Origin of the sequence: Paenibacillus sp. FSL H7-0703 (assembly GCF_038003485.1) — a bacterium.
Lineage (GTDB): Bacteria > Bacillota > Bacilli > Paenibacillales > Paenibacillaceae > Paenibacillus > Paenibacillus polymyxa_B.
In genome coordinates this window covers 2,669,043-2,784,385 of the sequence record NZ_JBBOPF010000001.1, presented here as the reverse complement: position 1 = coordinate 2,784,385, position 115,343 = coordinate 2,669,043, and the positions used below count along the sequence as shown (strand labels likewise).

At 46.2% G+C, this 115,343-nt stretch carries 101 protein-coding genes, 1 tRNA gene, 5 pseudogenes and 1 riboswitch (2 of these 108 cut by a window edge); of the genes and pseudogenes, 61 read left to right on the top strand and 46 right to left on the bottom strand.

The window, feature by feature from the left end:
• A protein-coding gene (locus tag MHB46_RS12175) for an AraC family transcriptional regulator (protein ID WP_341162463.1) crosses the window boundary here: on the bottom strand, positions 1 to 98 show its 5' portion. Its footprint begins 784 nt before the window's first position; 98 of the gene's 882 nt are visible here — the first part of the coding sequence; its start codon is at positions 96 to 98; its stop codon lies beyond the left edge, outside the window.
• Positions 99 to 691: 593 nt separating this feature from the next.
• Between MHB46_RS12175 and MHB46_RS12170 the strand changes: the two genes are divergently transcribed.
• Together MHB46_RS12170 and MHB46_RS12165 are read left to right on the top strand one after the other, a co-directional pair.
• Positions 692 to 1,948: a DUF445 domain-containing protein gene (locus tag MHB46_RS12170; protein WP_341162462.1), complete on the top strand. Its 1,257-nt coding sequence runs from the start codon at positions 692 to 694 to the stop codon at positions 1,946 to 1,948.
• Positions 1,949 to 1,981: 33 nt separating this feature from the next.
• Positions 1,982 to 2,362 carry a TIGR02328 family protein gene (locus tag MHB46_RS12165; protein ID WP_341162461.1) on the top strand — a complete coding sequence of 127 codons (381 nt, stop codon included), beginning with the start codon at positions 1,982 to 1,984 and terminating at the stop codon, positions 2,360 to 2,362.
• Positions 2,363 to 2,459: 97 nt separating this feature from the next.
• Here MHB46_RS12165 and MHB46_RS12160 read toward each other — a convergent pair whose 3' ends face one another.
• Positions 2,460 to 3,134 (bottom strand): NAD(P)H-dependent oxidoreductase, encoded by a 675-nt coding sequence (locus MHB46_RS12160; protein WP_341162460.1) that lies wholly within the window; start codon positions 3,132 to 3,134, stop codon positions 2,460 to 2,462.
• Positions 3,135 to 3,323: 189 nt separating this feature from the next.
• Here MHB46_RS12160 and MHB46_RS12155 point away from each other — a divergent pair, with 189 nt between their 5' ends.
• Entirely contained in the window at positions 3,324 to 3,707 is a 384-nt protein-coding gene (locus MHB46_RS12155; protein WP_023986690.1) for a winged helix-turn-helix transcriptional regulator, read from the top strand.
• An 81-nt stretch (positions 3,708 to 3,788) separates the two neighbouring features.
• Here the strand turns inward: MHB46_RS12155 and MHB46_RS12150 are convergent, their stop codons facing one another.
• From MHB46_RS12150 to MHB46_RS12130, 5 genes are all read right to left on the bottom strand, one after another.
• Entirely contained in the window at positions 3,789 to 5,036 is a 1,248-nt protein-coding gene (locus tag MHB46_RS12150) for a stalk domain-containing protein (protein WP_341162459.1), read from the bottom strand.
• 238 nt (positions 5,037 to 5,274) lie between these two features.
• On the bottom strand, positions 5,275 to 6,018 hold the full coding sequence (locus MHB46_RS12145) for a YcnI family copper-binding membrane protein (RefSeq protein WP_341162458.1): 744 nt from the start codon (positions 6,016 to 6,018) through the stop codon (positions 5,275 to 5,277).
• A 31-nt stretch (positions 6,019 to 6,049) separates the two neighbouring features.
• Positions 6,050 to 7,768, bottom strand: coding sequence for a copper resistance CopC/CopD family protein (locus MHB46_RS12140; RefSeq protein ID WP_341162457.1), 1,719 nt, complete (start codon positions 7,766 to 7,768; stop codon positions 6,050 to 6,052).
• A gap of 254 nt (positions 7,769 to 8,022) precedes the next feature.
• Entirely contained in the window at positions 8,023 to 9,873 is a 1,851-nt protein-coding gene (locus MHB46_RS12135; RefSeq protein ID WP_341162456.1) for a bifunctional diguanylate cyclase/phosphohydrolase, read from the bottom strand.
• 282 nt (positions 9,874 to 10,155) lie between these two features.
• Positions 10,156 to 10,749 carry a DUF5317 domain-containing protein gene (locus MHB46_RS12130; protein WP_069290910.1) on the bottom strand — a complete coding sequence of 198 codons (594 nt, stop codon included), beginning with the start codon at positions 10,747 to 10,749 and terminating at the stop codon, positions 10,156 to 10,158.
• A 200-nt stretch (positions 10,750 to 10,949) separates the two neighbouring features.
• Here MHB46_RS12130 and MHB46_RS12125 point away from each other — a divergent pair, with 200 nt between their 5' ends.
• Complete coding sequence (locus MHB46_RS12125; protein WP_341162455.1) at positions 10,950 to 12,179, top strand: multidrug effflux MFS transporter; 1,230 nt, start codon at positions 10,950 to 10,952, stop codon at positions 12,177 to 12,179.
• 70 nt (positions 12,180 to 12,249) lie between these two features.
• On the opposite strand, the gene MHB46_RS12120 is transcribed toward MHB46_RS12125, so the two are convergent.
• Complete coding sequence (locus tag MHB46_RS12120) at positions 12,250 to 12,708, bottom strand: hypothetical protein (RefSeq protein ID WP_069290912.1); 459 nt, start codon at positions 12,706 to 12,708, stop codon at positions 12,250 to 12,252.
• Positions 12,709 to 12,967: 259 nt separating this feature from the next.
• Between MHB46_RS12120 and MHB46_RS12115 the strand changes: the two genes are divergently transcribed.
• The 6 genes from MHB46_RS12115 (at position 12,968) to nfsA (ending at position 18,679) form a co-directional block, all read left to right on the top strand.
• Positions 12,968 to 13,552: a sigma-70 family RNA polymerase sigma factor gene (locus MHB46_RS12115; RefSeq protein WP_341162454.1), complete on the top strand. Its 585-nt coding sequence runs from the start codon at positions 12,968 to 12,970 to the stop codon at positions 13,550 to 13,552.
• The gene (locus tag MHB46_RS12110; protein WP_341162453.1) at positions 13,542 to 14,342 is read left to right on the top strand and encodes a DUF3600 domain-containing protein; all 801 of its coding nucleotides are present in this window, start codon (positions 13,542 to 13,544) and stop codon (positions 14,340 to 14,342) included. Before MHB46_RS12115 ends, MHB46_RS12110 begins: the two co-directional genes overlap by 11 nt.
• Before the next feature lie 130 nt (positions 14,343 to 14,472).
• Positions 14,473 to 14,823: a metal-sensitive transcriptional regulator gene (locus MHB46_RS12105; protein ID WP_013308456.1), complete on the top strand. Its 351-nt coding sequence runs from the start codon at positions 14,473 to 14,475 to the stop codon at positions 14,821 to 14,823.
• A 55-nt stretch (positions 14,824 to 14,878) separates the two neighbouring features.
• Positions 14,879 to 15,079, top strand: a complete 201-nt coding sequence (locus MHB46_RS12100; RefSeq protein WP_254326865.1) for a copper ion binding protein — start codon at positions 14,879 to 14,881, stop codon at positions 15,077 to 15,079.
• 112 nt (positions 15,080 to 15,191) lie between these two features.
• Positions 15,192 to 17,648: a heavy metal translocating P-type ATPase gene (locus tag MHB46_RS12095; protein WP_341162452.1), complete on the top strand. Its 2,457-nt coding sequence runs from the start codon at positions 15,192 to 15,194 to the stop codon at positions 17,646 to 17,648.
• Positions 17,649 to 17,935: 287 nt separating this feature from the next.
• Entirely contained in the window at positions 17,936 to 18,679 is a 744-nt protein-coding gene (gene nfsA / locus MHB46_RS12090; protein ID WP_341162451.1) for an oxygen-insensitive NADPH nitroreductase, read from the top strand.
• A 146-nt stretch (positions 18,680 to 18,825) separates the two neighbouring features.
• Here the strand turns inward: nfsA and MHB46_RS12085 are convergent, their stop codons facing one another.
• Genes MHB46_RS12085 through MHB46_RS12070 form a run of 4 tightly spaced genes read right to left on the bottom strand, consistent with a single transcriptional unit; the run spans position 18,826 to position 21,752 of the window.
• Complete coding sequence (locus tag MHB46_RS12085) at positions 18,826 to 19,698, bottom strand: TatD family hydrolase (RefSeq protein ID WP_341162450.1); 873 nt, start codon at positions 19,696 to 19,698, stop codon at positions 18,826 to 18,828.
• Positions 19,691 to 20,641, bottom strand: a complete 951-nt coding sequence (locus tag MHB46_RS12080) for an ABC transporter ATP-binding protein (RefSeq protein ID WP_341162449.1) — start codon at positions 20,639 to 20,641, stop codon at positions 19,691 to 19,693. The genes MHB46_RS12085 and MHB46_RS12080 overlap by 8 nt, the downstream gene beginning before the upstream one ends.
• A gap of 44 nt (positions 20,642 to 20,685) precedes the next feature.
• Complete coding sequence (locus MHB46_RS12075) at positions 20,686 to 21,462, bottom strand: ABC transporter permease (protein WP_341162448.1); 777 nt, start codon at positions 21,460 to 21,462, stop codon at positions 20,686 to 20,688.
• Positions 21,459 to 21,752: an MTH1187 family thiamine-binding protein gene (locus tag MHB46_RS12070; RefSeq protein ID WP_016818835.1), complete on the bottom strand. Its 294-nt coding sequence runs from the start codon at positions 21,750 to 21,752 to the stop codon at positions 21,459 to 21,461. The genes MHB46_RS12075 and MHB46_RS12070 overlap by 4 nt, the downstream gene beginning before the upstream one ends.
• Positions 21,753 to 22,055: 303 nt before the next feature.
• Between MHB46_RS12070 and MHB46_RS12065 the strand changes: the two genes are divergently transcribed.
• Positions 22,056 to 22,238: a hypothetical protein gene (locus MHB46_RS12065; RefSeq protein WP_165178795.1), complete on the top strand. Its 183-nt coding sequence runs from the start codon at positions 22,056 to 22,058 to the stop codon at positions 22,236 to 22,238.
• 7 nt (positions 22,239 to 22,245) lie between these two features.
• Here the strand turns inward: MHB46_RS12065 and MHB46_RS12060 are convergent, their stop codons facing one another.
• Positions 22,246 to 23,289 carry an ABC transporter substrate-binding protein gene (locus MHB46_RS12060; RefSeq protein ID WP_341162447.1) on the bottom strand — a complete coding sequence of 348 codons (1,044 nt, stop codon included), beginning with the start codon at positions 23,287 to 23,289 and terminating at the stop codon, positions 22,246 to 22,248.
• Between the two features lie 191 nt (positions 23,290 to 23,480).
• Positions 23,481 to 23,590: riboswitch (TPP riboswitch) on the bottom strand.
• A gap of 270 nt (positions 23,591 to 23,860) precedes the next feature.
• Here MHB46_RS12060 and MHB46_RS12055 point away from each other — a divergent pair.
• The 6 genes from MHB46_RS12055 (at position 23,861) to MHB46_RS12030 (ending at position 31,368) form a co-directional block, all read left to right on the top strand.
• Positions 23,861 to 24,295, top strand: coding sequence for a pyridoxamine 5'-phosphate oxidase family protein (locus MHB46_RS12055; protein ID WP_061831133.1), 435 nt, complete (start codon positions 23,861 to 23,863; stop codon positions 24,293 to 24,295).
• Positions 24,296 to 24,515: 220 nt separating this feature from the next.
• Positions 24,516 to 26,618 (top strand): bifunctional 2',3'-cyclic-nucleotide 2'-phosphodiesterase/3'-nucleotidase, encoded by a 2,103-nt coding sequence (locus tag MHB46_RS12050; protein WP_341162446.1) that lies wholly within the window; start codon positions 24,516 to 24,518, stop codon positions 26,616 to 26,618.
• 275 nt (positions 26,619 to 26,893) lie between these two features.
• Complete coding sequence (locus tag MHB46_RS12045; RefSeq protein ID WP_341162445.1) at positions 26,894 to 27,955, top strand: EAL domain-containing protein; 1,062 nt, start codon at positions 26,894 to 26,896, stop codon at positions 27,953 to 27,955.
• Positions 27,956 to 28,358: 403 nt separating this feature from the next.
• Positions 28,359 to 29,372 carry a zinc-dependent alcohol dehydrogenase family protein gene (locus MHB46_RS12040; RefSeq protein ID WP_341162444.1) on the top strand — a complete coding sequence of 338 codons (1,014 nt, stop codon included), beginning with the start codon at positions 28,359 to 28,361 and terminating at the stop codon, positions 29,370 to 29,372.
• Between the two features lie 31 nt (positions 29,373 to 29,403).
• Positions 29,404 to 30,561: an SMP-30/gluconolactonase/LRE family protein gene (locus MHB46_RS12035; protein ID WP_165178799.1), complete on the top strand. Its 1,158-nt coding sequence runs from the start codon at positions 29,404 to 29,406 to the stop codon at positions 30,559 to 30,561.
• A gap of 18 nt (positions 30,562 to 30,579) precedes the next feature.
• Positions 30,580 to 31,368, top strand: a complete 789-nt coding sequence (locus tag MHB46_RS12030; RefSeq protein ID WP_250259675.1) for an SDR family oxidoreductase — start codon at positions 30,580 to 30,582, stop codon at positions 31,366 to 31,368.
• A 298-nt stretch (positions 31,369 to 31,666) separates the two neighbouring features.
• Here the strand turns inward: MHB46_RS12030 and MHB46_RS12025 are convergent, their stop codons facing one another.
• The gene (locus MHB46_RS12025; RefSeq protein WP_341162443.1) at positions 31,667 to 32,758 is read right to left on the bottom strand and encodes a hypothetical protein; all 1,092 of its coding nucleotides are present in this window, start codon (positions 32,756 to 32,758) and stop codon (positions 31,667 to 31,669) included.
• A gap of 268 nt (positions 32,759 to 33,026) precedes the next feature.
• Between MHB46_RS12025 and MHB46_RS12020 the strand changes: the two genes are divergently transcribed.
• Positions 33,027 to 34,724, top strand: coding sequence for a glycoside hydrolase family 13 protein (locus MHB46_RS12020; RefSeq protein WP_341162442.1), 1,698 nt, complete (start codon positions 33,027 to 33,029; stop codon positions 34,722 to 34,724).
• A gap of 71 nt (positions 34,725 to 34,795) precedes the next feature.
• Here MHB46_RS12020 and MHB46_RS12015 read toward each other — a convergent pair whose 3' ends face one another.
• Complete coding sequence (locus tag MHB46_RS12015) at positions 34,796 to 35,119, bottom strand: HAD family hydrolase (protein WP_341162441.1); 324 nt, start codon at positions 35,117 to 35,119, stop codon at positions 34,796 to 34,798.
• A gap of 117 nt (positions 35,120 to 35,236) precedes the next feature.
• Positions 35,237 to 36,034: a delta-lactam-biosynthetic de-N-acetylase gene (gene pdaA, locus MHB46_RS12010; protein WP_341162440.1), complete on the bottom strand. Its 798-nt coding sequence runs from the start codon at positions 36,032 to 36,034 to the stop codon at positions 35,237 to 35,239.
• 262 nt (positions 36,035 to 36,296) lie between these two features.
• On the opposite strand from pdaA, the gene MHB46_RS12005 reads away from it, so the two are divergent.
• Positions 36,297 to 37,319: a methionine ABC transporter ATP-binding protein gene (locus MHB46_RS12005; RefSeq protein ID WP_165178804.1), complete on the top strand. Its 1,023-nt coding sequence runs from the start codon at positions 36,297 to 36,299 to the stop codon at positions 37,317 to 37,319.
• Positions 37,316 to 37,981 (top strand): methionine ABC transporter permease, encoded by a 666-nt coding sequence (locus MHB46_RS12000; RefSeq protein ID WP_061831143.1) that lies wholly within the window; start codon positions 37,316 to 37,318, stop codon positions 37,979 to 37,981. The genes MHB46_RS12005 and MHB46_RS12000 overlap by 4 nt, the downstream gene beginning before the upstream one ends.
• Here the strand turns inward: MHB46_RS12000 and MHB46_RS11995 are convergent.
• Positions 37,978 to 38,352, bottom strand: a complete 375-nt coding sequence (locus MHB46_RS11995; RefSeq protein ID WP_023986717.1) for a MerR family transcriptional regulator — start codon at positions 38,350 to 38,352, stop codon at positions 37,978 to 37,980. The genes MHB46_RS12000 and MHB46_RS11995 overlap by 4 nt on opposite strands.
• Before the next feature lie 99 nt (positions 38,353 to 38,451).
• Positions 38,452 to 39,432, bottom strand: coding sequence for an aldo/keto reductase (locus MHB46_RS11990; RefSeq protein ID WP_341162439.1), 981 nt, complete (start codon positions 39,430 to 39,432; stop codon positions 38,452 to 38,454).
• A 274-nt stretch (positions 39,433 to 39,706) separates the two neighbouring features.
• Between MHB46_RS11990 and MHB46_RS11985 the strand changes: the two genes are divergently transcribed.
• The 3 genes from MHB46_RS11985 to MHB46_RS11975 all read left to right on the top strand — a co-directional run bounded on the left by MHB46_RS11985 (position 39,707) and on the right by MHB46_RS11975 (position 47,794).
• Entirely contained in the window at positions 39,707 to 43,177 is a 3,471-nt protein-coding gene (locus MHB46_RS11985; RefSeq protein ID WP_341162438.1) for an S-layer homology domain-containing protein, read from the top strand.
• Between the two features lie 162 nt (positions 43,178 to 43,339).
• A complete protein-coding gene (locus tag MHB46_RS11980; RefSeq protein ID WP_341162437.1) occupies positions 43,340 to 46,486 on the top strand; it encodes an ATP-binding protein in 3,147 nt (1,048 codons plus the stop codon).
• 156 nt (positions 46,487 to 46,642) lie between these two features.
• Positions 46,643 to 47,794, top strand: a complete 1,152-nt coding sequence (locus MHB46_RS11975; protein ID WP_341162436.1) for a response regulator — start codon at positions 46,643 to 46,645, stop codon at positions 47,792 to 47,794.
• 331 nt (positions 47,795 to 48,125) lie between these two features.
• Here MHB46_RS11975 and MHB46_RS11970 read toward each other — a convergent pair whose 3' ends face one another.
• Positions 48,126 to 49,880 (bottom strand): alpha-glycosidase, encoded by a 1,755-nt coding sequence (locus MHB46_RS11970; RefSeq protein ID WP_341162435.1) that lies wholly within the window; start codon positions 49,878 to 49,880, stop codon positions 48,126 to 48,128.
• A gap of 150 nt (positions 49,881 to 50,030) precedes the next feature.
• Between MHB46_RS11970 and MHB46_RS11965 the strand changes: the two genes are divergently transcribed.
• Genes MHB46_RS11965 through MHB46_RS11945 form a run of 5 tightly spaced genes read left to right on the top strand, consistent with a single transcriptional unit; the run spans position 50,031 to position 54,553 of the window.
• Positions 50,031 to 50,705, top strand: coding sequence for a response regulator transcription factor (locus MHB46_RS11965; protein WP_061831149.1), 675 nt, complete (start codon positions 50,031 to 50,033; stop codon positions 50,703 to 50,705).
• Positions 50,705 to 52,135 carry a sensor histidine kinase gene (locus MHB46_RS11960; RefSeq protein ID WP_341162434.1) on the top strand — a complete coding sequence of 477 codons (1,431 nt, stop codon included), beginning with the start codon at positions 50,705 to 50,707 and terminating at the stop codon, positions 52,133 to 52,135. The genes MHB46_RS11965 and MHB46_RS11960 overlap by 1 nt, the downstream gene beginning before the upstream one ends.
• A 59-nt stretch (positions 52,136 to 52,194) precedes the next feature.
• Complete coding sequence (locus MHB46_RS11955; protein WP_341162433.1) at positions 52,195 to 53,112, top strand: ABC transporter ATP-binding protein; 918 nt, start codon at positions 52,195 to 52,197, stop codon at positions 53,110 to 53,112.
• Positions 53,109 to 53,825 carry an ABC transporter permease gene (locus MHB46_RS11950; protein ID WP_341162432.1) on the top strand — a complete coding sequence of 239 codons (717 nt, stop codon included), beginning with the start codon at positions 53,109 to 53,111 and terminating at the stop codon, positions 53,823 to 53,825. The genes MHB46_RS11955 and MHB46_RS11950 overlap by 4 nt, the downstream gene beginning before the upstream one ends.
• Complete coding sequence (locus MHB46_RS11945) at positions 53,825 to 54,553, top strand: ABC transporter permease (protein ID WP_341162431.1); 729 nt, start codon at positions 53,825 to 53,827, stop codon at positions 54,551 to 54,553. Before MHB46_RS11950 ends, MHB46_RS11945 begins: the two co-directional genes overlap by 1 nt.
• Positions 54,554 to 54,657: 104 nt before the next feature.
• Here MHB46_RS11945 and MHB46_RS11940 read toward each other — a convergent pair whose 3' ends face one another.
• Entirely contained in the window at positions 54,658 to 55,614 is a 957-nt protein-coding gene (locus MHB46_RS11940; RefSeq protein ID WP_023986728.1) for an L-lactate dehydrogenase, read from the bottom strand.
• Positions 55,615 to 56,149: 535 nt separating this feature from the next.
• Between MHB46_RS11940 and MHB46_RS11935 the strand changes: the two genes are divergently transcribed.
• The 3 genes from MHB46_RS11935 (at position 56,150) to MHB46_RS11925 (ending at position 58,169) form a co-directional block, all read left to right on the top strand.
• The gene (locus MHB46_RS11935) at positions 56,150 to 56,971 is read left to right on the top strand and encodes a MerR family transcriptional regulator (RefSeq protein WP_341162430.1); all 822 of its coding nucleotides are present in this window, start codon (positions 56,150 to 56,152) and stop codon (positions 56,969 to 56,971) included.
• A 144-nt stretch (positions 56,972 to 57,115) separates the two neighbouring features.
• Entirely contained in the window at positions 57,116 to 57,937 is an 822-nt protein-coding gene (locus MHB46_RS11930) for a serine/threonine protein kinase (RefSeq protein ID WP_341162429.1), read from the top strand.
• Positions 57,938 to 58,049: 112 nt separating this feature from the next.
• Entirely contained in the window at positions 58,050 to 58,169 is a 120-nt protein-coding gene (locus tag MHB46_RS11925) for a hypothetical protein (RefSeq protein WP_013369112.1), read from the top strand.
• A 179-nt stretch (positions 58,170 to 58,348) separates the two neighbouring features.
• On the opposite strand, the gene MHB46_RS11920 is transcribed toward MHB46_RS11925, so the two are convergent.
• From MHB46_RS11920 to MHB46_RS11905, 4 genes are all read right to left on the bottom strand, one after another.
• Positions 58,349 to 58,534 (bottom strand): hypothetical protein, encoded by a 186-nt coding sequence (locus tag MHB46_RS11920; RefSeq protein ID WP_250259646.1) that lies wholly within the window; start codon positions 58,532 to 58,534, stop codon positions 58,349 to 58,351.
• 92 nt (positions 58,535 to 58,626) lie between these two features.
• Positions 58,627 to 60,174 carry a gluconokinase gene (gene gntK / locus MHB46_RS11915; RefSeq protein ID WP_341162428.1) on the bottom strand — a complete coding sequence of 516 codons (1,548 nt, stop codon included), beginning with the start codon at positions 60,172 to 60,174 and terminating at the stop codon, positions 58,627 to 58,629.
• 41 nt (positions 60,175 to 60,215) lie between these two features.
• A complete protein-coding gene (locus MHB46_RS11910) occupies positions 60,216 to 61,577 on the bottom strand; it encodes a GntP family permease (protein ID WP_341162427.1) in 1,362 nt (453 codons plus the stop codon).
• Positions 61,578 to 61,707: 130 nt separating this feature from the next.
• The gene (locus MHB46_RS11905; RefSeq protein ID WP_341162426.1) at positions 61,708 to 62,403 is read right to left on the bottom strand and encodes a GntR family transcriptional regulator; all 696 of its coding nucleotides are present in this window, start codon (positions 62,401 to 62,403) and stop codon (positions 61,708 to 61,710) included.
• 193 nt (positions 62,404 to 62,596) lie between these two features.
• On the opposite strand from MHB46_RS11905, the gene map reads away from it, so the two are divergent.
• A complete protein-coding gene (gene map, locus MHB46_RS11900; protein WP_023986734.1) occupies positions 62,597 to 63,343 on the top strand; it encodes a type I methionyl aminopeptidase in 747 nt (248 codons plus the stop codon).
• A 322-nt stretch (positions 63,344 to 63,665) separates the two neighbouring features.
• Here the strand turns inward: map and MHB46_RS11895 are convergent, their stop codons facing one another.
• Both MHB46_RS11895 and MHB46_RS11890 read right to left on the bottom strand, forming a co-directional pair.
• Positions 63,666 to 64,163: a CcdC family protein gene (locus tag MHB46_RS11895; protein WP_103046767.1), complete on the bottom strand. Its 498-nt coding sequence runs from the start codon at positions 64,161 to 64,163 to the stop codon at positions 63,666 to 63,668.
• Positions 64,164 to 64,328: 165 nt separating this feature from the next.
• Complete coding sequence (locus MHB46_RS11890; RefSeq protein ID WP_053324504.1) at positions 64,329 to 64,805, bottom strand: disulfide oxidoreductase; 477 nt, start codon at positions 64,803 to 64,805, stop codon at positions 64,329 to 64,331.
• 235 nt (positions 64,806 to 65,040) lie between these two features.
• On the opposite strand from MHB46_RS11890, the gene MHB46_RS11885 reads away from it, so the two are divergent.
• Complete coding sequence (locus MHB46_RS11885; protein WP_069010781.1) at positions 65,041 to 65,667, top strand: nitroreductase family protein; 627 nt, start codon at positions 65,041 to 65,043, stop codon at positions 65,665 to 65,667.
• 105 nt (positions 65,668 to 65,772) lie between these two features.
• On the opposite strand, the gene mprF is transcribed toward MHB46_RS11885, so the two are convergent.
• The gene (gene mprF, locus MHB46_RS11880) at positions 65,773 to 68,415 is read right to left on the bottom strand and encodes a bifunctional lysylphosphatidylglycerol flippase/synthetase MprF (protein ID WP_341162425.1); all 2,643 of its coding nucleotides are present in this window, start codon (positions 68,413 to 68,415) and stop codon (positions 65,773 to 65,775) included.
• A gap of 211 nt (positions 68,416 to 68,626) precedes the next feature.
• Here mprF and MHB46_RS11875 point away from each other — a divergent pair, with 211 nt between their 5' ends.
• From MHB46_RS11875 to MHB46_RS11865, 3 genes are all read left to right on the top strand, one after another.
• Complete coding sequence (locus MHB46_RS11875) at positions 68,627 to 69,388, top strand: AAA family ATPase (RefSeq protein WP_341162424.1); 762 nt, start codon at positions 68,627 to 68,629, stop codon at positions 69,386 to 69,388.
• A gap of 169 nt (positions 69,389 to 69,557) precedes the next feature.
• On the top strand, positions 69,558 to 70,838 hold the full coding sequence (locus MHB46_RS11870; protein WP_341163735.1) for an MFS transporter: 1,281 nt from the start codon (positions 69,558 to 69,560) through the stop codon (positions 70,836 to 70,838).
• A gap of 219 nt (positions 70,839 to 71,057) precedes the next feature.
• Complete coding sequence (locus MHB46_RS11865) at positions 71,058 to 72,110, top strand: lactonase family protein (protein ID WP_341162423.1); 1,053 nt, start codon at positions 71,058 to 71,060, stop codon at positions 72,108 to 72,110.
• Between the two features lie 120 nt (positions 72,111 to 72,230).
• On the opposite strand, the gene MHB46_RS11860 is transcribed toward MHB46_RS11865, so the two are convergent.
• The gene (locus MHB46_RS11860) at positions 72,231 to 73,187 is read right to left on the bottom strand and encodes an ArsR/SmtB family transcription factor (RefSeq protein ID WP_039270301.1); all 957 of its coding nucleotides are present in this window, start codon (positions 73,185 to 73,187) and stop codon (positions 72,231 to 72,233) included.
• Between the two features lie 274 nt (positions 73,188 to 73,461).
• Positions 73,462 to 74,427, bottom strand: coding sequence for a hypothetical protein (locus MHB46_RS11855; protein ID WP_341162422.1), 966 nt, complete (start codon positions 74,425 to 74,427; stop codon positions 73,462 to 73,464).
• A gap of 272 nt (positions 74,428 to 74,699) precedes the next feature.
• Here MHB46_RS11855 and MHB46_RS11850 point away from each other — a divergent pair, with 272 nt between their 5' ends.
• Positions 74,700 to 75,332, top strand: a complete 633-nt coding sequence (locus MHB46_RS11850; RefSeq protein WP_341162421.1) for an NAD(P)-dependent oxidoreductase — start codon at positions 74,700 to 74,702, stop codon at positions 75,330 to 75,332.
• A gap of 33 nt (positions 75,333 to 75,365) precedes the next feature.
• Positions 75,366 to 77,084 (top strand): NAD(P)H-hydrate dehydratase, encoded by a 1,719-nt coding sequence (locus MHB46_RS11845; RefSeq protein WP_209949293.1) that lies wholly within the window; start codon positions 75,366 to 75,368, stop codon positions 77,082 to 77,084.
• Here MHB46_RS11845 and MHB46_RS11840 read toward each other — a convergent pair.
• Complete coding sequence (locus tag MHB46_RS11840) at positions 77,068 to 77,562, bottom strand: hypothetical protein (protein WP_209949295.1); 495 nt, start codon at positions 77,560 to 77,562, stop codon at positions 77,068 to 77,070. The genes MHB46_RS11845 and MHB46_RS11840 overlap by 17 nt on opposite strands.
• A 170-nt stretch (positions 77,563 to 77,732) precedes the next feature.
• Here MHB46_RS11840 and MHB46_RS11835 point away from each other — a divergent pair, with 170 nt between their 5' ends.
• Positions 77,733 to 78,569, top strand: a complete 837-nt coding sequence (locus tag MHB46_RS11835) for an HAD hydrolase-like protein (RefSeq protein WP_023986748.1) — start codon at positions 77,733 to 77,735, stop codon at positions 78,567 to 78,569.
• 171 nt (positions 78,570 to 78,740) lie between these two features.
• On the opposite strand, the gene MHB46_RS11830 is transcribed toward MHB46_RS11835, so the two are convergent.
• The gene (locus MHB46_RS11830; RefSeq protein ID WP_025723691.1) at positions 78,741 to 79,691 is read right to left on the bottom strand and encodes a beta-ketoacyl-ACP synthase III; all 951 of its coding nucleotides are present in this window, start codon (positions 79,689 to 79,691) and stop codon (positions 78,741 to 78,743) included.
• A 245-nt stretch (positions 79,692 to 79,936) separates the two neighbouring features.
• Between MHB46_RS11830 and MHB46_RS11825 the strand changes: the two genes are divergently transcribed.
• Positions 79,937 to 80,617 carry an Lrp/AsnC family transcriptional regulator gene (locus MHB46_RS11825; RefSeq protein ID WP_209949297.1) on the top strand — a complete coding sequence of 227 codons (681 nt, stop codon included), beginning with the start codon at positions 79,937 to 79,939 and terminating at the stop codon, positions 80,615 to 80,617.
• A gap of 115 nt (positions 80,618 to 80,732) precedes the next feature.
• Positions 80,733 to 81,539 carry a patatin-like phospholipase family protein gene (locus MHB46_RS11820; protein WP_341162420.1) on the top strand — a complete coding sequence of 269 codons (807 nt, stop codon included), beginning with the start codon at positions 80,733 to 80,735 and terminating at the stop codon, positions 81,537 to 81,539.
• Positions 81,540 to 81,719: 180 nt separating this feature from the next.
• Here the strand turns inward: MHB46_RS11820 and MHB46_RS11815 are convergent, their stop codons facing one another.
• The 3 genes from MHB46_RS11815 to MHB46_RS11805 form a co-directional block, all read right to left on the bottom strand.
• On the bottom strand, positions 81,720 to 83,471 hold the full coding sequence (locus MHB46_RS11815; protein WP_341162419.1) for a methyl-accepting chemotaxis protein: 1,752 nt from the start codon (positions 83,469 to 83,471) through the stop codon (positions 81,720 to 81,722).
• A 165-nt stretch (positions 83,472 to 83,636) separates the two neighbouring features.
• Complete coding sequence (locus MHB46_RS11810) at positions 83,637 to 84,668, bottom strand: ribonucleotide-diphosphate reductase subunit beta (protein ID WP_029517885.1); 1,032 nt, start codon at positions 84,666 to 84,668, stop codon at positions 83,637 to 83,639.
• A 20-nt stretch (positions 84,669 to 84,688) separates the two neighbouring features.
• Positions 84,689 to 87,022, bottom strand: a complete 2,334-nt coding sequence (locus MHB46_RS11805; protein WP_341162418.1) for a ribonucleoside-diphosphate reductase subunit alpha — start codon at positions 87,020 to 87,022, stop codon at positions 84,689 to 84,691.
• Positions 87,023 to 87,547: 525 nt separating this feature from the next.
• On the opposite strand from MHB46_RS11805, the gene MHB46_RS11800 reads away from it, so the two are divergent.
• From MHB46_RS11800 to MHB46_RS11790, 3 genes and pseudogenes are all read left to right on the top strand, one after another.
• Complete coding sequence (locus tag MHB46_RS11800) at positions 87,548 to 87,895, top strand: MTH1187 family thiamine-binding protein (protein WP_341162417.1); 348 nt, start codon at positions 87,548 to 87,550, stop codon at positions 87,893 to 87,895.
• 73 nt (positions 87,896 to 87,968) lie between these two features.
• A tRNA-Thr gene (locus MHB46_RS11795) sits at positions 87,969 to 88,040 on the top strand.
• 123 nt (positions 88,041 to 88,163) lie between these two features.
• Positions 88,164 to 88,560: pseudogene (locus MHB46_RS11790) on the top strand (transcriptional regulator); the annotation flags it as partial.
• A gap of 1,274 nt (positions 88,561 to 89,834) precedes the next feature.
• Here the strand turns inward: MHB46_RS11790 and MHB46_RS11785 are convergent.
• The 4 genes and pseudogenes from MHB46_RS11785 to MHB46_RS11770 all read right to left on the bottom strand — a co-directional run bounded on the left by MHB46_RS11785 (position 89,835) and on the right by MHB46_RS11770 (position 94,824).
• Positions 89,835 to 90,931, bottom strand: a pseudogene (locus MHB46_RS11785) (GerAB/ArcD/ProY family transporter).
• Positions 90,932 to 90,960: 29 nt separating this feature from the next.
• A complete protein-coding gene (locus tag MHB46_RS11780; RefSeq protein WP_341162416.1) occupies positions 90,961 to 92,187 on the bottom strand; it encodes a Ger(x)C family spore germination protein in 1,227 nt (408 codons plus the stop codon).
• 12 nt (positions 92,188 to 92,199) lie between these two features.
• Complete coding sequence (locus tag MHB46_RS11775) at positions 92,200 to 93,816, bottom strand: spore germination protein (RefSeq protein ID WP_341162415.1); 1,617 nt, start codon at positions 93,814 to 93,816, stop codon at positions 92,200 to 92,202.
• 513 nt (positions 93,817 to 94,329) lie between these two features.
• Entirely contained in the window at positions 94,330 to 94,824 is a 495-nt protein-coding gene (locus MHB46_RS11770) for a MerR family transcriptional regulator (protein WP_061830029.1), read from the bottom strand.
• A 173-nt stretch (positions 94,825 to 94,997) separates the two neighbouring features.
• Here MHB46_RS11770 and MHB46_RS11765 point away from each other — a divergent pair, with 173 nt between their 5' ends.
• Positions 94,998 to 95,849, top strand: coding sequence for an aldo/keto reductase (locus MHB46_RS11765; RefSeq protein ID WP_341162414.1), 852 nt, complete (start codon positions 94,998 to 95,000; stop codon positions 95,847 to 95,849).
• Between the two features lie 764 nt (positions 95,850 to 96,613).
• Here MHB46_RS11765 and MHB46_RS11760 read toward each other — a convergent pair.
• Positions 96,614 to 97,606 (bottom strand): YiiG family protein, encoded by a 993-nt coding sequence (locus MHB46_RS11760; protein ID WP_341162413.1) that lies wholly within the window; start codon positions 97,604 to 97,606, stop codon positions 96,614 to 96,616.
• A gap of 598 nt (positions 97,607 to 98,204) precedes the next feature.
• Between MHB46_RS11760 and MHB46_RS11755 the strand changes: the two are divergent.
• Together MHB46_RS11755 and MHB46_RS11750 are read left to right on the top strand one after the other, a co-directional pair.
• Positions 98,205 to 98,375, top strand: a pseudogene (locus tag MHB46_RS11755) (transcriptional regulator); the annotation flags it as partial.
• On the top strand, positions 98,338 to 98,460 hold the full coding sequence (locus tag MHB46_RS11750) for a hypothetical protein (protein ID WP_341162412.1): 123 nt from the start codon (positions 98,338 to 98,340) through the stop codon (positions 98,458 to 98,460). The pseudogene MHB46_RS11755 and the gene MHB46_RS11750, both read left to right, overlap by 38 nt.
• Positions 98,461 to 98,557: 97 nt before the next feature.
• Here MHB46_RS11750 and MHB46_RS11745 read toward each other — a convergent pair whose 3' ends face one another.
• Entirely contained in the window at positions 98,558 to 99,076 is a 519-nt protein-coding gene (locus MHB46_RS11745; RefSeq protein WP_029516021.1) for a DUF3231 family protein, read from the bottom strand.
• 154 nt (positions 99,077 to 99,230) lie between these two features.
• Here MHB46_RS11745 and MHB46_RS11740 point away from each other — a divergent pair, with 154 nt between their 5' ends.
• The 4 genes and pseudogenes from MHB46_RS11740 (at position 99,231) to MHB46_RS11725 (ending at position 101,757) form a co-directional block, all read left to right on the top strand.
• Positions 99,231 to 99,476 (top strand): WGxxGxxG family protein, encoded by a 246-nt coding sequence (locus tag MHB46_RS11740; protein WP_341162411.1) that lies wholly within the window; start codon positions 99,231 to 99,233, stop codon positions 99,474 to 99,476.
• Positions 99,477 to 99,722: 246 nt separating this feature from the next.
• Positions 99,723 to 99,955, top strand: a pseudogene (locus MHB46_RS11735) (glycosyltransferase); the annotation flags it as partial.
• Between the two features lie 665 nt (positions 99,956 to 100,620).
• Positions 100,621 to 101,503 (top strand): annotated as a pseudogene (locus tag MHB46_RS11730) (glycosyltransferase family 2 protein).
• 146 nt (positions 101,504 to 101,649) lie between these two features.
• Positions 101,650 to 101,757 (top strand): hypothetical protein, encoded by a 108-nt coding sequence (locus MHB46_RS11725; protein WP_023986758.1) that lies wholly within the window; start codon positions 101,650 to 101,652, stop codon positions 101,755 to 101,757.
• 347 nt (positions 101,758 to 102,104) lie between these two features.
• Here the strand turns inward: MHB46_RS11725 and MHB46_RS11720 are convergent, their stop codons facing one another.
• Positions 102,105 to 102,746 carry a hypothetical protein gene (locus MHB46_RS11720; RefSeq protein ID WP_341162410.1) on the bottom strand — a complete coding sequence of 214 codons (642 nt, stop codon included), beginning with the start codon at positions 102,744 to 102,746 and terminating at the stop codon, positions 102,105 to 102,107.
• Positions 102,747 to 103,167: 421 nt separating this feature from the next.
• On the opposite strand from MHB46_RS11720, the gene MHB46_RS11715 reads away from it, so the two are divergent.
• A complete protein-coding gene (locus MHB46_RS11715) occupies positions 103,168 to 104,223 on the top strand; it encodes an acyltransferase family protein (RefSeq protein ID WP_341162409.1) in 1,056 nt (351 codons plus the stop codon).
• Positions 104,224 to 104,480: 257 nt separating this feature from the next.
• Here MHB46_RS11715 and MHB46_RS11710 read toward each other — a convergent pair whose 3' ends face one another.
• On the bottom strand, positions 104,481 to 105,488 hold the full coding sequence (locus MHB46_RS11710) for an SPRY domain-containing protein (protein WP_341162408.1): 1,008 nt from the start codon (positions 105,486 to 105,488) through the stop codon (positions 104,481 to 104,483).
• 294 nt (positions 105,489 to 105,782) lie between these two features.
• Between MHB46_RS11710 and MHB46_RS11705 the strand changes: the two genes are divergently transcribed.
• Positions 105,783 to 106,016 (top strand): hypothetical protein, encoded by a 234-nt coding sequence (locus MHB46_RS11705; RefSeq protein WP_341162407.1) that lies wholly within the window; start codon positions 105,783 to 105,785, stop codon positions 106,014 to 106,016.
• A 195-nt stretch (positions 106,017 to 106,211) separates the two neighbouring features.
• Positions 106,212 to 107,027, top strand: a complete 816-nt coding sequence (locus MHB46_RS11700; RefSeq protein WP_103046830.1) for a DUF2935 domain-containing protein — start codon at positions 106,212 to 106,214, stop codon at positions 107,025 to 107,027.
• Between the two features lie 136 nt (positions 107,028 to 107,163).
• Here MHB46_RS11700 and MHB46_RS11695 read toward each other — a convergent pair whose 3' ends face one another.
• The 3 genes from MHB46_RS11695 to MHB46_RS11685 all read right to left on the bottom strand — a co-directional run bounded on the left by MHB46_RS11695 (position 107,164) and on the right by MHB46_RS11685 (position 109,066).
• Positions 107,164 to 108,063, bottom strand: coding sequence for an alpha/beta hydrolase family protein (locus tag MHB46_RS11695; protein ID WP_341162406.1), 900 nt, complete (start codon positions 108,061 to 108,063; stop codon positions 107,164 to 107,166).
• Between the two features lie 77 nt (positions 108,064 to 108,140).
• Positions 108,141 to 108,506, bottom strand: a complete 366-nt coding sequence (locus MHB46_RS11690) for a cupin domain-containing protein (RefSeq protein ID WP_023986767.1) — start codon at positions 108,504 to 108,506, stop codon at positions 108,141 to 108,143.
• A gap of 17 nt (positions 108,507 to 108,523) precedes the next feature.
• Positions 108,524 to 109,066, bottom strand: a complete 543-nt coding sequence (locus tag MHB46_RS11685; RefSeq protein ID WP_061830017.1) for a GNAT family N-acetyltransferase — start codon at positions 109,064 to 109,066, stop codon at positions 108,524 to 108,526.
• A 175-nt stretch (positions 109,067 to 109,241) separates the two neighbouring features.
• Here MHB46_RS11685 and MHB46_RS11680 point away from each other — a divergent pair, with 175 nt between their 5' ends.
• From MHB46_RS11680 to MHB46_RS11665, 4 genes are read left to right on the top strand one after another with little or no spacing between them, the layout of a single operon-like run.
• Positions 109,242 to 109,814: an aminoglycoside 6-adenylyltransferase gene (locus tag MHB46_RS11680; RefSeq protein ID WP_341162405.1), complete on the top strand. Its 573-nt coding sequence runs from the start codon at positions 109,242 to 109,244 to the stop codon at positions 109,812 to 109,814.
• Entirely contained in the window at positions 109,811 to 110,092 is a 282-nt protein-coding gene (locus MHB46_RS11675; protein WP_341162404.1) for an aminoglycoside 6-adenylyltransferase, read from the top strand. Before MHB46_RS11680 ends, MHB46_RS11675 begins: the two co-directional genes overlap by 4 nt.
• Positions 110,076 to 110,669 (top strand): dienelactone hydrolase family protein, encoded by a 594-nt coding sequence (locus MHB46_RS11670; RefSeq protein ID WP_341162403.1) that lies wholly within the window; start codon positions 110,076 to 110,078, stop codon positions 110,667 to 110,669. Before MHB46_RS11675 ends, MHB46_RS11670 begins: the two co-directional genes overlap by 17 nt.
• Positions 110,666 to 111,250 (top strand): hypothetical protein, encoded by a 585-nt coding sequence (locus MHB46_RS11665; protein WP_341162402.1) that lies wholly within the window; start codon positions 110,666 to 110,668, stop codon positions 111,248 to 111,250. The genes MHB46_RS11670 and MHB46_RS11665 overlap by 4 nt, the downstream gene beginning before the upstream one ends.
• A 24-nt stretch (positions 111,251 to 111,274) precedes the next feature.
• Here the strand turns inward: MHB46_RS11665 and MHB46_RS11660 are convergent, their stop codons facing one another.
• The gene (locus tag MHB46_RS11660) at positions 111,275 to 111,964 is read right to left on the bottom strand and encodes an ArsR/SmtB family transcription factor (RefSeq protein ID WP_209940884.1); all 690 of its coding nucleotides are present in this window, start codon (positions 111,962 to 111,964) and stop codon (positions 111,275 to 111,277) included.
• A 98-nt stretch (positions 111,965 to 112,062) separates the two neighbouring features.
• Between MHB46_RS11660 and MHB46_RS11655 the strand changes: the two genes are divergently transcribed.
• The 3 genes from MHB46_RS11655 to MHB46_RS11645 form a co-directional block, all read left to right on the top strand.
• Entirely contained in the window at positions 112,063 to 112,701 is a 639-nt protein-coding gene (locus MHB46_RS11655) for a flavin reductase family protein (RefSeq protein ID WP_341163734.1), read from the top strand.
• Between the two features lie 152 nt (positions 112,702 to 112,853).
• Positions 112,854 to 114,146, top strand: coding sequence for a homocysteine synthase (locus tag MHB46_RS11650; protein ID WP_341162401.1), 1,293 nt, complete (start codon positions 112,854 to 112,856; stop codon positions 114,144 to 114,146).
• A 181-nt stretch (positions 114,147 to 114,327) separates the two neighbouring features.
• Positions 114,328 to 115,343, top strand: partial view of a CoA-disulfide reductase gene (locus MHB46_RS11645; RefSeq protein WP_341162400.1) — the 5' portion only. The gene runs 649 nt beyond the window's last position; the window shows 1,016 of its 1,665 coding nt (coding positions 1-1,016); its start codon is at positions 114,328 to 114,330; the stop codon falls past the right edge of the window.

The following is a 115,343-nucleotide window of genomic DNA, read 5'->3' as shown; positions in this document are numbered from 1 at the left end:
TATAAAAGGGATTGCTTGGCAAAAGCGGAGGGAGTGCGTACAATTACGACCGGATCGCCATTCCAGAGGCCCACGTTGTTTTTTTGGTCTGTTGTCATATTCAATTCCTTTACAAAAAAGCAATTTTATCTAGCATATCTTGGTTTGAATTACCAATATATAATGGCTGATTAAACATGATTCCCTATTTATAAAAGTTTATTTTATCACATCAAATATGTCTATATAGCAAAATATGTGTTTGAATTTTATGGGAGTAACACTTTTTATGGATATTTAACCTGGTAATCCATATGAAAAAGTCGAATGCTGTTGAAAGAATCTGGGGTTATCATGGATTCAAATCCTTTCTGAGGTCCAATACCAAAAGGGTACTGAAAAAAGGTATCTTATGCCCATTCAACTTTCTTGTTCACTTCTCCTTTCGGTTTAAAAAAATTGGGACTTGGTTCTGATAAAATGGTTCGTAAGGCTTATTATTGAAAATAAGAGTTTGGGCCCAGTGCTGTGATTTTGTTCACAAACATGAATGTAAAAAAGAGAGATATATGCATAAAAAATTACGCAAAAAGTGCCCTTGCGCGTTTCATCAAAAGTGCTTTCAACTTTGGAAATGACACGGGCAATGATATGATGGGTAATACAGGTATAGTGCTTTACTTACTCGACAGTCAGTTTGGAGGATTACAGGATGGGAAAACCAAAAAACACGAAAACCGCAGCGGCTTGGTCGCTTGTTATTCTAGGGGCAGGCTTTGCAGCCACATTGCCCTTCCAGCAATATGGTTGGGCTCGTTTGTTAGCCGGAGCTTTTGAGGCAGGACTTGTAGGGGGACTGGCAGACTGGTTCGCTGTCACTGCTTTGTTCCGTCATCCGCTAGGCATTCCGATACCACATACCGCGCTGCTTCCTAAAAATAGGGACAAGCTCACAAATGCATTGGTAAGTACGGTGGAAAATAACCTGCTAAACAAAGACAGCATTGCGTCTAAAATTGCAGATATCCGTTTGGCCGATTTGGTGCTGGGCGGTGTGGAAAAAGGATTGCGCACGCCGGAGGCGGCGGCATCCATAGATGTTCTTGCCAAGCGGCTCGTCCAGTCGCTCCCGCTCGCGGAATTGGCTCCGGTCATCGTGGCAGAGCTCAAGCGGCAGGTGGCTGACTTTGACGCCGGACCGCTGCTGGAGGCGCTTGCTCGTCAGACCAGCGAGAAGGGCTACGATCGCCGCGCACTGGATTACACGCTGGAGCAAGCCGAGTCCTGGCTTTTGCGACCCGAAACGGGTTATACGCTGGGCACCTTAGGGATGCAGGCTGTTAGCGGTTTGCAGGTGAGCGGGCTGATGCAGTTTGCTTTGAACGCATTCCTCGGCTATCTGAACGAAGAGCGTATGGGTGAAATGATTCGTCATTTCCTGCTGGATCAGGTAGCAGAATTGCAAAGGGAAGAGCACCCGCGCCGTCAGGCTGTGCTGGATGGTCTGAGGACACAGGTGACCCGATTGGCGACGAAAGATACGGTTCAGGAAGGGTTGAACGGCTGGAAGGATAGCCTTGTTGAAGCCTGGGAAGGCGATGCGTCAGTGCTGGGCAAAATGGAAGAACTGCGTATACGCTTATTGGACTACATGGAAGACGGAAGCTATGTGCAGACCTATATTTTACCGCTATTGAATCGGATGCTGACTGATTTAAGAGGGAATACCGAGCTGCTGGACAAGATCAATGTGCGAATTGTGGAAGGTATTACTGGACTGGTGGAAGCCAACCATAGTCGAATTGGTAACTTGGTACGCGAAAATGTAGACAAAATGGATAACAAATCCCTGATTGCACTGATGGAGGACAAACTGGGACAGGATTTGCAGTGGATACGTATTAACGGCGCAGTTACAGGCTTCCTGATCGGCATTGTGCTGACAGGTATCCGTATGCTAATCCAATAGACCAGAAAAAGCTACAGATAGGGTTGTGGAAGCATGAGGCTTTGGCATGAACATTTAATCGACAAGTTACCCCGTCCGCAACTGCTGGGGCAACATCGTGAGTGCTGTGCCCTGCGCGGGAACGGGTGGGGCAAGCCACACGCCACCGTGAATTATGTGTTCGATTATCACCCCATGCTGCTGGTGCGCTATCATAGGCTCATTATGGACGAAATGAAAAGCAGAGGGTACAATGTTGATCCCCTGTGGGAACAGCCGTTGTATCGCGGTAAGCAGTGTGAGCCTTGGGAGGCGGAGCTGGGTGAGGAACTGGCAGGTGCGGGTGCATATGTGGAGCATGACGATGAGTATATGAAGGAGTGCCTGGACAACCTGGCTTCCAAGGGTATTTTAATAGAGATTGATGTGACCTAAAAAAGACGGGCTGCGGTATGTTCATCATTCAGATGAAGTGCCGCAGCCCGTCTTTTTTGATGCTTCAGTGTTTGGGGGAGAGACTCGAGATATTAGATTACAGAATCCAGCGGGTGACCTTTTCCAGTGGTTGTCTGGATTTTTCCCGCTTGGGTTCATGAGCGCGATAACCAAAGGCAGCAATGACTGAAATATCGAGCAGCCCGTTCTTCAGAAGTCCTTCTTCCTCCAAAATGGCATGCACCTGATCGTAGTTAAAGCCCTCAATTGGACAGGAATCAATACCGATCTGAGCCGCTGCTGTCATCATATTGCCTAAGGCAATGTAGGTTTGCTTGGAAGCCCAGTCAAATAACGTACGTTCGTTTTCCAGCAGACGTTGACTTTCACCCTGGAAAATCTTATAGCGGCCTGGCAGTGAGGCAAAGTCCTCCTCAGACATACCTTTAACCTCTTTATACATATACTCCACGTAAGGAGAATCATAACGAACATCCTTGCGCGCCAAAATCAGGACGACGTGGCTAGCCGCAGGAATCTGCTTTTGACCGCCGCTGGAAACTGCAGCCAGCTTTTCTCTCAATGCCTGATTTTGTACAACTACAAACTGCCATGGTTCAAAACCGACGGAGCTTGGAGAAAGTCGTCCGGTTTCGAGAATGAACTGAAAATCCTCTTCCGGTATGATGCGATTGGGATCGAATTCTTTCGTGGCGTGCCTGAACAGAAAGGCGTCCAGAATTTCCTGCTTTTTAGCTGATGTATTAGACATAAAATGTACTCCTTTGGGTATGGGTTTAGTTGGTACTCTATGGGTTTTCTGCTACTATAATGAGAGCTGATATCGAATATATAGTTATCATATAGAAAGTTTTTGCAGGGAACAAGTACGCACATATTTGTTCCTTGTCATACGTCTGGGGCTATTGGTTTACACATTCTACAGAAAGAAGGGGTATACATGGCACAGGAGATGGAACATGCAGTTAGCGTTAATTTTGGATGTCCGGTAGCGAAAACCGTCGGGGTTATAGGTGGCAAATGGAAGGGAGTCATCTTGTATCATTTGACTACAGGACCGCGGCGCTATAACGAAATTCGACGGACCTTGCCTAATATTACACAGCGGATGCTAACCTTGCAGTTGCGCGAATTGGAGAGAGATGGCATTGTGCACCGTGAAATTTATAATGAGAACCCACCGCGTGTGGAATACTCGCTTACCCCGTTAGGAGATACGTTAAGGCCGTTGCTGGATTTTATGAGAGACTGGGGGATCTTCTATGGAGAACAGGGTTGCGAGCCTGTGACGACAACTTCCAAATCAGGCAAGCACTTTTGTTAAAGGGGATGAAGAAAGCCCGCCAAATGATTTCATAGAAGACGCCTAAGAAATCATTAGCGGGCGGAATAAGGTCAGGTACACTTATTTAAACTCGATGGCTTCGTTCATCTGTGCCCAGGCTGTTTCTCCAATGATACCCAAGCGCCAGATAGCGATTCCTTTGAGGTCATAACGTTTGGCTAAACCGATCTTGGCGTTAACGGTGCTGTCTTTTTCGCTACCCATCGAAATCCCCAAAATGAGCTTGTCCCGCGAGGTTTCCTTCAAGGCCAGTTGTATGGCTTCATCCACTTTATCCAAAGGCTCAGGCGTAGCCTTTTGTCCGTAATCATAGGCCATGATGATCAGATCGTCCGCCAGATTGCCCAGCGTTTTGTAGTCATAGCCAGAGTAAGAGCTGTTCAGCGGATGCAGAACGACGGTGAGCTTGAGTCCAGCCTGATGCGCTTTGGCCGATAGCTTTTTAATAAAGGCGTTGTAGTCTGAACGCGCTTTAGCTTTATCGCCGCTCCAGCCCAATCCTTCCAGGTCTAGCGTAATGCCTTTAAATTGTTTGTCGGTGGCGGTGCTGACGATTTGGGAAATGGTCTGTTCTTGAAGCTGCGCATTTTCCAAAATCTTGGTCAGCTCGTGATTGCCATCTCCAGAATAGACCATCAGGTAAGGGGAAGTCCCCTGGCTGTCTGCCTCCTGCACAATGGACTCCGGTGTTACGGTTCCAGCGGCTTGAGGCCATTTGTATTCCTTGCCGTTTGTCGTAAATTGTCCGTTCGTATCAATTCGACTCCAGCCGAAGGCAACTGCGTTAAAATCCGGTATTTTGGATTTTTGGTCAAAGGAAGACAGCGCATAAAAGCCTACTGTATACATCGCTTCACGTGGCGATGTAATGGAGACCGTCCGTGTTCCCTGATTCCAGTTCACCGTGGCTCCAAACTGCTGCCCGAAAAAGCCCAGCGGAATCATGGTGCTGCCGCGCACGGTTTGCGGAGCGGCTGTTAGTTGAACCGTTTGTCCGTCCACTGTGGCATTGCGGCTACCCATCTTTAGAACCACCTGCTTCGTAGCAGAGCCTTGCGCTTTGGTAGCGATGATGCTTTGGCTAGCTTGATCCCATTTCACTGTAATGCCGAGAGCCTCAGAAATAGCGCGAAAGGGAACCATGGTCGTGCCGTTCATCATGGCAGGTTGTACGGGGAATGGTAACGGATATCCGTCCAGCATAATGCTGACCTTACCGGTCTCTGCTTGTGCCAAAGGGCTGTAGAAGCCCGCTGCGGTACTCAGAAAAATAGCACTAGATAACAGAGCCTTATTTACGATTTTCATCCTATGATCTCCTATGCTCAATAGATTGCAATGCTATCATGTTAGAATCGTGAGGGTTCTATCATTTTACCAAAAAAATGATAGAAAGGTGAATGTGAAATAATAGGATGAGATGAATCTAAGTATGTATTTAAGCTGAATATTAATCGTTTTCTTTCATACTAAAAAAAGCTGACCCCTTTAACTAGGTGTCAGCTTTTTCTTTTTAAAACGATCTTAACCTTATACGTAACCCAGATTACTTGCGGCGCTTGAGTGCAATGCCGATAGCTGCGGCACCAAGAACGACTGCAATGATCGATAGGACCAGTGCTGTCGTTTGTGCAGCAGAGCTGGCTGAAGCAGAAGCGGCAGGTGTAGCTTCTACAGCATTGTTCGAAGCAGGTGCGGGGCTGCTGCTATCTTTAGCCGCATCTGTGCTCGTATGGCCTGCTGCCGTGCCCGCCGAATCGTGTCCGCTGTCTGCGGCAGGAGTTGCGGACGTGGCATCCGCCGTGATTTCAGTAATGGAATGTGGATTTTTACTTCCTTCGTCACCTGTCCATTCCACGATACTTCCGTCACTGTAATATTGGAAGGCGTCCCAGGGTGCTGTGGTATTTTGGTCTGCATTTTGCGCTACAAAGCTGAAACGCTGATACTGACCCGCTTGAATGCCGTCTTTTTCAGTCGTCCAGGTCACGGTGGTTACTTTGCCAGTGCTGTCTTTTTCGGTGGCTACTTTCCAATCCGGTACAGGCTCGTATTGTTTGAAAACGACCTCTTTCGGAATTTTCAAGGCGACTTTGGTGGTTGGAATGTTTTTTTCCACGGGTACTTTCAATGTGTACGTTTCCCACGCATTAGGTTGTGAAACAGAAGGCTTGACTGTCACGTGTGCACTGGCCATACCTGCAAAAAGTAAGGCACCAGCTGCAATTATACTCACAGAGGCCGCAAACCTGGAAAATCTGGATTTTGCTGTTTGAATCGTTGTATTCATATTCAATTCGCTCCTTTTAAACATAAAATAATTATTTTTTACCGCCTACATGCAGGGTGAATTCAGCATCAACCGCATCGAGTGATGCCGTCAGAGCATGTACTTTTACCGCCCATGTTCCTTCGGAGGTCATCAATTCCTGACTGCGGGATGGTTGTTGCTGCTTCACGGGTAGAACAAACTCCTGTTGATCTTGGTCAGGGTCTGCTGGAGTGAGCGTTAATGTGACCTGCTGGATTCCCGAAACGGCAGCACCTTTGCTATCCTGAACGGATACCTTGAATTCATTGCTGCCCACAGCATTGGGGCTGACTGCCAGCGTAACGTTGTATCCGCCCGTAGTGCGAGTCTCCTCAAACGGTACAGCAGGTGCCTGGCCGGGTGACAGGTGAGTGAGCACCGCAGTCAACAGCATCACGAGCAGGCCGACGGACACCTCGGCACGCAATCCCCGGGCGGCTTGCTTGCTGGGCGCCGCTTGCCTTGCGCTGCGGAACTGGCTGGCCGCAAAGGCCAGCATGACTAGCAGCAGCGCTGCCTTGCCGAGCAGAACGAGTCCATAGGACGTGTTCAGCAGCATGGAGGGAGCCGGAATGTACAGCACGGCTCCATATATACCGGTGGCAAGTAGCGCTGCCACCATAGCAATGCCCCAGCCGGCAAAGCGGCGCAGGGCGGCTTGCCGCAGAGTTGCTCGCTCGGATACGGGCAACTCCGCTCCGGCAACAGGCAGGCACACGACCATGACGGCAAGTGAGCCGATCCAAAAAGCTGCTGCCGCGAGATGGACAAAGTCCGCCGCAATGGCCGGAGCTGGATGGGTAGCCGCTGCCGGATGACCGACAAAGGCTTTGGAAAGCATGAGGCATAGCGTTAGGAGGGCTGAGCTGTAGCCCCAAAGACGGCGCTGGCGATCCGAAATGCTGTAATCCAGCGCGTAAATTAGCGTTACGCTTAGGAGCAGCACGAGAATCATCTGGATAAACCAAATTTGCCCGGCTCCAGTAAACTGGAGAGCTTCTCCCAGAATCGGGAGTGAGAAGCCCTCTCTGATAGAAACCCCGGCATCCCATGAAGCCTGAAGTGGCAGGCTGATCAGAATGGCGGCAGACGTTATGCCGTAGCCGCTCCATAGCAGCTTAGTCCAGCGGGGCAATGTGTCAAAGGGCCGCTGATTTTGCTGATGCTGTTCACTTCGATTCTTGTCTTGGCTTATGCTCGGTAAGATGAACAGCCGGAAACAAATCGCTCCAAAAAGCAGCGATAGTCCTATGTAAAGAAACCAACGGACAGCAATTAAGTCGATTCGTGATGTCCCTGAGCTTTCAGATGCCATAGCTTGATGAGTAGGCGCATTGAAACCGCTACCTACTTGAAATGGAATGACTCCATTAACCGGATGTCCGTCTGCGGATAAAGCTCTCCAATTGACGGAGTAAATTCCATTTTTCATCCCTGGAATCAATTGGATTTCCATGGTGGCTTTATGATTCGGGTTGAGCTGTGCTTTTCCTGTGTCGACCCGCTTGCCTGTTTCGTCGGTCACTTTGATCGACATGAAAGCAGATTGCAAATCTTCATTGAAGGTGATGGTCACCTGAGAAGGCGACTTGTCCAAAACCTGATTTTCGGTCGGACTGGATTCAATGACAAATGCATGAGCCCACGAAGAGTGAGGAAACAGGATTAGAAGGGGGAGACACAGCAATAAAAGACAAGCCACACGGGCTGGTCTGGACAGGTACAACATGCCTGTGAAGTCACCTTCTCTCGATTACTTGAAGCGAGGATATCCCCATTTGTAACATTTTATACGGACAAACCCATTCCTATCTTAATCATAGTGCATATAGCGTGAATAGATGGAGCGAATTATGACATTTATATGAAATTTGAAATAATAAGCACTATACAAAATGCCAATCATATGAAAACCCCTAGCGTGGTTGAATTCAGGACGATTTCAACCACGCTAGGGGCAAAGAGGAAGAGCCAATGAAGGAATTAGAGCCCTGTTTCCATGAAATCCGTGAAAGCAGGTTGCTTATGTTGAATATAATGGATAAAAGTAGCCGTTAGTTTGGGATCGAATTGGCTACCCGAGCAAGCACGTAGTTCTTCAATGGCCTCCTCGAACGTTTTGGTGGGTTGATAGGGGCGCTCAGTTGTCATCGCATCAAAAGAGTCGATGATCGTCAGCATCCGACATAGACGTGGAATTTGCTCGCCCTTAAAGCCAAACGGATAGCCTCCTCCGTCATAACGTTCATGATGCAGCTCCACAAAAGGAACCAAATCTATGAATCGTTCGTTGGCTTCGACAATTCGTTTGCCCCACATGACATGCGCTTGCACCATCTGCCATTCCTCACCGGACAGCTTCTCTTTTTTATTGAGGATATTCCAGGGAATCTCCAGTTTACCAATGTCATGAATGAGGGCACCTAGTATGAAACGCCGCTTATCCTCTGGTCCGAGCTGAAGCACATCGCTCATGTCTGCTGCATATCTGAATACCCGTTTGGAATGCTTGAAAGTGTTAATATCCTTGTACAAGAACAAATTAAGCTGCTGTTCAAGATCCCGAATATCCTGCCCCAGATCGACCTCGCGCTCCACCTCATTTAAACTTCCATGCGTATGAACGATGTTTTTTCCCTGTTTCTTGGCGTAGTACAGGGCTTTATCCGCCAGATCGACCAGCTGTGATTTGTCGTAGATGTCAATGCGACTTTGTGCAATGCCTGCGGAGAAGGACAGACAGCCGTGTGGAAAAATTTCAACACCCTCATAACGAGAATCATTTAATCCTTTTCGAATAGCATTGACTGTTTCATATGCTTGTTCAGCGGTATGACCGGGCATCAGCAGAGTGAATTCTTCTCCACCATAGCGGGATACGGTGATGTGGGTGCCGGAGGTTTCTTTTTTAAGAAACTCACCGAGAAATCCCAGTAGCTGATCGCCTTTGAGATGACCGAAATGATCATTGTATTTTTTGAAATCATCTATATCAATCAGAGCCAGACTGAGAGGAGTATTCTCCGATCTGGATATATTTAATTCAGCTTCAAGTGTATTTTCAAAGTAGCTGTGATTGTATAGCCCTGTTCTGCGATCCATGTTCGCCTTTTCTTCGATTTCCCGATACAGCGTGAACATTTGCTTGAATGCGTGAGACAGGAGCATACTTAGCCCAAGGAACAGCAAAAGTCCTAAAATGCCATTGTCATAAATCAGTGTAGTCAATACCAAAGACAGAATGAGTGTACATAAGTATACGAGCAGGGATTCAGCCAAAAAAGCCTGTTTAAGCTCATTGAAGGACCCTTTGTATGCGATATAAAAGTAGATGCCCAGTGTGATGGTGTTCACCGCGAAGTAGCAAATCAACGCCAGCAGGTAGGAAGCGAAATGATCTTGGTTTAAAGCCCCCTGCGTTCCGCCGCTTAGTTCAAATACTGTTGAAGACAGGAAAATGGAAAGGGCGTAAATGGAAAAATTGGCGGTATGCTTCCACCAGGACAGCTCTGTGTGCCGGAACATGGCAATGATTACATTTAACAACAAAATCAGAATAGCAATTTCGGTGCCATGCACAAAAATACAAGCCAGATACACGGAGGAATCCATGGACTGTTTGTTACTGGCAGGTGGTAGCTGGAATGTAAAATGCTCCAGAATTAGAACGGCTCCCAATAGGGAATAGATCGTGACCCACTCTGTTGTCGTATAGTGCAAAAAGGACCATTGGTTCGTATACAAGAGGACGATCATGCCTACCATACATATGCAAAACACGTATATTCCCGTCGCGGTAACCCGTTCTTGCAGCTTTTTTATTATACTCATCATTTCTTCTCCTGCCTTGTCGTATCTTGATGTCAAAGCTACCAGGGGTGAATGGGATAATTTACAATTTTGTAATCGAAAATTTCACATGAAAAAACAGGCCGGAATCCAGCCTGTTTTGTTGAGCCTGTGCTTCCTTTTTTTCTTATCGGTGACTAGCCTCCGATTTTGTAACCGGAAGTCAAAGCAATTATGACAGAAGCCACGATAATAGCATTGATAATCACACGGGAGTATTTCAAGTTTTTCATAGGGTTCCCTCCCTTCCTTGGAATAAGGTGCGCACTAGGCGTGGTGGGGATTGGTTTCTTGCTGCTTATCCTTAGTTCTCTTCACGACCATAATGCTTTGGATAAACAGGAACATCCCGAAGTTCATGACAACATCTCCAATACTAATTACCTGCGTGCGGGGATAGGGCTTGGAGAGAGGAATAATGTCACCAAGCAATGATAGACGCGTGCTCGCATCCATCATGTAATGTTTCGAGATGATACTTCCGGATTTAAGCATATCTGTATAATAGGGACCCAGCACCTCCGAAGCGCTCAACGAGACCGGCATCCTGCCGCCATTCACCGCCATAACGATAAAATTCATCAATACGCCGATTATAATAAGCTTGAATCCCTTATGATGTCTGTTCAACCAGAGAAATATCAATCCAACCACGTAGACTCCCATAAATAGATACCCGTTAATGGCTGCCAGCCAAGCCCACTTTTCCTGGGCATAAAAAATAATGAATTGTACCAGCAGCAGCACAGGGAACATCCAGCCGGCTATAAGGCGAATTTGACTGAAACGGATCAGACCTTGCCGCCAGCCTCCTCTGAACAGACCTACAATGAGACCCAGTAGCACTCCATCATAGACCATTATCATTCTCCAGATTCCACAAATTTTTGTTTTGGTTACCGTATAATTCGACCTGAAATTGGTAAATTCCTGCCTGATATATAGCAGTTTTGAAAAAAAATTGCGGATTAGCGTGTAATTATTCGAAGCCAGACGAAATGAGTGATATCATGATGTATTGAAGTAATTATTTATATTTTGTGAAAAGGATGATTATTATTATGAACCGGTTATCCAATACTGTTATGGTTGCCGCAGATATGACCAAATCGCGAATATTATGGATCGCCTTTGTCCTGGGTGCATTGAGTGCTTTCGGGCCGTTGTCCATAGATATGTATTTGCCGTCGCTGCCTACATTAGCCGACAATTTGCATACGACCACTTCGCTGGCGCAGCTTAGTTTGACCGCCTGTCTGTTAGGACTGGCCGTTGGCCAGATCGTTGCTGGTCCGCTTAGCGACGTAAGGGGTCGCAGAGGACCGTTGGTGATCTCGCTCATTCTGTACGCTGCTGCTTCGCTGTTATGCGTGTTTGCGCCGAATATCGGTATGCTCATTGCGCTTCGCTTTATTCAAGGGCTTACGGGATCGGCCGGGATCGTGATTTCCAGAGCTGTAGCCCGTGATCTTTACTCGGGCAAAGAGTTGACACGCTTTTTCTCACTGCTCATGCTGGTGAACGGCGTGGCCCCTATTGCTGCACCAGTACTGGGCGGTGTCATATTGAACTTTGTTTCCTGGCGTGGTGTATTCATGGTGCTTTGTGTAGTCGGCGTGGCTATGCTGATTGCCGTCGTATTGGGTTTGCCAGAAACGTTGCCAACTAACCGCCGCGCGTCCGGTGGCTTGAAGCAGACGCTGGGAACACTCGGTCATCTGTTTGCCGATCGACGCTTTATGGGCTATGCCCTCTCACAGGCGCTGATTACAGGAGCGATGTTCGCGTATATCGCTGGCTCACCATTCGTGCTTCAGGATATTTTCGGGGTTTCCCCTCAGACGTATAGCATCATTTTTGCAGTGAATGGTTTGGGGATTGTGCTGTTTTCGCAGTTGACGGGTAGACTCGTGGGTCGCTTCAGCGAACGACAGTTACTCTTGTCGGGTCTGGTAATTGCGGCTGTAGCCGGAATCAGCTTGCTTACTGTAGCCTTTACCGGAGGTCAATTGTTTGCTGTTTTAGTTCCTCTGTTTTTTGTCGTTTCCTGCGTAGGGATTGTAAGTACAACGACGACTTCATTGGCAATGCAGAGTCAGCAGCGCTCCGCAGGCAGTGCGTCCGCCATGCTTGGTTTGTTGCCTCTATTGCTGGGTTCCATCGCTTCACCGCTAGTAGGCTTGGGGAGTGGAACAACCCCCGTACCGATGGCGGTCGTTATAGCTATAGCCGAGGTTAGTGCGCTATTAAGCTTTGTCGTACTTGCCAAGGGAGCACGCGCGAAGGCTTGAAATAAGGCGAACTTGAACTGAAAAACTCCCATGGACTGATACGTGAACCATTTCAGTCCATGGGAGTTTTTTACCGTTTTGCAATCGAGATATCTTCGGCTTCCTTTGCGGGAAGAGGTGTCTGTTTTAAGTACATACGAGATGGTTTGTGAACCAGAATGGAAATAAGCATGCAGATATGAACGGGAAAGAAAGGGTCTATTCCGTTGATGTTTAAACCAAAAATGGATACGAAGAGCAGTAAAGTAAGGGTAAGTTTATACTTTTTTGTCGCAATAAACAGCAGGATCATTATTGTAGGAAGTAATCGAAAGAGCAATTTTCCAAATACAAATCCGACCATATGAGCGGTAGAACCTTCAAGTGGATGTGTGATTGATAGCGTGCGGGAGGCCATATGGATTAACCGAGACTCCCCACCTGTCGGTTGGGCTGAAATAAATACACATCCTGCGATAATGATTACAAGGATTTTAAACCACAACAGGCCTTGGATAAGCCGTAACAAGGGTGTAATCTTTATTTTCATTGACTTTTTAATAAGCTCCTTCGATGTATGATTTGTTATTATTGCTCGTTTGGATATATACAAACCAAGTGGGAATTGTACTTTAATATTATATCAATATATTACCAAAAGAGTAGTCCTGCTAAAGAATGATTATGCGGAGACTATTTTCCTGATGTTGAGATAGAATCGAACGATATTTCGGTTTCCTGCCAATATATAGTGTGAGATGAGAGAAAGGGGGAGATCAGGATTGGACAACGCAAGGAGGCGGGCAAATTTGACAAAGAATGATTTGGTGATTGCTCTTGTTGCGGAGACGCTGGCTGGCAGTCGTAAAGCTTACAGGGAACTGTATGATCAAACAATTCATACAGTCTATAGAACGGTGCATTTTCTGTTGGAAGAGAAAGTCGATGCTGATGATGTGGTGCAGGAAATTTATATTCATGTATATAAATCACTTGAGCAATTTGACGAAAGACGTCCTTTTCAGCCTTGGCTAATGGGAGTCGTTATGCGTCAGATCCGGACTTACCGGAGAAAACAATGGATGAGGCTACGAATCACAAGCAGAGCAAAGAGGCTCGAACTTCATACATCTCATGATTTTTCTGAAGAAATTGTGAACAAGGTATCAAATCATGCGTTGTTATATGCTGTTCAGCAGCTTTCATTCAAGCTTAAACAGGTGATTGTGTTGCACTATTTGCAGGAATATTCCCAAGAGGAAATTTCCAACATTTTAGAGATACCATTAGGCACGGTGAAATCACGAATTCACGCGGCTTTGCAAAAGCTTCGATTGAAAGAGCAGCAGGAACATTTTCTAATCGGAAAGGTGGAGAAGATCCATGAAGCTTGAGCAAGAACTACGTAGGGTGATGCAGCAGGATGATGACCACATATTGGCTCCGGCTGAATTAAAAGAAAACATTATGGGTCAAATTGAACGGCTTGAAAAAGGAGGACCTAAACCTATGAAAAGGTATATTGTGATAACTCTTCTCGTAGTGTTATTACTGATTCCAACAGGTGCTTTTGCTACTTACACTTATTTGGCGGATACAATGTATGGTTCACAGGAAAAGCTAATTGAAATGGGAGGATCGCCAGAGGAATATAATAGAGTAGAATCCAAGTTGCAGCAGGCGCAGGGGCATTTAACGAAAGAGGAGTTCACTGTTTTTATGGGGTTATTGAGAGAACTCGGCGCCTATAATCTGAAAATGACGGATGAAAACGGCGCACTCCACAAGGAGCGCTTAAGCGCAGAGGAACAGCGTGAATACGATCATATATCTGCCAAGCTGGAGCCGTATTATGACAAGTTGAATCAGGGAAAAGTGCTAACCCAAACGGACGATGGTAAAAAAGATGGCGGTGATTCTGCCATTACGGGCACATTAGATGTAAAGGCCCACGCAGGCATCGATTTACAGGTCGAGCTGGACTATGCGAAAAAGGTTCTGACTGAGGATGAATTTGTAAAGTTTCGTGTACTGTTCACGGAGTTTTACAAGTATATCCCACGTATAACTGGCGAGAATGGGGTACTCTATCCAGATCGTTTGTCTGAAAGAGAAAGAGAAGATTACGAGGAACATTTGAAGTTGCTTCAACCTTATTTTGATCAGTTTAATTCGCTTGAGTAGAGACAGTGGCAAAAATTGAGACGAAAAAGTGACATCTTTCTGGAAGGTTGACATACCCCATGGGGGTATATTATGATAAGGATATAACAAATGCATAAATGCATATATACACCACACAGGAGGCTGATGTATGGCTGAGGAGCAACCTGTTTCCCACACTGAAGTCCATGAGAATCACTGTGGAACAGACGGGGAAAAGACAGTTAGAAAAAGTCATCATTCGGCAGAGTTCAAGAACAGCCTCGTATCCCGGTTGAACCGTATTGAAGGTCAGGTTCGCGGAATTAAGGGCTTGATTGAGAAGGATACCTACTGTGACGATGTACTGAACCAGATTGCGGCTGTCCAGTCCGCGCTGAATGGTGTTGGTAAGCTGCTGCTTGAAGGGCATATGAAAAGCTGTGTCATTGAGCGCATGCAGGCAGGAGAGCAGGAAGTGATTGACGAGCTGCTGGTTACGGTCAAAAAGCTAATCCGTTAAGAGTAGTATTCATACACATTATGGGTATTTAAGTACCCCTGAGGAGGAAAAGAAAATGGCACAAGTTACATTGAACGTAGAAGGCATGAGCTGCAATCATTGCGTGAAAGCAGTAGAAGGGGCTTTGGAGAAAGTTGGCGCTATCGGCAAGGTCAGCCTCGAAACGAAACAAGTGAATGTAGAATATGACGAGTCCAAGCTGAACGTTGAAGCTCTGAAAACAGCCATTGAAGACCAAGGCTATGATGTTGTTTAAGCTGAAGATGTTTTATGGGTGAAAGACTTGTTTCGAAGGAGAAGCTTCCATATTAGAAGCTTTTTCTTTTTGGATATGATATACCCCACTGGGGTATAAGAGGAGGGTTACCATGGAAAACCGTGCGACCGACGGTGACAAGCAGACAACGCTTCACATTACGGGGATGTCCTGCGCTGCCTGTGCAAGCCGTATTGAGAAAGGTTTAAATCGAATAGATGGTGTGGCACAGGCTAATGTGAATTTGGCTTTGGAGCAGGCGTCGATATCCTATGATCCCAAGCAGGTGGAGATCCCTGAGTTTCGCGATAAAATTGCTTCTCTTGGGTTTGGAACTGTAAGTGAAGAAGCCAATCTGAATGTGACGGGCATGACTTGTGCGGCCTGTGCAACCCGGATTGAAAAGGGATTGAATCGGATGCCTGGTGTAACAGGTGCCACGGTAAACTTGGCGATGGAAACAGCTCATGTGGAATATGCCGCGGGGAGTATTGCGGTTGGTGATCTGGTGAGCAAGATTGAACAGCTAGGCTACGGAGCGATCCCGCAGAGCGCTGAGGACAATATCGCGGATGTGCGCAGTAAGGATATCCATCGTAAAAAATGGAAGTGGATTGTGTCCGCAGTGCTGTCGTTTCCGTTGTTGTGGGCGATGGTGGCTCATTTTTCCTTTACGTCATGGATTTATGTGCCGGAACTGTTCTTGAATCCATGGTTCCAACTAGTGCTAACAACGCCGATTCAGTTCGTCATTGGTTGGCAGTTTTATATGGGCGCGTACAAAGCGCTTCGCAACGGGAGTTCGAATATGGATGTGTTAGTTGCACTGGGTACGTCTGCGGCTTATTTTTACAGCTTGTACCTTACGCTGCGTCCGTCTGATGTCATGGAGGGGATGGCGGGAATGCCTGTCATGACCATGCCAGAGCTGTATTACGAGACAAGTGCAGTACTAATTACGCTTATTTTAGTGGGTAAATGGTTCGAGGCGGTAGCCAAAGGGCGTTCGTCCGAGGCCATCAAGAGCCTGATGAGTCTACAGGCGACGACGGCACGTGTAGTACGTGATGGACAAGAGCTTGATATACCGATCGAACAGGTACGTGTGAAGGATATCTTTATTGTACGACCCGGCGAGAAAATTCCTGTCGATGGTGTGGTCGTGGACGGACGTTCCGCAGTGGACGAATCCATGTTAAGTGGTGAGAGTCTTCCGGTTGAAAAAGAAGCAGGTTCCGCAGTTACAGGGGCGACGCTTAATAAAAACGGGGTACTACGTATTCAGGCCGAGCGTGTGGGGGGTGATACGGCGTTGTCCCGTATTATTAAGGTCGTGGAAGATGCACAAAACTCTAAGGCCCCGATTCAGCGGATTGCGGATCAGATTTCCGGTATTTTTGTCCCCATTGTTGTTGCTATTGCTGTGTTAGCCTTTATCGTCTGGTTTTTCCTTGTGACGCCGACTGATTTTGCAGGCTCACTGGAGAAAATGATTGCAGTTCTCGTCATAGCTTGTCCTTGTGCGCTCGGCTTGGCTACTCCAACGTCCATTATGGCAGGATCGGGACGTGCCGCTGAATACGGTATTTTGTTCAAGGGCGGCGAGCATTTGGAAATGACCCGTTCAGTCAACGCAGTGGTATTGGATAAGACAGGAACAGTTACGAACGGCAAGCCAGAGCTGACAGATGTTATGGTTGGTGCAAGCGGCTTGGCTGAAAACGATTTGCTGCGGTTGCTCGGTGCAGCAGAAAAAAGCTCGGAGCATCCGCTGGCGGAAGCCATTGTAAAGGGGATTGCAGATCGAGGAATTGAGCTGGTAGGACCGACAGATTTTGAAAATATTCCGGGTTATGGTGTGAAGGCGCATGTGGAAGGTAAGCAGGTATTGGCGGGTACACGCCGATTGATGAGCAGGGAAGGCATCGCAATAGATGACTCAGCCGAGCAGTATATGAATGAGCTGGAAAACGCAGGGAAAACCGCGATGCTGGTCGCTGTGGATGGTTCCTATGCCGGACTGGTGGCTGTAGCGGACACGATTAAAGAAACGTCACGGGAGGCCGTTGCCCGTCTGCGGGCGATGAACATTGAAGTCATCATGATTACGGGTGACAATGAACGGACTGCGCGGGCTGTTGCCGCCGAGGCCGGAATTGAACGAGTGCTGGCGGAGGTGCTACCTGAAGGAAAGGCTGAGGAAGTGAAACGGCTTCAGGAACAAGGCATGATCGTAGCTATGGTTGGGGATGGTATTAACGATGCGCCTGCGCTGGCTACTGCTAATATTGGGATGGCGATGGGCACGGGAACGGATGTGGCCATGGAGGCGGCGGATATTACCCTCATGCGCGGCAACCTGAACAGCATTCCTGACGCGATCGAAATGAGCCGCCGGACGATGACAAACATACGACAAAATCTGTTTTGGGCGCTCGGTTATAACGTGATCGGTATTCCGATTGCCGCTTTGGGCTTTCTTGCTCCATGGTTGGCGGGAGCGGCCATGGCATTTAGCTCTGTTTCGGTCGTGCTGAATGCACTGCGTCTGCAACGGGTGAAGCTGTAAATGGATGTATTAGCAGGATAGCGTGCTGTCGGACTGCTGTTTCGAGATAAAGTTATTATCAGAGTATAGAGCAAGTACGCACAATTGGTTTTCTGCGTGCTTGCTTTTTGTTGCGTTTGTTTTTTTAAACCATACTGTTAACCTTCGTCACGTCAGGTTGCTTATCATTCACGAAAGTTCCATAATATTTGTAGGAGTGCCATGCAAGCATGCAAGAACTTCTTCGTATACTCACAGCTTGAAGTAGATAAAGAGCTTATATTATGGATTAGGAGAGTGAAGCAGTCATGAATGATACGATTTCCTTGTTGATGAATCACCGGTCTGTGCGAAAGTTCAAGTCAGACGCCGTTACCGACGAGCAGCTCGCAGCTATTGTGGCAGCTGGCCAAATGGCATCCTCGTCCAGCAATGTGCAGGCATATACCGTTATTGCCGTTACCGAGCCTTCTTTAAAAACAAAACTGGCCGAGTTGGCAGGAGGGCAGGCTTACGTTGAGCAATGCCCTGCGTTTCTGGTATGGTGCGCAGACCTGTATCGTTTGAAGCAGGTCACGCTCCACCATCAGCCGGGTGAGCCTTCCTATGAAGGGTCCGTCGAAAATTATACGGTTGCGACCATTGATGCCGCGTTAGCTGCACAAAATGCAGCGGTAGCCGCTGAATCACTGGGCCTGGGCATCGTCTACATTGGCGGCATTCGTACTAAAATAGCAGAGGTATCTGAGTTGCTAGGGTTGCCAGAGCTGGTGTATCCAGTGTTCGGTATGTGTATTGGTGTACCAGATCAGGAAACGGGCTTGCGCCCACGTCTTCCGCTGTCCGGTGTTTTGCATATGAACGGCTACGACAAAAATCAGACGATGAAAGCTGTAGAGGTATACGACCACACATCAGCCGAATATTTGAAGGAGCGTACGGGCGGTCAACGCTCTACGCCATGGTCTGAGCAAATGGCCGCGAGACTGACCGAGCCAGCACGTTTACAGTTGAAGCCATTTTTGGAACAGAAGGGTTTCTTGAAGCAATAAAAGCTGAGTAGCGACAAAAAACTCTGCAAAATACAAGAACCTCCTTATTTACGCATGATGAAGTCCCGCGTAAATAAGGAGGTTCTTTGCTTTAGTTGCATGTTGTGGTTGTAAACCTTCCAGTTAGTAAATAGCTCATATTCTTTTCAATCAGATAGTGAGTAAAAGCGTCTCGTATTTTCATGAAATAATTGACGCACGGCAGATTCATCTTGATGGGTCAGCTTGCTATACGCGCGAATGACGTCGGCAGTCATCCGTGGATGTGTCTGTTGTCCGGTAAAAGGCCCCTCGAACGGCCAGGGACCATCTGTCTCTGCCATGATCTGATCAGACGGATACTGTCTTGCCAAACTGCGGATCTCTTCTTCGTACAGGAGATCCGGTGTGAAGGAGACATAATAGCCGTTCCGGGCCATACGTTCGGTTGTGGCGGCAGAGCCTTTAAACCAGTGAAAATGCGCCTGCGTGACGCTGTGACGTTCCAGAAGGTCACAGGCGATGTCTGCGTCCTCATAAACGGCGTGTAGGACAATGGGCTTGTTATGCTTGCTTGCAAACTGGATAAAACGCTCCAGCAGCTCTATGTAGGGAGCGAGGTCAAAAGGTGAACCGCTCTGTGAGGCTTCCAGCCGATTGTAATAGGGCAAGCCGACTTCACCCACGGCGACCATCTGCTGTATATGTTCGTCCATCCAGTCGAATAAGAGGTCAAGCTCAGCTTGCGGTAGAAGAGCCTGTTCGGGATGAAAGCCAAAGGCTGGTCGTACCAGCCCGGGGTAACGATTGGCTAACTGTAGATTGGCTCGGCTGGAGCCCAGATGCATCGACACGGCTATCACGGCTTGGACGCTGCTATCGGCAAGTGAAGCGAGCAATAACTCCTGTTGTTCAGGCGGGTAGCTGTCTACATGAATGTGCGCGTCGATTAATGGAGCGGGCTCAATTGCGGTCAAATCCAAGCCTGGCTTTGTTTGGCTGTTCCATTTCAATGCACATCGAACTTTTACGTCACTCATGTCGATTCAATCCATCTTCCGGGATATTCTTGTGGACGCTCTGAGCATTTTCCATGTTGGCGTCCAGTTTGTACTTTTCCTCGCGCATCCAGCTGATCATGGTCCGCTTCCATTCAATAAAGAGCGGATCGAGGGTGATTTCTTCCCTACGCGGGCGGGGAAAAGGGACATCTACGACATGCACCACCGAAGCAGGTCGCGCCGACAGCACATAGATGCGGTCGGAGAGCAGCAGCGCTTCTTCAATGCTGTGGGTAATAAACAGCACAGAACGGCGGTTTTTTTCCCACATGCGTAATAACCATTGCTGCATGTCTGCACGTGTCAGCGCATCGAGTGCGCTGAACGGCTCATCTAGCAGCATTAATTCCTGCGGGCTGAGTAGTGCTCGTAGAAAGGCTGCGCGCTGTTGCATTCCACCAGACAGCGTATGTGGATACACCTTAGCGAATTTACCAAGTCCAACCTGTTCGAGCCATTGCAAGGCTTCTTTGCGACGCTCGCGTTCACTTGCGTACTGAGGGGGTACTGCTGTATTTTTACGTGGAGCATTTTCCTGCCCCAGCATTACGTTGTCCAGCGTGGTACGCCACGGGAAAAGGGCGGGCTGCTGCGGCATATAGCTGATATGCCCACGTTCACCAGTCATGTCCCGTCCGTGCATACGGATACGTCCCTGCTGTGGTTTGAGTAGCCCGCCGATGATGTGAAACAGCGTGCTTTTGCCGCTGCCTGACGGACCGATGAGGGAAACGAATTCTCCTGGATTGACTGTGAGGGATACATCCTGCAGCACGGGCAGTAAGCTTCGCTTTTCGCGGAAGGCAAGGCTGATCCCGTCCAATTCCAAAGCAGGAGGAGCAGTTGAAGGACTCTGTTGTTCCCCGGCTCGTTGTTCATTAGCCACGTTGTGTGATGATAAGTCAATTGGATGCAGACTCATACGCGCCACGTCCTTTCTTTGCTGTATTTAATTCAAGGAGGAAGCTACTCTCGATCGGGTTTCCAGCGAACCAACCATTTCTCCAGTAGTAAAATAACCACAAACATGAGTAAGCTGAGTGCGACAATAATGCCGATGGCAGCAAAAATGAGGTCCGTGCGATAGGCCGATTTTTGCAGCAGCATATAATACCCAATTCCTTCACTAGCTCCGATCCATTCGGCAATGATCGCGCCCATCACACTGTAGGTAGCAGCAATTTTAACGCCAGAAAAGACTTGCGGCAGGGAATGTGGCAGCTCCAGCTTCATAAAAATAGACATGCGGCTTGCACCCGACATCCGCATATAGTTCATCATCGTACGGTCTGTTCGAGTCAGCCCGTCCATGGCCGCTACAGCCACGGGAAAAAAGCATACTAAGGTAATGACCATGAGCTTGGGCAGCACGCCAAAACCAAACCACACCATGAGCAGCGGACCCAGAGCGATGATCGGAATGTTTTGGCTAAGGATCAAGAGCGGGTATAGAGCAGATTTGAGAAAAGGAATGGTATGAAGAACGATGGCGATCAACAGTCCCGTTGCTGTCCCTATTGCGAATCCCGCAAGTGTCAGACGAATCGTAGCCCATGTATGGGCTCCAAGCAACGCCGATTGCCCCATGCCCTCTTGTACGATTAGAGATGGAGCTGGCAGTAGCCAGGATTCAATATGTAAATAGGAAACCGCCCCCTGCCAGGCCGTTAAAAAGAAGAGGACCGCCACAAGGGGCGGCCATACGCTTTTCCACCAGGATGCGTTCTTGCCTTTCGGATTCATGGGCGATATTTCTCGGTCAGCTTGTTCATGCTGATGCCTTGTGGGTTATGTGCGATTTTGATCTGTGAAATGACGCTGGGACTGCCCGCTTCCGTCAAAGCCTCGTGCATTTCTTTAACCACTTTCAGCAACTCGTCGAGCTCGCCCTCCATGGTCGTATCCAATGGATTCACCTGATGTTTGACGCCGGAGCGCTGAATGACCTCAATCGCCTTATCTACATACGGGTAAGAGTCCTCGTTATTAGGAGTTTTAGGGATTACTTGAATACTGAGCAGTGTGTTAGCCATGAAAATTCACCTGTCCTTTATTGTTTAAGTTATAGGAAAATAAATTGGTTTAAGGCGGGGGAGACCGCTTCGCGTTTCATTTGATCTTACGATCGCTGTTGCCTTGGGATTCTTTGAATTAAATTTTAAAGGTAAGAATCCAACGGCAAAGGCGAACGCTTCGCTTCTCCAGATTCAAATGAACCGCTACGCTGCCAACCGCCTTAAAAGCACCTTAGTTTTTAAGCTAGGTTGTGTAGCATTTTTACACACAAGCGCATCTGTTTTTGCGTTTTAGATACTATGAGACTAAAGAAGAACCAAGTGGAACGAGAACGAAGTGGGCGGAATGGTGCTGTACAAGCGTTAACATTCGCCTTTGTACCCAGATTTCAACTTCTGGATATTCATAAAAGAAATCTGGGTACAACAGCGATGGGAGGCACCATCCGACTGCGTAGTGGCGCTTCGTTCACTTCTCTAGTTCAGTCTTATTTAGTGGTTTAACAAATGATCAACGCTTGGGCAAGAAGTCGTTTGTGAAGGCTTTATCCACTTCCAAAGGCTTGCTGAGCAGCTTGCGTTCGTACATCCAGTCCGAATAGTTTTGCCATACCTCCGCTTTTTGCACACCCCATTGCGCGGCATCGTCCTGATAACGCGGGCTTAGCCATTTTTGGCTGGCAAGTACCAGTTTTTTATCCAGCTCCGGTACAGCTTTGCTTAAGATGTCCGCGGCTTCTTCTGGATGGGCGATAGTGTATTCATAGCCTTGTGCGGTAGCGTCCATGAACGCTTTGACCAGTTCTGGATCATTTTTTATTGTCTGTTCGTTGCTCACAATTACAGGTGTATAGTAATCGAGGCTTTTGGAATAATCTTTTACATACAGCATATCCAATGGCTCACCTCGAAGCTGGGCCTCAATTCCGGTCCATGCGTAGAAAATCCAGGCAAAGTCGATATCTCGCTTCACGGCTGTAAAATAGTCTGCATTGCCCATGTTGACGATCTTCACTTTGCTCACATCGCCTTTGTCTGAATCCATGATGGATTTCATGACCGCTTCTTCTACAGGAGAGCCCCAACCGCCGTATTTTTTACCTTCAAAATCTTTGGGGCTCTTAATTCCGCGATCTACTGGGGCTGCGAAGCCTGAGGTATTATGCTGAATCACCGCAGCGATGGAAACAAGCGGCACGCCTTGCATACGAGCCTGTGTGACGCCTTCTTGGTAGCTGATACCAAAAGGTGCAGCATTAGAGGCAACCATTTGATCGGCTCCGCCTGAACCAGGTTGAATAATTTGGACATTCAAACCCGCTTTTTCGTAAAATCCTTTGTCCTTGGCAACATAGAGTCCCGTATGATTCGTATTGGGTGTCCAGTCGAGCACGACTTTAACATCTTTGAGCTCCTTTGCCGGAGTAGACGTTTGAGTGTTGGTAGCGGGAGCCGCTTCTTGGGATGTGGAGGGACTTCCACCGCAAGCGGTCAGGGTCAGGGCCATGAGCCACAGACTGATCAGTCCCAGGCTTAACATTTTCATGCGCTTCATCGTTGTGTTCTCTCCTTTAATTACCCGTTATCCGTCCAATCAGACAGCTTAGGTTTCCCATTTTCATAAAAATAACATCTGCCGGACGCGATCTTTCCAACAACTTAATCTTCAACAAAAAAGCGCCCCGAGGTTCCGGGACGCTTGCGCTTGTATATACCAAAGTAAGGGATGGTCCTATGTAAAAAAGGCACATCTTGCTTAAGCATTCCTACGCTGGCATTACCCAGATCAGGTTGTAAGGGTCAGTGTCTTGGGACACACTCTCAGCCGGCCGATTCCAGCACCCCTGGCATTGTATGGTTTAATGGGTTCATTTATTCGGGTTTACTACGACGATTATATGCCTTGAATGCGGGTCTGTCCAGCATGGAGGAAGAGAAGACGGTTCATTTGCCGAACGACAGGGTACACTTTTACTGTGAGCTTTGATCTGAAAATGAGTATGCATCAATCCGATCTGATCGGGTCATGTTATTTTCAGAACAGCTGCGCAGGTAGGTTCAGATGGGCTGGTGCCCAATGGCATGGCCGTAGAGAATTCTAATTCGTGAAAAGGAGTTGTTGTACTGTGGGTAAAACGGAAACATTGGATCGTAGCCAACTAGAACAAGCCATTGTGAAGGCTTTGGATAACAACAAATTTTGCTCGTTAGGTACGGTAGAGGGTGGCAAACCGAAAGTACGCTATATGGCCCTTTTTAACGATGGAATGAACATTCATCTGGCGACAGATCGTAAAACGCATAAAGTGGATGAGCTAAAGGATAATCCGAATGCTTATCTGCTGCTGGGTTATGAAGTTGGCGGTACAAAGGAAGTCGTAGAAGTGGAGGCTACTGTCCAGATTACAGCTGATGAGGGGCTCCGCAAACAAGTGTGGAACGATTCCTTGAAGGAATGGTTTTCCGGACCGGATGATCCCGATTATGTCATTCTGGACGTGAATCCGACTCGCATTGAGTATGTGGGTCAGCAAACGGAGCGCCAAGTGTGGAATAAATAATGAGAATATAAATGGATAAACCAGTGAATCTCCGAGTTTTTTAGGAGGTTTGCTGGTTTTTTATTTTTGAGAAAATTAATTATTTTTTCATAAATAATTTAAGTAAATGACTACTCTTTTGCGTGGCGTTGGATTAAAATAGAAATGGTGGGTTCAAGGCTTACATATATGTGCAAAAGTATGTATATGAGTCATACACCTTAATGAGGAGGGGTATATTTTGTTATTTCGTAAAAATTGGTTTAAAGGGTTTACAGCAGCCGTTGTAGCTTGTAGCATGCTGGTGTTTTCAGCCGCTCCAACCTGGGCAGCTAGCAATTCTCGCGATAGCGCTACAGTGAATTTGCGGATCATGGAAACAACGGATATTCATGCATCCCTGATGAACTACGATTACTATTCGGACAAAGAAACCAACGAATATGGCCTGATTAGCACAGCCAGTTTGATCCAACAGGCGCGTAGTGAAACGAGAAACAGCATGCTGTTCGATAACGGTGATTTGCTGCAGGGCAATCCATTAGGCGATTATATGGCCAGAAATAAAACCTTCGAGAAAGAGGGCGGTGTCCATCCGGTCTACAAGATGATGAACTTGATGGGCTATGATGCGGCGACAGTGGGCAACCACGAATTCAACTACGGCCTCGACTTTCTGGAGAAATCGCTCAAGGGAGCCGATTTTCCTTACGTAAATGCGAATGTTTATGTTGATAAGGGAGGGCAAGCTACTAAAAATTATTTTACCCCTTATCGAATTCTTGATAAAACGGTAACGGATGAGAAAGGTGAAGAGCATGCGCTCAGAGTGGGTGTCATCGGCTTGGTCACACCTCAAATTATGCAGTGGGATGAAGCCAATTTAAAGGATAAGGTCGTTACGAAGGATATCGTGGAAACGGCGAAAAAGTTTATTCCTCAAATGAAAACAGAAGGTGCTGACATTATTGTCGTGCTTGCGCATACGGGTTATGAGGATGTGCCACAAACGCCAATGATGGAGAATGCCGTTAAATATTTGAGCCAGGTGGACGGAATTAACGCTATTCTGTTTGGGCATGCTCATAAATCTTTCCCTGGACCTGATTTTAAAGAAATGAGCGGCGTAGATCTGGATAAGGGAACCATTAATGGCGTGCCAGCTGTAGAAGCTTCTTCATGGGGCAAGGAGCTGGGAATTATTGACCTGAGCCTGGAAAAGAAAAAAGATGAGTGGCACGTAACGAATTCTCAGTCTGAAGTGCGTCCGGTTGTGAGTACCACAAACCAGGCTGTGCAGTTTACTCCTGACTACAAACTGACAGATTCGATCAAGGAAGAGCATAAAGGAACGCTGGATTATATTCGTCAACCTGTCGGAACAACGACTGCGCCAATTACCAGCTATTTTGCATTAGTGCAGGACGACCCTTCTATTCAAATTGTGACGAATGCACAGAAATGGTATGTGCAAAACCATCTTAAAGGAACTGAATACGAAAAACTTCCAGTATTGTCGGCAGGCGCTCCATTCAAGGCCGGTGGTCGAAACGGAGCCGAGTATTACACCAATATTCCTGAAGGTACGGTAGCGATTAAAAACGTGTCCGACCTGTATGTGTACCCGAACACGGTTCATGCTGTAGAAGTGACCGGTGCTGAAATTCAGGAATGGCTGGAGTGGTCTGCGGGTCAGTTCAACCGTATTGATCCAAAGCAAACTGAAGAGCAATCGCTGATCAACAAAGATTTCCCAACCTACAATTTTGATGTTATTGACGGTGTGAACTACCAGATTGATGTAACTCAGCCTGCACGATATGATGCCAAGGGAACGATTATTGATTCTTCAGCGCATCGCATCAAGGATCTGCAATACAATGGAAAGGCTATTGATCCTGCGCAGAAATTTATTGTAGCCACCAATAACTATCGTGCTTCCTCATCCAAACTGGCCAACCCAGATGGCAAACGAATTGTGATGGCAGCACCGGATGAAAGTCGTCAAGTCGTTATTGACTATATCCGTACGAACGGAACGATTAATCCATCGGCGGATGGCAACTGGTCTATTGCTCCTTTTGGTCAGGCAAAGGTTACTTTCGAGTCCTCTCCTGATGCCAAAGACGTGCTGGCAGGAAATCAACAAATTTCATTCTTGAGCAGCGCGGCAGACGGCTTTGCCAAATACAGCTTAAAAGCTGGCGCTAAGCCTAGTGCAGCAACGACTCCTGTAAAGGAAGCTGTGGCTCCCGCGAAAGCAACAGCAAAGCCTGCTGTTAAAACGACCAAACCCGCGACTGTTAAACCAGCTAAAACAACGAAGCCAAAGGCGTCCAAATAACTTCGAACTCTAGTTTTCAATCAATATCAGAATGAAGCAGCAAGTCTCTTTAACCAAGAGATTTGCTGTTTTTTTTAATGCCAAAAACAACAGCCCCCGAATTTATCATGAGTGCAAAAAGTTTTCTGTTTTTGTCGAATATATACTTAAGTCCTAAGTAGTCGTTAAGAATAAGCTAGTTTTTTGTAAAAACACGTAGTTATATAGTACTTTTGTTCTAGTTATTTGTGATATAATGGTGAAAAAACCGGAAAATTGTTCCGAGGAGGACCATTATGACATGCAGCAATTGCAGCATCATATTACCTATTAAGGATCAAGGATTTCTCAGAATTAGGCATTCCAGGGTGTCGCTTACTCCAGCATTAGATGGTTTGGGTATGCTATCGGAACAAATGAAGCAGGAACATGAGCGTGAGGGTGGCATAGAGTTTCGCTATGACAGCCGTTCAGAGCTGGAACAGCTGGTTAACGGACTGGCTCGTCTGCCGCAGGAATACTTGAACCATATGCAAATTGTGGTGACCGGCTTGCATCATGTCGAAGGATATGAGGACTGGCTTTTATTTAGTCAATTGCAAGCCAGACTGCAACATCCGGATATCGTGAATATCATTAAGGATCAAAGTTTTTCCAGCCATATGCAACCTATTGTTGACCATAAGTTGGATATTATCGGGTTTGAGTTTTTACTGCGTCCGTCACATGCGGAGAGACCATTTCAGCCTTTCCGACTGTTTGAAATCGCCCGTGAAGCTGGTTTGCATGCTCATCTGGATCGCTCGGCTCGTATTTCCGCTATTGAAAAAAGTGCAACATGCCTTCCGGCGGGAATTAAACGTTTTATTAACTTTCTCCCTTCGACCATTTATAATCCGGCTTATTGCTTGAATCACACCTTTGAGACGATTGATCGGTTATCCATGAATACGAAGGATTTTGTATTTGAGGTCGTAGAAACGGAAGAGATAGACGACCTTAATTTTTTGCATCATATCTTTGATCAATATCGCAATCGAGGAGTTTCGGTAGCCCTGGACGATGTGGGGGCAGGTTATTCTACGACAGAGCTTATGAATTGCCTTCAGCCGGATTATGTTAAAATTGACCGCAGTATAATTGACGGCTGTCATAGTAACATTGATCAGAAGCGGCAAATTATAGGGATTGTAGAATCGGCTTTTCGTTTTGGAGGCCAAGTGTTGGCTGAAGGCGTAGAGCAGATGGAGGATTTTGAATTTTGTTGTGAAGCAGGTGTATCACTGGCTCAGGGTTATTTGTTTGGCAAGCCGGAGCTTGGTCCGCCCTCCAATTTTATGCTTAGTAGCGTAATATAAGTCAGGAACAAATTTAAGTAGACGTAGTTTATAAAAGTTGGAGCTTAAATAAGGCTGTGGCATAAGCAAATTCCATATTCTATTGGACAGAGCTTATATCACCATTAATGTAAAAAAAAACGCGAGTTGCAGAGGTTATCTCACCTTTGCAACTCGCGTTTTTTGGTCATGCTTGCCCACCTGAGCAAGTTCTGGACAACCGAAGCCACCCAGTCTCGAATTTTACTTGGTAAGGAACGTTAAAAGCCTGGAACAGTTTATTGACCGTTTTTATTTTTAAAAGTAAAGATTGACGTCTTGAAGACAATTGGATACAGTGTATTACATAGGAAACAGTGTTTCTTGTGTAATACACTGTATCCATACAGGTAAAAAGTTTAACATTACAGGGAGGACAACCAAAATGAAAGCAGTGCAACTGAAAAATGGTTTTGGCTTTGAAGAGTTAACCTTGACGGAACTTGACATACCGGTGCCAGGACGGCTGGAAGTTCTGATCCGCATAAGGGCAGCGTCTCTGAATTACCGGGATTTGGTAATTATTAACGGAGTAATGCCGATCGGCATTCAATTTCCCTTCATTCCTTTATCGGATGGAGCGGGTGAAATTGTAGCTGTAGGCGAAGGGGTGACAAAATTTCAGATTGGACAAAGGGTAGCGGCAAATTTACAACAGAAATTCATTGGCGGGAGCACGAGAGCGGAGGTCTTAAAGGACAGTCTGGGAGGCCCGCTCAGTGGAGTGGCGTCTGAATATATCGTTCTGCATGAAGAAGGGGTCGTGGCCATTCCGGATCACCTTTCTTGGGAGGAGGCTTCCACCTTGCCGATTGCGGCATTAACCGCATGGAGCATGCTGATGGAATCCGGTGGGCTGCGAGCGGGGGATACGGTGCTCTTGCAAGGAACAGGCGGTGTTTCCATCTTTGGGCTTCAATTCTCTCTGATGGCGGGAGCAAGGGTAATTATCACATCGAGCAGCAATGACAAGCTGGAACGGGCAAAGGATCTCGGCGCATGGCAGACAATCAACTATTCGGAAGTTCCCGAGTGGGATAAGGTGGTTCTGGAGTTGACAGACGGCGGAGTCGACCATGTCCTGGATGTAGGGGGAGCGGCAACAATGGCGCAATCCATCAATGCACTTCGTACCGGAGGGACTGTGAACATGGTCGGCTTCTTATCGGGCTTGACTATTCCTGAGTTCGATGTCACCAGCATTTTGCAGAAGGCTGCGACGATTCGCGGCAGCCAAGTCGGTAACCGGGAACATTTCGAAAATATGAATCGTGCCATTTCCCGCCATCGTTTACATCCTGTCATTGACCGGGTATTCCCGCTCAGCCGAATCGGCGAAGCCTTCGCACTTTTGGCTGAAGGAAAACAGTATTTCGGTAAAATCGTCGTTCAAATATAAATATTATTCACATCACATAGGAGGCAATCTAATGCCCAGTAAACCTGATTTATCTGTCAAAGATTCTCAAGGAAGAAAGAATAAGAAACCGCGTAAATGGGTACGCAGAACCGGATTATCGCTGCTGGCGGTAATCCTTCTGGGAGTGGTTATTTTTATGCTCATCCCTTCCCCTGTCCAGCCTGCAAAATGGTTTGCACCTTCGGCCCCCTCATTTGAACAAGCGGGTCCATGGCAACAAAACAACAAACTCAGCTCCGCAGAGCTTGTTACAGATGCCCCTAAGTTTCCGGAATTTATCACCTTTGACAAGGTAGGAAATTTATATACGGGAGACTCCGACGGGAAAATTTATAAGGTTGCCTTTGATACTAAGGGCAATCCGCAAAAGGCCCAGCTATATGCAGATACCCAAGGAACGCCCAATGGACTTATGTTTGATGCAAGTGGAAATTTGATCGTTACGGATGTTAAGAAGGGGTTGCTGTCGGTAGATCCTTCCGGAAACGTGACGGTGTTGGCCAATCAAGTCGACGGCACACCGATCTATTTGGCCAACGAGCTGGATATTGCCAAAGATGGTACCATTTATTTTTCTGACACCTCCAATTATGGCAGTGTAGTCTTCAAAGAAATCGCCGAGAACAAGCCACATGGACGTTTGCTGAAATATGATCCGGTGACCAAGCAGACGACAGTTCTGTTGGAAGGCCTTTATTTTGCGAACGGGGTTGCCTTGTCTGCGGACGAAGATTTTGTGCTTGTGGCAGAGTCGTATCACTACCAATTGACCCGATACTGGCTCAAAGGGCCGAAGAAGGGGACTTCGGATATTTTTGTGGATAATCTTGCCGGTTTTCCGGATAACATTACGCGTGATGATCAAGGCCATTTCTGGGTCGGTCTCTTCACAACACGTATTCCCTTTGTAGATCAGATGCATGGAAGCCCGTGGCTGGCTGGAATGATGGCCAAATTGCCTCAATCGCTGCTCAGCGGTGCAAGCGCACCTGTGAAGCATGGGCTTGCTGTGGAGCTTAATCCGCAGGGTAAACTCAACGGAAGCTGGCATGATCCTGAAGGCTCGCTTTATGGGGTAACCACGGCTGTAAACCATGACGGATATTTATATATAGGTACAGCTCCTGGAGGCAGCCAGGGTGTTCATCGCGTGCTTTTAACCAAATAAGCTTGGGGAGGGTATAACATGATATTGGATGAGTTGAGATTATCCTGGAAAGCGAAGGAAAGCCTGGCCGGGAAAGTAGCTTTGGTAACAGGCGCAAGCAGCGGCATTGGGGCATCGATTGCAAAAAAACTGGCAAAGCGAGGCGCGTATGTAGCTGTATTGGCACGCCGTCAGGAACGATTGGATGAATTGGTTCGCGACTTGCACCAAGAGGAATTGTACGAGGTCATGGCAATACCTGCCGATATCCAAAAAGCTGAAGACGTACAGCAGGCGGTCCGCGCCATTCTTGAACGCTGGGGACGGCTTGACATTATCGTTGCCAATGCTGGCTTCGGGTATCGAAGCCCACTGGCAGAAGTGGAACTGGAAAGGTGGGAGGAGCTTTACAAGACGAATGTGCACGGTCTTGTTCTGACACTGAAGTACGGACTTCAGCCAATGAGGGAACAGGCCAAGGGGGATGTTGTCATTGTCTCCTCTATTGCAGCGAAGGAAGTGGTTGCCGGAGGAGGACTATACAGCGCTACCAAGTACGGTGTTAGCGCTATAGCCTCTGCATTGCGTTTGGAGACCAGTACGCAAGGAATTCGTGTAACTGCGATTCACCCCGGGGCGGTGGCGACGGAATTTTCGCAGGTGGCCGGATATCCCGAGCAGGAAATTCGGGCGTTTGCTTCGAGCGTTTTGCCGCTGCATCCCGATGATGTTGCAGAAGCTGCCCTTTATGCACTAGAGCAGCCGGAGCATGTCAATATTCCAGAGTTGACCATTATGCCTTCGAGGCAGGTCCAGCGGTTCAAATAGAGCAATATTTATTCTGACACAAACCGGGTATGGTCATCGCCGATGCCGGGTATGGCGGCGATGAGGACTACATGCCTTCGCTTGACCATAACCTGCTCAAATGGATGAGCATGAACCAAAAAGCGCGAGCTACAGGGGGAATAACCCTTGCACTCGCGCTTTTTTATACTAATGACGAAGCGTGACTGTCCAATAAAGTTTAAAACCAGCTTTGGGACAGCTCCATTTACTATAGAGCAGACCATATCCAATGAAAATTTTGGCTCCACGTTCGCTTATCCAGTCATCGTGAGCATAGCTATAGTGTAATGACGTACAGACCTAGCGGCGTAGTTGCACTGCCGGCGACCATGAAGCTGAGATCATAGCTGGATCTGCCGGGAGGGACGCTGATATCAGCCAATCGGCATACCTTGGTATTATCTCGTAGCAGAGGGATACCATATACACGATCATCCACACGTACAGATCCGGCGAACGCGCCCCCACGTGGATTGGCGTAGATTCGTACGATACGTACCTCGTCACTGTCATTAACGATGGGAATGGTCGCGTTGTATATGGTTCCGAATTGTCCGCGATTATCTAGCGCAGGCCCCAGCTCGCTGCGTGCCCCGGTAAATAGCAGATCGGCAGGAGTCTCGCCGTTCAGCTTTTTGGTGGCACACGCCCGATAGTTTGCGCTCTGCCCCACCACGTACTCTGGCATCCGCGCATTCGTTTCGGAAAAGGACCACACCCCTCGTGGATGCGCCTGGGGTGGAGGTACGGGAGGAAGCGCATCCATATGAATCTGGCGCAGATCGGTCTGCGTATCCTTGCTGATCACGGTGCGAATCACATAATCCAGCGTACCGTGGCCTTCAGCAAATTCTACTGTGAGGTCATAGATGAATCCGGCCAGCGATCCTTCGGGCAGCTCAAATTCCTCCAGCAGAGCGGTGCTTTTGCCGAATTTATGACGGTCTGCTGGCTTCAGACGTTCCATCGTACCCGCCAAACAGCTTTTGGCAATAGACTGCCCGACATCTATAATCCAGTTGCCGTCTTCAGGCACAATCTTAAGGGCACGTTCAATATGTCGTACTTCTAGTTTAGCGGCGCTTCTGTTCTCTACGGTGATGCCCAGTTTAACAGCGCTGCCGATTTTGTTATAATGCCAGCCGAAAATGCGATGTTTGACTGTTCGCGTTGTCGTGCGAACCACGTCATGCCACAGGGTGGCTTGCTCGGTAGGTACCGTCACATGGGTAAGCGTCTCCGGATTATCGCTAAGCATCAGGCGGCGTGTTCCCCCCTCAGTGGCTGACTCCACGTCCACATGGATATTGGGCGGGATCACAGCAGTTTCCACAATCAGATCCTTTGGCTCCTTGGGTCGATGGTTCATGTCAATTCCTCCTTTTATTCAAAAATGGCACCGCTTTGGGTACATGTATATGGGCAGTTCATAAATATAGGTAACGCCAGATACACTTTTACAACCTGTTTTGCAAAATATTTTTTTAAAATAAACCTCCGTAGGTTATAGCGGCTCTGCTGATGGAAGCAAGCTTACAAGACTCTTGTTCCCCTACACCAACGATTCGCAGACAGGTATTGCGTGTATGTTAAGAGCATAAGCTATTGGATGTACAGAGAAGCTACAGGAGGGGAACATGCCTAGAAAAATATGGTGGAAGGAAGCCGTTGTATATCAGATTTACCCGATCAGTTTTCAGGATTCTGACGGAGACGGTAAAGGGGACTTGCGAGGCATTTTGTCCAGGCTGGATTATTTGTGTGAGCTGGGTATTGATGTAATCTGGATTTGTCCGGTATATAAATCGCCTAATCACGATAACGGATATGATATTAGCGATTATTATGCCATTATGGATGAGTTTGGAACGATGGAGGATTTTGACGAACTGCTTCACCAGGCGCATGAACGAGGCATCAAAATCATGATGGATTTGGTATTAAACCATACATCGGATGAGCATCCATGGTTTACGGAGTCACGCTCGTCCAAGGATAATCCGAAGCGGGACTACTACATATGGCGAACAGGCAAAAATGGCGGATATCCGAACAACTGGGAATCGTATTTTTCCGGTTCAGTGTGGAAATATGACAAGCTTACAGACGAATATTACATGCATCTGTATTCCGAGCATCAGCCAGATCTGAACTGGGAAAATGAAGAGATGGTGGGCGAGCTCTACCGCATGGTGGAATGGTGGCTGAAAAAGGGAGTTGATGGCTTCCGTTTTGACGCCATTGCCCATATTGTCAAAGCCGAAGGGCTGCCGGATGCCGATAATCCTGACAAACGAACCTTGGTACGTGCCTATCAGCTCTTTTCCAATCTAGAACAGGTACATGTACTTCTACGGATGCTGAATGAAAAATTACTGGAGCGTTATCCCTTAATGACAGTTGGCGAAACGTCTGGTTTAGGACCGGAACAGGCACTTGATTATGTGGGGGACCAGCGGCATGAGCTGAATATGGTTTTCCAGTTTGAACACATGTTTATTGATGCCCAAGGGCTGGGGACGGAAAAATGGAAATCCAAGCCGTGGACACTGGTGGAGCTGAAAAAAATAATGAGCAGCTGGCAGACAGTGCTTCATGAGGAAGGATGGAATGCCAATTATCTGAACAATCATGATCAGCCGCGGGCCCTCTCGCGATTTGCGAATGATGGACAATATCGTGTGGAGTCGGCCAAAATGCTGGCAACCTTCACTCATATGCTAGAGGGTACGCCTTATATTTATCAGGGTGAGGAAATTGGGATGACGAATATTGCATTCCCGTCCATTGATGATTATCGTGATGTGGAAACGTTGAATTATTATGAGCAACAACGGAAGATCGGTGAGTCCGAGGAACAGATTATGGCAGAGATCTGGCGAAAAAGTCGGGATAATGCGCGCACTCCCATGCAATGGAATGCTGGACCCTCAGCCGGATTTACCGATGGAGAGCCGTGGATGAAGATTAACGATAACTACACACACATTAATGCAGAGGCAGAAAGAAATAATCCAGACTCAATTTTCCACTATTATCGCAAGTTAATTGCTCTGCGCAAACAACATGAGGTCATAGTCTATGGCGAATACAAGCTACTGTTGCCGCTGGATACGGAACTGTATGTATTCACTCGTATGCTAGGAGAAGAGCGGTTGCTCGTCATTTTGAATTTCTTTGACCGTGATCCGGTGTACCACTGGCCCGAGGAGGACTTTCCTGTCGCTAAGGCGGAGCTGCTGCTGTCCAACTACAAGCCGGTTCAAGGGGAACAACTGCATGCCTTGAAGCTGCGCCCTTATGAAGCCAGGGTGTATAAGCTAACCATGAAATAGGTGTTGCTATCTTTAGAATGATAAAAGGAAGGGAAGGTTCATAGAGAGACCTTCCCTTTCTTGGCGTTTGGCTAAATGGTAACCATTTCAGCCAACTCACGTATTTTGGCGATAATCCGGTCTTCTTGATTTTCCCCCTCATTAGGGATCGATTCAGTCGCGAAGGCAGCCAGTTCAGGATGGTGATGAATCATGACGGCATGGTGTGCCTCCCTGAACATCGGAATATCATTCGCATCATTGCCGAAGGCGATAAATTGACGGGGCTGCACACCAAGCTTCTGAAGCGCGTTCCATTTATGGATATTTTGCGGGCTGATGTCCAGCACTTGTTCATTACGGTGTTGATGGATGACCACGCCGAGTGGCGAAAGCTTGGCAGCCAGCCCATCCATATCGTTATATCCATTACCTTCCTTGGTCGTAAACTAAAAAGCCCGATTCACACTGGCTGCCATGGGCAGTTGTGGATCGGGCTGATAACGTATCGACTCATTAAATTCGATTACTATTTAGTGATAATGTTTCACCTTAAGGTCGTCTAGACTTTTAAACTCATACCCTTGCTTGCGAGCCTCGTCTATGATAGAACCAAGTGCCTCGGCATTGTCCTTGGATACGGAATGGAGCAGAATGACCGCACCAGGGTGAAGCTGACGAATGACTTGACGATAGGCATAGTCCGTTCCTTGCTGAATATTTGTGTCCCAGTCCTTGTAAGCCACAGACCAGAACACGCTCGTATATCCAGCTTCTCGACAGGAAGCCAATGCTTTTTCACTAAAAATGCCGCGAGGCGGCCGGACGTATTTCATTTCTTTTTGCCCGGTTAGCTCTGCCGATGCATTTCGTACCCGATCTAGCTCAGACCGGATCTCTGTCGAAGAAATGGTGCTCATATCAGGATGGCTCCATGAATGGTTTCCGATAATATGACCCTCACTGGCCATGCGTCGCATCAAATCAGGCTGGTCTTTTACAAAATGCCCCGTCACAAAAAAGGCGGCGGGAACCTTTTTGGCCTTCAATACATCCAGCACTTTGGGAGTATACCCATTCTCATAGCCGTTGTCGAAAGTCAGAAATAATTCTTTTTTAGTGGTATCCCCCAGAAAGATGCCACCTTGCCTTTCGATTAGTTGCATAAAGCCTTCTTGTGCGATGGAAGGCAGCTCCCCTCCTTTACTTTTTTTGAACCCAAAATGATAAGGCTGTCCGTCAACAGTCTGAGTAGCCCATGCGGGTTCTGCCGTAACTGTCAACATCCCTATAACTGCAACGCATAGCCACAAGGTAAATATTCGCTTCATCTATCTTCCTCCGCTTCCGTCCCGTTCGGGCAAGGTGTGTATGCTTCGGCATATTTCATACCATTTGCAATATCATGCTGATTTATGCAAGGACTGAACTAACCAAGACTCAAAACACATATTGACATGAATATTAAATCGAAGTAGTATACTTTATAAAACTTACTAGAATACTCGGATTTAATTTGATCATTCATGCCAAAGAAAAGCAATCAGCTTAGAACATCTTACATACTTGTGAGAACGGAAGGAGTTAGGACTCATGATTGAACTTAGGAATGTATCCAAAACCTATGTGAGAAAAGGTCTAAGTATTGAAGCGTTAAAAAATATAAATATCAAAGTGGATAAAGGAGATATTTTCGGATTTATCGGATTCAGTGGCGCTGGGAAAAGTACGCTGATCCGTTTGGTCAATCGTCTGGAGAAAGTAACCAGCGGAGAGGTTCTTGTTGAGGGGGAACAGTTAAATACCTACTCGACCTCTGGGCTGCGGAAGGTAAGAAAGAAGATCGGAATGATTTTTCAGCATTTTAATCTGCTGGAATCGAAAACAGTGTTCGACAACATTGCAATTCCGTTGGTGCTGCTTAAGCGCAACAAACGGGAAATAGAGGGGCGTGTAAAGGAGCTTTTGGCGTTCATAGGATTGTCGGACAAGGCGAATAGCTACCCCAGCGAGCTTTCCGGCGGACAAAAGCAGCGTGTGGGGATTGCACGGGCGCTTGCGAGCAACCCGTCCATTTTGCTCTGTGATGAGGCAACCTCGGCACTTGATCCGCAGACCACACAGTCAATTCTCGACTTGCTTCGTAAAATCAATAAGGAATACAAGATCACCATTTTGATCATCACCCATGAAATGTCGGTGATTCAGCGGATTTGCAACAAGGTAGCCGTAATGGAAAAGGGGGAAATCATCGAGCAGGGCAATGTCCTGGAGGTATTCGGGCAGCCGCAGCACCCGACGACACAGAGCTTTGTACGCACGGTCATTCACGATACGGTACCCGAGAGTGTGCTGCAAACGTTCGAACAGCAAGAATCGCAGCGAATATACAAGCTGGAATTTATAGGGCAGGTTGCTTCTGATCCGGTGGTTCATGAATTGATTCGGCAGCATGATATCCACGTGAACATTTTGTTTGCCAACATGACGGAGATTCAAGAAACGACGATTGGCTATATGACGATTCAACTGCGCGGTGGACAGCATGCCGTTCAGCAGGCTGTTGATTTTCTCAAGAGCAAAGGAGTTCATATTCAGGAGGTAGAGAGTCTATGATGATTACAGGAACTACGATCACCTGGGATCAACTGTGGGAAGCTTTGTATGAATCCGTGCTCATGGTCAGCATATCATTATTCATTGGCGCCCTGATCGGTATCCCTATCGGTATTTTACTCGTCATCACCCGTCCAGGCGGAATTCTGGAGAACAAATGGCTGCACAATATTTTGAATCCAATCATTAACATTGTTCGTTCCTTACCGTTTATTATCTTGCTGATTGCGATCATTCCGTTAACCCGTCTGATTGTGAATACATCCATTGGGACCAGTGCGGCAATTGTCCCCTTGATTATATACATTGCGCCATATATCGGAAGGCTGGTCGAAAACTCGCTGTTGGAGGTAAATCCGGGGATACTGGAGGCAGCAGATGCGATGGGGGCGACCCCGTTTCAGGTCATTCGATACTTTTTGCTTCCTGAGGCATTCAGTTCTCTGATTTTGTCATTAACGACAGCAGCCATTGGTCTGATTGGTGCTACTGCTATGGCTGGTGCGGTCGGCGGAGGCGGAATTGGCGATCTGGCGATCGCATATGGCTATCAACGTTTTGATACGCTGGTTATGCTGATTACCGTCATCATTCTAGTCTTGTTTGTACAAGGTGTTCAGTCCTTGGGGAACCTATTGTCCCGTAAAGCACGCAGGGGTTAAATTAGATGTTTTTCTTTTTTACCTATTGTCTGTTCATAGCTTGTAATTTTATAATCCATGCGTTCCAATACGTTGTTCATATCTGCCATTTTGGCAATGAGCTGCTTACGCTGCTCCATTAGGAGTTCTTTTCTAGCATTTATCGTTTCATCACCCTGCTGGAACAACCTAACGTACTCAATCAAAATTTCAATGGGAAGCCCTACGCCTCGCATGCATTTGATATATTCAACCCATCTGCAGTCTTCTTCCGTGTAATCCCTGATTCCACTTTTATTACGGTTCACACGCGGAATAAGTCCGATGCGTTCATAATAGCGGAGTGTATCCTGAGATAGTTCGAATTTTTTGCTTACTTCTGCGATCAACATGCAGACTTCACCTCCTGATTTCTGATCAAGAAACGCCCTATGTAAATGGATAGGGCGTTCTTGTTGTTTCTTATTTCGAAACTTTCATTTCATCCATATTTACTGAGCGCCAACTACCGGATGAGGAACATATGGCTCTTCCAGCAATGCAATTTCTTCAGGTGTTAACGTAATCGAAAGAGCAGCTACTGCATCTTCGAGATGAGACGTTTTCGTAGCACCGATAATGGGAGCTGTTACCGGTTCTTTCTGTAGCAACCAGGCAAGTGCGATTTGAACGCGGGGAACTCCACGTTTTTCTGCGATGGCCGCAACCTGCTCCACGATCAATCGATCGGTATCTGCAGTCGCATCGTATTTAGATTTCGCAACTTGATCGGTTTCGGAACGATGTGTTGTTTCCTGCGCATCACGCGTCAATCTTCCACCTGCAAGCGGGCTGTATGGAATCACACCGATTTTTTCTTCCTTACAAAGCGGCAGCATCTCTCTCTCCTCTTCACGATATAAGAGATTTAAATGATTCTGCATGGATACAAATCGGGTCCATCCATTCTTTTCAGCGACATGTAACGCCTTCAGAAACTGCCATGCGTACATGGCAGAAGCACCAATATATCTTGCCTTCCCGGCCTTCACAACATCATGTAATGCTTCCATCGTCTCTTCAATAGGGGTATTGTAATCCCAGCGATGGATTTGGTACAGATCCACATAATCTGTCCCCAGTCGCTCAAGGCTCTTATCTATTTCACTCATGATAGCCTTTCGGGAAAGTCCCGCACCATTCGGGCCTTGATGCATACGGAAATGAACCTTTGTCGCGAGGACAATTTCATCTCGATTCGCATAATCCTTTAAAGCTCGTCCAACAATTTCTTCGCTAGTTCCATCTGAATATACATTTGCGGTATCAAAAAAATTAATACCTAGCTCCAGGGCATTTTTTATAATGGGACGACTGCGCTCTTCATCTAGTATCCATGGGTGAATCCACCGTTCTGCAACCCCAAAGCCCATACACCCAAGACAAAGCCGGGATACATCCAAGCCGGTATTTCCAAGTTTCACATAGTCCATTTGATTATACCTCGCTTTCCTAGATATTGTTTTCTTCAAATGTAGTCTACTCCAGCTACTTACACCGGATATTATTACATTTGGAGTTCACTCCAAGTCAAGCAATTTTGCTCCGGAATGATTCGTATAGGTCTAATTGTTCAGAATCGGTTCAGTGGGGTTTCGTATACTTCTCTTAGCATAGTTCCTTGGTTGCATAAATCGTAGAACTAAACATGACTAAAGCCTTTGATATAACAGGATATATGCCAATAAATAGTGTCTAGGAGTTGAAATGTTGAAACTTGTAAATCGAAATAAATGGATTGCATCTGCGATGGTATTGGGTATTGCTTCAGGTTCAATCGTATCTCTGCCTTGGGTGGGCGGCGTCCAGACTGCTTATGCAGCGACAGCAGATACGCAAAGCGAAACTGGATTTGTATCACAAGCTCGCACCTTGGGTTTGATGACAGGCGGTAAGCAGGGCGATTTTATGGCACAAAAAAATTTGACCCGTGCAGAAGCGGCTAAAATTTTGTGCAGTCTGTTCCAGTTGGAAGTTAACAACCAGTCGCAAACTTCTTTTATGGATGTATCGTCCGATGCATGGGGCGCTCCCTATATTGAGGCTGTACGTGCAGCCGGGTATATGACAGGCAACGGGGAACTGTTCCGTCCGGGGGATGCCATTACCAAGGAAGAACTGATCGTATCGCTAGTACGTGCAATGGACTTACAGGATGCCGGCACAGCGAATGCACAGCAAAATGCAGTTCAAGTTGCCCGCTCTTATGGTCTGTTATCAGAGGATGCTTCTACAACGGATTTGAAAAATCCATTGAACCGGGAGAGTGGTGCGGAAGTATTCGTCAGCCTGCTGGATCATCCGGTAGGAGAAGTGAAATCAGAGGGCAATACTGTTCGCATCGGAAATATCCCGTACCAGTTGGAAGGATCTTTGCAAGGTTTGTTTGGTGAAAATAACAAAGCTGTATTAAAAGGGGCAAAATTCGACCTTAACCGTAATTTGCGTACACTCACAGGTGTGAATAAGCTGGAAATTAACGCAGACGGCGGCGTTTTTGACGGTAAAGGTGTATCTTTTGAAGGACGCCTGATCGTCAATGGCTCGGTAACCTTGAAGAACATGTCCTCCACAGGCGTATTGGAAATCAAAGGCTCAGGGACTCAGCCTGTATCGGCCCTTTTGGAAAATACGGCATGGTCTAGTGTGGAGCTGGGCTCCAAGGATGCCAAGCTGACAGCAACCGGGACGACGAAGATCGACAACCTGACGCTGAAAAATGATGCATCGATCGTGACCGAGGGAAATGCCGCGATTAGCCGCGTTTCGTTGCAACAGGGACTGGGCAAGCTGTTGGTTAGCGGCAGTATTGGTTTGCTGGATGCATCACAATATGTGGGCGTTCCTTTTATTACGCTGGCTAAGGGAGCTACAATCAACCGGCTTAACCTACCGGAACAAAAACAGCCGCAGGATGTTATCATTAACTATGATGCGATGAAAGTAGCTGTTAGTCTCGTGAATGGCACGACGAACTCGTCCTCTACTGGATCGGTTGTCACGGAAACAGAGAGCAAAGATAAGAAAAAACACAACAGTGACATTGTCAACGTAGACCGCAGTCAGCTGGAGGCAGAAGTCCATGCAGCCAAAGATCTGCTGGATCGTGCAGGTGAGGGTGGACCGGATCAGGCACTCTACCCGGCTACGGCCAAGGAAAGCCTGTCGGCAGCAATCCACCAGGCTACGCTGGTACTGAACAATACTACAGCTACACAGGCAGAGGTAGATCAAGCGCTCAGCACATTGAAACAGGAAGTTTCTGTGTACACAGATTCAGCCACAGAACCGATGATTGGAACACAGGAATTAGTTAGGCTGATTCAGGTAGCTTCGACTACCCTTGAGCAAAATCGAATGGTTAGCGACGAATTCCCAACTCTTTGGGATGATTCATTAAGTCAAGCAATTCAATTTGGCAATAATGTGTTAGAAGGGAATGCACCCCAAAATATAGTGGAGCGGGAAGTAGTAAGCCTGCGTCGAGTAATTAAAGTATACGAAGCATCGGTAAGACTCAGAGATGCCTATCTGCATTTTCTCGATGTAACGGATCATGTGGAGAATTTGAAAACAGACAAAGCGCGTTACAAGTCCTTAGTGAGAGAAGGATTAAATGTATATGTGAACCCATTAACTACAACGGAGCAGTTGGACGAATGGACACAAAAAATAGAAGGTGCCACAGAATCATTCTTGGCACTGCAAGCAGCGGACTTCTCAGTGCTTAAAAATACTTTACAAGAAGCACAGGTTATCTACGATCAGAGTGGCTCTCAAAATGCCGAACTGGGCAACCTCATTCAGGAATATACAGAGAAGATGCATACGGCTATGACGCAGCAGGACGTATTGACCTTGAACATGGAGCTGAGTCAAAGACTTGCGGAATTCACTGCGCCAGTACCTGCTACAACTCGGGAAAAACTGCAACAGCTGGTTCAAGACATTCATCTAAAACTGCTGTCCAACCCTATTGCTCGTAATTACTTAAATACGGAAATGCTTCCTTTAGAGCAACTAACAGAACAAGCCAACTTTGCACTCATGATGCCGTTTACTCCTGAGGAGCAATTGGTGATCTCTTATAATCAATTAAGTCAGGCTAAAGGGACCTATATTGAAAAATATAACGAGAAAAGGCTACAATTGAGAGCCGAAATCATTGAAATGCAGGCATCGATCAATGGAATTTTGGTGCAAAATTCAGGCTCATTAAGCGCTGAAGCCCAGCAAGCCTTGTCTTCTGCTTCAGAGCATGCCTCCATCTTCTTAGGTTTGCCTAGCTTTGAATTGCAAGACGTGGTTCCTGTATACGAGGAGTTGCAACGGGTACAGAGCCAGTATGCTGCACCAATAGCAGTGGATACCATGTTGTTAAATTTCAACATAAGTATAGCTAATAATGAAGTTCAGACGTTCGGCCGTCATTATACCCAACAAGATAACGAAGAACTTCAAGGGCAAATTAATCAGGCAAACCTTGTGCTTAATACTCCGGATATTACACAGCTTCAGGTAGACCAGGCTAACACAGATTTGATTACAGCACTTTCGAACTACCAATCCAAATGGATCGTAACTGATCTTGATATCAATGAGCTCAAGAACATTGCGAACAATCTGCTTACAGTAAATGGTACAGATCCTACGACGGTCTACTTTCACAGAGTAGTGGATGCATACAATCGTCTGGACCAGTATTACCCTATGCCGGAAATCAAGAAAAATTATATGAATCTGGAAGATGCGATTCAGGAGTATAAAGATTTTGTAGCCAGCCAGCAACAAAGCAGCGGAACAGGAAGTGGCGACAGCAGTGGAGGAACAACACCACCAAGCGACAACAGCGGAACAGGAAGCGGCGACAGCAGTGGAGGAGCAACGCCACCAAGCGATAGCAGCGGAACAGGAAGTGGCGACAGCAGCGGTGGAGCAACGCCGCCAATCGACAACAGCGGAACAGGAAGCGGCGACAGCAGCGGTGGAGCAACGCCGCCAAGCGATAGCAGCGGAACAGGAAGCGGCGACAGCAGCGGTGGAGCAACACCACCAAGCGACAACAGCGGAACAGGAAGCGGCGACAGCAGCGGTGGAGCAACGCCGCCAAGCGATAGCAGCGGAGGCGATTCAGGCTCGATTCCTGGCGGTGGTAATGATGAAGGCATGATTCCTTAATAAGGGAAATGCAGGAAGTACAAGGGTGTATAAAAGGGGACGATTCCACACAGATTTTTGTCTGCGGCGGGCGTCCCTTTTTGCATGGGCAGCGCTTCTAATACAGCTGGTTAGAATAACCGATACTAAAAGATAGACGATATTGAAAAGAGCGGGGGATTTATGAAAAAACAGGGGGTTTTATTTTTTATTATACTTCTGCTTGCGGTTGCGTTGCCGGTGTATCCGTTAGTGTCAGGTGTTTTATCCGGAAACAGTCATTGGAAAGCACACAACGGTGTTATTGATTTGCGTAATTGGGACCCTGAAAAGGAAGGCCCTGTACAGCTGGGAGGGGAGTGGGAATTTTACCCCAATCAGCTTGTGCAACCTTCATCCTTTCATGAAATGCAACAAGATAAGGATTGGGAAAATCATCAGAGTTCTTCTGAGTTGAGGCTGGAAACGAGTTCTTCTGCCAAGATTGTGGATGTGCCTGGTAGATGGAATCAGTGGATGCCTAAGGGACAGGCGACCGGATATGGAACCTATCATATCCGTGTGCTGTTGCCTGAAAAAGCGGAAAATCTGTACGGCATCTATATGCAAAACATTCGCAGCGCCAGTCAAGTATGGATTGACGGAGAAAACGTGGGAGCAAGTGGTATTCCCTCTGTTTCTGCCGACAAGGGCAAGCAGGGCAATGTTCCCTATGTTGGGTTTGCAGCGGTAGATGGACATTCAGCTGATATTACCGTGCATGTGGCTAATTATAGCTATTCCTCTGGTGGGATTATTTATCCACTGTTATTTGGGGATTACGAGAGTATTACGCATAGCCGGGAAGTTGCAATGGCAGAGGACACCGTACTGATAGCAGGATTTTTTATTCCTACCGTATTTTTTATTATGCTATACCTTTTACGTAAAAAGGAGAAGGCATTGCTTTACTTAGGATGTTTTTGTATCTCGGCTTTATTTTATATTCTGACACATGGAGAAAAGCTGCTGGTTTGGGGAATACCGGACTTACCTTATGAATGGATACTGAAAATACAGTCGTTCTCGTCAACGCTGTTCTACTATTTTCTGATCCGCTATGTTCATCTTTCGACGCAGATTGTTATGAATCGGATCGTGCTGCGCCTCTATAATATTACAACCGCACTGATGCTGGGTATGGGACTATTTTTGCCTACATTGGTACTCTCATCCTTTGAAGCGTTTATTCTTCTTTTTGGTGTAGTCAGTGTGGGATATGTATTACTGATCTTGATTCGTGGGCTTCTTCAACGGACGGATGACGCTGCGCTGCTAGTCATTAGTATTATGAGCATTCTTATGATTGTAGTGACTAGTTTTGTGTATATTCTGGGCTGGGGAGATGTGCGTGGGGTGACAGCCTATGAAATGCTCATATTCGTATTGGCTCAAACGCTCCTGCTGGCCAAACGTTTTGTGCATTCGTTTATGGAGGTTGAGAACCTGTCACGACGGTTGCTAACACTGGATGGGTTAAAAGATGAATTTCTGGCAAATACGTCACATGAACTGCGCACTCCTCTGCATGGAGTAATTAATATCGCTCAATCCATGCTAGACCGCTACGGGACACAATTCAATGAGCCGCAAAAGCACAACTTGGCCTTGATTGCGAATATAGGACGCAGACTTTCGTATTTAATTAACGATATTCTGGATTTTTCTAATTTGAAAAATGGCAGATTAGCCTTAAATCGTCGGCCTGTCAATGTACAGGCAGCTGTGAATTCCGTGCTGGAGGTATTGGGTCATACGGTGGGTAAGAAAGAGATTCAATTCGTCAAAGAATGGCCCAATTCGTTGCCCAAGGTAGATGCGGATGAGGATCGGCTGATTCAGATTCTGTACAATTTGTTGGGCAATGCAGTGAAATTTACGGAGGAAGGCGAAATCGTAATCTCTGCCAAAGCGGGGAACCGTGAAATGGAAATCAGTGTGAAGGATACCGGGTCCGGTATTGCCCAGGAGCATCTTTCACATATATTTGAACCTTTTAACCGAGGGGCGAATGCTGAGGATGATGGATACAGTGGAACAGGGCTTGGATTAGGCATAGTCCGTCGTCTGGTGGAGCTGCATGGGGGTCATATCCGGGTAGAATCTAGATTGGGCAAGGGTTCGACCTTTTATTTTACACTGCCCTTAGCGCAGACCGGAACGTTGGCACATGAAGCTCAAAAAGATGTTTCGTCTGCGGTTATATTGCAGCCTGGTGTGACGTCGGGTCAGAATGTGATTCCGCATGAAGAGGATGCACTGGAGCAAGTTCAGACTGTTCCTTACAAAGTGCTTGCTGTAGATGATGATGAGGTTAATCTTCGGGTGCTGGAGGAGCTATTATATACCACAGGTTGTAGCGTGGTGGCGGTGGATCATGCCGAGGAGGCACTTCACATACTGAATGGCCGTTCCCGATTTGACCTAGTCATTACGGATTGGATGATGCCGGAAATGTCCGGTATTGAGCTGTGCCGACGGATACGGGAACGGTATTCCCTGTCCGAGCTACCGGTGTTGCTGCTGACGGCACGCGACCTGCCCGGGGATATCCGCGCAGGTTTTATGGCGGGAGCTAATGATTTTCTACGTAAGCCTGTTGATGCTGAGGAATTAAAGGCGCGTGTGCGCACGCTGTTGAACATGCGTCATTCGGCGGAGGAAGCGGTGCGTTCGGAAATGGCCTTTTTACAGGCACAAATCAAGCCGCACTTTCTGTACAATGCCTTGAATGTCATTGTTTCGACTGTAGCCGTAGACCCGGACAAAGCAGCGGAGCTACTCATGGAGCTGAGTCAGTATTTGCGGGGCAGTTTTGATTTTCAGAACAGGGAAAATACGGTGCCATTATCCAAGGAGTTGGAATTGGTAGAATCGTATGTGGCACTGGAAAAAGCACGATTTGAAGAACGTTTGCAGGTGACTGTAGAGGTAGGAAGGAACATCCGGTCGCTCATCCCGCCATTAAGTATTCAGCCCATCGTGGAAAATGCGATACGGCATGGTGTGATGCAACGGGCAACAGGTGGAACCGTGCGAGTGGTTGTGCAGGAGGATGGAACCGATTTTGTGGTCAGCGTGACCGATGACGGCGTAGGGATTCCGTCCGAGCGACTGGAACAGCTGCTGTCGGAGGATCATGTATCTTCCAGCGTGGGACTGCGTAATATCCATCGCCGTCTTATCCATATGTATGGAGAAGGATTGCGAATTGAAAGTAGTCCTATGCAAGGGACGACGGTAAGCTTCCGTGTGCCGGAAACGATCTCGCCCCGGCATACCGATGAATAAAAAAAGTACAGTACATTTGTCGGAAAAGCTAAAGTCACGTCCGCAATGATACGATATATAAAATATAAGAAATTAAAAATCGTATGGATAAAGCAGATAGCATGTAAATAGAACATCATGATAAATGGTTGCAGCAGGAAGGGAGTACGGACACAAATGAAGGCGATTTTGATTGATGATGAGAGGTCGGCATTAACCTACTTGGAACGGTTGCTGGAGGCGGACGGACGGTTAACGGTAATGGGCAAATATACGTCTGCACAAGCGGGGCTGGATCATCTGGCGGCAGAACGTGCGGATATTGTTTTTATAGATATCGGAATGCCAGAGATGAATGGTCTGGAGGCCGCCGAGTGGATTCAACAGCTGGATTCCCATATTCATATCGTCTTTGTGACCGCGTACTCGGAATATGCTATTGAAGCGTTCGAGCTGCAAGCACTGGATTACTTGTTAAAGCCCGTTCATGCCCGGCGGCTATCCAAAACGTTAGATCGGATTGCAGCCACGCTGGCTGATCCCCGTTCTTCTAGTTTGGGAGCTTCAGCAGAGCAATCCCCCAAGGTACGTTGTTTTCAAAAACTTGAAATTTTGGAGGATGGACAGGAAGCCGTAGGTGCGAAACCATTCAAATGGCGCACATTAAAGTCACAGGAGCTATTTTCCTTCTTATTACACCATGAAGGGGAATGGGTGAGCAAAGAACAACTGCTGGATGCGCTGTGGCCTGAATATCATTTGGACAAGGCTGTTGTTCACCTGCACACGTCCATTTACCAAATCCGCAAGGCGTTGAAAGAACGGATGCAAGATACGAAGCTGGAATATAATCTGGATCGCTACCGCTTGAACCGCAATGGCTGGATTACAGATGTGGAGCTATTCGAGCGGGGAATATCCGAATGGGCTGCATCCGGTAGCGGCGGTAAGCCGCGTATTGAGAGCCTGTTGGCACTATACCGTGGCAACTATCTGGAGGAGCACGATTACCCGTGGGCATATGCAAAAAGGGAGAAGCTGCGCAATATGTATCTGGCATGTGCTTCTGAGCTGGCGAGAGAAGAGCTTCGCTCAGATCGTACCCGGCAGTCTGTTCAGCGCTTACTCAGCCTACAGCAACGGGAGCCGTACTCAGACGATATCTGCAGTCTGCTGCTGACAGCCTATGCCCAACTGGGCGATTATACCGCTGCGCAAAAGCATTATGAAAGCTTCGTCAGAATATTGGAAGATGAGTTGGGTATTGAGCCGCAGCAGGTGACGCACCAGTTGTACGTGCAATTGAAAACACAGACGCTACCTGCGTAAACTGCTGTACTACCTGTCTTCTTTAGTGGCATATTCATATAGCATATCTCTTCACGGTTGAGTCGTAATTGAGAGGTTTTAGGGTGGACGTCAGACAATCTTCTTCAGCTCAGACAGGACAAGGCGGTAACCCCATTTCGATTAATGCTTCGGATGTTGGGGTAGTAAGAACAGATGTTAAAAACAAATAATCGACAATAGAAGCTCATATTCAACGTAAAAAGACCACCGGGAACAAGTTAACTATCTTGTTCCTGGTGGTTTCGCTTTTTTGCCGTTATTCGGCAGGTACTTTCATCAGCATCCGCTTATAGAGGCTTATGCCTTTCTTCTACTGAGCAGGCGCTGCCTTCAGTACAGCGTATCCGTAGGGTGGAAGCTTGGCAAGCAGCCCCTTCTCTCTAACGGACCACTGGCTTTCGCCAAAGGCTAATTTCCATTCTTGCTCAGGAATATCCAGTTCAAAAACGTGATCCTCATCGGAACGGTTGAGCAGCACGAGCAGCACCTCTTCCTCGCTGCGGCGCTCGTAGGCAAGTGAAGTGCCCTCTGGCTGTGCCTCCAAAAAGGTGATGCTTCCCTGATCACGGAGGACCGGGTGCCCCTTACGAAGCGCAATCAGCTCGCGGTAAAAGTCGAACAGCTCGCGGTCCTGTTTGTCGGTGTCCCACTCCATACACTTGCGGCAGCCTGGATCGGCATCTCCATCCAGGCCGATCTCATCGCCGTAATAGATGCAGGGTGCGCCCATGTACGTAAACTGGAACAGGGCGGCCAGTCGCATCAGCCGCTTGTCATCCCCACACAGTGTCAGCAGGCGTGGTGTGTCGTGGCTATCCAGCAGATTGAAGGCAACCTCGGATGCTTGCTGTGGATAGCGGGCCAACTGTCGTCCGATGGCGAAGGCAAAGCTTTGAGCATCGGTCACTTTTTTGACGAAAAAATCATTTACCGCGTAGGTGAACGGATAATTCATCGTTGCATCGAATTGATCCCCCTGAAGCCATTCAGACGATTCATTCCACATTTCACCCAAAATGTACGCATCTGGATTGGCCTGCTTGACCGTAGTGCGGAATTCCCGCCAAAAGGCGTGATCCACTTCGTCTGCCACATCCAACCGCCAACCATCGATACCGATTTCTTCGATCCAATGCTTTGCTACATCCAGCAGGTACTTTTTCACCTCAGGATGTTCGGTGTTCAGCTTGGGCATCATCGGTTCCAGCCCGAATGTATCGTACGTCGGTGTGCCATCCACCACTTCCAAGGGAAAGCTATGTACATGGAACCAGTCCTTGTAAGGTGAGGCTTCGCCTTTTTCCTGCACATCAACGAACGGTTTAAACGTACGCCCTGAATGGTTGAACACCGCATCAAGTAGTACCCGGATTCCTTGGTCGTGGCAGGCATCGACCAGTTTTTTTAATGTCTTTTTGTCCCCGAAATGCGGGTCCACCTCCATATAATCCTCTGTATCATATTTATGATTGGTCGTTGCCTTGAACACAGGAGTCATATATATGGCGTTAATCCCTAGCTCGTTCAGGTGATCCAGGTGATCCAGAATCCCCTGTAGATCACCACCGAAAAAATTGTCTCTTTGTGGCGTTCCGCCCCATGTCTCTGCTCCTTCTGGGCTGATGGAGGGGTCACCGTTCGCAAAACGTTCTGGGAAAATCTGATAAAATACAGCATCCTTCACCCATGCAGGTGGCTTCAGAATATCAATCGGATTCAAAAACGGATATTGGAACAGACTGTCTGCGTTTTGAGGTTCCTGGGTGGTGAAGTCGTCCTCGTTCATCCAAATACGTTCCTCACCGTCTTCTAGCAAAAATCCATATTTCAGCCGACGGTGAGTAGGTTTTACGCTGCATTCATAGTAATCAAACCTGCCATCGGTAGCGAATTTGGACATCGGGACAAGCTGTCGGGTGCGCTCCCAATCGTATTTATCTCCGGTGAGAGCATGAACGGTATTCAGGTCATTTTTCTTCGCACGTAGCCGTAGAAATATCGTTTCATCATTATAACCAAAAGCCCAATTTCGTTTCGGGTGATGGTATATCGCTTCCAGCAGCATCGGGTAGTCCTCCTTTTTTCACGAGCATTCAATTTGAAAATGTGAAGCGTATGTCGTATAAGGTAGTTATTAACCTTTTTAAGTGGGTCATGTACCATAAATGCTATAATGCCCATTACATAAAAGAAAAACGATAAGTAGGTGTCTATTATGAAAACAAATGTGCTATACATCGAAGATGACCAGGATATTGGTGCTTGGACGCATCAGTATTTGGAAGAGCGGAATTACGCTGTAACCTGGCTTCGCAGCGGGGATGGGGCTGTGGAAGCAGCTCGTACGTGCCAACTCGTGATTTTGGATGTGATGTTACCCGGTCTGGATGGATTCACCATGGGGAAGCGGCTCAAGAAAGAGTACCCGGAGCTTCCCATTCTCATGTTGTCTGCCCGTACATCCATTGACGATAAGCTGCAAGGACTGGATTTCGCCGACGATTATGTAACCAAGCCCTTTCACCCGGACGAGCTCATAGCACGTATAGAGATTTTGCTGCGCCGATCGGGAACCGTGCCCGAAGAATCCTTACAACTGGGGCATCTCTCTGTCTTCTCTCCTGATAACCGTATTGTGAACCGTGATACTGGGGAGGAAATTACACTGACAGGCAAGCAATATCACATTTTTGCTTATTTACTGCGGCATTTGGGCCAGATTATGACGAAAGAGCAAATGTATGAAGCGGTGTGGGGGGACCCATATATTGACGGAGACAAAACTTTAATGGTCCACATCCGACACCTGCGTGAAAAGCTGGAGATCGATCCTGCGGCACCCCGCATCATTGAGACGATCCGTGGTGTAGGATATCGGGTGAAAGCATAATGAGCAGGACGCGCAAGGATTGGAGGAGGCTACACCCCAGCTCTAGGCCGGGTCAGGGAGGTCGGTTTCGCAGTTCACTGTTGTTCCGTTATCTAGTCATTATTGTGGTTGCTATGATGCTGTTACCCATTGTGTTGCCTGCTACAGCCTTGATATATAGCGTGTTATTGAATTGGGGGGCGGAGTTCAAGCCTAAAAACGCTTACTATCCCTCTGCTTCTCATACCGAAAATAGCTGGCATCGCGAAGCTGTAGCTTTGAAGGGAGCCACACCAGAGCAAATCTCAGCCCATCTGCGCAAAATACAACAAGATATGTTCCCTAACTCACAAATATTTTGGGTGGATACCGCAGGTAAAACAAGGTTGGAGTTACCGACACAACCTAACATGCCAAAACAATGGAACGCTGCGCAGGCTATAGCTTTTATGAAGCAAGCAAGCTATGAGGGGCCGTTTACGGTAGTGGCCTTTATTGGCGGGGGCAAGAATGATGTGAATCAGGGCTATATGGTGTTAAAAGTGCCCCGTTCGTTCTTTGAACAGCCACCTACAGATAGTAGCATGTTGATGTACTATCTCTTTTTTATCGTATTGATTCTGGGCGCTTTTATATTCGTATCTCTTCTGTTTTTTGGAGGCATTCGGCGTAGACTGTTGCAGCTTCAGGCCGCCATGTCGCAGCGAGGAGAGGATGGCTTGCCTATTCTTGTTACCACTGGACGCCCGGATGAAATCGGCAAGCTGGAAGAAGCATTTAATCAGATGGTTGAGCAGTTGGCAGAAAGTCGGGGACGTGAGCGTCAGGAGGAAGAGCTGCGGAAGAGACTGGTCGCGGATCTGTCACACGATATTCGGACGCCGCTTACGGTCGTGCGTAGCCATCTGTATACACTAGATGGTGAAAATCTGAGTAGCAGAGGGAAACAGTCGATTACACTGATGGAAAACAAGCTAAAAGACCTTGGGAGTCTGATCGATAATCTGCTCACCTATAATCTGCTAGCTAGTGGAAAATACACTATGAATAACACACCGCGTGATATCCTGCGGCTAGTGCGAGAGTGTGTAGCCAGCTGGTATCCGGTGTGGGAAAAGGAGGGCTTTGAAGTGGATATCGACCTGCCCGAGTATAGTATGGTGTGGAATGTCGATGAGCAAGGCTTCCGCCGTCTGCTGGACAATCTTTTTCAAAATGTAGTTCGCCATGCTGCCTCAGGCCGATATATCGGTGTTCAAGTACAGAAAGATAATGGGACAGAGGCATTGGTTATCGTAGATAAAGGGCCCGGTATGGAGCAACAGTCCAGTGAAAAAGGCGCAGGGATTGGTTTGGCGATTACAGAACTGCTGGCTCGCGAAATGAATTTGGAGAGGGAGATTATCAGTTCATCAGCCGGGACCCGAATCCGTTTTTTAAACAAAACTTAAACTCAGAGTTCCCTTGGCTTTAAACTTGGCACGTTACGATAGGTGTCGAGGTGAGGAACTTGAACGAATACATTATTGAAACGAACAGTCTCAGCAAAATATACAAAGGCCGCGCGGCGGTTAATCAGCTGGACCTGAAAATAGCTCAAGGAGATATTTACGGATTTCTGGGTCCAAATGGAGCGGGGAAAACGACAACGATCCGTATGCTGCTTGGACTTATTCGCCCAACTCGAGGAACGATCCGTATATTCGGCAAAGATATTCGCAGACATAAGCTCGATATTTTGCGTAAAGTCGGCTCGTTGGTGGAGTATCCTTCGTATTATGGTCATTTGAACGCAATTGAAAATCTGGAGGCCATTCGCCGTATTTTGAATGTACCCAAGCAAAACATTGCGGAAGTGTTAGAGGTCGTCCGACTGACCAAGCATGCCAAACGTCCAGTCAAAGGCTACTCGCTGGGCATGAAGCAGAGACTGGGTATTGCAGCAGCCCTGCTTGGGAATCCCGAAGTGCTCATTTTGGATGAGCCTACGAATGGTTTGGACCCAGAGGGTATTCAGGAAATGCGCACATTGATTCAGGCGATGCCTAAGGAACGGGGGATCACCGTGCTGGTATCCAGCCATCTGTTGAGCGAGGTAGAGCATATGGCGAATACCGTGGGTATTATCCGTGAAGGAGAGCTGGTCTTTCAAAACACGATTCATAATCTCCGTCAGGAATCCGCAGGCGGGATTCGGATCGTAGTGTCGGAACCGGAAGCAGCCCAATTGATTGCGCGTGAGCAGGGCTACCATTCAGTGAAGGACGGAACGGCGCTGGATTTCGAGAACATGAATGATGCGGCTGTTGCGCTGCTGGTCAGAAGATTGGTCGAAAATACGCATGCCGTATACCGTGTGGAGGAACGCCGCAAATCGCTGGAGGATATGTTCATGCAGGTAGTGGGCAAAGGAGGGGCTTCCTTATGATGCTGCGAGCGCTCACGGCGGATCTGCTCAAAGCACGCAGAAAGGGAATCTGGTTCTTGGTGTTCCTCGGTCCCCTAGGGCTGGTAGCGATGCAGGGACTGAACTTTGGGCTCCGCTATGACTATCTGATTCCGCGATACAAGGGGCATTTATGGGAAGGCTTGATGGATAACATCGCTATTTTTGTCCCCCTTGCGCTGGTATTAGGAGCTACGATGGTCGCTTCCATGCTGGCGAATGTGGAACATTCGTCTAACTCTTGGAAGCAGCTGCTGGCTTTGCCTATTTCCAAATTTAGTGTTTATATGGCCAAGCTGACGCTAGCGATCGGGATGCTGTGCGTGTCCTGTCTACTCCTGACGGTAGGGACGTGGGTGTTGGGAATGATTCTTGGCTTCGGGGGAGAGCCTGCACCCGTAGGGGAACTGCTACGACTCGGGTTTTGGCCCTTGGGCGGCACGCTGCCTATGCTCGTATTATTGTTGTGGTTAACGGTCACGTTCCATAATCAGGCGCTGCCTGTAACACTGGGCATTACGTTAGGCATCGGCAGCTTGTTTGCTTCACAGCTGTCCGAATGGTTTCCGTTGGCATGGCCGCAATTCGCATGGGTTGCACCTCAGGCGTGGATGTTTGCGTCCGTCGGGTGCGGAACGGGCATGCTTCTCAGTCTGCTGACAGCGGCCCATTTTAGCCGAAAGGATGTGGCGTAATGTTCGGAGGATATGTGCGGCTACTTTCTGTTGAACGTATGAAAATGGCCAAATCGCCCGTCTGGCTCCTTGCGCTCGTCAGCCCGGCGATTGCCGTCTTGATTGGCTTGCTTGCGAATCCGGGAGGGAACTGGCTGTTGCTGTTGACTGCCATGCTTACATTACATGCCATGCTGTTCATGCCGATGCTGACCGCCGTATTTGGATCTCTAGTCTGCCGATTCGAGCATGGGGGCGGCGGTTGGAAGCAACTCATGTCATTGCCATTGTCCCGCACCAGTCTGTATGCGGCCAAGTTGACAATTATTATGGTCTTGGTCGGATTGACTCAGCTACTGTTCGGAGGAGCGCTGCTGGGTGTTGGAGCTGTGCAGGACATGAACGGACCAATCCCTTGGGCCGTGATCGCTCAAAGTTTGCTCGCAGGCTGGGTAGCCTGCCTGCCGCTGGCTGCGTTGCAGTTGATGGTGTCCTTCTTGTGGTCCAGCTTTGCCGCACCGCTTGCTTTGAATTTCGTCTTCACCGTGCCCAATATGCTGATCGCCAACTCTCAGACCTATGCTCCGTATTATCCGTGGGTACAACCTTTATTGGCGATGATGCCGAGTGGGGGAGACGACTTCGGGGCGTTCATGGTGCCGACGGATACACTCTTGACGGTGATACTGGGTAGCTTTGTCCTGTTTGCATTGGCTGGCCTGTCGATATTTCGTTATAAAGAGATATAAGACGAAATATAGGAACTAAAAAAGCTCCTTACCCTAAATGAGGGTAAGGAGCTTTTTTACTGTACTCAGGTTCGTGTTCTGAATAAGGTACTGGCTCTATGGGGTTACACTAAGCCTGAAATGGCACGGATATTATTGCTGATAAGGTGGCAAGAGGCGTCGAACTTCGCTTGTTCTTCCGGACTTAGCTCCAGCTCGATGACCTCTTGGATTCCTCTGCTGCCGATAATCGCCGGAACGCCCGTGCAGACATCGGTGTGCCCGTACTCGCCGTCCAATACAGCAGAGACCGCTATAATTTTACCATCATCATTTAAAATGGAACGAGTAATGTACGCCAGCGCATTGGCAATACCAAAATAAGTGGCCCCTTTGCGGGTGAAGATCTCCCAGCCTGCATCCCGAGTTTTACGGGCAATGTCGTCCAGATCGACGTGGCTGAATCGTTCCTTATGCTGACGCAAAATGTGCAAGAGCGGCTTGCCGCCAATCGTGACGTGTGACCAGGCAACGAATTGGGATTCGCCATGCTCGCCAAGCGCATATCCTTGTACGCTACGCGGATCTATGGAAAATACTTCAGAAAGCAACGTCTTGAGTCGGGATGAGTCAATGGAGGTGCCCGTGCCGATCACCTTGTTGCGCGGCAGACCGGATATACTTTGTACCATATACGTTACAATGTCGACAGGATTAGCGGCAATGACGAATATACCGTCGAAGCCACCCTCCATAATCGCGGTTACAATCTCTCTGGTAATAAGCACTGCGTCGTCCAGCACAGATAGGCGGTCTTGACCCGGTTTAGGGTTGGCTCCAGCCGTTATAATCACAACGTCCATATCCGTGCAGTCTGCATACGTGCCGGCACGCACCTTGGTACGTGTGGACGTAAAATCCATACAATGGGACAGATCCAGTGCATGGGCCAAAGCCCGATCATACGTGCGGTCAATCATCATGATCTCATCACAAATGGACTGATTAACCATTGAGTAGGCACAGCTCGAACCGACCATTCCCGCGCCGACAATAGCTACTTTCCTTGCCTTCCCCTTCATCTATGTTGCCTCCTCGTTCCAGCGAACGTTAATATGCTACAAATTATGCCTGAAATACATTTTACGTTACATAACATAACATATTGCTGATCTTTTGAAAATATCCATTTTTTTGCCTCCATTCCGGGAAATTAAAATAAACTGTGAATAGAGGTGTTCTTTAGGATTAATTATAGAGTGAACGTGAATTATCAATACTTTTACTGGAAGATAGAAGAGCATGTTTCAATTTATATTTAAGGTGAATTCTGTGCAAATTATAACATGAACTATGTTGATGGAAGGAATAGTGACGTGAAAATAATGAAAGTATGACATTTATGTGACGTGCTTTAAAGAGTTTCAAGGACATACTTGAACGGAAGTATGCTCTGCAATGTCGTTTCTTGTATATTTACAAATATTCCGTTATGACAAAGGTTCTTAGCAGTCTGCAATATTAGAACATTTTTGCCAAAGGGTTTCCAATGAATTTCGCGAATTCTACATATACAAGCTTATTTCTTTCCATACCATCCGGGGAGGTAATGATTAAATGGAAGAAAGCAAATCGACGACGGAAGCAGCAAAACAGTTGGGAATCGGGGCGAGTACCCTTCGTAAATATGCAGCGGCGCTGGAGGAGCAGGGGTATGTGTTTCAGCGTTCCGCGAATCAATCGAGGATGTTCAGTGCTGAGGATGTTGAGTGCTTGGAGGTGATGCGGAGGGCGTTGCGTGAGCAGCATATGACGATGGAGCAGGCGGTTCAGGTGGTGCTTGAGAGAGTGACCGCTCCCTTTCAAATGGAGGATGAAGAATTCCGCTTGCCACCCATCTCGGATGCTGAGTCACTAACCGCAACCTGGGAAGAAATAATGGCGGCGGCTGAGGGTAGGGAAGAGACTGTCATGCAGGCGCAAGCAGCTGCTACGGTAGAACTGACAGAGTTGCAGGATGAAATGAATGCTCAGGAACTGTCAGAGGAACCCATGCAGCTACAGGCGCAGGAAGAGTTACAGACTTTGGAACCAACCATTGAGTATAGATTGGAGCAAGCACCTGTATCCGTACAAACGCGGGAGTCCGTAGAGCCGCAAGAACTGGCGCAGATGCAGGACATGGTGCAAACCGCTTTGTTGGAAATGAGGAGCCGTTTGGAGGAGCTGGAAGCAGAGCACAGTCGTTTGGTGGAAAAGAATATCAGTCTGTCTAACCAACTGGAGGATCAAAAACGCTGGATGAAAGAAAAGGTTGACGAGGAACGAGACCGGCAGTTAATTACTAATTTGCGTACCTACCAGGGCAGGCAACGCAAATCGCGCGGTTCGTTGTTGTCCTGGCTTGGTCTGACACCGCGCAGACGCAGAGAGGCATAACCAGCATCTTTTTTGATAAAGACCATCAGACCTTCCCGGTTCTGATGGTCTTTTATCGTGGATGGTATAATAACGGAATATAAGAATACGAGAACAAGCCGCATAAGAAACGTTGCTGCGGCATGTAGAGGAAAGGATATAAATATGTTTGCTTGGTTGCGGAACGCATATGAATCATGGCTGGACTATCCGAAACAGCCTGGCGATTTACTGAGCGGACGTTATGATGTTCGTTCGCTTTTAGGCATGGGGAGCTATGGTCTAACCTACCTCTGTCTGGATCGGCACAGCGGACAAGAGGTAGCAGTGAAAATGCCCAGACCGAGCAAACGGGCGAAGGCAGTTCAGCTATTGCAGCGCGAGGCTCATATTATGCGGCAGATGGAACACCCTTATATTCCGAAGCTGCTCGAAATTGTCGAACATTCGAACGGAATAGTTGTGGTTATGGAATACATCTCCGGCATGACGTTGGAGGAGCTTATATTTGAACAGGAGCGTTCCTTTACAGAACAGGAATGCATTGTCTACATTTTGAAGTTAATGGAGCGAGTTCTGCATGTGCATGAACGGGGCTATATCCATCGGGATATCCGCATTCCCAATGTGATTCACCGTGAGGGGAAGCCTTACCTGATCGATTTTGGTCTTGCTCTGGCGGTAGGAGAGCGACAGGAGGATATATTTACCGAATCCATGCTGGAAAAGCGCGCACCCGAGCGACAAGATGTCGCCGTCTACAGCGATTTGTACGATGTCGGACATTTAATGCTTTTTATGCTGTATAGCAGTTACGAGCCTCAGCCGGATCAACCGCCGGCAAGCTGGCAGGAAGAATTGAAGCTGAGTTCACCTGTGCGTCATATGCTGGAGCGTCTTTTTCAGATTCGGCCACGTTATGAGAATAGCCGACAGTTTATGCAAGAGCTGGGGGAAGCATTGCTGCTGCTTGAGGTTAACCCATAACGTCCCTAAAAATAAACAGGCATTCGCCGCAAAAATGGGGGAATGCCCCCCTTACGCATTTGACCAGGTCTACATACAATGATCCTGTAAATGAGCGAAGGGAGTGTTGTAAATGAGTCATATGTGTGGAGTAGGCGGTATGGGTTGCGGCGTAGGAGCATGGACCTCTGTAGGAGCGATTCTGGTTCTGTTTATTTTGCTGGTGATCATCTCTAAAACCCTGTTTCTGTAATTTCGGTCTTGGCCGATTTCCTGTAAAATGCACAGATGTTGCCCTGCATAACGAAGGGCGCACAACAATAAAGCGAAGGCCCTTGAGATAAGAAGGGTCTTCGCTTTATAGGGTTTGAAAGAGCCTGTGGCATGCTTCTTGTGTTACGCTCTATTCCGTCGCTACTTCTTGTTGTTTGGCTAAGAACTGGAGTAATGACGGCGTTTATCCTTGTAATAGTGGTGTCCATTGTGACTATTCTTGTAACCGTCTGAAGAAGAATGGCGTTTACGTTCACGTTCATAATAACGGTCTGAGCTGCTGTATCGCCGCTTATGAGAATGAGAGGTGGAATGTAGCAGGCGGTGCAGTAATTGTTTGAGCATCGTCTAATCCTCCTTCTTACCCTGCCCAACTGACATAGACAGGTTTTTATAAAACGGTAATACGCAGCAGCGTTAGAACAGGTTTCACTAATTTAGGATTGTAGGGACTTGGCCTGAAATTCCGCAATATCCTTGAACTCTTCTTCGAATTTACGTGAAATGCGGATATAAATCGGTAGTAAATCGCGATAAATATCCACGTGTTCTGCTACAGGTTTGTGCTGGTGAGTGGTGCCGATCATACCGGACACAGCATCCAGCGAATCAATCCGTCCCAGTGCGTACAAGCCCAGAATAGCTGCGCCCAGACATGAGCTTTCTAGACTTTCGGGGATAATGACCTCCTGATCGAAAATATCCGCCATGAGCTGTCTCCATAGCTCCGAGCGTGCAAATCCACCAGTGGCGTGAATGACTGACGGTCTGTCGATGACTTCTTCCATGGCGAGCATGACGGTATACAAATTGAACAGCACACCCTCCAGAGCGGCGCGAATCATATGCTCTTTTTTGTGACGCAGGGACAGACCGAAGAAGGAGCCGCGAGCATTCGGGTCCCACAGGGGCGCACGTTCACCGGATAAGTATGGAAGAAAGAGCAGACCATCGGAGCCAGGACGTACCTGTTCCGCAATTTGGGTCAGCACATGATATGGATCAAGTCCCAGTCGCTTGGCCGTTTCCACCTCGGAGGCTGCAAATTCATCCCGGATCCAGCGGAAGACTATACCTCCGTTGTTTACCGGGCCGCCGATGACCCACAGCTTTTCCGTCAAGGCGTAACAGAAAAAGCGCCCTTTGGCATCCGTGAGCGGCTTATCAACTACGGTACGGATGGCTCCGCTGGTGCCGATGGTAACAGCGACAACTCCAGGTTTGATTGCATTCACACCGAGGTTGGACAAGACACCATCGCTGGCCCCGATCACAAAAGGAGTCGTCTTCAGTAGGCCCATGTCATGCGCATAGGTCTCATCCAGCCCTTTGAGCACATGCGTTGTCGGCACCAGCTCGGATAGCTGCTCCTTCGTCACACCTGCAAGGTGCAGCGCTTCCTCGTCCCAGTCTAGCTGCTGCAAATTCATAAGTCCGGTTGCAGAGGCGATCGAGTGATCCACGACATATTGGTGGAATAACCGGGCAAAGATGTACTCCTTAATGGAAATGAATTTATACGTCTGGGTCGCAACATCCGGTAAATCCCGCGTAATCCACATTAGTTTCGTTAGCGGTGACATGGGATGGATGGGCGTTCCGGTGCGTAAATAAATATCATGTCCGTTGTATTCATGTTTGAGCACTTCGGCCCATTTGGCGCTACGGTTATCTGCCCAAGTGATGGAGGCGGTCAGCGGTTTGCCGTTCTTATCCACCGCCAGTACACTGTGCATGGCCGAACTGAAGGAGACGAACAGCACATGCTCGGCTGACACTCCGCTTTGTTTCATGACCTCTTGCACCGTCGTCACGACAGCTTTGAAAATATCTTCGGGGTCCTGTTCTGCCGCATCCGGCTCAGGCGTATGCAGCGGATAGCCCACATGGTGCTGGGCGGCAATATTGCCGTTTTCTTCGAAAAGCACCGCTTTGGTACTGGTCGTACCGATATCGACGCCGATCATATATCGGGTGTCTGTCATATTCAATCTCCCCTTCACTTACCGTTATTAGCTCATTATCGTTAAATTAACACACTCAGCAGCATAATCAAACCGAAAGCGACCAGGGAGAGGATGGTTTCCATAACAGTCCATGATTTTAGAGTCTGCGGAACCGTCATATTGAAAAACTCTTTAATCATCCAAAAACCGGCGTCATTCACATGAGACAAGATCAGCGACCCTGCTCCTGTAGCAAGGACGACCAGTTCGACATTCGCGCCGGGTGTAAGTGCCAGTACAGGTGCGACAATACCGGAGCCTGTCGTCATCGCGACTGTCGCTGATCCAGTGGCTATACGAATGAGCGCAGCGACCAGAAAAGCAAATACAATCACATTCATATGGGCTCCTGTAGCGACCGCTGCAATGGCCTGACCTACACCGCTGTCGATCAATACCGTTTTAAATGCACCGCCGCTCCCGATAATTAAGATAATAGAGGCTGTTGGTGCCAGACATTCACTGGTAAAACGGGACAAATCCTCTTTCTTTAGATCACGTGCATAGCCTAGCGAGAAAAAAGAAAACACGGCCGCAATCAGCAATGCCATAACCTCATCACCAATGAATTTGAAAAATACAGTGAGCGGATGTGTATTGGCCGGGTCTACGATTTCAGCGACTGATCCGCTAAGCATTAGAATAACAGGTAATAAAATGGTGAACAGAGTAATCCAAAAAGGAGGCAGCGACCGTCCCGTCGTATTTCTGAACTGCTCGTCCAGCCTCTCGGAAGGTCTGACCATGATTCTTTTGCCAATCCAAGCACCGAAGACCGGGCCTGCAATAATGGCGGATGGAATGCCCACGATGAGTGCATATCCTATCGTGCGTCCAATATTGGCGTTAAAGGCTTCAATCGCGATCATCGGAGCCGGGTGGGGTGGCAAAAGGCCGTGTACCGTCGATAGTCCTGCCAGCATCGGAATACCGATTTTCAGCAGAGACATATTCATTTTACGGGCAACCGTGAACAGAATGGGAATTAATAAAATAATACCAACCTCAAAAAATACTGGAATACCCACGATAAAGCCTACAATCATCATTGCCCAATGAACGCGTTTTTCACCAAAACGATCCATCAGTGTGGTCGCGATGCGTTCGGCACCGCCGGATTCTGCCATCATTTTACCGAGCATGGTGCCTAAACCGATCACGATGGCGATGGAGCCGAGCGTACTGCCGAGCCCCTTGGTGATGGAGGCAGTAACTTCATGTCCCGGCATCCCGTTAACCAGTCCGAGAAATACCGACGAAAGCAGCAGTGAAACGAAGGGATTCCATTTGAATTTGGCAATCAGCAAAATCAAAAGAATGACGGTAACTAGCGCCCATATGAGCAGGGACGCGTTATGACTCAAGCCGAGTAATGTGTTCATGAAGTAATGCCTCCTTATTCATATAATGTAGCTAAATGTATACTTGTCGACAACTTCAATTAAAAAAGAGCCGCGCCAGCAAGAAACGCATAAAGCGCGGTACATTGGCTTTTTGTCACGCATGTTATGGCTAGGGCGATGTCTTTATGTAGGGAGACAGGACGCTGTCGTTAACCGCGTTGCGGGTATCTCGGTAATGATCCTCAATAAATCCCGATAACTCCTGAGCATTCCCTTGACTTAAAGCGTTTGCAAAGGCTCGATGTTTGTGAATCGTGACTTGTGATTCTTCGATGTTAGACGCAAATCGTTGTTCTGTCGCAGCTAACATGACCGTCAGGATTAGCTGTCTCATACCGTTCCAGGTATGAAGAATACGGGTATGGCCTGCTTCCAGAACCAGAGCCTCATGAAAATTAAAATCCTGAAGAGAAAATTCAACGACATCCCTGTACTTGAGAGCGACTTCCATTTTGTCAATCATCTGATTCAAAACAGTCACCAATGTAGCATTATCACTATGTACATACCTTTGTACAACAAAATGCTCAATCAGCATTCGCACATCGAATAGCTCCTCCATATCACTGGGTGTCATGCCAACGACAACCGCCCCCATGCGCTCCAAACGGATCAGTCCTTCGCTCGAGAGTGCCTTCAAGGCTTCACGCACCGGAGAACGACTGGTACCAAAATCGGAAGCCATCTGATTCTCAGATAGAACAGTGCCTGGCGTCTGAATACCCCGTATAATCTGAAGCCGAAGTTCACAAGCAATCCTTTCCCCAAGCGATGCGCCCTGTAACCAGGTTGTTGGATATTTCATAGGATACTCCTATCTTGGAAATAATTTTGCATACTGGTATACAAGTTATGGAGTATTATATACCCCGTTTGAGATCCTTGTAAACGGTGTCAGTTGACATCGGTTCCATTTCGCTGCTTTTAGCGTTACAATAGAAGCAGAAAAAAGAAGCAGTGAAAAGTGGAACGAACACGGAAAAGAAGGAGACCGTTTAATGATTATCATTAAAACCAAAGAACAAATTGAAAATATGAAAAAAGCTGGAGACATTTTGGCTGCTTGCCACCGGGAAATTGCCAAAATGATCAAGCCAGGCATTACGACACTGGAAATTGACGCCTTTGCGGAATCCTTTATGAAGAAGCATGGCGCAACACCGGAGCAAAAAGGCTATAACGGCTATCAGTTTGCAACTTGTGGCTCACCTAACGATGTGATTTGCCACGGCTTTCCGAATAAGACACCGTTGAAGGACGGGGACATCGTGACGATCGACATGGTTGTGAACCTGAATGGCTGGCTGGCAGATTCCGCTTGGTCGTATGCGGTGGGTAATGTGTCTGAGCAGGCGCAAAAGCTGCTGGATGTTACCAAGGAATCGCTGTATAAAGGGATTGAGCAAGCCGTTATCGGTAACCGGATCGGAGATATTTCCCATGCGATACAAACCTACGCGGAAGCGGAAGGCTTCTCGGTCGTACGCGAATTCATTGGGCATGGCATCGGGGAAGAAATGCATGAGCAACCGCAAGTTCCTCATTATGGACCTCCGCATCGTGGACCACGCTTAAAAGAGGGTATGGTCATTACAATTGAGCCAATGCTCAACACAGGCACATACCGCAGTAAAATTGATGCGGATGGTTGGACCGCACGCACGTTGGACGGCGGCTTGTCTGCTCAATACGAGCATACGCTGGCCATTACAGCAGATGGTCCGATCATTTTGACCCAGCAATAAAAGCAGGCACCCATCGGGAGCATACAGACTAACGGGTTGAATGAGCTAGACATGTTACAGAAAAAGGGGCTGTCCAGAGGACGGTCTCTTTTGCTATAAGCATCCGCTGCATGTCCGTTCCAGTCCCAGGCATGTTCAGGCAGATCGAATGCTGTACACTGCGAAGACAGAGGGACGCAATCGAATAGCTCCTTTTTCTGGAATGCATAATGTAGACCTGATAGACCTAAAAGACCAAAAAGACACGGCTCCTGTTGGGAGAACGTGTCTTTTTGGTCTATACAGCAACAACATGCGAGCATGCATGTTAAAAACCCGTTTGTCAGATGCGAACTTCCGTCTCGTTCGGAACGAACTGACGATATTGGAAATACATACGAAGCCGCCAGTGTAACAAGGTCCCGAAGGCTAGAATGAAAAATAGCCCTGCTGTCTGCGGAATGGTAATGTAATGCTGAATAAATTCATGCAGCAGCAATCGGACGATCAGCAGGCTGATCAGGATAAAAAAGAAGGTACGTGAGCGTTGCACGAAAACCAGCCCTTCTTGCAATTCAAATTTGGTGCTGCGGATCAACGGGTAAGAAAAAATAAACCAGCCGACCAGAAAAGCGCCCAGTGCCCAAAGCCAGGGAACCCGTACTTCTGGCACTACAAACATCATAAAACCGGTGCTCATGCCGAGCGGAGGAATGATGATTTTTTTGGCATTAATCGGGCGATGACCTGTCTTCATACGGATGAAAATAGCCGAAATAGCGATTACGATCATACCGAAGGTTGCGCCATATTGTAGCAATGGGGTGCTAATATGAAACATGGACTGGCCCCCTCTATAAGGAATATAAGCGTTATTGGACAGACTGCAAACCTTTTACATTATACCACATATGCAATGGATATATTTAGTTACAGTCTTTCCTCTGGCAAGCGGATTATACGCCTCTTGGTAGTAACGGGTCCTATAATTAGGTCTCTTTCATACTTATGCGAGTTCCTTTGCTTGTACCTCTCCTTGAGCTGATTTTTTCTCCTGACGCATGATATAACCCATGGCTGCAATAATAAGGATAAAGGCAATCAGTGCGAGAAAAGGAATGGTAATAAAATCGAACCAGTTCAGGTAATCCTGTTCACAGGATACTCTGCCGCAGGAAGTTGAAGTTTGCGCAGCTGCTTTGGCGGCTGCATGGATGCGCTGAATGATAAAATGATAGGCTGAAATCGCGCCTCCAATGATAGCCAACGGCATGACATAACGGCGTATCCCCGAATCCCCTCGAAAATAGGCGATCCCGAGCAGAAGGGTCAGGGGATACATCAGAATGCGCTGAAACCAGCACAGCTTACAAGGCTCATACCCCAAAATCTCGCTGAGATACAGACTGCCCAAAGTTGCCACACAAGCTACAACCCAGGCGGCAAACAAAGCAATATCCGTTTTTTTAAAAGATCCAATCATAGTAACGCTCCTTTTTTAATTCAAATGAGAACAAAATGAACTCACCCGTGTCTTGTCCCATCGGCAGGCATCTGCCGATATGTATGTCTTAATCCGTATTGTACTGTATTTTGAGTGCAGGGTCATACTTAAACATATTGACATCATTCACTATCATTTTTATAATTGCAGTAGTTTGGGAAGTTAATGAGGATTCAAGTTAGATATATATTAAGAAATTAGGAGTGTGCCTAGAATGTCGAGCAGTCCAAAAAATGAAACTCTATCTACTATTAGTGAAAGACACGCGGTAAAGAGCTATGTTAAGGATTTTAAATTGCCAGAGGAAGATTTGGAGGCTATTTTGACTGCAGCGATAGAAGCTCCTTCCGCTTGGAACCTTCAACACTGGAAATTCCTTGTCATCGAAAGCGAAGCGGACAAACAAAAATTGCTACCTATCGCCTACAATCAGGGTCAAGTAGCGGAAAGTTCCGTTACGATTGCCGTATTGGGTGATTTGGAAGCGAACCGCAACACCGTCATTTATGATCAAGCGGTAGAAGCAGGTGCACTGCCAGCGGAAATCCGTGACGCATTGGTAGGTCAAATCAACGGCGCATACCAAAACCCGCAAGTAGCTCGCGATGCAGCCATCCTGAACTCTGCTCTTGCAGCACAAAATATTATGCTGGCTGCTAAATCTTTGGGCTACGACACTTGCGCAATGGGCGGTTTCATTCCAGCACAATTGATCGAACAATTCAATATTCCAGCACGTTACCTGCCAACCCTGCTTATTAGCGTAGGTAAGGCACAAGTGCCAGCGCGTCCATCAGGACGTTTTCCATTGTCTGAAGTTGTTGTAAAAGGCAGCTTCTAAGAAGATTTGTGAATATAAAAGGGTGTTCCTGCAACCGTTCGTGGTTGGGAACACCCTTTTTTACGTTGTGTTAGGCTATTAAAGTTCCTGTTGTCAGCCCTTTGTTTAGTCCGATCGTTTGGACACGAGATAAACCAGCTCCAGCGTCAGGATCGGTAGAAAGACAGAAGCTGGATAGGCCAGATAGCGCGGCTCCCATTGGGGCTTGAACTTATCCTTAAAGCGCCGAAGCCCCTGAAAACCGTAAAAATGTCCCCCATATTGGAAAACAAGTCGAGCCAGCTTTTCCTCGCGTAATGCCTTTTCGCTTTGTCCTACCTGGGACAGCGGTGCCATTCCCAGATTAAATGTCGTATATCCACTCTCCTTGGCCCACTCAATGACCCGTGTGAATAAATAATCCATCGTGCCATTTGGCGTGTCAGGCAAGTGGCGCATCAGGTCAATGGAGACCGTCTGTCCATGATCATAGGCAGGGGCCATCGTAGCGAAAGCGATGACCTTCCCTTCAGAGTCCTTTAGCAACGCAATCGGAGCCAACTGAAGATAAGATTCTTTGAACCAGCCGAGTGAATATCCCTTCTCCTTGCGCCCGTCTAGCCAAATATTCGAAACATGCCGCATCTCTTCAATCAGTGACGCCTCGAGAGGCGGTTGGATGATTTCGAACGAGTAGCCCTCGCGGTCAAAGCGGTTTTTGGCGCTGCGTAGCGCCTGATTGCTTTTGCCCGTCAGTGTGAAGGACTCCAGCGGCACCAGTGCTTCCTCGCCCAGTTTGAAAAAGCGATAGCCGTTCTCGTGATAGATGGACAAATACTCCGGCGAGGCCTGATAAAATACTGCCGTTAACGCATACCGATCTGCGAACCGTTGAAATTCCTGAATGGCTTCACTCACACGTTCTTTTGGACCGAGTGGGTCACCTAATACAATCAGTTTGTCCCGGCTGCGCGCATAGGGAATGACCACCTGTTCATTCTTGGTCCAATACAGATATTTATCACCCAAAAAAAGCATATGAGATACGAGATTACCACCCTGCCGTTCCAAAAATTCTTTTAGCTTATCCAGCTCCTGCTCGTCGGGTAGATTGGCGATGCTACGCTGAGGTCGAAGAAAGAAATATACCGTTAGGAATACCCATGCCAAAATCAGACTAAACACGGCGGTAACTCCGTAATCGCTGCGGTTCATAAAAAAGTCCAGATGGACCTTGGCATGCAAATGGCGCATAAAAGGAGTGTTGGAGCCAGCCCCAATGATAAAGTAAGCCCCGGTTACGAGTAGAGATAATCCACCCCATATTAAAATGTTGTGCCGATTCAGTGGTGCACTGACCCGATAAAACCGCGAACGCGAGATCCATAGCATTAACGCCACAAACAGCAGGAATAAGGCTTCTTCAAAATCTAGACCTTTAGTGAAGGTGAAAATAGCTCCTGTCAGCAGCAGTACTAATGTCAGCCGCAATGCTCTGCGAATACGCAGAGAGATTCCGTGGGACAGGACGACAAGCATAATCCCGATGATGACCGAGATTTCATGCGACAAGCGCATGACGGGCAGGCTGAGCAAATGCTCAGCAAAACGTAGTCGATATAACAGACCGGGCGTAGCTGCCGACAAAAGAAGCACCACGCCGGAGATGAGTACCAGCTTACCGAGCGCCCATACCCCTAGATCGGCCAAAAACCGGAATTGACCAGGCCAGCCCCATACCTTCTGCCAGGCATTAAGGGAGTAATCCCAACCCGTCTCAGCTAGCTGATTCAGGCGCTCGTTACGCGGAATCATTTCCAGCGCGGCTAATACCAAGCCGATGAGCCACGGGATGATGTAATAAAAGACGCGAAAGACCAGCAGCACAGCCAGTGCCCGATCTGAGTTGGCTCCCGCCATTTGCAGCCCGAGCAGGGCAATGATGTCGAATGCCCCGACCCCTCCGGGTGCAAGACTGATCAATCCGGCAATCGCGGCTATCACATAAATGCCGAACACAGCATGGATCGGAAGTTCATGGAGCAAGTGCGAGCCGATCCATGCAAAGGTAAGGCCAGCCAGCAGCCATTCCAGCAGAGAAGCACTAATGGAAGCGGAGATAGTGGACCAGGAAAGCTGTCCTTCTCCCTTGTTGAACCATGTGGAGTACCGTTTGGAGCGCTGCATGATCAGAAATAGCGGCAGGTACAATGCCATTCCCCACAGCGCCCAATGAAGCCAAGGATGAGCATCCAGCACAGGCTGTACCGGATACAGATGGACAATGGCCCCCCAAGCCAGCAAAGATAGTCCGGTAATGACGACCGGCGAAAGAAACACGACGGCAGAGGTGATGACACCTAACGGCACACCGCTTTTTTTATACAGTACGGTGCGAAGTCCCGCTCCTGTAAAGCCTGCAAAACCAAAGACATTATTGAAGGTATTGGAGATCCACGCGTAGCGAAATGTCGTCCCAGGCTTGACCTGAAGCTTGAAATGATGCCTGATTACGTAATCGTAGGCGCTCATAGCCGCCACGGCAGCCAGTGAGAACAAGCCAATTTCGATGAGAAACGTGGCATCCATTCGCCGCAGCTCATGAAACATACGCGCCAGATTAAAGTCATTTAGTTCTCGTCCGGCCTCCCATATAATAAAAGCCAGTACAGCCAACGGTAGCAGAATACGTGTCAATCGCTGCCTGTAGATGGTCATCAAGAACTGTACGATTTTAAAGGATTGGGTCGGTTTGTGATTTGACTTCATAGATTCACCTGCTTGAAAAGAATGAGATATACACGAAATAAAGTAATTAGAAATCATGCCCAATGAACATTACTATACATTATACCTACAATAATCGCTTGAATAACAACAGAAGGGTTACGAAATGGGATTTCCGATTGATTGCTGTAAATAATTCCAATATAATGATGGAAAACCTAGTGAATTGCTTGGCAATGGAGCTGAACTGGACATGAGTATATGGGACCGAAATCTTTTCATACGTCGCCTGGAGTTGATATGGCCTCCAGATGCTGACGAGAGCCAATATCCGTTTAACTTAAAAGCCCTGCACCAGTGGAACGAACTGAAATTCCATCCTTCCGTCACCTATATTATTGGAGAAAATGGCGTAGGTAAATCGACGCTTATGGAGGCAATCGCGGTCGCGTGGGGATTTAATCCAGAGGGCGGTACTAAAAATTTCAATTTTTCTACCCAAGCCACGCATTCCTCGCTACATGAGCATATCCGGCTGGTGAGAGGGATAGAAAAACCGAGGGATGGTTTCTTTTTCCGAGCGGAGAGCTACTATAATGTGGCGACTCATATCGACGAGCTGGATCGCGAAGGTGGAGGCCCACCGATTCGAAACTCCTACGGGGGCAAATCGCTGCATGAGCAGTCGCATGGCGAGTCTTTTTTTGCTGCCTTTGTGCATCGGTTTGGAGGACAAGGATTGTATATTTTGGATGAACCGGAGGCTGCGTTATCACCTTTGCGCCAGATGGCCATGCTTGCACGGATTCACGAGCTGGTGCAGCAGGGCTCACAGTTTATCATTTCTACTCATTCCCCTATTTTGATGGCTTATCCAGATTCCATCTTGTATCATCTGACACATGAAGGGATTGACACCCGAACGCTAGAGGAAACCGATCATTTTATCATTACGAAACAATTTCTGAATAACAGGGAAAAGATGATACAGGAGCTATTCGAAGATCCACAATAAAGTTCGTAGGGACCGCCAGACCGTTCCAGAAATTCATCCTGGTCGTTCGTTATGAGAGGGACAACACTGTCTATTCAGGTTGTTCCTTTTTGCTGTTCTGCCAAAGGAAAGATTCAGGGTTATCGGAAGTATTTTATGATTGTTATTTGTCTCACACTCTATTAATATAATGGAGAGTTTTGCTGAATGGTTGCAAAATAAGATTTTCGTATACGAAATAAAGAACCTGAGGAGGACAAAACGCTACATGTCAGATTCACAACAGTTGAAAATGGGACCGCTGGTCATTTTGATGATTAATATGTTTATTGCCATGCTGGGAATTGGCCTCATTATTCCGATCCTTCCCAAATTTATGAGCTCTTTGGGAGGCAGTGGTGAAACGGGTGGTTATTTGGTTGCCGTGTTTGGCTTAACCCAATTCCTGTTTTCGCCGCTAGCGGGAGAATGGTCCGATAAATACGGACGTAAAAAAATGATTATTATCGGTTTGGTAATCATGACGGCGTCTTCTGTATTGTTTGCGATTGGGGAATCGTTGACCATGCTGTATATCTCACGTTTGCTGGGAGGTGCAGGGGCAGCCTTTATGATTCCTCCGATGATGGCCTATATTGCTGACATTACAACGGTCCACAATCGCGGTAGAGGAATGGGGTTGTTGGGTGCCGCCATGTCTCTTGGCTTTGTGATCGGTCCTGGTGTGGGCGGCTTGCTGGCAGATATCTCGATTCGTACGCCCTTATATGTTTCGGCGGCTGTATCGGGCGTAGCTGCACTGATTTCCTTGATTATGCTGCCCGAAACCTTGTCGCTGGAGAAGCAGTTGAAGTTTCGGAATGTCAAGGTCAAACGGGACAATGTGATTAAACAGTTTGCCCTTTCTTTTCGCAAGCCTTACTTTATGTTGCTGATTATGATATTTACGTTAACCTTTGGACTGACGCATTTTGAAACGATGTTTCCTTTCTTCGTGACGGGCAAGTTTCATTACAATGAGCGTGATATTGCTATCATTATTACGGTAGGAGCACTGGTCGGAACCGTGATTCAAGCTGTGGTCATTAGCCCGATGTTGAATCGTTTTGGCGAAAAAGGCGTCATTATCGGTTCCTTTCTGTTTTCAGCGATTTCCCTTGTGCTTATGCTGCTCTCCGGCAACTTTTATTATGTACTCGGGGTATCGCTCATCTTCTTTACCGCTACGTCGTTGCTGCGGCCGGCCATTAATACTGCTTTATCCAAAATGGCGGGGGATGAGCAGGGAGTTGCAGCCGGCATGAACAATGCTTATATGAGTATTGGTAATATTCTAGGACCTGCGCTTGCGGGTACATTGTTTGAGGTGCATATCAATTTGCCATACATTTTTGGGGCAGCCATTCTCATTCTTAGTTTGGGTCTGGCTGTAAAATGGAAAAGCAGAGATACGCAGACCACAGCGGTTTAATATTGTATTTTTCGTAAACTTAGTCTCTTTTGGAGTGAACTGTGACGTTCTTGTGAACCACAGATTGCGCCGAAGGAGGCTTTTTTTTGCATACATTGCGAAATGTTAATGAAACAACAGAATCTTGGGTAATAATGCATGATGAGTTTACAACAAGACCAATAGTAGAGCTAAAAGCCAGATCATATGTGAAAAACAGCTAGAAGGAGATGAGAGCCGATGGAAGAGCGGAATGAGCAGTTATTTTATACAGGAACTTATGCGTCTCGTCAGGAAAGAGGAATATATGTATGTGCTTTGCATGTGAACAATGGTGATCTGCGCATGGTTGGAGGTGTGGAAGGAATTGAGAGGCCTTCTTTTCTCGCGCTACACCCGGATGGGACGAAGCTGTATGCTGCCAGTGAAACAGAAGGAGGCGAGCTGTATGCGTATCAGGTAAATGCCCAGACGGGGGAATTACATCCTTTGGATCGAAAAGGGACGGAGGGAGCGCATACTTGCTATGTTTCCGTAACATCCGATGGACGATATGTGCTGGCTTCCAACTATTCAGGCGGCAATGCCGTTGTGTTCCCTGCGAAGGAAGCTGGAGGATTAGGAGACATGTCGGGGCAAGTTCAGCATACCGGCTCAGGTATTCGCCAGGACCGCCAGGATGCGGCACATCCGCATTCGATTATTCCAGATCCTTCAGGACAGTATGCCCTGATATGTGATCTGGGACTGGATCAGATTGTGGTATACCGTTTGACAGAGGATGGAAAACTGGTGACCCATCGTGAGACAGATTTGCCACCTGGTTCTGGACCGCGTCATCTGGTTTTTCATCCTTCGCGTCCATATGCTTTTGTCGCCAATGAGTTGAACAATACAGTTGCTGTGTTTAGTTATAACGAACGTAATGGTGAGCTTACATTGATGCAAAGCCTGTCCACACTGCCAGAAGGCATTATAGATGTAGAAAATACAGCAGCCGATATTCGGATTACGCCCTGTGGACGCTTTTTGTATGTGTCAAACCGCGGCCATGACAGCATCGTGCTATACCATGTCGACCTGGACAGCGGCAAGCTGAAGACGGTGGAATGGGTGGAAACCTTCGGCAGCACACCTCGTAACTTCAACATCTTGTCCGGTTATCTGGTAGTGGCGAATCAGGATGGAAACAACATCTTATCCTTTGCCATCCATAGTGAGGATGGACGGCTGTCCCGAACGGGATATGTGCTCGAGGTTCCTTCACCTGTGTGTATTGAACCTGTACACTAATCGGATAACACGTGGCAAAAGAGTACGATATAAGTGGATGAAAAAATAAAACACGGCGCTTTTTTTCCCATGAAAGGCATGGGCAAAACGCCGTGTTCAGGTTTTGAAGTGGACTAAAAGCTATTTGCTGCTATCCCCAGCTTCTACCGTTACTGTTTTGGTATGATTTTCTGCATGTTTGTAGTACAAACGGAACAGGATGTCCTGATTGTAGTTACCAAATCCGGTACCGAACAGAGTAACTCCTCCAACATGCTGGGCATCATCCAATATGGCAATGCGGAATTTCCATTGCTTCTGATCAATCAGCACTTGGCTTAAAGTCACGTCGGATATCTGCTTGCCATCCATAAAGGTACCCTCGGAGGTAACGCGAAGTCTTTTAAGGAGACCATATTGATTGATAAAATCAGGCCACCATGCAGGTGTGTATTTACCACGGTTATCCCCGAAATCCCCTGGGCTGGTCCATGTACCCAAATTCACATCATTTAGGAAAAAAGTGATATCTGAAGGCCAATTATCATTGGTAAAAGGGGCCTCGGATGATAGTTCCATCGAAATTTCCAGTTCCTCAGCTTTTTGGCTGGACAGTAGGAAATTCGGCACCTTATAATCCATATATCCTTGGCTAAACCACAGAATTTTGGAATTGAAGCGCTCAGGGTCCAAGAACGAACGAGGTTCATCGAATTCACCAATGATCTTTTCGACGGTAGCCAGTCCGCAGGTCGCCTGTATTTCAAAATCTGTAAAGTGTCCGACAGAAATCTCCGTCTGATGGAATTGTCGTACATCCTGCTGGTAGCGTGGCATGGCGATTTCAATTTTGTCTGTAGCCAGTGAGCACACTTTCTGTACCCCGCCTCGTCCAGGCAGCATTTTGGTCGAAATAATGGACGCTCTCTCCAGTTTCTTGACATGCATCGTCATAATCGCACTGCTGAGCCCCAACGCTTCCGCCAGCTCACGTATATTCATAGGCTTCTCCGCAAGCAGAACAATCATGTTTAGCCGAACCTCACTGGCCAGCGCTTCATAAACGGGAAGTGATTTTTCAGAAATGTCCAGTTGCATAGTTCCTCCAATTCTAACGTACATCATAAATTGATGGTAGTTTAACATATATGGATTTTTTTCAATATTCATACATAAAAAACGATATGATTTACATTTATATAAACAATATACCCTTTCCTTGATCACTGGCACAAGCCTAACCCCTCAAAAAGCCAAAAATTGTTCAAAAAACAGGACACCCCATTGAACTCTATCTTTGTTAGTTGGGATGTCCTATGATGGTATGTGATTTGCAGGGTGGATACGGGATAGAGTCCTGTGCCATTGGTGTTTAGGACCGAATATGTTCTTCTGCCAAAGAAGAGTCAGCCGTTTTATCTTTATCTGCTGCGTGTAAATCGTGATGTTGAGAAGCATCTGCCTTGATCAATCCGGGATGACCAACATAAGGGCGATCACTGCGCGAGCGGCCTCGGGTAAGTCGGAAGCCAATCAAGAACAGCACAAGCTGAACAGCCAGTATGTAGGGAGACGCTTCCGGTCCGATCCATTGAAACAGGGCGACAGCGGCGATTACCAAGCACAACAGGCTTGTTGGAAAATGGGATGCCGTCACGTCCAGATCATTTTGCCTGCGAAGGGTCATCAGTCGATATACATACAGTAGGGCGATCAGGCCTGAAACGAATCTCATCCATGCATACCCTTTGAGCCATGAGGCAGATTGTGCAATATCGGGCAGACTAACATCGACATGGCTGGAGGCTATCAGTTCCATAACCAGCCTTGTAACCAACCAGACGATTCCTGCCAGCGCCAACGGACCAGCTGCTGGGCGTAATAGCTTCCACAATGCTGTTCCCCAGCCCGGAGCATGAGATTCCAGCAGAACAAGACGCCGTTCCTCAATGAGTTTGTTCATTTCACGCTCCAGTGATTTGAGAAGCAATTCTCTGCGGAACGTATCACATTCCCGAAGGGATGCTTGAACCTGCTCTTGAAGGTGAGGGGTCAAATAGGGAGTAGCTTTGGCTTCCTGAAGAGCGTGGATGAGTCCGTTCTGGTACTGCCTTTCGCTGTTATTGAACCCGTTCTGGGTAGCGGTTTGGAGACAACCAGCTAATCGTCCATAGATACGCAGCGATTCCTGTAATTCTTCCAGCCGCTGCTGACGCGAATTTCGAAGCTGGGCTGCACTGTGAACATACAGCCATACCAGCAAAGACAACGCCAGCAGGAAGGCAATCAGACCGGGTGAGATATATGCGGCTAACGCCGCGAAGTCCGTCGGGGACACCCGCAATCCCTCCTTCCATTGTTCTTTCTACACTATTGCACAGACCATACAGGCATTTCAAGGGCTTGTATCCCTTTGACCAGGATATATGAAGTATTTTTTGGTAAAATAGACAAGATTACAAGCAGGAGGAGATTCGGCATGGATAAAAATGTAGAAATTGCAACAGAACATCATGAGACATCGAATCGATATCTTGCACGGGTTTAAGCTGGACATAAAACGGATAAATAACAGTAAGTAAATTATAGACAGGAAGAGGGCACAATTATATGAAAGTTATTATTTTCGGAGCAACAGGAACCATTGGTCAAGCGTTAGTAAAGGAAGCAATCAAGCGTAAGTATGAAGTGACGGCGGCGGTGCGCGATCCGCAACGTATGACGGAGCAAAGTGAATATTTGACGGTAGTTCAAGCAGATATTCTAAATCCGAATTCCGTTACGGATGTTGCTAAAGGGCACGATGCTATCATTAGCGCGTACGGTCCCAAGTTTGGAGAAGAGGAAGAACTGCTCGAAGCGACTCGTTCTTTGCTGGAAGGAACCCGGCGTTCCGGCGTGCAGCGCATACTTGTTGTGGGCGGAGCGGGAAGCTTGAAAACAGAAAACGGTGAACGACTCATGGATACCGCCGAGTTTCCAGAGGAAGTGAAGCCACTGGCGGCTGCCCATGCAGATGCACTAGAGCTGTACCGCGTTGCGGATGTAGACTGGACCTATTGTAGTCCTGCCGGAATAATTGAATCGGGAAAACGTACAGGACAGTTCCGTATTGGTTTGGATCATTTGGTGGTTGACGAATTAGGCCATAGCCGTATCTCAGTCGAAGATTATGCGGTAGCCCTGATTGATGAGTTAGTAGAAGGGGAATTTGTCAATTCCCGTTTTACGGTTGGATATTAATAAGCAGGGATAGCCATACGGGAGGCGAAAAGCATGTATATGGTGACCGCCGAAGAAATGCGAGAATTGGATCGCTATACAATTGACAAGCTGGGTATTCCGGCCCTTACCTTGATGGAAAATGCCGGGCGCGCGGTAGCTGACGAGGTGTTGAAGCTATGTGCCGAAAGAAGTGGGAAAAGCCATGGCGACGGCTTCTCAGTAGGCACTGCTGATCTAACACGTGAAAATGATCGTGCTGAAGTGTTGGGGTCGCAGTGGATAGAAGAGATTACACAGACAGGTCCGGGGGATATACCGGGACATGGCGGTGTTATACGGACAGAGACGTGGAATCAAGGACGACATGACTTACGGGAACGAGAACACTGGTATATCCTCATAGGCAAAGGCAACAACGGTGGTGACGGACTGGTGGCAGCCCGTCATCTGACCGATGCAGGGCTGCGCGTCACCGTTGTGTACGTCGAGCCGCCAGACACGCTACGCGGTGAAGCGGCTGCGCAACGCGATATCATCGCGGCTCTGGGTATCCCGGTGATCCTCTATGGCCGGGATACCCTCGACCTGCGCGGTGCCTCCGGCATCGTCGATGCCCTGCTAGGTACGGGCACGCAAGGCCCGCCGCGCGAACCCTACGCCTCGCTGATCCGCGAGGCCAATGCCAGCGGCGTGCCGCTCGTGTCGGTAGACGTGCCTAGCGGCCTCGACGCCGACACAGGTGCGCTGCACGAGCCATGCATTCGTGCGCGCGTCACCGTATGCCTCGCCTACTTGAAGCGTGGGCTCGTCCAATATCCGGGCGCCGGGACCACAGGCGATGTGGTGGTACGCTACATCGGTATTCCACCCGGCCTTGCCCGTGAGTGCGGCGTGCAGCTGCGGCTCTTGACCCGTGACACGCTGCGCGCTGCACTGGACGTGGATGTAAGCCGCAGCCGCGTGCCGGACGGGCACAAGGGCACCTACGGCCATGTTCTCGTCGCGGCCGGAAGCCTGCGCATGAGCGGGGCGGGCTTGCTGGCCGCACGTGCCGCCCTGCGCATCGGCAGCGGCCTTGTCACGTGGGCAGTGCCCGAGGCGTTGTTGCCGCGCGTCATTGGAGCCGCGCCGGAACTGATGCTCGCTGCCGCAGCAGCAGGCGGAGACGGCGAATGGAATGCCGACTCCGCAGACGAGTTGCTACAGCTCGCGCAGGCACGTGATGTGCTGGCCGTCGGCCCCGGCCTCGGTCGCTTTGCAGGGGACACTGGCTGGCTGCGCCGCCTGTGGGAGGAATACGGCGGTCCGCTTGTGCTTGATGCGGACGCCTTGAACATCCTCGCCTCGGCGGGGCCTGAGCTGGAGGCTTGGAAGCCGAGAAGTGCGGCGGTCGTACTAACGCCGCACCCCGGTGAAATGGCTCGTCTGCTGGGCATACCGACAGCAGAGGTGCAGCGTGACCGCATCACCCATGCCCGGGAGTACTCCCGAACACGTGGGGTCACGCTGGTGCTCAAAGGAGCGCGCACTGTCATCGCTTGTCCTGACGGAACAGCCTACGTCAATACCACAGGCCATGCTGGGATGGCGACAGGCGGTGCGGGCGATGTGCTGACAGGCATCATCGCAGGTTTGCTGGCCCAGGGCTTGAATGCTTCGCAGGCAGCAGCCTTTGGCGTGTATTTGCATGGTGCGGCTGGAGAAACAGCCGCACGTCATCGCCAGCATCCTGCCTCTGTGATAGCTGGTGACATTATTGAAGCCCTATAGGCCATAGCAGCAGTGGCAGGAGGAAGGCCAGCATGATCTGTAATCCATATTCACGGTTCAGCCAGTACCTTCCTCCATAATACAGCAGTGTAATCCCTGCACCTGCTATGCCGTTGCTCCATGCAATGCCCGTTCCGGCAGGCGACATCAAAGAACCTAGCAGGAGAAAGACGCTGAATCCTGCAGCGAGGTATAGGGTGAGCTGCTCGGGCTTGCGAAGCCAGGGTAAAAGATCGCGTAGCGCATCAGCGGCAAGAGCGGCAGGAAGGGCAAAACCATAGGCCCACAGCTGCGCGGTCAGTTCACCACTATTGCCTGCTATAGTCAGAGGAATCCCTGTTATTTCCTCTGTCAGATAGCAGTAGATCCATAAGAGACCAAAAACTAATCCTCCACAGGCCAGTTTATTCAGCGCATAACAACCAAGCTCCATCCGCCAAGGCATTTTGGAATTAAATTCATTCCAAGGCTGTCTCATGTTGCGACTCCTCCTCTTATCACACTCGGTATTCACAACCAATCAAGGAATTTATTTTCAATTACAATCCGCTTACCGTTTACGACATTTCAGTTTACGTTAGCTGTGTATCATGTTCCTAAGCAAAATAAAGATTGCGGATAGCCGCGGTACGGAAAGGCGGGGATTGCATGATACAGGCGGTTATTTTTAATCTCGAAAGTACATTGTTAGACCCCGGAGGACGAGGCTTAACCCAGGGAATGCGTGACATTTTCAGATGGAAAGGTATACAGGTAACTGAAGAACAGGTATCTCATGGGCGAGGAATGCCGATCCGGGATCATATTGCGAATGTGCTGGGACTTTCAGAGGTTCGGAAAAAATGGCTGGAGTGCTTTGGTGCGCATCCTGGCAGAGCGGATATTGAGCATATTTATCTTGAGCTTGTCCCTGTTCTCCGCTCCTTGATCCAAGGGGCTGAGCCTGCTATCGGTATAGACAGGGCGCTGCAGGAGTTGCAGGATCGTCGCATTCAGTCAGGCGCCACTGCATCCTGTCCGATGGAAATGCTCAGTCACAAGTTTACGCCTGCACAGTCTCCCTATACGTTGGATTGTATGGTAGCCCCTTGTGAAGTTTCGCAGGGGAGGCCTTATCCGTGGATGATCTATGAAATTGCACATCGCTTGCAGGTATTCCCACTTAGCGATATTGTGAAAGTAGGAGATACAGTAGCCGATATGCAAGAGGGACGGAACGCCGGTGTATGGACGATTGGTGTGTTGAACCATAACGAAAGCGTGACGACCGCAGCTCAAACGACCAGCCATGAAGCGGATGACAGAGTGGCTGAGGAACGGCGCAGACAGAGTGTATATGGTTTGAAAAGGGCAGGAGCCCACATCGTGATGAACTCGGTCGCTGACTTGCCGCGTATTTTGCGTGAAATCGAAATGCTCCAGCATACGGGAGGCTATCCTTCTTATACGAAACAGGTGAAAACAGCCGCGCTACCTCCATCATAAGAACAGGTATGAGTCTGGAGTGCTTGAATACACACTTCTAGGTTATATGTATGCACCTACTCGGATAAAGGTGAACTCTGCTTGGCTTTCAAAACATAAAAATGGAGCACTCGCTACGTTTGCGAATGCTCCATTTTAGTTTACTCCTTTTTGTCTGTTGAACTGAAGAATTTATGCGATCTGAATAACTTGAACACCCCAGGCTAATCCTGCGCCGAAGCCAGCCAGGACGACAATATCACCAGCTTGAATTCGCTGCTGTTCCATAGCTTCCGCGAGCGCAATGGGAATAGAAGCAGCTGACGTATTTCCGTATTTTTCGATATTTATAAAGAACTTATCCAGTGGAATTTTCAACTTAACTGCCGCATGTTCAATGATTCGGATATTGGCCTGATGCGGAATGATCAAAGCAATATCATCTATGCTTAATCTTAATTCCTCCATAACTTTAGTCAGCATAGATTCCAGAATGCGCACCCCAAACTTGAAAACCTCTCGTCCATGCATTGTAATAGGCCCTGTGACGGGGGAGATCAGCATGTCTGCTCCACGTTCTTCCGAGCCAAGCAAGGAAAAAGACGAGAAAGCACCGGGATGAGATTGAAGGACAACAGCACCTGCTCCATCTCCAAATAAAACGGCGGTATTACGGTCCTGCCAATCTACGATTTTGGAGAACTTGTCTGCTCCAATCACCAGGACGTTGTGGTATGCACCCGCCTTCATCATGTCACTGCTGATCGAGAGGGCATATACAAAACCGGAGCAGGCTGCCGATAAGTCGAATGCAGGTGCGCGGCTTCCTAGCTTTTGCTTGACCAACATGGCCGTGGAAGGGAAAGCATAGTCAGGGGTGGACGTTGCCACTACAATAAGATCCACATCTTCCGATGATAATTGAGCACGGTGTAAAGCATGAGTTGCAGCCAGGACGGCAAGATCAGAGGTTTCTGCGGATGCTTCTGCGATATATCGCTGACGGATACCTGTTCGCTGAGTGATCCATTCATCGGATGTATCCAGAGATGCGGCTAATTCCAAATTGGTGAATAGTGATGCCGGTACATAGAATCCTGCACCCGTAATAGTAATGCCGTTGGGCTTGAGAGCTGATTGCATGAACGTTTCCCTCCAATAAAATAATCACACAAAAGACCGTAAAGACCAAAAAAACCAAAAAACGATATGGATAAAAATATAACACAAGCCAATTAAAAAGGAAATATGTAAAAGAGCAGCCCGCTGTGTGAGAATCAATAATCATTATGAGGCTTGCTTATATGGGTATTCAGTGCTAATATTTAGACACAAAAAACCCAAAAACGAATTCATAGAGAATTACACAGGGAGGTTACAACGCTATCGTGTCACTTACTAAACGCCGACTGCAATTTTTGCATACATTAGTGGAACTGTACCAAAAAACAAAACTACCTATTCATTATGAGGCCTTGGCTAAATCATTAGGGGTTAGTAAGTGGACGGCCTATGACATGCTGAAAGAAATTGAAAAGCTCGGGTTTATTACGCGCAGCTATGAGGTGAATACCAAGGTAACCGGACGTTCACAGGTTGTATTTGTACCTACAGATAAAGCTTCGGATTTGTTCAACCAGTCCCGGAATGAATTAGTGGATCTGGTGGATTGGAAAAATACCGTCGAGAATATCTCGGGACTGCTCAAGGATTTGAACAATACAGGTCCCAATGAGGCGGTCCGAAAAATTTGGGCTGAAATTCCTGAAGCCAGTGTCAGAATCAATTTTTGCGCCTATATTATAGGGCTGCTTTTGATGTACTTGAAGAAGCTGGGAGGTAAAAGAGGTCCCTGGATTCAGCGGATTGTCCTTACAGCGCCAAGCAAGGAAATGGGCATGACCATGTTTGTTGGCACTGTGTTGGGTATGGCCTTACAAACGATGAACGATGAACTAGGCCTTGAAATTACGGAGCTGGTTTCCCGTTTTCTGCAATCCATTTCGGATCTTTCTGACGAGGAAAAAGGGTTGCTTTCCGATTTTCTAAGCGAGGCTTTTCATTTTTGAATATAACAGGAATGAGTCATTTGTGAGGAGAGGAAGCTGGCCTCCTTACGTTTAGTTTTTGGGTCTTTTGTGTGTTTGGACGCATGCAGTAAATACATGTAAAGGGGTTGCGTATATGCCGAAGGTAGGATTGGTTTTGGGTGGGGGAGCAGTCAGAGGACTTGCTCATTTGGGGGTACTGAGAGCGTTCGAAAGACACGGGATTCAGGTCGATTGTATCGTCGGTACGAGTATGGGCGGCATTGTTGGCGGACTTTATGCGGCGGGTGTTCCTACGGATGCTCTATTGGATTGTATTAAAAAGACACCTAAATACCGCCTGTTGGATATCGGCATACGCCATCGTGGTTTAATTGGCGGTAACAGCATGAATACGGTGGTGAATGAGCTACTGCAGCAGTATGGACAGCATACGCAGAAGATTGAGGATCTTCTTATCCGTTTTAAAGCTGTTTCTGTCGATTTACTGGAAGGCAAGCAATTCATTTTTGAACAAGGTGATTTGGTGACAGCACTGCGGGCTACGATGGCGTTTCCTGGCTTATTCGCTCCTGTGATGCATGAAGGCAAGATGCTGGTCGACGGAGGGGTATTAAACAATTTGCCTGTAGAAGAGATGAGTCGGGAAGCAGATTGTTTAGTAATTGCTGTTGATGTGGCACGGGGACATGAAAAGAAGCCGCCGCGAAATATGGTGGAAGTTGTATACCGCTCTTACAGCTTGATGACCGCCGAACGAAAGCATAATAGTCTCCGGCTAGCAGACGTTGTTATTCGCCCTGAAGTCGGACATATTGCGGCGTTTGATTTTACAAAATGGCCTGAATGCGTCGAGGCTGGCGAGGAAGCGGCTGAATGGATCATGGATGAACTGAAGCCGCAAATAGCCAATCATGGGCAATCAGCACAGATGCATGTTTAGTATGTAAAGAAAAGAAGTGCCTCTTAGTCGACACGCACGCATAGATCATCTGCCACTGATCCGCTCTAGACACATCTTGTATTCATCTGTTGAAAACGCAAATGACCCGTAAAAGAAACGCTTTTTCAAAGGTTCATCTTACGAGTCACAATTCATCATGCATGGGTAATCCCTTTTTTACTATTCAGCGTTTTTCACCCGGAACTGGTCAGCATGTCGCTGCAGATTGTTTGATAGTGTGGTCAGATTGCGGGCTACTTCGGATAGTTCTTTTACCGCTAGGGCCTGCTTCTGAGCGCTTGCTGATACATCTTCTGTCATTCCGGCAGTCTGCTGTGCCGCGCTGGCTGTGTGATTTAAATGTTGATCTACGCTGTGACGTACCTCTTGCATCTCTGCCGTCAATTGAGCCAGATGTGCAGCTAACTCCTGAACTTCCTGTGAAACCTGGGTGACTTTGTCAACAGACTGTAGACATACAGAAATTTGGGTTTCTTGTTGATTGACGGTCTTTATGTTTTCATCAAATTGATCACCCATTTGCTCAATTTGCTCAACAAAGCTTTTTAAGATTTCGTCGATTTCACGAATCGATATGGCGGATTGTTGGGCAAGTTGTCCCATTTCATGAGCGACCACAGAAAAACCCTTGCCAGCTTCGCCTGCACGTGAGGCTTCAATAGATGCATTAAAGGACAAAATCTGCGTCTGCTTTACGATGCCCTGTACCTGCTGACCGATGTTAGCCGCCTCGCGGGATTTTTCGGTTAACGCGTGTGACATGCGCTGCATCTGCTTGATACGCAAGGCGCTTTCTCGTCCTTTCTCTAATAACAGTTCATGCTCACTAGCTACCTGATTACGAACCTCATTGAGATGATGGGCCGTATCCGTAAATTGTTGCACATGGCTTCCGACTTCATCCAGCGTTTGTCCTAATCGGTCAGATTGTTGAACCGATTCCACTGCTTGATCCGCTTGGTTAATAGAGACATCGGCAATTTGCTGGAGTGTGCGGGACAGTTCCTCAGTTTGGTGGAGTGTCCCCTCCGTTGTCACGACGATATTCTCTGATGCATGCTGGAGTGTGCTAGAACTGCTTTGAATATCCACAATCATATTGGACATGGCTTCCACCATTTTGTTTGTCAATTTGCTGATTTCGCCTAACTGATCATATGTTACTTGCGACGATGTAACCGTAAGGTTGCCGTCGGCTACTTGCTCCAGTGTATTTTTAATAAATCTCACCTGACGCAGTATCCGCCGGGTTACCATCATCATAGCGGCAATTGAGATGATCAGAATGATGGAGATAACAGGAATAACTAATCGGTAGGCCTCGGGCAAGGTATGTTCGTATACTTCAGTCACAGAGGACAGGGATCTATCGATTCCCAAATAACCAATGATGGTTCCATCTGTATCCTTAATGGGAGTAAAGGAGGAAAACATCGTCCCCCACTCAGGGTCCGTTGTAATATCTGTAGTCACTGTTTCCCCTTGTTTCAATTTCTCTTCCGTTTCTTTAAGGGTAAAACTTACAGGAGTTCCGAATGGACTGTAGTCTTTGTCGTCCCATGCGGCTCCATCCACCGTAATTTTCCACTCATTGCCCACACGGTTGTACAGATAGATGTACAGGATTCCAGTTTGCAGCCTGAGCGTATTTAACTCGTTCCGAAGCTGCTTATACTCGCTACTTTGCTCAGATGAATCAGTATTTAAGCTCTTGACTGCAGATTTGTCCAATGACTGAGCCGTGTTCTTTGCCAGCGTTTCATTGTTTAGCTGCATGGTTGATAGAGAAGCATTTTGGATAGATTGATTGGTCGTCCACAGAACAATGACGCCAATCACTATTAAAGGAATGAGCAAGATGAAGTAGAGTTTGGATTGTAATCCCATTCTTTTTTTAACGCTGCTTTTCATAATATGCTCCTTACTATATTTTTTTCACCTTCATATATATCGTGTACAAATAGGAAAATATGAATAGTTATTTAGATGTTTCATGATTTTTTTGCGTATTTGCGTAAATTCTCATGAAAAAAGCCTTAGCCCGGTAAGTACCGAGTTAAGGCTGTATCTTATGACTTACAAATCGTCAAATCCGTTGTCATCTCCGACCTTGCCATAATTGCGTGATTTTGCTTCAAAAAAGTCCGTTTTTGTCGCATTCAGCGCTTCGTCTGAGAATGGTTTAATCCAAGGCATACAGTTAACATCTACGCCTTCGTACGCTTTGTCCATACCAAGCAGTCTCAGGCGCATATTTGCCATGTATTTGATGTAATCGCTCAGCTCGTTCAAGTCGATGCCGCGAACCTCTTTGAGCGTATAATGCGCCCAATTCGTTTCCAACTCCACAGCTCGGTCAATCATACGATAGACATAGTCCGTATTTTCCTTGGTATTCAACTCAGGGAAATCGGACAATAGCTGCTTGAACACTTCGGCGAAGAAGTAGCAATGCTGATTTTCATCACGCTGAATATACGAGATCATTTGGCTGGTTGCCATCATTTTCTGATCACGGGCCAAATTGTAGAAGAAAGCAAATGTGCTGTAAAAGAAAATGCCTTCCAAAATCAAATCGGCTACCATCGCTTGGAAAAAGGTTTGTGGGTTCTGCTCATCGCGGAACTCCTGATAAATATCCGAGATGAATGTGTTACGCTCCAGCAGGACAGGATCGTTTTTCCAGTATTCAAAAATTTCCTTCTGTTCCTGATCTGACACCAAAGAAGACAGAACGTAGGAGTAGGACTGGTTATGCACCACTTCCTGCTGCCCGATAATCGCTGAAATAGCTTCCAGTGACGAGTCGGTAAAATAGCGTTTTACATCCCCGACAAACATCGTTTGCATCGAATCCAACACAGCCAGCAGGCCGATGTTAATTTTGAAGGTGCGCTGTTCTTCGGCATCCAGCACAGGGAACTGGGACGCGTCCTTGGACATCGGAATTTCATCTGGAATCCAGTGGTTCAGCAGTAGCACTTTATACAATTTGTACATATGCGGCATCCGAATATCGTTCCAATTCAAAATACCGGAGCTTTCGCCTTCAATAATACGGGTAGAGCGATTTGGCGCTTCCGTGTTAAAAATTTTCTGTAACTGCATGAGAGCTTCTCTCCTTTAGTTTAGGATGCGCAGCTATCACATTCTTCAATCGTCAGTGCGCGGCTGCGTACATAATAGGTCGATTTCATACCTGATTTCCAGGCATGGATGTGCAGCTCTAAAAATTCAGTTGCTTTAATATCAGGCCGTACATACAGGTTAAAGCTTTGGCCCTGGTCAATATGACGCTGACGTGCAGAAGCCATGTTGATCGAAGCGTGTTGATCCAGCAAGAAAGCCGTCTTGTAGTACCAGATGGTTTTTTCGTTCAAATCCGGTGCAGGGTTAGCAATCTTGTAAGTTGTTTTCTCTTCATAGGAAAGCAGCTCGTACAATGGATCAATGCTGGCGGTAGAGCCTGCAATAATAGACGTGGACCCGTTAGGCGCGATGGCGAACAGCCATGCGTTGCGGACACCATTTTGTTTGACTTCTTCTGCAAGCTCGCTCCACTCGGACGTAGTGACAAATTTGCCTTCACGTGTACCATCCGTATAGCCACGGGAAGTGAAATAGTGCCCAGTAGACCAGTCAGAACCCTCGAATTTGGCATAACGGCCTTTTTCTTTCGCTAGCTCCATGCTGGATTTGACTGCCAGGTAGTTAATTTTTTCATACAAATGATCATTATAGGTTACCGCTTCATCGGATTCCCAACGGATACCTTCCAGTGCGAGTAGATGATGCAGTCCAAATGTACCCAGACCGACAGCGCGATATTGGCTGTTCGTATATTGTGCTTGCAGTACTTCAATGTTGTTGATATCAATAACATTATCCAGCATACGTACCTGAATCGGTACGAGGCGATCCAGCACACCTGCCGGAACCGCACGAGCCAGATGGATGGAGTTCAGGTTGCACACCACAAAGTCGCCAGGAATTTTGGAAATAACGATGCGTGTTTGTCCGTCCTTGGTGACCAATTCTTCTTTTTCTACTACAGTTGCAGATTGGTTTTGCATAATTTCCGTACACAGGTTGGAGGAATACACCATACCATGGGCACGGTTCGGGTTCGCCCGGTTTACCGTATCACGGTAGAACATGTAAGGTGTACCTGTTTCCAGTTGTGACTTCATCAGGCGCTTCATAATGTCGATGGCAGGCACTGTAATACGAGAGAGAATGGGATGCTGCGACGCCTCTTCGTATTTCTCGCGGAAGGTACCTGAACCGAAGGTTTCATCATAAAAATCCTCCAGGCCCAGTGGACGGCCCTTGTCATCTTTCCAGCCCATCACCTTCTTCACTTCATGCGGACAGAACAGATTCCATTCGCCCCGTGCTTCGACCCGCTCCATGAACAGATCGGGCAGACATACGCCGTGGAACACGTCATGGGCACGCATCCGTTCGTCACCGTTGTTCAGCTTCAGGTCAAGGAACGCGAGAATGTCCTTATGGAATACGTCCAGATATACGGCAATTGCACCTTTGCGAGTACCCAATTGGTCTACGCTAACAGCTGTATTGTTCAACTGGCGAATCCACGGAATGACGCCGGAACTTGTATTTTTATGTCCACGGATATCAGAGCCACGCGCCCGTACTTTACCGAGGTACACGCCGATACCGCCACCCATTTTGCTAAGACGGGCTACATCCGTATTGGAGTCGAAAATACCTTCCAACGAGTCGTCTACGGTGTCGATAAAGCAGCTGGAGAGCTGTCCGGCCACCTTTTTTCCGGCATTGGACATGGTTGGTGTAGCTGCTGTCATGTACATGTTGCTCATCGCCCAGTACGCTTCTTTGACCAGCTCCATCCGCTTGTCGGCAGGCTCTTGGTGCATCAGGTACATCGCGATGATCATGTAGCGTTCCTGCGGCAGTTCCATTACGCGTCCGTCAAAATCATTGGCCAAATAGCGCTCAGACAGCGTTAACAACCCGATATAATCGAACAGCAGATCATTTTTCGGCAATATGGAATCGCCCAACTCATCAATCTGCTCCTTGGTATAGTAGTCGAGCAGTTCTTGACGGTAAATTCCTTTTTGGACCAAATCCGTGATCAGTGGATAAAAAGCACCGTAAGGCTCGTCCGCATAGGATTTATAACGGCGGTGAGTGGCCGCTTTTTTATACAAGGAAGTGAGCAAAGCACGTGCAGCGGCAAATTTCCAGTCCGGTTCTTCCTTGCTAACCAGTTCAAGGGCAGCCATCGCAAACGCGTTGCTGATGTCATCCCCCGTGACTTCGTCCCGGCGCAGCTTGCTAGTTACACCGCGAATGAGACGATCTTTATCCAGCTTGTCTAGCCCGCTGAGTACACGGTCGGCATATACGGAAATGCGTATTTCATCAAAAGCCAACTGGCGATTGTTTGGTTTGGTTACGAGTTGTGGCATAGGATTAATTCCTCGCTTTCCTGATTTGGAATCATACTTGGGAATAGGCATGAAAATGATCATGATGAGAAGATAATGGCGAAAAAAGCGATGGTCAGACAGCATTTGGGGGCTGTATGTAATCCAATAACATAGAAATAGCGATGCACCTGCCAATGAAGGGGGAAAAGATGGTTCCCGTACGATTTATCGGCTACATCACTATATTTAGACGTGTTATGAATATTTAACCCAACATATTGTGTGTATAAACTTAAAATTTCAAATAAGTGCAAGGAGTATTATAGCAACATTCGAAGCCATACGTAAAGGAAAAGGAGTGGAAAATCAAAATATGCAGAGAAGTCGCGGGCTGTATTTGAATTGAGGCAGTTTGAACGGTACAATGAATGATAGAGTGTTTCCTACAGAAACAAGCAGCATACATATGAACTTTTTTTATGAAATAGGGTTACTCGCTCTATCGGACTGAGATTTTAGATTTTTAAAGAAGCGACGATTTTAAATTAAAGGAGGAACTTGGCGATGGCTATTGCAGAAGTGACAGTGATCCCGATTGGAACGGGGAGTACAAGCCTGAGCGACTACGTTGCCCAGATGCAAAAAATGTTGAAGACGCAAAAAGGAATTACCTATGAGCTTACCTCTATGAGTACGATTATTGAAGGTTCGTTGGACGATGTGTTCACCGCCATTGCTGCGCTGCACGAAGCGCCATTCCTGTCTGGAGCCAAGCGTGTTTCCACTTCGGTCAAAATTGATGATCGCCGTGACAAGCCTTCCTCCAGTCACCAAAAGCTCCGTTCCGTCGCAGAGAAACTATCTGGCACCGCGACAGGAAATGTTACCGAACTAAATCCAAATCCTAGTTGATAAAGTTGATGTAAGTGATTGATTTTTATGTAACTAAGAGTATAATAGTTTTTGTTGTCAGTTACACTGACCTGCTGGTGTAGCTCAGGGGTAGAGCAACGCACTCGTAATGCGTAGGCCGGGGGTTCAATTCCCTTCACCAGCATAGCTATCAACTCAAGCACAGCGCGGCTTCCAAGCTTTTTGGAGGGCGCGCTTTTTTGTGATTCTGGACAATCTTCTTTGTTTTTAGAAAATATGGAATTTCTATGCGAAGGGTGGCTATGGCATGAAGCATACACCTACGGGTACGAGCAGAATTGGACAGATACTTAAAACAAGAGGGCATGAGTCTAACGCAATTCGGGCATATAGCAGGTATGAATAGGGGAATAGTAAGTGCTATTGTGACAGGGAATAAGTCTATGTCTGTTAACCAGATAGATCGCATTACTGAGGCTATGGGTTTACCAGAAGGCTATTTTTATGATCTATTTATAGAGAACTATATCATCGACACCGCACCGAATATGAGACGAATCGAGCCATTTTTGTTTCGCTGTGCGGAGTTGGACAAGTTGGATGCGATCCGTCGAGTGGTGGGAGCTATCATGGACAATCTACTCTATTCGCCCAAACTATTTGACATTGCAGAGGAATTATTCGCACAGGCACGAAATGCGGCTAATGGTAAAAGCGCATATACTAAATAATGAGACATATTTTATAAATTGTATGGGGTTGTTTGTGCGTTTCAAAGCCCATGCGGTTCCTGAAACCAAAACAGAGTTTTACAATCTCATTGAAAAGGTGTGGTTAAATAATGTTGAAAAAAGTGGTAATGTTGATCGTTGCGAGTAGTTTTTTGTTTACCTTAACTGTACCTATTTTTCTGGACAGCCATAATGAGGGATTTCAAATCTTTGCAACACATGGAGGAGCTTAAAGGTAAGCAAAGCCAATCCCCGCTAACCTTGACTGGTCGGCGAGTGAAGAATTAATGTGTAATTAAAAGCAATGCTGCATTACAAATAATGTATACAAAATAAGCTCTCTGTTATGATTAATTGAATTGGCAGGTTAAGACAAAGTGACCATAAAGATCAGATAAATAGTTGTAAAATGACAAGACATGCTGATTTGTGTGCCAACCTTTGGCAGCATGTCGTGGTAAGTGTGAGACGTGTACTGGAAGCCCTAGTCGCTGTGAACGACCAGTCCGGTCACGTCTTTTTGCTTGGAAAGGCTTTGGCGAATGTCTATACAATCAATTCGTTGTCGTTATGTTCGCTGAGTTGGTGGGCTACAATTTCATTGTTGAATTATCTTTAATCGCAGATAGATATACCCAGCAACCCCCTACACGATATTGCGTGATATCTGTGACCCATTTTTGATTAGGTTTGTGCGCCTTGAAATCCTGTTTTAGCAGGTTTTTCGCCACACGACCTTCCGTAGAAGAAGTATAGTTGCAACGAGACTTCCGGCGATTTTGTGAGCCGATTCCCAAGACCTGCATGAGCAGGAGTACCTTTTTATGGTTCATCTAAGACGTCATGGTCATGCTGCAAAAATAGTTGAATCTCAATGGTTACATATTTGTGTGCTTCATCTTCTGTTTAGTATGTCGTTTTCCCGTTTCAGCTTTACACATACCTATCCTTGTCTATTCTAAAGGGCGTACTTCAATGATATGGAGGTCTTTTACTTTTATGTTAGAACAGAAACAGCTACATTATCGGCTGCCATCTCCTTGTGTCTATTGAGCTATTGTTTCCCTTTAGCTCAATAGTAGATGGTTAATTACCTGTTTATTAACTAAAAGAAAAAAAGGTGATTTATCCAAGCTTGTATCAGTACACTGATATACTTGACTTCTGGTATAGACATGCACATTTCTACTTCTACTGACCACTTCAACCGGTGCGTAAAATCAACATGCTCATGGCTACAGTAGCTGCTAACTATAAGCCCTTCTCTTCTTCTTCCGAATTAGCATGGTCAGGAAAAGGAGGACAGGTAGAGCAATCTGAAAGATAGGCCAGATTTGAATCAAAGCAACATTAAGACCGAACCACAAAAATTCGGTTAACCTTGGGGAGAGAAACGTAAGGCCGTATATGATAATGCTCAGCAACAGTAACGCAGGCTTATATCTAAAAGGGGTTATCGTTTGAAGTCCAATAACGGCACCAAACATAAAACCAGCTGTTTTGACTCCGATTCCAATAAATAGAATCATCGAAAACAGAACATCAGCTCTCTCGAATGTTTTTGGTAGCTGAATAAGTTGTGTAACCTCAAATAAGGGATAGGTGCTTGATGCTGCCCATTTCGGACCTAGAACGAGGATTGTTAGCTCATTCATTACAATAAGGAACACAGCAGTGATCCAGTAAACAATGACGATCGACCGCTGTAATTTACGTTTATCCGTGACAAGCTTGAACAGCACAAGAAAAAGAATCGTCTGACCGAAGGGAAAAGACATGATCTCGGGAATGGCAGCCTTCACTACGGGAGTTAAACCGTTCTCCAATACAGGAAACAAAAACTCAAAGTGAATGAGTCCCGTAAAAGGAGTAAGCAAGAGTAAAGTGCTGTAACCAAAAAAAGCAGAAGAAAAAATATATGACATAGAAGGAACCAGACTCTCGGCCCAAACCATACCACATCGGCACAGGCAATTAATGCTATAAATGTAATAACTTCGGTAGGGGTTCTGTTCAGCAATGTCAATGCGCCGAGCTCACCCATGTCTCTGACATTCCTGGAAGCTTCATAAGCAAAGTAACTGATGAACAGAAGACCACCCAGACTACCAACCCATTTTCCCCAATAATGGCATAGGAGTTCATACAAATCCCGGTGTGGGTCAAGCTTATGCATGTATAAATACATGATTAGCAGGACGAAGCCTGCAAGTGCACCGATCAGCATGGCTAGCCATGCATCCTGCTTGGCTTTAGCTCCCAATAGGAATAATGTTGTACTGCCAACCTGAAACAAGGAGAAGGCGATAGCTAACCCGGATACCCTGGTGACGGTTTCCCTCATACTTTTTGAGTCCTTTCATACAAATTGGTTTAGGTTTGACTTCCGATACCCTTTTGTAGGAGTCCAGGACGCTTAATCCGTGCATCCACTCGAATGTCCAGTTCTATCCTCTTGAATTCCTGTTCCCAGTCTTTTTTCACTGTGTTCCACTCTTTTGGGAACCTCCGGTGAATCCGGTCAGCGAAACCAGTTGCATCTACCCCAAGTTCCTGAAGTTTAGCCCAGCCCTCATTTATCGTACTGGTCACTTCTTTTGCAATCTCTTCTTCCAAATCATGTATGGTCTTCATCTTGGAAATATCCTTAGTGCATGTTGTTTCACTTAAAGTCCCGTTAATTTTCACTCCAACCTGCATAGTGTAATGAGAACTCGTTTTTTGTGGTGTGATCTTCACATTACTTGAGTTTACTAGCAGGGAAGAGTACATTTCCCTACTGGGTTGTTCGTCGCATGGGAACGAAACTTCAGTATTGCTAACCTTTTGAGACAGATAAGATACTCCCAGACTCTCTTTCTTGTTGAGAAATCCTTTAAGCTTTCCGTTTTGGAATATCGCCAATTTAGTCAATGCCAGTTTGAGCGGGGCCGAGGTTTTTTTGAAGACATCTAGACTCTCTGCTTCCTGCTCGTTCTGGTAGTCTCTTTCTCCGATCAACTCGGCGACAGGTACCCCGATGGATTTGGAATCCGAGTTCATGCTTAATACAAAATCATATACCCTGACTTTTGGAAACATCGATAACATATTACTCTCTTTGTCAACTAATTCAGCCATAGCGGCGCCTTGAAGTTTTTCAGGCGGCAACAATTTCTTTATTAGATCGGATGCTAATCCGTCCGTTACAATCATATTGACCATCTCCCTCGCTTCCGTACTACGAAGATAAAAATCGATTAAACGGTCCATTCCCTTCTCAGCCGCTCTTTTGCCGATAAATACAACACGATTATGTGCTACGTAAATTCGTCTTGATGTTTTTAAATTGCTGTACGATAACGCCTGGCTATAGGTTTTGGACTTTACAGAGAATACATGGAATGCTGGTTGAGAAGACCCTCCGGTTCCTCCTCCGGTACCACTTGCAAGGGCGGAGGGAACAATAAGCTGATAGGACACCATCCACTGTCCATCGTCCATCATATCTACTCCTGTAGCTGCAGTTACCCACAGCTCATTCAGTTCGACTCGGTTCCAGCAACCCGGCAAAATGAATAATATGACCAAGACCCAAATAAACCTGCCTAATTGAGACAAATCGATTCCTCCTTACGCCATGGGATCTCGGCCGTGTTCTCCCGCCTGTTCTGCAAATGATTCCTGTTCCGTTGCCTGCTTTACTGGATTGGAATCCCCAATCATTACAGGGCGCTTCTTCATCTTCCACCTAGGTACACGCACAAACAGGTCTTTCATATTGCTCTTATAGAAAGGTGCGAGCGGCATCATATAAGGAACGCCAAACGAATTCACAGATACTAATCGAACGAGGATGGGAACCAAGACTGACAAAACGCCGTATAACCCCAATAAACCTGCCATTAGCATAAGTCCAAATCTGAGCAAACGAACAGACCCAGCCATACTGAATGCAGGTAACACAAAGTTGCAGATGGCTGTGAATGATACCACAATGACCATAGCTGCGGAAACCAATCCTGCCTGAACGGCAGCTTGTCCAAGAACCAAAGCCCCAACGATAGAGATTGCAGGCCCTACGGCACGAGGCATTCGTACTCCTGCTTCACGGATGACTTCGAAGGTGAGCTCCATTATCATTGCCTCAAGTAGGGCTGGCAATGGTGTATTTTCTCTCTGTGCAGCTAAAGTGATGAGCATTGTTGTAGGTAGCATTTCCTGGTGAAACGTAGTTGTTGCAATAAAGAACGCGGGTAAAAGCAATGCCAAGAAAAAGGATGCCATCCGAACGATCCGAAGAAAAGATGCTAGATCATAACGTTGGTAGTAGTCCTCACTGGAAGAGATGAACCGAAAAAAGGTTACGGGAGCAATCAGGGCAAATGGGGTCCCATCAACCAATATCGCTACTTGCCCTTCAAGCAAGCTGCCTGCTACAGTATCCGGCCGCTCGGTGTTAACCATGGTTGGAAAGGGTGTCCATACCCCATCTTGAATAAATTCCTCGATATATCCACTTTCGAGAATACTATCAGTGTTAATGGAATCTAACCGTCTGGAGATTTCCTTAACCACCTCCGGATCTGCAATGCCTCGAATATATGCCACCGATACCTTTGTCTGCGTGTATGATCCGATAATTCGAGAATCAAAGTGGAGTTCAGTTGATTTGATCCTTCTCCGGAGGAGTGCGATATTGGTGGAAATATCCTCGGTAAACCCTTCTTTAGGACCGCGAATTACTGTCTGCGATGTTGGCTCCTCAACAGCTCTTTTAGCCCCGCCGCTGATAGAAGCTGCAAAGGCCTTGGATCTGCCTTCGACGAGGAGAACTGCCTGTCCATAAAGAACGGCATCGATAAGTGATTGCTCATTTTCAAGGCAAGTGATACCCCCAATAGGGATAAGACTCATCAACCAACTTTCAGCATTACGATTAGAGACATCTCCATTTCGAATACCTGCAGTGAGTTCCTCCAACAGTGTCGTTAAAATTTGTTGATCAATCAAACCTTGAAGAAAACCTACAGCGAGAACCGGATTGCCCTGTTCATCGTTCAAACAACGAAGGTTGAAATCCGTGCTATGTCCTATTTTCTGCTTCAGTAGGGTCATGTTGTCCTTAAGCGTGATACTCAGCTCTTCGGATAGCTCAGTCGATTTTTCGTCATTAACTGGCTCAAGGCTCGTGCCACTATTAGATCGTGAAGGCTGCTTAAATAGCCATTTTTTTAGCTTGTCAACCATAGCAATACAGTTCCCTTCTAGTTAGCGGTCAATTGTAATATGCTGCTATTCCACGATTTATATGTACTGTTCTTGTAAAAGATGGTTGCAACCCAATCCATTGCAACTATGATTACAATTGTGGAGGCCCCTGTTGCCTAACGACGTATTATAGTCTACAGGCTTATTCATACTGAAATATATTTTAAAATCCGCAGTATTAGAGCAACAGAAGTAATTTAAGATATACGTTTAGAAAAAAGCAAAACATTGCTTTGTCTATCACGGGAGATTTCTTATGGATAAAATCAGAAAAACGTATGTTTTTAGGAACGCTACATTGGTTTTTCGAATTGCATACCGTCCAAGTTCCATAAAATAAGTTTTAGACTGACTCTAGAAATTGAAACAACGACAGCAAAGGACGGAGAAATCAAAGTCCTAGACTGTCGCTGTTTTCATTGAACTCACGCTTCTGTGCTTAGTGCAATCTAGACTGATGTAAATCTTGTTCATCCTAAGCCAACCAGGAGTTTAAAAAAGAGTATTTTCTTCGAGCAGTTGTGTTTCACGTAGATCTCTAGCCTTCCGAACAGAGGGCGAGTAAAAAACGTCACTATGCATATGCTGAATTTTATCCCAGTTGCCAGGATTGGTCGTGTCTGGAGAACGATGCTCCAGAATGGCCTGATATAGGGCCGTTTTTTGTTCCAAATGGGCAACGTGCTGTTTGGCTTCTTCGAGCTTAACGAGCGCCGCTTTCTTATGCTCCATCATGAGTGTGTAGCGTTGCGGAATGGTCGAATCCCCTTCGAGACAGAAATCGACGTACATTTTAATGACTCCAATCGGCATCCCGGATTGCTTGAGACATTTGACGCCATGTAACCAGTTGATCGATTCTTCGTCGAACATCCGAATGTTGTTTTGATTGCGTTGTACGCTTGGTACTAGGCCTTTATCCGTGTAAAAGCGTACAGCGTGCTCGGTGAGTCCCGTTATCTGGGCGGCTTCTTTGACTGTATACATGTGGAATCCTCCTTGGAAAAGTAAATTTTTTTGAAGACGGCTTGACTTCGTGTAACACGAAGGCGATAGGTTTATTGTAATGCAAGTCGACCGTAAGCGGAATCCCACTGAGGTGCCCGATTTCCCAGTTCCGCGGCCGTTTGCTTTACATTTGAACAATGGGAGGAATTACAATGCAAACCGTGACATTAAACAATGGTGTGAAAATGCCGATTATCGGCTTTGGTGTCTACCAAGTTCCAGATGTTGAAGAATGCGAGAACGCCGTATATGAAGCGTTGATGGCTGGTTACCGCCTGATCGACACCGCCGCCGGTTATCTGAATGAGGAAGCGGTCGGTCGTGCGATCAAGCGCAGCGGCGTACCGCGTGAGCAGCTGTTCATCACGACCAAGCTATGGGTTCAGGATGCCGGCTACGAGAGAGCCAAGCTCGCGTTTGCCAAATCCTTGAAGAAGCTGCAACTCGACTATCTCGATCTGTACCTTATTCACCAGCCGTTCGGCGATTACTACGGTGCTTGGCGTGCGATGGAAGACCTGTACCGGGAAGGCAAGATTAAGGCGATCGGTGTCAGCAACTTCCTACCCGACCGCCTTATGGACCTCATCGTTCATAACGAAATCGTGCCCACCGTCAACCAGATCGAAACGCACCCGTTCTACCAGCAGACAGAGAGCGCAGCTTTTATGAAAGAGCAGAGAGTTCAACACCAGTCGTGGGCCCCGTTCGCTGAGGGACTTAACAACATGTTCAGAAACGAAGTGCTGGTCTCGATCGCAGAAAAACACAAAAAGTCCGTCGCTCAGGTCGTATTGCGCTGGCTTGTTCAGCGTGAAGTCGTTGTAATTCCAAAATCGGTGAGAAAAGAGCGGATCGTTGAAAACTTTGACATTTTTGATTTTGAGTTGAGCGCGGGCGATATCGAACAAATTTCGACCCTCGATACGCGGGAAAGTCTTTTCTTATCGTACCGCGACCCGGAAGTCGCCAAGATGATGGGCAACTGGAGATTCGATCTGTAAACCTTGAATCGAACCGTAAACTGATCACGCGTTTATCCTCATCTATAAAGAAAGGACAGGGCGGTCACTCCTGTCCTTTCTTTACTTGGATTGACCCTTGGATTCGCTTTTCTGCTTTATAATGATGTCATCTTTGGCTTAATCATAATAAAACCTCCTATTAGAGCAATTAATTCTAGTCTGCTTATAATAGAGATTTAGACTGATTTATTCAACGAGCGTCTCTGTTAGCGCAATTCTCAGCTTGTGTTCGTGACTATTATTTTCCGGTTTTGTCAGTTGGAAGCTGGGACACACAAATATCTACGCGAAGTGCCGATTCGTAGGCCGGGGGTTCAATTCCCTTCACCAGTATCCTATGAAACTAAAGCACAGCGCGGCTTCCAAGCTTTTGGAGGTCGCCCTTTTTCGTTGGAGCGAGCATTTTTCTAACACTCTTCTAACCTTTAGTCTAGTAAAGTAGGTTCTTCAGTACTAGTGTTCTCTCCTGTAATTGAATCGCCAATGTTTTTTAACACTTTTAAATCTTATTGAAAAGGTGTGGATAAAAATGTTGGAAAAATCGGTACTGCTGCTTATTGTGGCTAGCTTTTTGTTTATGGTTAATGTGCCGGATCAAGCTTTTAACCACCATCATAGCATTCCCCCCTCAAGTTACCATTGGAGGAATTTAAAGCAAAAGCCCTGCTAACCTTATGGTTGGCAGAGCTTTTTCGTTACCGGAACTCCGTATTTGTTTTCGCAGCCCCTATCGTTAGATACGCTTAATTTATTTCATTATATCGTTCGACTGCCTTGCTTAGCTTATAATTGAAATTCTCAGGTGTGCCATCCGTAGTGTTCAGGAACTGGCCGTTCAGGTCAGAATCAGATACAGGTTCCTTATTATTGATACGTTCAATGACTTTCGAAGCAGCCGCTTTTGCCTCAGTGGCTGAATCAACATAGTTCCTGATACTGAAGCTGTTAATCCCTTCTTTTTGAACTCGATTCTTGTCTTTTGAGATGGTCATGAGCGCACTCAGATCTGCGGTCATAATGTCGTATTTGGCTTTAAACTTCGTCATATCAAGCTGCAGCACATTGTCGGCGGTGATACCCTGCTCATCCATTTCAATGGCCGTAGCCTCGGCATCTATCATGAACTTCAAGGCATTATATCTGATCTGCTGGTCTGAATCCTTGAGTTTTTGCAGTTCAGCCAGACGCTGCTCGTTACCCAACTTTTGCATAGCCGTGAAGTATTGTTTGGAGACAGTCTCGTAAGCGAGATTGGCACTTACCAGCTTGGTATGCAGCTGTTTTCCTTTTGCGAAATCATCATCCACGTAACCTTTTGTATCATAGTAAACTTTCATCTCGTCCAGGACGGACAACAGATCATTGATGACCGGTGTCAGTTTGATCACTACGGGGTCTGCGTTCGCAAAAGCAGGTTGGCTTGCGGTATAGCCGTTCGCTTTATCAATAACTTCCCGCTCACTTTCAGCAACGCCGAGCATGATGAAGCTGAAGTTCTTCTCGATTACAGGCTGTGTATCAACTCCGAACTTCTCGAAATAATGAACCAGAACCTCATTGATTCTGCCTGTCATCAAGTTATTCAGCCTCACATACGCATTGTATTTTTCGATTTCTTTGCTCTCGCCGGACGTAACACCTGCAGACGCTTGATCCACGGTGGATGTAATGGCAGAACAAGCGGACAACATTGCACCTAACATGATAATGGCAATAAAGAATGATAGCTTTCTCAAAATAGTGATTCCTCCGACTGAGTAATTTAACGTGCTTTTCTTTTGTAATATGTCTGAATAGGAGAGAGAACAACTGACCTCTTCTGGTCGATTAAATTCCCTCTTCGCCGCATATCAATGTTGATTGTGAACAATCTATTCAATTTTAAAATTATTTGGTGAATAGGTCTTGAGACTTGAGTAGCATAATTTTATAAATTTCTTTGTTGTTGACGATTGTTCTGCCAACTTCCTAAAAGCTTGTATTCCTCTGGTCTCAGTGGTGATTTCCCCATTGGAAATATTCCTGAATATGATGTCCCTTATTTCTTTACTAACCATAATCGTACTCCTCTCCTTCACATAAAAGATGATACCTTTGTTTACCTAGACGAACTCATTCTCAGTACATTTTTACTATATATTGGAATTATCCTGCCCGTTAGCTTAACGTCGCCGTTCAGACTAGTCTGCAACTTTTCAGCAGGCTGCTGTAATATGCCAGTATGAAGGATCTGGGGATAAAGACAGGGAGGCGCACAGAGGACATAAAAATTAGGCTGCTTGCTTTAGAACAAGATAACTATATTTATGGGACGGATAATTCTACACTACGGGACTAGGTTATCATACACTAAATAATGAGACTTATTTTATAAACTGCTTGGGCTTGTTTTTACATTTTCGGGATTATACGGTTCCTGAAACCAAAGCAGCGTTTTTAAATTTTATCGAAAAGGTGTGGATGACCAATGTTGAAAAAAATGGTACTGCTGATCATTGCGGCTAGCTTTTTGTTTATTGTTACTGTGCCGGATCAAGCCTATAACCACCACAATAGTATTCAGCCTTACGTTACCATCGAAGGTGCTTAAACGTAAGCAAAGCAAATCCCCGCAAACCTTAACTGGTCGGCGGGGATTTTTGTTGAACAATCTAAGGAACGGTGTGTTGAAGAATCGTACAGGAAATTTAGGCTTTAACTGGTTCAGGTCTTTTTAATTGAAGAGGAGGAGGTATTAGCCAACCCTTTTCTTTGTTCATTTTTAGAATACGGACTCCCAAAGCAGTCTTAGTTAGATGATATTTCGCAAATAAAGCCCCGATGTCTTCTCTAATAGATTGACCCATAGCTTGGCTGCAAGATGTCAATCCCACAGAGGTATCTAATGCGATTTTAGCTGCAATTTCGGGATCAGTAAACCTTGCACCAACCGGGATATCTTCAAGTTTCACAGGGGGTCTTTCAGGCAAAATAGGAGCTGGGGCAATTCCATTATCAGTAAGCATTGCGTCGCATTCTTGGATTTCCAGTTTAGCTTGATCAATAAGATCATCCAGTATTTTTTTGAGCTCTTTGTCTCCTGCGTGGTTTAAACATGCTTGGTAAAATGAAACGCTGCCTTTCGCTAACGCTGAAAACTGCCACACACTATAAACTTCTCCGTAATGCATGGGCTCGTCTTTTGGATTCCCGCTTAGGATACCCATTATAAAAACCACTCCTTTTTTAATTTTAATGATGTACAAATTTATGATTCCCAGTAGTGAAGATTTAATGTGTGTATAAGAAATAAGTTCTACTGGGCATGCTAAATACATTAAAAAATTGATTGCAAACACAAATTTAAGGAGTGGTTTAGGTATGTTGAAAAAAATGAAGATAATGGTTGTTGTTGCATTAATGATTTCAAGCTTTGGAGCGGCAGTAGCATTTGCTGAAAACAGTCAAAACAATATGGGCACAAACGACAATGGTAGAACACAAATGCTAACTACTAATAATAATAATGATGACGATAATAATAATTGGGGGTGGCTTGGTTTGTTGGGGTTAGTTGGATTGGCAGGTTTAAAACGTCGCGAGCCTGAAAACCACAATAAAAGATAATCGTAAATACAACTCAAAAACAACTTAATAATCCCCGCTAACCATACTTGGCCGGAGGGGATTGTTTTTATTCGAACTATGTCTTTAGACGGAAAATAAAGATTAAGACACCACTTTTGAGCAAGTTTCTCTTTCGCGTTCAAAATATCGGCAACCTTTTGGTTTGACACTACCTATATAAAATCGGATATTTCACCCATAATAAGACAGCCTGTTTTATTCCAAAAGTAAGAGGAGCAGATGAATGTGAAAAACAAATGGTTACTGGCGTTGCCGTTAACCTTGGGCTCGTTTTTAGCATGACTCCGTTAGTAGTCGCGCAAGCGAGGGTAGGCGAGGAGAAGGATTATGCTTGCCAAAGTTCCAAAATGGTGCAACTGAAAGGCGATAGGTATGGATCGATCATACGATATGGACGAGAAGCTATATTGTGCGCCATATCCAATCGTCAAGATCAAAAGGACGTATTGGACCGGTTAGCGGACATCTTGACAGAAGGCATTGTCAAACAGTTTCCTTGAAAAATTTTAAGTGAGCGCTATAGACGCTGCCAAGCAGATTAGCTTTCTATAATCACCCCAAAGGGTGGTATAGAAAGCTTTTTTATCGGTTTAATGAATCGTTAATACAACTATGAATGCAGTTCGGCATGTCGAACCGAAATGCGTTCTCCCGCAAACTCAATTTTATTGACTCTATTTCAACGTACTCGTAATGCGTAGGCCGAGGGTTCAATTCCCTTCACCAGCATTCTATGAAACTCAAGCACAGCGCGGCTACCAAGCTTTTGGAGACCGTGCTTTTTGTTGGAGTGGGTATTATTAAACGATTAATCGAATTAGAGTAAGAGTTTGAAGATTTCACTTTAAGTAAACTTAAAAACCAGGGTAGTTCATGAACAAGAAAATTTATAATAATCCTATTTTATTTCAATAATTTTAAAAAAGAGGAAATTATATTATCGGTTCAACAAGTTCTTTTTAGTAGAACCTTTTTTACCAAGAAGCCGCCTCGCAATGTATTCCAATACATATACTTAGAACATGATTATATGAAGAACTAGTTATCGAGAAAAATAGGGAAGTTCGCTTTTATGTAAAATAATATTTTCTTAATTTAAAACGTAGAATGGAGGGAACTTCTTGTGCCACGAGCTTCAGTTATACTGCCAGTTTATAATACTGTGGCTTTTATTTGGGAAGCAATCCACAGTATTTTAGTTCAAACCTACTCCGATTTTGAATTAATTATTATTGATGATGGCTCAACAGATGGATCTGCTTTTCTATTTCACAGATAACAGATCCTAGAGTGGTTAAAATCTTTCATAGTACCAATCAAGGTTTGGTCGCTACTTTAAACGAGGGATTCAATAGAGCAACTGGTGAATATATCGTTCGTATGGATAGCGATGATATTTCTACGCCAGATCGATTGGATGTGCAAATGTCATTTATGGATCAAAACCCCTTAATTGATGTATGCGGTGCTGCTTTTACTACATCTAGTGGAGGGGCACTTAAGGTGAATCCGGCTAGTCATGAAGAAATTAAAACATGGTTGTTATTTCATTGCTGTATCTGCCATCCTGCTACAATAATACGCAATAGCATGATACATCGGCTAAACATTCAATATGATAGTAGTTATCCTCATGCCGAAGACTACGAACTGGTTGGAACCGATTAGCCTCTCAGGTACAAATAGCGAACCTCCCCATAAACTTATTGTTTTATCGTCAACATAAAGGACAAGTGTCCATTCAGCACAGAGCAATACAAGACGACACCGCTCGGAGAATTCGGCAAAGACAGTTTAGCCAGTTGGGCTTGGAATTATCAGATGAAGAGAATCAGATTATGCTGGATATTCTTGAGTTTAAAATTAATCCCTATGATTATAATTGCTACATTAAAGCAGTAGGATTTGCGAATTGGGTGTTGGATCAAAACTGTAAGTATCAGATTTACAATCAGGAACTATTAAGCATGGCTTTTTCACGGTGTATATCTCATCTTCCATATTAACAAAGATATCAGCAAGCGATCGGAAAGTATCCTAATATCCCGCTGGCATAAGTAAATGGGGTGTTTATATGTTTACCTGAATGCCCGGTCATAGAACGTATTTACACATATATTAAGATGACGACAAATAAAGGAGGGCTAAAGCTATGAGCGGATGTGCAGGTGCAGCTGTTTGCGGTGTATGGACTTCTACAGCGGCCATTTTGGTGCTCTATATTCTCTTGGTTATCATCCTTAAATCGTGTTGGGTTTAATTTTGTGAAAAGAATTGTATGATTATGACCTATCCATCAAGTTCAACGACTTTTTTTCATAATCTGCCCGAATTTAGATTAGATAAAAAGCTCTGCTAAGCTTAGGGCTATCCGTTTATTTAAGCCGAGTTTACGGGCCGCATTTCAAATGTTCTATCCCCCCTGCTATAGAGGGCCGACCCTATTCCAACGCACTCGTAATGCGTAGGCTGGGGAGGGGAATGCAAACAATTTGCCCTTTAGTGAATATAAAAAAAGGACTCTTCGGGCATTTATCCAGATAGAGTCCTTCTTGTTGTTTATTTCGTTGAATACTCGTTAAAGATAAGGGCTTACTTGATTAAAATTTATTGATTTTCCTTCGTGAGAAAAGAGGCTGCTAACAGTGTAGTATTCGTATAGCCACCTGAAACATTTTCATATGAAAAATTAGCGATAGGAACTCCAATAACTGTAGCAACGTCTCCTTCAAAAATTTCTCCACTTGCTCCCGGATAAACTGCCATTACTGTATTATCATTTTCATCACTAATATAAACGATAGCCGTTGTCCCTATAGGAATGTTATCTTCTTCTATATCTATTACATCCCCGCTTATTTTTACAAAGTTGTTTAAGTATAAGTTCAAATTTTTATTTAAGTGTTTTGTTGTTACGGATTTGTCTACTAGATTAATGACTTTGCTTTTATCTGTGGAAGGAAATAAGTCACTGTTTTTAGCAATGAAGTCATAAGAGGTTTGTTCCATAGAAGCTTGATCTTCTGTTAACACGGGTGTTCCATCTTTCAAGAATTCAGCAAATAAATATTCTTTATCTGTGACCTCATTTGTAGAAGCTTGTTGGGCAGTACTTTCATTGCTTGCTGTTTGTTCAGTAGCAAAGGATGTACTTGAAGACCCAGACCTTGTCGTTGTTTCCTTAAAATTGCTTCCACAAGCTGTTAAAGCTACAGAAAGTAGAGCAATAGATAGAACTTTTTTTAACATGACGAATTCTCCTGTGTATCCTCATCGGTTGAGGTAGTTGCTCATTTTATCTTGTTACCTTTATTATCGAATATTAATGTTGAATATATAATACTTTTAAGTTTTAACAACAAGGATATAAACAGTGGCTCAATCTTTTCTAAAGGTATTTTTTTTAGTATACGATATCGGATGCACTGTATTGTTAGAAATTGTATAAATGACTCATTCTATCAAATTAGGCAACGTCGCAAAGACGGGGGCTAATCCCCTTCGATAGTATCTAAAAAACTCAAGCAAAGCGCGGTCTATACGCTTTTGGAGACCGTTTTTTTTGTATAAAAATGGAGAGTGTTATGGTATTTAAAAAAATAAATATTTTATATTTTTGGTTTGTGCTAATATATCTCTATTCAATTACAACTAGAAAAGAGGATATTGTGTGCACCATGACAAGGAATTAAAGCTTGCAGAAACAAATATTGCAAAAGGTATTGCTGTAATACTACTTTTGATCCATCACCTCTTCGCTTTTCCTGATAGATTAAAGTATGACTATGTTTCATTATTTAGTTTATTTCATGAAAGAGGGGAATTTTATTTAGGACATTTTGGTCAAATAGCAATATCTATTTTTTTGTTTCTAAGTGGTTATGGATTATATAAGAGCAATGTTCAAAATCCACATCATTTAATGCAGAAAAGCTTTACAAGATTAAGCAAAATAATGATAAATTACTGGGTTGTTTTTTTGCTTTTTATCCCAGCTGGTCTATACTTCTTTGGAAATTCTGATAGATTTCAACATAATTCAATAATGGATTTTTTGCGGAATTTTATAGCCCTATCCAGTTCATATAATGGTGAGTGGTGGTTTTTATATGATTATATTCTGCTGCTATTAATTTTTCCGGTCACCTTTCAAGCCTTTCAACGTAACGCATGGGTAACTCTACTCATTTCCGGTCTTGTTTTTTATAATTCATATTCACAAGGAAATTATTACAGTATTATGTATTGGCAGTTGCCGTTTATGATAGGGTTGTTCTTTGCTAAATATAATTTGTATTCATGGATGAGTAAGATTTATAATTCCATCATATTTAATAACATACTGTTTGATATTATAATAATTGTAGTGTTATTTCGCTTTCGTACCACGAGTCAACTATTTGAGAAGACAACAATTGATATGATTATTGCCCCTTTATTTATCCTCGTTAGTATTCATTTAATGAATAAATTAAAACTAACCAGACCTTTTGCTTACTTAGGTAAAAATTCAATGAATATTTGGTTAACCCACACTTTTTTTTGTTATTATTATTTTCAGAGTATTGTTTTCTTCCCCAAGGTATCTATCTTGATCTTGTTGTGGCTAACGTTGTTAACGGTACTTACTTCAATTGTAGTTAACAGCATCATTAGTCTCATTAATACCAAAGTGTATACAAAAAATATTGATCTCAATCCAAACAAAGTAGGGGGCCAAGTGTAAAGTCTTACTATCTGTTTGGAAAAGACTACTGAATTGTACTTCACGGTCACTCATTCGAGAGTATTTTATTAAACTTAAGCACAGCTTCCAGGCTTTTTGGAAGCCGTGCTTTTTTTATTGAAACAAACGATTTGCAAACCTTTAGTCTAGAAATAATGTATCGTCCAGTACAGCAATTTGGGCGTGATCTCGAGATTACAGTAAATGTAAAGAAGGACTTCATCAGCATGTTAGCCGACATGAAGCCCTTCATATGTTTATTTAGTTGAATATTCGCTTACTTCAAATGTGAGAATTTTGTTGAAGATTACGTAGTCTTTGCGATTGCTGAATGGACCTTTGTTGTTATTGTGCTTGTCAATGGCAAAGAAAGAAGCACCTCTACCAGCATCTTTAGCGTCATACCAAGCGATGAAGGCATTGAGTTCTTTTTTACTCAGATCGAATTCTTTATCAAATCCATTGTCCATCGTTACAGTAAGAATGGCGCGATCACCAGTTGGTTGGGAGGCCCCATCTGTATCTGACGGATCAGGTGTTGTAGACGGATCCGGTGTAGTAGATGGATCTGGTGTAGTAGATGGATCCGGTGTAGTAGATGGATCAGGCTTTGTAGATGGGTCAGGTGTTGTGGACGGATCGGGTTTTGTAGATGGATCAGGTGTTGTAGATGTACCCGAATCTTGATAAGGTAAAAAACCTTCTGGTACAGAATATTTAAACTCACTTGCTCCGAAATTAGCAGTATATACAACAAAACCATTTAATTGATCGTTTCTTATGTAGGGATATACAGTATCGCCTAATAAAGAAGGAGTGTACTTAGAAATACCTTGTGAAACTCCATTTTTGTAAAAGGTTATTGTGTTATTACTTAGATCTAAAGCAACCGAAATGACATCATTTACTGTATAAACGGCCCCGTAATTATAATTTCCTGTGCCAAAAGATTGGCTCGTAGGACCATGACTGTCTCCATGATAACCAGTGTACCTGATTTGTTTTTTCTTGTCTGAATTTGCGACTCCAATATCGCCGCTTCCTTTATTAAGGGTTACTTCCCAATACCATTTCCCTGAGCTTTTACCTACATTAGCAATATCGGTTTGATTCCACTCAGGAATTGTTTTTGTTAGAGATCCATCGGACCAAGTTACATTTGTAGTCTCAGCTTTTGTAACAGCAGGGAATAATGAAAACACCGAAGCTCCAATGAGAAGGGCTAACACTATTGTTCCTAGTTTTTTGAATATAATATTGTTCATGACTTCCTCCTAAATATATGTAATAACAAGTGAATTATAGAATTAGATTGGGGGAATTGTCCAAACATTAAATGATATATATTCAAATATGAGTATTATTATGGAATTTAATTTTTTCCAGAGGAACGTAGGTCGTCGAAAGTATAAAGGCACTAGTCATTAGATTGGAGGTTTCGAAGAAACATCCGGTTAAACCTCGTAACAAACAATAGATATATGATACATACACAGAAATGTTTAAAGCAGAAGGAGTCTACATGTGGTTCACCGAATGGAATATTTGAGGTGATCGTCGTGAAACGCACATATAAAGTATTGAAGACAGACATGGAGTTGTTTGGAGCTGCTCTGGTCCAGGCACATGTATACGTTGTATTCGTTGATGAGGAATTGCGTGTGACATTTGAGGATTATGGGGGAGTAATAGAGGAGGTTAAGCCAGAATCAGTTAAGATAGCGGGTAAAATTTTTATGCGAGACCAGCTTGAATTTCGAATAGACCTAGTATCAGGAGAGGACCCAGAATAACTAATAACTCCGACGGTCAATAGCCAGTATAGAGAAATATTTCACGTACATAAATAAGGCAACAGAGTTACGAGTCACAATAGCTCAACTTCGGAATTAGATTGTATGAGGCGTAGGATTCGATATTCATAATGACAAGGCATATCCCATATGACTAAGTAAGTGCTTTTTTGCTCACATAGAGGAGGGATATGATTGGATGCATTCGTTTCACGCTCATTAGATGAAATACGATTTTGGTCCAGGATCATGAAGGAGCATTCCTTTTTTCTAGGGTTAGGTTTTAGAGCGGAAGATACTCAACTTAAAACAGAAGCCAATCGGTTCTACGCCATTTTTGAGGATATTGAGAAAAGGTCGCATGAATTTAATACCGAGACAGATCCTTATACAATCAAAGAGTTTAATACGGAAGTTCAGAATGCGGCGACAAATATTTGGGCATTTAAGAGAATGGTATTGGGCCTTATATTACAATGCAAACTTCCTGGGCAAACCAATTTTCCCTTACTGGTAGATCACGTAAGCCGGGAAGCCAATTATTTCAGAAATCGTTTAGGGGAACTCAATTCAGGAAAGCTTGAACCATTACCTGATGCAATTATTGATGAAAATGTATTTTTCTTAAAAATCATGGCTGATCACGCAAAATTTATAGGCCATTTGCTTGATCCATCCGAGCGTAAACTGGTTGAACAAGCTAGGGAGTTTAGTAATGATTTTGATATGCTGATGTTTCAAGCGATTGACCTAAGTCATATGCGGCCACAGTCACAAACCGTTCCACTCCTGAGTCAATTTGTTGATGAAAACCGTGTCTCTGTGAAGTCTTTGCGTGATTTTAAGAAAACAGCGCGCGATTTAATCGACGAGTGCCGAATAAAAAGCATTATCCATCCTTTATTGGCCGATCATGTATTTCGTGAAGCGGAGAGGTTCCTTTTTATTCTCGATATGTTTGATCAATCCTTATCAGGTGTTAAGGTGAATAAGAGAGAAATCATGCACTGAGAGAGCCCAGTAAAAAGAGTACAGTTTCTGTAAAATATCCAGTGGAAATAAAGCTTTAGACTGAACCAAAAAATCAAAACAGCGGCAGACCAAGACTTAAAAAATAAAGTCTTAGACAGCCGCTGTTGCCATCCAACTAACGTGTATGAGTACATAGAAAATCCAATATGTCAGCATTAAGCTTCCTATGGAAATGCTCGCGATCAAAGCCGGGAGGGTCTTGCGATGGGAGAAATGCCGGAGTCCTCATCGATTCCGGGAAAGGACTCAGAAAGGAGAAATGTCCGGCGTTTTTTACGGTTTTATATTGTACCTTCTTAGGATCTGGCACGCCATCCAATATTATACGCGCATGTAAAGAAGGAGTATACTGATCCTTCTCTGCATCCATCATTAAGATAGGTAGATTAACCGCACGCAGGCTACCTTCAGTTCGAAACCAGACCGACGCTGGTGCGAGTAAAACGAGGCATTTTACTCGGTGATTTGGTGTAGCCTCTATAAGCTGAGGTTTCCCGTCCGGGGTCTCGTGAGGAAAAGAAGTCGGCACCCCACCCGCCGCTGCTAATGCCGTGTAACCGCCCATGGAATGTCCGATGAGCGACACAGCATTCTGTATTAATTTGTCCTTGAACAGCATACTATCAAAAAACCAGTCGGTGGACATATTAAGATGTCTAGGTCTATAGATAAGATTCTGGGCTGTTCCTTCCAAACTATTGTCATTACGATTGTTAAATGGATGCTCTGGAATGCCGACAATAAAACCGTTGCGTGCTAAATGCTGCGCCAAAATCCGATACACAAGCGGCGTACTGCCAGTACCGTGAGAGATGATAACCAAAGGGAACCTTCCTTCCGATGGCTCTGCCTCTCTCGCCAACTCTAACTGGTATGGACCCAATCGCTCTATTTGTTCGGGCTCGTCCGCTGGATACATTACCGTCATGGGAAATGTAATGCCTAGGGAGGAATCCTTTATTTCTACTTCTCGCCATCCTGCATAACTATTCTTAAATTCTGCGTTTCTTATCATCCACCATACCTTTCCTTTCTCGAATTAGCACAAAATACGTATGTTTATTCTGTATTAAAGCTTGTCATTATTGCATTTTAAATCCAAATATCATTGACTGCCGTTAATTCTGACTCCGCTCCTCCAGTATTTACTACACCTCTCGGCTCTACTAGCATGATATGGCACTCTTCATGTGCGAAAGGCTTGTGTTCGACTCCCTTAGGCACAATAAACATTTCTCCCTGAGAAACCTGTACCCGTCCATCTCTAAAATCAATGAACATCTCGCCCTCAAGTACAATAAAGACCTCGTCGGTATCTTGATGATCGTGCCATACAAAATCCCCAACTATTTTCACCAATTTAAATTGATAGTCATTCATTTCACCAATAACTTTCGGAGACCAATGATCACTAAATTTAGATAACTTTTCATGCAGTTTGATGGATTGATACTTCATAATACCCTCCTTTTAAACTAGATATCCTCAGACGGATTTATAATCGCCAGTACCTGGTGATCCTCCCACTTTCCGTTGATCTTTACGTTGCTTCGAGAGATGCCTTCTTTGTGAAAGCCAGCCTTCTCAAGCACGCGGATGGATCCTGGATTCCGAGGAGAGGCTTCCCCGAAGATCCGGTGAAACTTTAGCTCATCGAAAGCATAGCGAACCACCTGCTTCACCGCCTCCGTCGTATAACCCTTGCCGTTATATGCTTGGTCTAGGCTGTATCCGATCATACAGCTCTGAAGCGGTCCTCTCACCACAAAAGATAGACCTATGCTGCCTATAATCCGGTCGTCCTCCTTGTGGCATACCACAAAGGAATATTTCCGATCCTCCATCATGTCGGTCTTGCTCTTAATAATCGTCTGGAGCTGGTACTCCTCCGTATAGTACTTCTCTTGGTTGTTTGGCGAAAACTTATCAAAGAACTCCTGATTGCGCTTGTACATTGCTGCCAATTCTGCGGCGTCCGTTTCCTCAGAGAACCGGATGTATACTTGCTGCTCCGACATCTGCACCATCCTTCCAAACTGTAATATTGAAAGAATTATATCACAGGATGAAGATTGGGAAATGATTTGATGAATGGTGTATATCAGGCAGCATTCCTTTGAATGTTAACTAAAAATATATACCATAATTATTGGATTGGATATAATGTTTTCTAAAAAAGGAGGATATATTGTAATGAATAATGCTTACGAAGTGCTTGAGGAGCGTATATCCGAATGGGGAATCTCTAATGAGGAAATTATTGCGGTTTATATCGTTGGGTCCCGGGCAAGAGAGGACAAACCTTTTGATGAGTTTTCTGACTTGGATGTAGTCGTCTTTTCAACGAATCCAGATTACTATCTTCAAAATGATCAATGGTTACTAAACATCGGCAAGGTTTGGACCAGCTTTATGTTTCGAACGGCAAAAGGAGATCCGGAAAAACTCGTTCTCTTTGACCAAGGGGCTGAGGTTGATTTTCTATTCCGTCATACATCCGATCTGGATCATATAATCAAAAATGGACGTATTCCTGAAGGGTTTCAGCGGGGGGTCAGGATGCTGCTCGATAAGACGGGAAATGGAAACCAAATCATCCCTCAAACCACTACGATCACGGTTACTCCTCCGATATCTGAAGGTGCTTATCTACAGGTTGTTAACATGTATTGCTTCGCCTCTCTCTATGTGGCTAAACAAATTTTGCGCAATGATCTGTGGGTAGCTAAGCAAAGAGATATGGACTGTAATTACTGCTGCAAATGATAGAGTGGCATGCAAAAGCTGTACATGGATCGGAATATGATACTTGGCATGCAGGGAAATTCATAAATGAATGGGCTGATCAAGATGTCGTTGCTGATTTGAAAAAATCTTTTGGGGAATATGATCCCAATCATAGTTGGGAAGCACTGGTCGTATCCTTTGAGTTGTTCAAACGATTATCCTCGGAAGTGGCAGCTAAGTATAAATACGCGTATCCGGATGAATTATTTTCCCATATTCAAAACTGGTTAGGGGGACAATATGATAAGCATAGATAAAAAGTCGGACACCCTAATTGTTGTGCTGCATGAGATTTATGGAATTAACCAGCATATACAAAATTTTTGTAGCCTATTATCAGATCAGGGTTATGACGTCATTTGTCCAAATTTACTAGGCAAGGAAACGCCTTATGACTATTCGCAAGAGGAAACTGCCTACACCAATTTTATGGAGAATGTAGGATTTGACCGCGCTTTCTATCATATCGAAAGTTTATTATTAAGTAATCGAGCTCGTTATAAAAAGGTATTTATCGTCGGCTTTAGCATAGGGGCAACGATTGCCTGGCTGTGTAGTAAAGAAAAGTATGTTGATGGAATCGTAGGATACTATGGCTCTCGTATTAGAAATTATTTAGAAATAGCTCCACATGGTCCAATACTGCTTTTTTTCCCACAGGAAGAACCATCATTTAATGTGGATGAGCTCATTTCAACTTTAGACAACCGTAATATCCGGGTACATAAATTCAGTGGACAGCACGGATTCAGTGACCCGTACTCTCCCCGATATAACGTACACTCAGCTCAGCAATCATTTAAAGAAATGGTAAACTTCTTCAAGGAAGGTTGATCAATAAAAGCAGTCGTTTGCTTCCAGCCCACACCTTTTTCATTGCTATTGCCAATTCAAACAGTCTGCTTAACCCGAGGTATCTGATTAACCAGAGTGGTGGCCTCATTACCGTACCCGGGCACTTATTGAGCTACCGTCTGGGAATGACGTTTAAAAGAATGGCTAAAACCAACGGCTTTGCCAGAGGAGTCGTGGAGGCGATTGGCGTGGAACAAAGGGTGAGAGGCGATTCGGGAATCAAGATTTTCCGTGATCAAACGGTCATTCGTTTTACCCAGAGACGAACTGGGCCTGGAGATTCAGGTTCCGTATGGTTGAATGACAGTAACGATCGGTTGAACAACTATGCGGCCGCGGTCCATTTTGCCGGATCTACAGACGGAACGCGTTCTACATCTTTCCCGATTGAACGAGCGATGAGAACGTACGGAACCTTGGTCGCCATCCCGGCTGGAGCTGGAAGATATAAAGCAGGTGTAGCAAAGGGAAAGGCTCCAAAAAACAATTATGCCTATGTCCGTCCAATGACGAGAAAACAACTGGCCTTGTCTCCAATCATAAAATCCAATGCGGAATAAGAGAAGGACTAGAACTATGACGATCTAGTCGACTTCTATCGAAAATATCTCTTTAAAACCTCTTTTACCATCGGCTGTAATACGTATCGCTCGGGTTGTGGGCAGACGCTCGATCCAATTTAATTCGAATAATCTGTCTAGAACAGCACTTCCTAAAGCACCTGCAAGGTGATGGCGTCGTTCACTCCAATCCAGGCATTTATGTGAGAAGGAGCGGCGCTTTTGTCTTGTTTTTTTTAGATCAATCTGAAAGTCAGTGAAGAAAGCCTCTCCTGGTTCCGTGATATGAAGCCCGTCCTGATCCTCGAAAAGAATCCCCTTTTGAATGAAAAAATTCATGAGCTGTACGCCTAATTGACCCGCAACATGATCGTAGCAAGTTCTTGCCAACCGTAGGGCCTCGTTTTCAGAGGCATGTTTGAATGAATGGATAGGGACAGGCGGAGCTATGGATAAAAATGACTCCATCACCCGGGCAACTTCGGGGTCTTGAATGCCATAGTAACGGTGCCGCCCTTGTTTTTCCACAGTAACGACTTGTGCCTCGGTCATTTTTGCCAGATGGAAGCTGGCTGTTTGCGGTTTGATGCCTGCCATATGGGCCAATTCACTTGCCGTGTGGAACCTGCCGTCTAATAAAGCGGTGAGTATAGCTGCACGGGAAGGCTCGCTAACAAGAGAAGCAATCATGGCTACATTTGACTTGGTACTCATGGCACGGTTATCCCCCTTTGTAATCCATACTTCGATGAAGGTTGAAATATTTATATTTTACAATAGGGAGGTAGATCTGAATAGAAGGAGAAGAGATGATGAACCCAATACATCAGATGAATGAGATGAATCATAGCCCAGACGTTAAAACGATTAACCCTAGCATTTTATATTACGGAACCCCTGTGATTTTACTCAACACGCTGAATGAGGATGGAACAACCAATATTAGCCCCATTTCCTCCTCGTGGGCATTAGGAGATTGTGTGGTACTAGGTATTGGAATTGGTGGCAAAGCATTAGAAAATATGGAGCGGCATCCCGAATGTGTAATCAACGTCCCGGGTCCTTCCATGTGGGAAAATGTAGAACGTTTGGCTCCTTATACAGGCAAGAATCCTGTTCCAGCGGAAAAGAAGGAAAATGGATTTATGCACCATAAAGATAAGTATGAGATCAGCGGACTAACTTCGATTGAGTCGAATAGGGTCAAGCCCGCCCGAATCAGGGAATGTCCTATTCAAATTGAAGCCAAGGTGAAGGATGTGAGAATCCCTAACCATTCTCCTTATTTTGCGATCGTCGAAACTCAAGCCATACAGGTGCATGTTCATCAGGATATCATCCTCGGTGAGAACCATATTGATCCGACAAAGTGGAGCCCACTCATCTATAATTTCCGTCATTATTTTGGTCTGGGTGAGCATTTGGGCAAAACCTTCAGATCTGAAACCTGATATTTCAATAAAATTATAATATCCTACCTGAATAATGAGAATTATCTTCCCAAATCGTTCTTTTTGTGCGAGAATGATTGAAAAATCATCCATGAGTACGCATACAGGAAGAGACGATTCATACAGCACGTATAACAAGGGAGGAAATAATCATGTCAGAAGAACGCAAGCTGTCATTCGAAACTTTGGCTGTCCATGCCGGACAACAAATTGATCCTACTACCTTTGCCCGCGCCGTTCCGTTGTATCAAACCACTTCATATGGATTTCGGGATGCGGAGCATGCGGCTGATTTGTTCTCGCTGAAAGAATTCGGCAACATTTATACGCGTCTGATGAATCCGACCACGGATGTATTCGAGCAACGGATCGCCGCGTTGGAAGGCGGGGCTGGCGCGTTGGCAACGGCTTCGGGAGCGGCGGCGATTTCATTCTCCATCCTGAACATTGCGGGAGCTGGGGATGAGATTGTGTCGGCCTCCAGTCTGTATGGCGGTACATATAATCTATTTTCTACGACACTGCCGAAATTGGGCATTAAAGTACATTTTGTCGATTCGGATGATCCAGAGAACTTCCGTAATGCCATTACGGATAAGACGAAGGCATTATTTGCCGAAACGATTGGTAACCCACAGGGCAATGTGCTGGATGTGGAAGCTGTAGCGGCGATTGCGCACGAATATGGTATTCCGCTGATTGTGGATAATACGTTCCCAAGTCCTTACTTGTTGCGTCCTATTGAATACGGAGCAGACATTGTCGTGCATTCTGCAACGAAGTTTATTGGCGGACACGGTACGTCTATTGGTGGGGTGATCGTGGACAGCGGCAAGTTTGACTGGAAAGCGAGTGGTCGTTTCTCTGGACTGACTGAGCCGGACCCGAGCTACCACGGAGTTGTTTACACCGAGGCGGTGGGACCTATCGCATATATTATCAAGGCACGGGTGCAATTGCTGCGGGACTTGGGAGCGGCCATTTCTCCGTTTAATTCATGGCTGCTGCTTCAGGGCTTGGAGACACTTCATCTGCGGTTGGAGAGACATAGTCAAAATGCCTTGAAGGTAGCGCAATATCTCGAAGGCCACAAGGATGTGGAGTGGGTCAGCTACACCGGGCTGCCAAGCCACCCGTCCTACGAATTAGCTCAGAAATACTTGCCAAAGGGACAGGGAGCGATTCTGACCTTCGGTATTAAAGGTGGAAGCCAAGCGGGAAGCAAGCTAATTGCGAATGTAAAGCTATTTTCTCATTTGGCGAATGTGGGTGATTCCAAGTCTTTAATTATTCACCCGGCAAGCACAACACACCAGCAGTTGAATGTGGAAGAACAGGTCGCTGCCGGAGTCAAACCAGAGCTGTTACGCCTATCTGTCGGGACAGAAGCGATAGACGATATTTTGTACGATCTGGAGCAGGCGATCGCGGCCAGCCAGCAGTAGACCCTTCTTAGACTAAGTGTGACAGAGCAATCGTGTAGCATCGCAAGTGATTTTTCGACCCAGATCAGTATTCGTTCAGGGTTGATCAGGCGGGGGGCGACCTCCGTCTTTTTTTGCGTGTTGACATCATACCCCCATAGGTATATATTATACCCCATAGGGTATATAAGGAGGGGAAGAAATGGGTAGGAAAATAGTTATTATTGGCGGGGTAGCAGGTGGAGCTTCTGCTGCTGCGAGATTGCGTAGATGGAATGAGGAAGACGAGATTATTCTGTTTGAACGCGGAGAGCATGTTTCTTTTGCGAACTGTGGCCTTCCCTACTATATTGGCGGGACAATCCATGCGCGGGAGAAGCTGTTTCTCCAGACGCCTCAAGGGATAAGAGACCGTTTTAATATAGATGTAAGGGTACTGAAAGAAGTGTTACAAATAGACCGCGAGCAGAAGCTCGTCCGCTTCCGCGATATGATTACAGGGGAAACGGATGAGCAGCCGTACGATATTGTGATATTGTCGCCAGGAGCCAAACCGATGATACCGGACATTCCCGGATTACATGAAGCTGTGAATGTATTTACATTAAGAAACATTCATGACACGGACGTTATTAAGGCATATGTAGATGAAAGGCATCCCAAGCATGTCACGGTGATCGGGGCCGGATTTATTGGGCTGGAGATGGCCGAGAATCTGCGGGAGCGTGGACTTGCAGTAACCATTATTGACATGGGACAACAATTGCTGAATCCGCTAGACCCTGAAATGGCCAAATGGGTGGAACAACATATGAAGCTGAACGGGGTGGAGGTGCGTTTAGAGGAAGGAGTCACGGCTTTTGATGAGCAGGGTACACAACTTCGTTTGACCTCCGGGGGTGTGCTTCAGACGGACATGGTTATTCTGGCGATCGGTGTTGTTCCTGAAAATGAGTTGGCCAAGCAAAGCGGATTGGAACTTGGTTTTCGCGGCGCCATTCAGGTCAACGCCCAACTGCAAACCAGCGATCCGGCCATTTATGCGGTGGGGGATGCCATCCAGGTCAAAGACCGCAATCATGGGTTTGCAACGATGGTATCACTAGCTTGGGGAGCCAATCGTCAGGGGCGTTTGGTAGCGGATCATATTAACGGTCAAGCAATTTCTTATGATGGGGCGCTTGGAACATCCGTAATTAAGACCTTTGCATTGACTTC

Bases quoted from the DNA above. Each gene is read 5' to 3' on its own strand.
- MHB46_RS12170 (WP_341162462.1), top strand. From the start codon at position 692: ATGGGAAAACCAAAAAACACGAAAACCGCAGCGGCTTGGTCGCTTGTT.
- MHB46_RS12165 (WP_341162461.1), top strand. From the start codon at position 1,982: ATGAGGCTTTGGCATGAACATTTAATCGACAAGTTACCCCGTCCGCAA.
- MHB46_RS12160 (WP_341162460.1), bottom strand. From the start codon at position 3,134: ATGTCTAATACATCAGCTAAAAAGCAGGAAATTCTGGACGCCTTTCTG.
- MHB46_RS12155 (WP_023986690.1), top strand. From the start codon at position 3,324: ATGGCACAGGAGATGGAACATGCAGTTAGCGTTAATTTTGGATGTCCG.
- MHB46_RS12150 (WP_341162459.1), bottom strand. From the start codon at position 5,036: ATGAAAATCGTAAATAAGGCTCTGTTATCTAGTGCTATTTTTCTGAGT.
- MHB46_RS12145 (WP_341162458.1), bottom strand. From the start codon at position 6,018: ATGAATACAACGATTCAAACAGCAAAATCCAGATTTTCCAGGTTTGCG.
- MHB46_RS12140 (WP_341162457.1), bottom strand. From the start codon at position 7,768: ATGTTGTACCTGTCCAGACCAGCCCGTGTGGCTTGTCTTTTATTGCTG.
- MHB46_RS12135 (WP_341162456.1), bottom strand. From the start codon at position 9,873: ATGATGAGTATAATAAAAAAGCTGCAAGAACGGGTTACCGCGACGGGA.
- MHB46_RS12130 (WP_069290910.1), bottom strand. From the start codon at position 10,749: ATGGTCTATGATGGAGTGCTACTGGGTCTCATTGTAGGTCTGTTCAGA.
- MHB46_RS12125 (WP_341162455.1), top strand. From the start codon at position 10,950: ATGAACCGGTTATCCAATACTGTTATGGTTGCCGCAGATATGACCAAA.
- MHB46_RS12120 (WP_069290912.1), bottom strand. From the start codon at position 12,708: ATGAAAATAAAGATTACACCCTTGTTACGGCTTATCCAAGGCCTGTTG.
- MHB46_RS12110 (WP_341162453.1), top strand. From the start codon at position 13,542: ATGAAGCTTGAGCAAGAACTACGTAGGGTGATGCAGCAGGATGATGAC.
- MHB46_RS12105 (WP_013308456.1), top strand. From the start codon at position 14,473: ATGGCTGAGGAGCAACCTGTTTCCCACACTGAAGTCCATGAGAATCAC.
- MHB46_RS12100 (WP_254326865.1), top strand. From the start codon at position 14,879: ATGGCACAAGTTACATTGAACGTAGAAGGCATGAGCTGCAATCATTGC.
- MHB46_RS12095 (WP_341162452.1), top strand. From the start codon at position 15,192: ATGGAAAACCGTGCGACCGACGGTGACAAGCAGACAACGCTTCACATT.
- nfsA (WP_341162451.1), top strand. From the start codon at position 17,936: ATGAATGATACGATTTCCTTGTTGATGAATCACCGGTCTGTGCGAAAG.
- MHB46_RS12085 (WP_341162450.1), bottom strand. From the start codon at position 19,698: ATGAGTGACGTAAAAGTTCGATGTGCATTGAAATGGAACAGCCAAACA.
- MHB46_RS12080 (WP_341162449.1), bottom strand. From the start codon at position 20,641: ATGAGTCTGCATCCAATTGACTTATCATCACACAACGTGGCTAATGAA.
- MHB46_RS12075 (WP_341162448.1), bottom strand. From the start codon at position 21,462: ATGAATCCGAAAGGCAAGAACGCATCCTGGTGGAAAAGCGTATGGCCG.
- MHB46_RS12070 (WP_016818835.1), bottom strand. From the start codon at position 21,752: ATGGCTAACACACTGCTCAGTATTCAAGTAATCCCTAAAACTCCTAAT.
- MHB46_RS12060 (WP_341162447.1), bottom strand. From the start codon at position 23,289: ATGAAGCGCATGAAAATGTTAAGCCTGGGACTGATCAGTCTGTGGCTC.
- MHB46_RS12045 (WP_341162445.1), top strand. From the start codon at position 26,894: ATGACATGCAGCAATTGCAGCATCATATTACCTATTAAGGATCAAGGA.
- MHB46_RS12040 (WP_341162444.1), top strand. From the start codon at position 28,359: ATGAAAGCAGTGCAACTGAAAAATGGTTTTGGCTTTGAAGAGTTAACC.
- MHB46_RS12035 (WP_165178799.1), top strand. From the start codon at position 29,404: ATGCCCAGTAAACCTGATTTATCTGTCAAAGATTCTCAAGGAAGAAAG.
- MHB46_RS12030 (WP_250259675.1), top strand. From the start codon at position 30,580: ATGATATTGGATGAGTTGAGATTATCCTGGAAAGCGAAGGAAAGCCTG.
- MHB46_RS12025 (WP_341162443.1), bottom strand. From the start codon at position 32,758: ATGAACCATCGACCCAAGGAGCCAAAGGATCTGATTGTGGAAACTGCT.
- MHB46_RS12020 (WP_341162442.1), top strand. From the start codon at position 33,027: ATGCCTAGAAAAATATGGTGGAAGGAAGCCGTTGTATATCAGATTTAC.
- MHB46_RS12015 (WP_341162441.1), bottom strand. From the start codon at position 35,119: ATGGATGGGCTGGCTGCCAAGCTTTCGCCACTCGGCGTGGTCATCCAT.
- pdaA (WP_341162440.1), bottom strand. From the start codon at position 36,034: ATGAAGCGAATATTTACCTTGTGGCTATGCGTTGCAGTTATAGGGATG.
- MHB46_RS12005 (WP_165178804.1), top strand. From the start codon at position 36,297: ATGATTGAACTTAGGAATGTATCCAAAACCTATGTGAGAAAAGGTCTA.
- MHB46_RS12000 (WP_061831143.1), top strand. From the start codon at position 37,316: ATGATGATTACAGGAACTACGATCACCTGGGATCAACTGTGGGAAGCT.
- MHB46_RS11995 (WP_023986717.1), bottom strand. From the start codon at position 38,352: ATGTTGATCGCAGAAGTAAGCAAAAAATTCGAACTATCTCAGGATACA.
- MHB46_RS11990 (WP_341162439.1), bottom strand. From the start codon at position 39,432: ATGGACTATGTGAAACTTGGAAATACCGGCTTGGATGTATCCCGGCTT.
- MHB46_RS11985 (WP_341162438.1), top strand. From the start codon at position 39,707: ATGTTGAAACTTGTAAATCGAAATAAATGGATTGCATCTGCGATGGTA.
- MHB46_RS11980 (WP_341162437.1), top strand. From the start codon at position 43,340: ATGAAAAAACAGGGGGTTTTATTTTTTATTATACTTCTGCTTGCGGTT.
- MHB46_RS11975 (WP_341162436.1), top strand. From the start codon at position 46,643: ATGAAGGCGATTTTGATTGATGATGAGAGGTCGGCATTAACCTACTTG.
- MHB46_RS11970 (WP_341162435.1), bottom strand. From the start codon at position 49,880: ATGCTGCTGGAAGCGATATACCATCACCCGAAACGAAATTGGGCTTTT.
- MHB46_RS11965 (WP_061831149.1), top strand. From the start codon at position 50,031: ATGAAAACAAATGTGCTATACATCGAAGATGACCAGGATATTGGTGCT.
- MHB46_RS11960 (WP_341162434.1), top strand. From the start codon at position 50,705: ATGAGCAGGACGCGCAAGGATTGGAGGAGGCTACACCCCAGCTCTAGG.
- MHB46_RS11950 (WP_341162432.1), top strand. From the start codon at position 53,109: ATGATGCTGCGAGCGCTCACGGCGGATCTGCTCAAAGCACGCAGAAAG.
- MHB46_RS11945 (WP_341162431.1), top strand. From the start codon at position 53,825: ATGTTCGGAGGATATGTGCGGCTACTTTCTGTTGAACGTATGAAAATG.
- MHB46_RS11940 (WP_023986728.1), bottom strand. From the start codon at position 55,614: ATGAAGGGGAAGGCAAGGAAAGTAGCTATTGTCGGCGCGGGAATGGTC.
- MHB46_RS11935 (WP_341162430.1), top strand. From the start codon at position 56,150: ATGGAAGAAAGCAAATCGACGACGGAAGCAGCAAAACAGTTGGGAATC.
- MHB46_RS11930 (WP_341162429.1), top strand. From the start codon at position 57,116: ATGTTTGCTTGGTTGCGGAACGCATATGAATCATGGCTGGACTATCCG.
- MHB46_RS11925 (WP_013369112.1), top strand. From the start codon at position 58,050: ATGAGTCATATGTGTGGAGTAGGCGGTATGGGTTGCGGCGTAGGAGCA.
- MHB46_RS11920 (WP_250259646.1), bottom strand. From the start codon at position 58,534: ATGCTCAAACAATTACTGCACCGCCTGCTACATTCCACCTCTCATTCT.
- gntK (WP_341162428.1), bottom strand. From the start codon at position 60,174: ATGACAGACACCCGATATATGATCGGCGTCGATATCGGTACGACCAGT.
- MHB46_RS11910 (WP_341162427.1), bottom strand. From the start codon at position 61,577: ATGAACACATTACTCGGCTTGAGTCATAACGCGTCCCTGCTCATATGG.
- MHB46_RS11905 (WP_341162426.1), bottom strand. From the start codon at position 62,403: ATGAAATATCCAACAACCTGGTTACAGGGCGCATCGCTTGGGGAAAGG.
- map (WP_023986734.1), top strand. From the start codon at position 62,597: ATGATTATCATTAAAACCAAAGAACAAATTGAAAATATGAAAAAAGCT.
- MHB46_RS11895 (WP_103046767.1), bottom strand. From the start codon at position 64,163: ATGTTTCATATTAGCACCCCATTGCTACAATATGGCGCAACCTTCGGT.
- MHB46_RS11890 (WP_053324504.1), bottom strand. From the start codon at position 64,805: ATGATTGGATCTTTTAAAAAAACGGATATTGCTTTGTTTGCCGCCTGG.
- MHB46_RS11885 (WP_069010781.1), top strand. From the start codon at position 65,041: ATGTCGAGCAGTCCAAAAAATGAAACTCTATCTACTATTAGTGAAAGA.
- mprF (WP_341162425.1), bottom strand. From the start codon at position 68,415: ATGAAGTCAAATCACAAACCGACCCAATCCTTTAAAATCGTACAGTTC.
- MHB46_RS11875 (WP_341162424.1), top strand. From the start codon at position 68,627: ATGAGTATATGGGACCGAAATCTTTTCATACGTCGCCTGGAGTTGATA.
- MHB46_RS11870 (WP_341163735.1), top strand. From the start codon at position 69,558: ATGGAGAGTTTTGCTGAATGGTTGCAAAATAAGATTTTCGTATACGAA.
- MHB46_RS11865 (WP_341162423.1), top strand. From the start codon at position 71,058: ATGGAAGAGCGGAATGAGCAGTTATTTTATACAGGAACTTATGCGTCT.
- MHB46_RS11860 (WP_039270301.1), bottom strand. From the start codon at position 73,187: ATGCAACTGGACATTTCTGAAAAATCACTTCCCGTTTATGAAGCGCTG.
- MHB46_RS11850 (WP_341162421.1), top strand. From the start codon at position 74,700: ATGAAAGTTATTATTTTCGGAGCAACAGGAACCATTGGTCAAGCGTTA.
- MHB46_RS11845 (WP_209949293.1), top strand. From the start codon at position 75,366: ATGTATATGGTGACCGCCGAAGAAATGCGAGAATTGGATCGCTATACA.
- MHB46_RS11840 (WP_209949295.1), bottom strand. From the start codon at position 77,562: ATGAGACAGCCTTGGAATGAATTTAATTCCAAAATGCCTTGGCGGATG.
- MHB46_RS11835 (WP_023986748.1), top strand. From the start codon at position 77,733: ATGATACAGGCGGTTATTTTTAATCTCGAAAGTACATTGTTAGACCCC.
- MHB46_RS11830 (WP_025723691.1), bottom strand. From the start codon at position 79,691: ATGCAATCAGCTCTCAAGCCCAACGGCATTACTATTACGGGTGCAGGA.
- MHB46_RS11820 (WP_341162420.1), top strand. From the start codon at position 80,733: ATGCCGAAGGTAGGATTGGTTTTGGGTGGGGGAGCAGTCAGAGGACTT.
- MHB46_RS11815 (WP_341162419.1), bottom strand. From the start codon at position 83,471: ATGAAAAGCAGCGTTAAAAAAAGAATGGGATTACAATCCAAACTCTAC.
- MHB46_RS11810 (WP_029517885.1), bottom strand. From the start codon at position 84,668: ATGCAGTTACAGAAAATTTTTAACACGGAAGCGCCAAATCGCTCTACC.
- MHB46_RS11805 (WP_341162418.1), bottom strand. From the start codon at position 87,022: ATGCCACAACTCGTAACCAAACCAAACAATCGCCAGTTGGCTTTTGAT.
- MHB46_RS11800 (WP_341162417.1), top strand. From the start codon at position 87,548: ATGGCTATTGCAGAAGTGACAGTGATCCCGATTGGAACGGGGAGTACA.
- MHB46_RS11775 (WP_341162415.1), bottom strand. From the start codon at position 93,816: ATGGTTGACAAGCTAAAAAAATGGCTATTTAAGCAGCCTTCACGATCT.
- MHB46_RS11770 (WP_061830029.1), bottom strand. From the start codon at position 94,824: ATGTATACAGTCAAAGAAGCCGCCCAGATAACGGGACTCACCGAGCAC.
- MHB46_RS11765 (WP_341162414.1), top strand. From the start codon at position 94,998: ATGCAAACCGTGACATTAAACAATGGTGTGAAAATGCCGATTATCGGC.
- MHB46_RS11750 (WP_341162412.1), top strand. From the start codon at position 98,338: ATGTTGAAAAAAATGGTACTGCTGATCATTGCGGCTAGCTTTTTGTTT.
- MHB46_RS11745 (WP_029516021.1), bottom strand. From the start codon at position 99,076: ATGGGTATCCTAAGCGGGAATCCAAAAGACGAGCCCATGCATTACGGA.
- MHB46_RS11740 (WP_341162411.1), top strand. From the start codon at position 99,231: ATGTTGAAAAAAATGAAGATAATGGTTGTTGTTGCATTAATGATTTCA.
- MHB46_RS11725 (WP_023986758.1), top strand. From the start codon at position 101,650: ATGAGCGGATGTGCAGGTGCAGCTGTTTGCGGTGTATGGACTTCTACA.
- MHB46_RS11720 (WP_341162410.1), bottom strand. From the start codon at position 102,746: ATGTTAAAAAAAGTTCTATCTATTGCTCTACTTTCTGTAGCTTTAACA.
- MHB46_RS11710 (WP_341162408.1), bottom strand. From the start codon at position 105,488: ATGAACAATATTATATTCAAAAAACTAGGAACAATAGTGTTAGCCCTT.
- MHB46_RS11695 (WP_341162406.1), bottom strand. From the start codon at position 108,063: ATGATAAGAAACGCAGAATTTAAGAATAGTTATGCAGGATGGCGAGAA.
- MHB46_RS11690 (WP_023986767.1), bottom strand. From the start codon at position 108,506: ATGAAGTATCAATCCATCAAACTGCATGAAAAGTTATCTAAATTTAGT.
- MHB46_RS11685 (WP_061830017.1), bottom strand. From the start codon at position 109,066: ATGTCGGAGCAGCAAGTATACATCCGGTTCTCTGAGGAAACGGACGCC.
- MHB46_RS11680 (WP_341162405.1), top strand. From the start codon at position 109,242: ATGAATAATGCTTACGAAGTGCTTGAGGAGCGTATATCCGAATGGGGA.
- MHB46_RS11675 (WP_341162404.1), top strand. From the start codon at position 109,811: ATGATAGAGTGGCATGCAAAAGCTGTACATGGATCGGAATATGATACT.
- MHB46_RS11670 (WP_341162403.1), top strand. From the start codon at position 110,076: ATGATAAGCATAGATAAAAAGTCGGACACCCTAATTGTTGTGCTGCAT.
- MHB46_RS11660 (WP_209940884.1), bottom strand. From the start codon at position 111,964: ATGAGTACCAAGTCAAATGTAGCCATGATTGCTTCTCTTGTTAGCGAG.
- MHB46_RS11655 (WP_341163734.1), top strand. From the start codon at position 112,063: ATGAACCCAATACATCAGATGAATGAGATGAATCATAGCCCAGACGTT.
- MHB46_RS11650 (WP_341162401.1), top strand. From the start codon at position 112,854: ATGTCAGAAGAACGCAAGCTGTCATTCGAAACTTTGGCTGTCCATGCC.